Source organism: Arthrobacter globiformis, from assembly GCF_030815865.1.
GTDB lineage: Bacteria > Actinomycetota > Actinomycetes > Actinomycetales > Micrococcaceae > Arthrobacter > Arthrobacter globiformis_B.
Window position 1 is genome coordinate 4894577 of record NZ_JAUSXI010000001.1, and the last position, 113691, is coordinate 5008267.

Annotated in this window: 104 protein-coding genes, 1 tRNA gene and 1 riboswitch (1 of these 106 running past the window's edge); of the genes, 51 read left to right on the forward strand and 54 right to left on the reverse strand. The window is 66.8% G+C overall.

Annotation, left to right across the window (positions count from 1 at the left end):
* The 4 genes from QFZ33_RS22885 to QFZ33_RS22900 form a co-directional block, all read left to right on the forward strand.
* Positions 1 to 1087, forward strand: the 3' end of a protein-coding gene (locus tag QFZ33_RS22885) for an FdhF/YdeP family oxidoreductase (RefSeq protein ID WP_307031274.1). Its footprint begins 1280 nt before the window's first position; the window shows 1087 of its 2367 coding nt (coding positions 1281-2367); its start codon lies beyond the left edge, outside the window; it ends in the stop codon at positions 1085 to 1087.
* 239 nt (positions 1088 to 1326) lie between these two features.
* Positions 1327 to 2619, forward strand: coding sequence for a molybdopterin molybdotransferase MoeA (locus QFZ33_RS22890; RefSeq protein WP_307031276.1), 1293 nt, complete (start codon positions 1327 to 1329; stop codon positions 2617 to 2619).
* 3 nt (positions 2620 to 2622) lie between these two features.
* Positions 2623 to 3516 (forward strand): formate dehydrogenase accessory sulfurtransferase FdhD, encoded by an 894-nt coding sequence (gene fdhD, locus QFZ33_RS22895; protein WP_307031277.1) that lies wholly within the window; start codon positions 2623 to 2625, stop codon positions 3514 to 3516.
* A gap of 220 nt (positions 3517 to 3736) precedes the next feature.
* Positions 3737 to 4546, forward strand: coding sequence for an IclR family transcriptional regulator (locus QFZ33_RS22900; protein ID WP_307031279.1), 810 nt, complete (start codon positions 3737 to 3739; stop codon positions 4544 to 4546).
* Between the two features lie 157 nt (positions 4547 to 4703).
* Here QFZ33_RS22900 and QFZ33_RS22905 read toward each other — a convergent pair whose 3' ends face one another.
* Genes QFZ33_RS22905 through QFZ33_RS22915 form a run of 3 tightly spaced genes read right to left on the reverse strand, consistent with a single transcriptional unit; the run spans position 4704 to position 5969 of the window.
* Positions 4704 to 5003 (reverse strand): SRPBCC family protein, encoded by a 300-nt coding sequence (locus QFZ33_RS22905; RefSeq protein ID WP_373427318.1) that lies wholly within the window; start codon positions 5001 to 5003, stop codon positions 4704 to 4706.
* Positions 4952 to 5746, reverse strand: coding sequence for an NAD(P)/FAD-dependent oxidoreductase (locus tag QFZ33_RS22910; protein WP_373427319.1), 795 nt, complete (start codon positions 5744 to 5746; stop codon positions 4952 to 4954). The genes QFZ33_RS22905 and QFZ33_RS22910 overlap by 52 nt, the downstream gene beginning before the upstream one ends.
* A 43-nt stretch (positions 5747 to 5789) precedes the next feature.
* Positions 5790 to 5969: an FAD-dependent oxidoreductase gene (locus QFZ33_RS22915; RefSeq protein WP_307031283.1), complete on the reverse strand. Its 180-nt coding sequence runs from the start codon at positions 5967 to 5969 to the stop codon at positions 5790 to 5792.
* A 240-nt stretch (positions 5970 to 6209) separates the two neighbouring features.
* Between QFZ33_RS22915 and QFZ33_RS22920 the strand changes: the two genes are divergently transcribed.
* The 4 genes from QFZ33_RS22920 (at position 6210) to QFZ33_RS22935 (ending at position 11183) form a co-directional block, all read left to right on the forward strand.
* The gene (locus tag QFZ33_RS22920; RefSeq protein WP_307031285.1) at positions 6210 to 6560 is read left to right on the forward strand and encodes a bifunctional 3-phenylpropionate/cinnamic acid dioxygenase ferredoxin subunit; all 351 of its coding nucleotides are present in this window, start codon (positions 6210 to 6212) and stop codon (positions 6558 to 6560) included.
* Positions 6561 to 6682: 122 nt separating this feature from the next.
* Positions 6683 to 7639 (forward strand): formyltetrahydrofolate deformylase, encoded by a 957-nt coding sequence (gene purU, locus QFZ33_RS22925; RefSeq protein WP_307031287.1) that lies wholly within the window; start codon positions 6683 to 6685, stop codon positions 7637 to 7639.
* Positions 7640 to 7676: 37 nt separating this feature from the next.
* A complete protein-coding gene (locus QFZ33_RS22930; protein WP_307031289.1) occupies positions 7677 to 10184 on the forward strand; it encodes a GcvT family protein in 2508 nt (835 codons plus the stop codon).
* Positions 10185 to 11057: 873 nt separating this feature from the next.
* The gene (locus tag QFZ33_RS22935) at positions 11058 to 11183 is read left to right on the forward strand and encodes a hypothetical protein (protein ID WP_307031291.1); all 126 of its coding nucleotides are present in this window, start codon (positions 11058 to 11060) and stop codon (positions 11181 to 11183) included.
* A 140-nt stretch (positions 11184 to 11323) separates the two neighbouring features.
* On the opposite strand, the gene QFZ33_RS22940 is transcribed toward QFZ33_RS22935, so the two are convergent.
* Both QFZ33_RS22940 and QFZ33_RS22945 read right to left on the reverse strand, forming a co-directional pair.
* Positions 11324 to 11572 carry a hypothetical protein gene (locus QFZ33_RS22940; protein ID WP_307031292.1) on the reverse strand — a complete coding sequence of 83 codons (249 nt, stop codon included), beginning with the start codon at positions 11570 to 11572 and terminating at the stop codon, positions 11324 to 11326.
* 69 nt (positions 11573 to 11641) lie between these two features.
* Positions 11642 to 11718, reverse strand: a tRNA-Lys gene (locus tag QFZ33_RS22945).
* A gap of 218 nt (positions 11719 to 11936) precedes the next feature.
* Between QFZ33_RS22945 and QFZ33_RS22950 the strand changes: the two genes are divergently transcribed.
* Positions 11937 to 12362 carry an Hsp20/alpha crystallin family protein gene (locus tag QFZ33_RS22950; protein WP_307031294.1) on the forward strand — a complete coding sequence of 142 codons (426 nt, stop codon included), beginning with the start codon at positions 11937 to 11939 and terminating at the stop codon, positions 12360 to 12362.
* 531 nt (positions 12363 to 12893) lie between these two features.
* Here the strand turns inward: QFZ33_RS22950 and QFZ33_RS22955 are convergent.
* From QFZ33_RS22955 to QFZ33_RS22995, 9 genes are all read right to left on the reverse strand, one after another.
* Positions 12894 to 15248, reverse strand: coding sequence for an FdhF/YdeP family oxidoreductase (locus QFZ33_RS22955; RefSeq protein WP_307031297.1), 2355 nt, complete (start codon positions 15246 to 15248; stop codon positions 12894 to 12896).
* A gap of 119 nt (positions 15249 to 15367) precedes the next feature.
* Entirely contained in the window at positions 15368 to 15988 is a 621-nt protein-coding gene (locus QFZ33_RS22960; RefSeq protein ID WP_307031299.1) for an MBL fold metallo-hydrolase, read from the reverse strand.
* On the reverse strand, positions 15985 to 17124 hold the full coding sequence (locus QFZ33_RS22965) for an S-(hydroxymethyl)mycothiol dehydrogenase (RefSeq protein WP_307031301.1): 1140 nt from the start codon (positions 17122 to 17124) through the stop codon (positions 15985 to 15987). Before QFZ33_RS22965 ends, QFZ33_RS22960 begins: the two co-directional genes overlap by 4 nt.
* 58 nt (positions 17125 to 17182) lie before the next feature.
* A complete protein-coding gene (locus tag QFZ33_RS22970; RefSeq protein WP_307031302.1) occupies positions 17183 to 18823 on the reverse strand; it encodes an APC family permease in 1641 nt (546 codons plus the stop codon).
* A gap of 152 nt (positions 18824 to 18975) precedes the next feature.
* Positions 18976 to 20517: an aldehyde dehydrogenase family protein gene (locus tag QFZ33_RS22975; RefSeq protein ID WP_307031303.1), complete on the reverse strand. Its 1542-nt coding sequence runs from the start codon at positions 20515 to 20517 to the stop codon at positions 18976 to 18978.
* A gap of 9 nt (positions 20518 to 20526) precedes the next feature.
* Positions 20527 to 22242 carry a choline dehydrogenase gene (gene betA, locus QFZ33_RS22980; RefSeq protein ID WP_307031305.1) on the reverse strand — a complete coding sequence of 572 codons (1716 nt, stop codon included), beginning with the start codon at positions 22240 to 22242 and terminating at the stop codon, positions 20527 to 20529.
* A 382-nt stretch (positions 22243 to 22624) separates the two neighbouring features.
* A complete protein-coding gene (locus QFZ33_RS22985) occupies positions 22625 to 23209 on the reverse strand; it encodes a TetR/AcrR family transcriptional regulator (RefSeq protein WP_307031307.1) in 585 nt (194 codons plus the stop codon).
* A gap of 38 nt (positions 23210 to 23247) precedes the next feature.
* On the reverse strand, positions 23248 to 24648 hold the full coding sequence (locus QFZ33_RS22990; RefSeq protein WP_307031309.1) for a sensor histidine kinase: 1401 nt from the start codon (positions 24646 to 24648) through the stop codon (positions 23248 to 23250).
* The gene (locus QFZ33_RS22995; protein WP_307031311.1) at positions 24645 to 25328 is read right to left on the reverse strand and encodes a response regulator transcription factor; all 684 of its coding nucleotides are present in this window, start codon (positions 25326 to 25328) and stop codon (positions 24645 to 24647) included. The genes QFZ33_RS22990 and QFZ33_RS22995 overlap by 4 nt, the downstream gene beginning before the upstream one ends.
* A 483-nt stretch (positions 25329 to 25811) precedes the next feature.
* On the opposite strand from QFZ33_RS22995, the gene uraD reads away from it, so the two are divergent.
* The 6 genes from uraD to purM are packed head-to-tail and all read left to right on the forward strand — an operon-like array spanning position 25812 to position 30960.
* A complete protein-coding gene (gene uraD, locus QFZ33_RS23000; protein ID WP_307031312.1) occupies positions 25812 to 26309 on the forward strand; it encodes a 2-oxo-4-hydroxy-4-carboxy-5-ureidoimidazoline decarboxylase in 498 nt (165 codons plus the stop codon).
* Positions 26306 to 26644, forward strand: coding sequence for a hydroxyisourate hydrolase (uraH, locus tag QFZ33_RS23005; RefSeq protein ID WP_307031314.1), 339 nt, complete (start codon positions 26306 to 26308; stop codon positions 26642 to 26644). Before uraD ends, uraH begins: the two co-directional genes overlap by 4 nt.
* Before the next feature lie 11 nt (positions 26645 to 26655).
* Positions 26656 to 27513, forward strand: a complete 858-nt coding sequence (locus QFZ33_RS23010) for a fumarylacetoacetate hydrolase family protein (protein WP_307031315.1) — start codon at positions 26656 to 26658, stop codon at positions 27511 to 27513.
* 56 nt (positions 27514 to 27569) lie between these two features.
* Complete coding sequence (locus tag QFZ33_RS23015) at positions 27570 to 28019, forward strand: hypothetical protein (protein ID WP_307031317.1); 450 nt, start codon at positions 27570 to 27572, stop codon at positions 28017 to 28019.
* Between the two features lie 47 nt (positions 28020 to 28066).
* The gene (purF, locus tag QFZ33_RS23020) at positions 28067 to 29797 is read left to right on the forward strand and encodes an amidophosphoribosyltransferase (RefSeq protein WP_307031319.1); all 1731 of its coding nucleotides are present in this window, start codon (positions 28067 to 28069) and stop codon (positions 29795 to 29797) included.
* A complete protein-coding gene (gene purM / locus QFZ33_RS23025) occupies positions 29797 to 30960 on the forward strand; it encodes a phosphoribosylformylglycinamidine cyclo-ligase (protein ID WP_307031321.1) in 1164 nt (387 codons plus the stop codon). Before purF ends, purM begins: the two co-directional genes overlap by 1 nt.
* 136 nt (positions 30961 to 31096) lie before the next feature.
* Here purM and QFZ33_RS23030 read toward each other — a convergent pair whose 3' ends face one another.
* Positions 31097 to 31888, reverse strand: coding sequence for a VOC family protein (locus tag QFZ33_RS23030; protein WP_307031323.1), 792 nt, complete (start codon positions 31886 to 31888; stop codon positions 31097 to 31099).
* 221 nt (positions 31889 to 32109) lie between these two features.
* Positions 32110 to 32343: a DUF3073 domain-containing protein gene (locus QFZ33_RS23035; protein WP_003803040.1), complete on the reverse strand. Its 234-nt coding sequence runs from the start codon at positions 32341 to 32343 to the stop codon at positions 32110 to 32112.
* Positions 32344 to 32672: 329 nt separating this feature from the next.
* Here QFZ33_RS23035 and QFZ33_RS23040 point away from each other — a divergent pair, with 329 nt between their 5' ends.
* A complete protein-coding gene (locus QFZ33_RS23040; protein WP_307031326.1) occupies positions 32673 to 33371 on the forward strand; it encodes a septum formation family protein in 699 nt (232 codons plus the stop codon).
* Positions 33372 to 33407: 36 nt separating this feature from the next.
* On the opposite strand, the gene clpB is transcribed toward QFZ33_RS23040, so the two are convergent.
* Positions 33408 to 36065 carry an ATP-dependent chaperone ClpB gene (clpB, locus tag QFZ33_RS23045; protein ID WP_307031328.1) on the reverse strand — a complete coding sequence of 886 codons (2658 nt, stop codon included), beginning with the start codon at positions 36063 to 36065 and terminating at the stop codon, positions 33408 to 33410.
* Positions 36066 to 36336: 271 nt separating this feature from the next.
* Here clpB and QFZ33_RS23050 point away from each other — a divergent pair, with 271 nt between their 5' ends.
* Positions 36337 to 36672, forward strand: a complete 336-nt coding sequence (locus QFZ33_RS23050) for a hypothetical protein (RefSeq protein WP_307031330.1) — start codon at positions 36337 to 36339, stop codon at positions 36670 to 36672.
* A 3-nt stretch (positions 36673 to 36675) separates the two neighbouring features.
* Here QFZ33_RS23050 and QFZ33_RS23055 read toward each other — a convergent pair whose 3' ends face one another.
* Entirely contained in the window at positions 36676 to 37479 is an 804-nt protein-coding gene (locus QFZ33_RS23055; protein WP_307031332.1) for a S1 family peptidase, read from the reverse strand.
* 354 nt (positions 37480 to 37833) lie between these two features.
* Here QFZ33_RS23055 and QFZ33_RS23060 point away from each other — a divergent pair, with 354 nt between their 5' ends.
* Complete coding sequence (locus QFZ33_RS23060; RefSeq protein ID WP_307031334.1) at positions 37834 to 38754, forward strand: metallophosphoesterase; 921 nt, start codon at positions 37834 to 37836, stop codon at positions 38752 to 38754.
* Between the two features lie 18 nt (positions 38755 to 38772).
* On the opposite strand, the gene QFZ33_RS23065 is transcribed toward QFZ33_RS23060, so the two are convergent.
* Positions 38773 to 39885, reverse strand: a complete 1113-nt coding sequence (locus tag QFZ33_RS23065) for a glycoside hydrolase family 16 protein (protein WP_307031336.1) — start codon at positions 39883 to 39885, stop codon at positions 38773 to 38775.
* A gap of 306 nt (positions 39886 to 40191) precedes the next feature.
* On the opposite strand from QFZ33_RS23065, the gene QFZ33_RS23070 reads away from it, so the two are divergent.
* From QFZ33_RS23070 to QFZ33_RS23085, 4 genes are all read left to right on the forward strand, one after another.
* Positions 40192 to 40971, forward strand: coding sequence for a glycosyltransferase family 2 protein (locus QFZ33_RS23070; RefSeq protein WP_307031338.1), 780 nt, complete (start codon positions 40192 to 40194; stop codon positions 40969 to 40971).
* 1 nt (position 40972) lies between these two features.
* On the forward strand, positions 40973 to 41971 hold the full coding sequence (locus QFZ33_RS23075; RefSeq protein ID WP_307031340.1) for a glycosyltransferase: 999 nt from the start codon (positions 40973 to 40975) through the stop codon (positions 41969 to 41971).
* 61 nt (positions 41972 to 42032) lie between these two features.
* Positions 42033 to 43133 carry a hypothetical protein gene (locus tag QFZ33_RS23080; protein ID WP_307031343.1) on the forward strand — a complete coding sequence of 367 codons (1101 nt, stop codon included), beginning with the start codon at positions 42033 to 42035 and terminating at the stop codon, positions 43131 to 43133.
* 13 nt (positions 43134 to 43146) lie between these two features.
* Complete coding sequence (locus tag QFZ33_RS23085) at positions 43147 to 45240, forward strand: glycosyltransferase (RefSeq protein ID WP_307031345.1); 2094 nt, start codon at positions 43147 to 43149, stop codon at positions 45238 to 45240.
* A gap of 265 nt (positions 45241 to 45505) precedes the next feature.
* Here QFZ33_RS23085 and QFZ33_RS23090 read toward each other — a convergent pair whose 3' ends face one another.
* The 8 genes from QFZ33_RS23090 to QFZ33_RS23125 form a co-directional block, all read right to left on the reverse strand.
* Positions 45506 to 46558, reverse strand: coding sequence for a hypothetical protein (locus QFZ33_RS23090; protein ID WP_307031347.1), 1053 nt, complete (start codon positions 46556 to 46558; stop codon positions 45506 to 45508).
* Complete coding sequence (locus QFZ33_RS23095) at positions 46555 to 46761, reverse strand: hypothetical protein (protein ID WP_307031349.1); 207 nt, start codon at positions 46759 to 46761, stop codon at positions 46555 to 46557. The genes QFZ33_RS23090 and QFZ33_RS23095 overlap by 4 nt, the downstream gene beginning before the upstream one ends.
* Positions 46758 to 47099 carry a hypothetical protein gene (locus QFZ33_RS23100; protein ID WP_307031351.1) on the reverse strand — a complete coding sequence of 114 codons (342 nt, stop codon included), beginning with the start codon at positions 47097 to 47099 and terminating at the stop codon, positions 46758 to 46760. Before QFZ33_RS23100 ends, QFZ33_RS23095 begins: the two co-directional genes overlap by 4 nt.
* Positions 47096 to 48958 (reverse strand): glycosyltransferase, encoded by a 1863-nt coding sequence (locus tag QFZ33_RS23105; protein WP_307031353.1) that lies wholly within the window; start codon positions 48956 to 48958, stop codon positions 47096 to 47098. The genes QFZ33_RS23100 and QFZ33_RS23105 overlap by 4 nt, the downstream gene beginning before the upstream one ends.
* Entirely contained in the window at positions 48955 to 50238 is a 1284-nt protein-coding gene (locus QFZ33_RS23110) for a lipopolysaccharide biosynthesis protein (RefSeq protein WP_307031355.1), read from the reverse strand. Before QFZ33_RS23110 ends, QFZ33_RS23105 begins: the two co-directional genes overlap by 4 nt.
* A complete protein-coding gene (locus QFZ33_RS23115) occupies positions 50235 to 51047 on the reverse strand; it encodes a glycosyltransferase (protein WP_307031356.1) in 813 nt (270 codons plus the stop codon). The genes QFZ33_RS23110 and QFZ33_RS23115 overlap by 4 nt, the downstream gene beginning before the upstream one ends.
* Before the next feature lie 10 nt (positions 51048 to 51057).
* Positions 51058 to 52149 (reverse strand): hypothetical protein, encoded by a 1092-nt coding sequence (locus QFZ33_RS23120; RefSeq protein ID WP_307031358.1) that lies wholly within the window; start codon positions 52147 to 52149, stop codon positions 51058 to 51060.
* A gap of 95 nt (positions 52150 to 52244) precedes the next feature.
* Positions 52245 to 54218, reverse strand: a complete 1974-nt coding sequence (locus tag QFZ33_RS23125) for a CBM96 family carbohydrate-binding protein (protein WP_307031359.1) — start codon at positions 54216 to 54218, stop codon at positions 52245 to 52247.
* A gap of 596 nt (positions 54219 to 54814) precedes the next feature.
* Between QFZ33_RS23125 and QFZ33_RS23130 the strand changes: the two genes are divergently transcribed.
* Positions 54815 to 55684, forward strand: a complete 870-nt coding sequence (locus tag QFZ33_RS23130; RefSeq protein WP_307031361.1) for a DUF4031 domain-containing protein — start codon at positions 54815 to 54817, stop codon at positions 55682 to 55684.
* Positions 55685 to 55727: 43 nt separating this feature from the next.
* Here QFZ33_RS23130 and QFZ33_RS23135 read toward each other — a convergent pair whose 3' ends face one another.
* The 3 genes from QFZ33_RS23135 to QFZ33_RS23145 are packed head-to-tail and all read right to left on the reverse strand — an operon-like array spanning position 55728 to position 58021.
* Positions 55728 to 56129, reverse strand: coding sequence for a YccF domain-containing protein (locus tag QFZ33_RS23135; protein WP_307031363.1), 402 nt, complete (start codon positions 56127 to 56129; stop codon positions 55728 to 55730).
* 59 nt (positions 56130 to 56188) lie between these two features.
* Positions 56189 to 57382, reverse strand: coding sequence for an MFS transporter (locus QFZ33_RS23140; protein WP_307031365.1), 1194 nt, complete (start codon positions 57380 to 57382; stop codon positions 56189 to 56191).
* 42 nt (positions 57383 to 57424) lie between these two features.
* Positions 57425 to 58021, reverse strand: a complete 597-nt coding sequence (locus QFZ33_RS23145) for a phosphoribosylanthranilate isomerase (RefSeq protein WP_307031367.1) — start codon at positions 58019 to 58021, stop codon at positions 57425 to 57427.
* A gap of 105 nt (positions 58022 to 58126) precedes the next feature.
* Here QFZ33_RS23145 and QFZ33_RS23150 point away from each other — a divergent pair, with 105 nt between their 5' ends.
* The 5 genes from QFZ33_RS23150 to QFZ33_RS23170 all read left to right on the forward strand — a co-directional run bounded on the left by QFZ33_RS23150 (position 58127) and on the right by QFZ33_RS23170 (position 60891).
* Positions 58127 to 58759, forward strand: a complete 633-nt coding sequence (locus tag QFZ33_RS23150; RefSeq protein ID WP_307031369.1) for a HutD/Ves family protein — start codon at positions 58127 to 58129, stop codon at positions 58757 to 58759.
* 43 nt (positions 58760 to 58802) lie between these two features.
* Entirely contained in the window at positions 58803 to 59333 is a 531-nt protein-coding gene (locus QFZ33_RS23155) for a ferritin (protein WP_307031371.1), read from the forward strand.
* Between the two features lie 108 nt (positions 59334 to 59441).
* A riboswitch (guanidine-III (ykkC-III) riboswitch) is annotated at positions 59442 to 59509 on the forward strand.
* Between the two features lie 9 nt (positions 59510 to 59518).
* Positions 59519 to 59842, forward strand: coding sequence for a DMT family transporter (locus QFZ33_RS23160; RefSeq protein WP_307031373.1), 324 nt, complete (start codon positions 59519 to 59521; stop codon positions 59840 to 59842).
* Positions 59842 to 60213, forward strand: coding sequence for a DMT family transporter (locus QFZ33_RS23165; RefSeq protein ID WP_307031972.1), 372 nt, complete (start codon positions 59842 to 59844; stop codon positions 60211 to 60213). Before QFZ33_RS23160 ends, QFZ33_RS23165 begins: the two co-directional genes overlap by 1 nt.
* A 27-nt stretch (positions 60214 to 60240) precedes the next feature.
* Entirely contained in the window at positions 60241 to 60891 is a 651-nt protein-coding gene (locus tag QFZ33_RS23170; RefSeq protein WP_307031375.1) for an MBL fold metallo-hydrolase, read from the forward strand.
* Between the two features lie 92 nt (positions 60892 to 60983).
* Here QFZ33_RS23170 and QFZ33_RS23175 read toward each other — a convergent pair whose 3' ends face one another.
* A complete protein-coding gene (locus QFZ33_RS23175; RefSeq protein ID WP_307031377.1) occupies positions 60984 to 62834 on the reverse strand; it encodes a DEAD/DEAH box helicase in 1851 nt (616 codons plus the stop codon).
* 694 nt (positions 62835 to 63528) lie between these two features.
* Between QFZ33_RS23175 and cycA the strand changes: the two genes are divergently transcribed.
* From cycA to QFZ33_RS23210, 7 genes are all read left to right on the forward strand, one after another.
* Positions 63529 to 65025, forward strand: coding sequence for a D-serine/D-alanine/glycine transporter (cycA, locus tag QFZ33_RS23180; protein WP_307031379.1), 1497 nt, complete (start codon positions 63529 to 63531; stop codon positions 65023 to 65025).
* A 260-nt stretch (positions 65026 to 65285) separates the two neighbouring features.
* The gene (locus QFZ33_RS23185; RefSeq protein ID WP_307031381.1) at positions 65286 to 65633 is read left to right on the forward strand and encodes a molybdopterin oxidoreductase; all 348 of its coding nucleotides are present in this window, start codon (positions 65286 to 65288) and stop codon (positions 65631 to 65633) included.
* Positions 65633 to 68146 (forward strand): nitrite reductase large subunit NirB, encoded by a 2514-nt coding sequence (gene nirB / locus QFZ33_RS23190; protein ID WP_307031384.1) that lies wholly within the window; start codon positions 65633 to 65635, stop codon positions 68144 to 68146. Before QFZ33_RS23185 ends, nirB begins: the two co-directional genes overlap by 1 nt.
* Positions 68143 to 68472 carry a Rieske (2Fe-2S) protein gene (locus QFZ33_RS23195; protein WP_307031386.1) on the forward strand — a complete coding sequence of 110 codons (330 nt, stop codon included), beginning with the start codon at positions 68143 to 68145 and terminating at the stop codon, positions 68470 to 68472. Before nirB ends, QFZ33_RS23195 begins: the two co-directional genes overlap by 4 nt.
* Before the next feature lie 57 nt (positions 68473 to 68529).
* On the forward strand, positions 68530 to 68931 hold the full coding sequence (locus QFZ33_RS23200) for a DUF1801 domain-containing protein (protein WP_307031388.1): 402 nt from the start codon (positions 68530 to 68532) through the stop codon (positions 68929 to 68931).
* Positions 68928 to 69680, forward strand: coding sequence for an SAM-dependent methyltransferase (locus tag QFZ33_RS23205; RefSeq protein ID WP_307031390.1), 753 nt, complete (start codon positions 68928 to 68930; stop codon positions 69678 to 69680). Before QFZ33_RS23200 ends, QFZ33_RS23205 begins: the two co-directional genes overlap by 4 nt.
* A gap of 110 nt (positions 69681 to 69790) precedes the next feature.
* Positions 69791 to 70387 carry a dihydrofolate reductase family protein gene (locus tag QFZ33_RS23210; protein ID WP_307031392.1) on the forward strand — a complete coding sequence of 199 codons (597 nt, stop codon included), beginning with the start codon at positions 69791 to 69793 and terminating at the stop codon, positions 70385 to 70387.
* A gap of 88 nt (positions 70388 to 70475) precedes the next feature.
* On the opposite strand, the gene QFZ33_RS23215 is transcribed toward QFZ33_RS23210, so the two are convergent.
* Positions 70476 to 71873 (reverse strand): MFS transporter, encoded by a 1398-nt coding sequence (locus QFZ33_RS23215; protein ID WP_307031394.1) that lies wholly within the window; start codon positions 71871 to 71873, stop codon positions 70476 to 70478.
* A gap of 2 nt (positions 71874 to 71875) precedes the next feature.
* Entirely contained in the window at positions 71876 to 72934 is a 1059-nt protein-coding gene (locus tag QFZ33_RS23220) for an Lrp/AsnC family transcriptional regulator (RefSeq protein ID WP_307031396.1), read from the reverse strand.
* 114 nt (positions 72935 to 73048) lie between these two features.
* On the opposite strand from QFZ33_RS23220, the gene QFZ33_RS23225 reads away from it, so the two are divergent.
* Both QFZ33_RS23225 and QFZ33_RS23230 read left to right on the forward strand, forming a co-directional pair.
* Positions 73049 to 74308 (forward strand): M20 metallopeptidase family protein, encoded by a 1260-nt coding sequence (locus tag QFZ33_RS23225; RefSeq protein WP_307031398.1) that lies wholly within the window; start codon positions 73049 to 73051, stop codon positions 74306 to 74308.
* A 23-nt stretch (positions 74309 to 74331) separates the two neighbouring features.
* Positions 74332 to 75621 carry an MFS transporter gene (locus tag QFZ33_RS23230; RefSeq protein ID WP_307031399.1) on the forward strand — a complete coding sequence of 430 codons (1290 nt, stop codon included), beginning with the start codon at positions 74332 to 74334 and terminating at the stop codon, positions 75619 to 75621.
* A gap of 74 nt (positions 75622 to 75695) precedes the next feature.
* Here the strand turns inward: QFZ33_RS23230 and QFZ33_RS23235 are convergent, their stop codons facing one another.
* Together QFZ33_RS23235 and QFZ33_RS23240 are read right to left on the reverse strand one after the other, a co-directional pair.
* Positions 75696 to 77033: a CynX/NimT family MFS transporter gene (locus QFZ33_RS23235; protein WP_307031400.1), complete on the reverse strand. Its 1338-nt coding sequence runs from the start codon at positions 77031 to 77033 to the stop codon at positions 75696 to 75698.
* Between the two features lie 91 nt (positions 77034 to 77124).
* A complete protein-coding gene (locus QFZ33_RS23240) occupies positions 77125 to 78372 on the reverse strand; it encodes an FAD-dependent oxidoreductase (protein ID WP_307031402.1) in 1248 nt (415 codons plus the stop codon).
* Positions 78373 to 78557: 185 nt separating this feature from the next.
* Here QFZ33_RS23240 and trmB point away from each other — a divergent pair, with 185 nt between their 5' ends.
* On the forward strand, positions 78558 to 79490 hold the full coding sequence (gene trmB, locus QFZ33_RS23245) for a tRNA (guanosine(46)-N7)-methyltransferase TrmB (protein ID WP_307031404.1): 933 nt from the start codon (positions 78558 to 78560) through the stop codon (positions 79488 to 79490).
* 105 nt (positions 79491 to 79595) lie between these two features.
* The gene (locus QFZ33_RS23250; protein ID WP_307031974.1) at positions 79596 to 80402 is read left to right on the forward strand and encodes a DUF1206 domain-containing protein; all 807 of its coding nucleotides are present in this window, start codon (positions 79596 to 79598) and stop codon (positions 80400 to 80402) included.
* A 30-nt stretch (positions 80403 to 80432) separates the two neighbouring features.
* On the opposite strand, the gene QFZ33_RS23255 is transcribed toward QFZ33_RS23250, so the two are convergent.
* Positions 80433 to 81116: a zf-HC2 domain-containing protein gene (locus tag QFZ33_RS23255; protein ID WP_307031405.1), complete on the reverse strand. Its 684-nt coding sequence runs from the start codon at positions 81114 to 81116 to the stop codon at positions 80433 to 80435.
* Positions 81113 to 81613: a sigma-70 family RNA polymerase sigma factor gene (locus QFZ33_RS23260; RefSeq protein WP_190604781.1), complete on the reverse strand. Its 501-nt coding sequence runs from the start codon at positions 81611 to 81613 to the stop codon at positions 81113 to 81115. The genes QFZ33_RS23255 and QFZ33_RS23260 overlap by 4 nt, the downstream gene beginning before the upstream one ends.
* A gap of 191 nt (positions 81614 to 81804) precedes the next feature.
* On the opposite strand from QFZ33_RS23260, the gene QFZ33_RS23265 reads away from it, so the two are divergent.
* Together QFZ33_RS23265 and QFZ33_RS23270 are read left to right on the forward strand one after the other, a co-directional pair.
* A complete protein-coding gene (locus QFZ33_RS23265) occupies positions 81805 to 82326 on the forward strand; it encodes a COG4315 family predicted lipoprotein (protein WP_307031407.1) in 522 nt (173 codons plus the stop codon).
* 55 nt (positions 82327 to 82381) lie between these two features.
* Complete coding sequence (locus tag QFZ33_RS23270) at positions 82382 to 82975, forward strand: DUF5655 domain-containing protein (protein WP_307031408.1); 594 nt, start codon at positions 82382 to 82384, stop codon at positions 82973 to 82975.
* 209 nt (positions 82976 to 83184) lie between these two features.
* Here the strand turns inward: QFZ33_RS23270 and QFZ33_RS23275 are convergent, their stop codons facing one another.
* The 7 genes from QFZ33_RS23275 to QFZ33_RS23305 all read right to left on the reverse strand — a co-directional run bounded on the left by QFZ33_RS23275 (position 83185) and on the right by QFZ33_RS23305 (position 90895).
* The gene (locus tag QFZ33_RS23275) at positions 83185 to 83475 is read right to left on the reverse strand and encodes a GIY-YIG nuclease family protein (protein ID WP_307031409.1); all 291 of its coding nucleotides are present in this window, start codon (positions 83473 to 83475) and stop codon (positions 83185 to 83187) included.
* 416 nt (positions 83476 to 83891) lie between these two features.
* On the reverse strand, positions 83892 to 85430 hold the full coding sequence (locus QFZ33_RS23280) for a glycoside hydrolase family 32 protein (protein ID WP_307031411.1): 1539 nt from the start codon (positions 85428 to 85430) through the stop codon (positions 83892 to 83894).
* Positions 85431 to 85461: 31 nt separating this feature from the next.
* On the reverse strand, positions 85462 to 86340 hold the full coding sequence (locus QFZ33_RS23285; protein WP_307031413.1) for a carbohydrate ABC transporter permease: 879 nt from the start codon (positions 86338 to 86340) through the stop codon (positions 85462 to 85464).
* Position 86341: 1 nt separating this feature from the next.
* Entirely contained in the window at positions 86342 to 87301 is a 960-nt protein-coding gene (locus QFZ33_RS23290) for a carbohydrate ABC transporter permease (RefSeq protein ID WP_307031415.1), read from the reverse strand.
* 84 nt (positions 87302 to 87385) lie between these two features.
* The gene (locus QFZ33_RS23295) at positions 87386 to 88681 is read right to left on the reverse strand and encodes a sugar ABC transporter substrate-binding protein (RefSeq protein ID WP_307031417.1); all 1296 of its coding nucleotides are present in this window, start codon (positions 88679 to 88681) and stop codon (positions 87386 to 87388) included.
* Between the two features lie 130 nt (positions 88682 to 88811).
* On the reverse strand, positions 88812 to 89834 hold the full coding sequence (locus QFZ33_RS23300; protein ID WP_307031419.1) for a LacI family DNA-binding transcriptional regulator: 1023 nt from the start codon (positions 89832 to 89834) through the stop codon (positions 88812 to 88814).
* Positions 89835 to 90025: 191 nt separating this feature from the next.
* The gene (locus tag QFZ33_RS23305; RefSeq protein WP_307031421.1) at positions 90026 to 90895 is read right to left on the reverse strand and encodes a DMP19 family protein; all 870 of its coding nucleotides are present in this window, start codon (positions 90893 to 90895) and stop codon (positions 90026 to 90028) included.
* Positions 90896 to 91143: 248 nt separating this feature from the next.
* On the opposite strand from QFZ33_RS23305, the gene QFZ33_RS23310 reads away from it, so the two are divergent.
* Positions 91144 to 94563: a DEAD/DEAH box helicase gene (locus tag QFZ33_RS23310; RefSeq protein ID WP_307031425.1), complete on the forward strand. Its 3420-nt coding sequence runs from the start codon at positions 91144 to 91146 to the stop codon at positions 94561 to 94563.
* Here the strand turns inward: QFZ33_RS23310 and QFZ33_RS23315 are convergent.
* The 8 genes from QFZ33_RS23315 to QFZ33_RS23350 all read right to left on the reverse strand — a co-directional run bounded on the left by QFZ33_RS23315 (position 94553) and on the right by QFZ33_RS23350 (position 104240).
* Positions 94553 to 95017 (reverse strand): hypothetical protein, encoded by a 465-nt coding sequence (locus tag QFZ33_RS23315; RefSeq protein WP_307031427.1) that lies wholly within the window; start codon positions 95015 to 95017, stop codon positions 94553 to 94555. The two genes, QFZ33_RS23310 and QFZ33_RS23315, sit on opposite strands and share 11 nt — an antisense overlap.
* 235 nt (positions 95018 to 95252) lie before the next feature.
* The gene (locus tag QFZ33_RS23320) at positions 95253 to 97586 is read right to left on the reverse strand and encodes a bifunctional SulP family inorganic anion transporter/carbonic anhydrase (protein WP_307031429.1); all 2334 of its coding nucleotides are present in this window, start codon (positions 97584 to 97586) and stop codon (positions 95253 to 95255) included.
* A 368-nt stretch (positions 97587 to 97954) separates the two neighbouring features.
* Positions 97955 to 98815 (reverse strand): phosphogluconate dehydrogenase C-terminal domain-containing protein, encoded by an 861-nt coding sequence (locus QFZ33_RS23325; RefSeq protein ID WP_307031431.1) that lies wholly within the window; start codon positions 98813 to 98815, stop codon positions 97955 to 97957.
* 1 nt (position 98816) lies between these two features.
* On the reverse strand, positions 98817 to 99635 hold the full coding sequence (locus QFZ33_RS23330; protein WP_307031433.1) for a sugar phosphate isomerase/epimerase family protein: 819 nt from the start codon (positions 99633 to 99635) through the stop codon (positions 98817 to 98819).
* A complete protein-coding gene (locus tag QFZ33_RS23335; protein WP_307031435.1) occupies positions 99632 to 100495 on the reverse strand; it encodes a triose-phosphate isomerase family protein in 864 nt (287 codons plus the stop codon). The genes QFZ33_RS23330 and QFZ33_RS23335 overlap by 4 nt, the downstream gene beginning before the upstream one ends.
* On the reverse strand, positions 100479 to 100949 hold the full coding sequence (locus QFZ33_RS23340; protein WP_307031436.1) for a ribose-5-phosphate isomerase: 471 nt from the start codon (positions 100947 to 100949) through the stop codon (positions 100479 to 100481). The genes QFZ33_RS23335 and QFZ33_RS23340 overlap by 17 nt, the downstream gene beginning before the upstream one ends.
* Positions 100946 to 102718, reverse strand: a complete 1773-nt coding sequence (locus tag QFZ33_RS23345; protein WP_307031438.1) for a dihydroxyacetone kinase family protein — start codon at positions 102716 to 102718, stop codon at positions 100946 to 100948. Before QFZ33_RS23345 ends, QFZ33_RS23340 begins: the two co-directional genes overlap by 4 nt.
* Positions 102719 to 102875: 157 nt before the next feature.
* Complete coding sequence (locus tag QFZ33_RS23350) at positions 102876 to 104240, reverse strand: MFS transporter (RefSeq protein WP_307031440.1); 1365 nt, start codon at positions 104238 to 104240, stop codon at positions 102876 to 102878.
* Positions 104241 to 104453: 213 nt separating this feature from the next.
* Here QFZ33_RS23350 and QFZ33_RS23355 point away from each other — a divergent pair, with 213 nt between their 5' ends.
* The 5 genes from QFZ33_RS23355 to QFZ33_RS23375 all read left to right on the forward strand — a co-directional run bounded on the left by QFZ33_RS23355 (position 104454) and on the right by QFZ33_RS23375 (position 108504).
* Positions 104454 to 105197, forward strand: a complete 744-nt coding sequence (locus tag QFZ33_RS23355; RefSeq protein WP_307031442.1) for a FadR/GntR family transcriptional regulator — start codon at positions 104454 to 104456, stop codon at positions 105195 to 105197.
* 73 nt (positions 105198 to 105270) lie between these two features.
* On the forward strand, positions 105271 to 105495 hold the full coding sequence (locus QFZ33_RS23360; protein ID WP_307031444.1) for a sigma factor-like helix-turn-helix DNA-binding protein: 225 nt from the start codon (positions 105271 to 105273) through the stop codon (positions 105493 to 105495).
* A gap of 294 nt (positions 105496 to 105789) precedes the next feature.
* Positions 105790 to 107085 (forward strand): ATP-binding protein, encoded by a 1296-nt coding sequence (locus tag QFZ33_RS23365; RefSeq protein ID WP_307031447.1) that lies wholly within the window; start codon positions 105790 to 105792, stop codon positions 107083 to 107085.
* Between the two features lie 121 nt (positions 107086 to 107206).
* On the forward strand, positions 107207 to 107569 hold the full coding sequence (locus QFZ33_RS23370) for a cupin domain-containing protein (protein WP_307031449.1): 363 nt from the start codon (positions 107207 to 107209) through the stop codon (positions 107567 to 107569).
* 77 nt (positions 107570 to 107646) lie between these two features.
* On the forward strand, positions 107647 to 108504 hold the full coding sequence (locus QFZ33_RS23375) for a prephenate dehydratase (protein ID WP_307031451.1): 858 nt from the start codon (positions 107647 to 107649) through the stop codon (positions 108502 to 108504).
* On the opposite strand, the gene QFZ33_RS23380 is transcribed toward QFZ33_RS23375, so the two are convergent.
* Positions 108501 to 109733, reverse strand: a complete 1233-nt coding sequence (locus QFZ33_RS23380) for a benzoate/H(+) symporter BenE family transporter (protein WP_373427320.1) — start codon at positions 109731 to 109733, stop codon at positions 108501 to 108503. The two genes, QFZ33_RS23375 and QFZ33_RS23380, sit on opposite strands and share 4 nt — an antisense overlap.
* A gap of 110 nt (positions 109734 to 109843) precedes the next feature.
* Here QFZ33_RS23380 and QFZ33_RS23385 point away from each other — a divergent pair, with 110 nt between their 5' ends.
* The 4 genes from QFZ33_RS23385 to QFZ33_RS23400 all read left to right on the forward strand — a co-directional run bounded on the left by QFZ33_RS23385 (position 109844) and on the right by QFZ33_RS23400 (position 113063).
* Entirely contained in the window at positions 109844 to 110695 is an 852-nt protein-coding gene (locus QFZ33_RS23385; RefSeq protein ID WP_307031453.1) for a Rieske 2Fe-2S domain-containing protein, read from the forward strand.
* Positions 110696 to 110793: 98 nt separating this feature from the next.
* Entirely contained in the window at positions 110794 to 111162 is a 369-nt protein-coding gene (locus QFZ33_RS23390; RefSeq protein ID WP_307031455.1) for a YybH family protein, read from the forward strand.
* A 140-nt stretch (positions 111163 to 111302) separates the two neighbouring features.
* Positions 111303 to 111731, forward strand: coding sequence for a YciI family protein (locus QFZ33_RS23395; RefSeq protein ID WP_307031457.1), 429 nt, complete (start codon positions 111303 to 111305; stop codon positions 111729 to 111731).
* A gap of 45 nt (positions 111732 to 111776) precedes the next feature.
* Positions 111777 to 113063 (forward strand): RNA polymerase sigma factor, encoded by a 1287-nt coding sequence (locus QFZ33_RS23400; RefSeq protein ID WP_373427321.1) that lies wholly within the window; start codon positions 111777 to 111779, stop codon positions 113061 to 113063.
* Between the two features lie 58 nt (positions 113064 to 113121).
* On the opposite strand, the gene QFZ33_RS23405 is transcribed toward QFZ33_RS23400, so the two are convergent.
* On the reverse strand, positions 113122 to 113679 hold the full coding sequence (locus QFZ33_RS23405) for a cysteine hydrolase family protein (RefSeq protein ID WP_307031460.1): 558 nt from the start codon (positions 113677 to 113679) through the stop codon (positions 113122 to 113124).
* Positions 113680 to 113691 lie beyond the last annotated feature (12 nt).

Below are 113691 nucleotides of genomic sequence, written 5' to 3' on the forward strand. Positions count from 1 at the left end.
CTTCGAACGGATGCCCGAGAGCTTCCACGACCGGCTGGACCAGGAATTCCAGTTCCATTCGCCGCGGGCGCACGGCTACGACACCGTCGCCGCAATCCGGGCAATGCGTGACGGCAAGGTCAGGCTGTTCATGGGCATGGGCGGGAACTTCGTGCGGGCGGCTCCGGACTCGGATGCCACCGAGAAGGCCCTTGCCAATACCCGGCTGACCGTGCAGATCTCGACGAAACTGAATCATTCGCACCTGTCGACAGGAAAGCGCGCCCTGATCCTCCCAACGCTGGGCCGCACCGAGAGGGACACCCAGCGGTCCGGTGACCAGAGGGTCACCGTGGAGGATTCCATGAGCGCAGTTCATGCGTCCCGTGGCCGGCTCAAGCCCGCCAGCGAGCACCTGATGTCCGAGGTGGCCATCGTCTGCAACCTCGCGCACAGGGTGTTCACGGACGCCAATGGCCAGCCCCGTCCCAACACGCCGGTGGCGGACTGGCTCTCGCTCCGGGACGACTATTCCCTGGTCAGGAAGCACATCGAGGCCGCCATCGATGGCTTTGAGAATTTCGAGGAGAGAATCCAGCACCCCGGCGGCTTCGTTCTGCCCCACCCGCCACGGGACAACAGGGAATTCAAGACCCTGTCGGGCAAGGCGCACTTCACGTCCAATGCCCTGGAGTACCTTCGGGTTCCCCCCGGCCGGCTGATCCTGCAGACCCTGCGTTCCCACGACCAGTACAACACCACGATCTACGGAAAGGACGACCGGTACCGTGGAATCCACGGCGGCCGGCGCGTGGTGCTGGTCAGCGAGGCGGACATCGCCGAGCTGGGCTATGCCGACGGCGACATGGTGGACCTGGTTTCAGAGTTCCGGGGCACAGAACGCAGGGCGGAGAACTTCCGGATCGTGGGCTACTCGACGCCGAAGGGGTGCGCAGCCGCGTACTACCCGGAAACCAACGTCCTGGTGCCGCTGGACTCCGTGGCCGACACCAGTGGAACCCCAACGTCCAAGTCCGTCGTCGTCCGGCTGGAACCGGCAGGAGTTAAGGCAGGGGAAAATAAGATGCTTGCAACCCTTCCGCACTGATATATCTTTACGATATATTTGGAATATCAGCGTGACCGCCGACAGTGCGGGCCCAGCCCGCCAAGGGCATAGAGCTGTTTCGTTTCCCGTAAACGGTGTTTCGGAGGCCTGAAATACCTGGGGAGGTAAGCGCCGGAGCACCGCTTTCGGGAAACGAAACAGCAGCGGCAGGCATGTCTTTTAGGACGTCGCGCCAGGCGGGACGACAGCCCGGCAACCATCCAACGAGGGGACGACCAGTGGTAGCTCTAGCCCTTCAAACCGTCAACAGGTCCGGCGGGGATGGCGGGCGGGCCGCTCACGGGGAGCACACTTGGGCGGAAGCACGCCGTCTGGCTTTCGACTGCGCCAGCCCCCTTGGACCGGAGCGTATCCCGCTTGGGGAGGCGAACGGCAGAACCTTGGCGGCCGACGTCGTCGCGCTGCAGGAGATGCCCCACTACGCTTCATCCGCCATGGACGGCTGGACGGTTAGCGGTGACGGCCCCTGGACATTGACGGAACCGGGAAAGCCCCTCCGCAACGGAGAGGCCAGCCCTGTCGTCACAGGTGGGGTCATACAGCCAGGTTCCCAGGCGGTGCTCCGTGTTGAGAGCGGACGGCTTGCAACGGACGCGGGCGGCCGGGCCATATTGCTGGTGGGAGACGGGGCCTCCCCGGGCGAACCCCGCCCGGGCCAGCACATCCGCAGGTCGGGCGAGGAAGCGGCAGCCGGCGAGGTGCTGATCCCTGCCGGGACGGCGTTGAACCCTGCGCATATCGCCCTGGCCGCCGTCGCCGGCTTCGACCAGTTGACAGTGCGCGGCAAGCCACTGGTCAAGATGCTGGTCACCGGCTCTGAGGTGGTCACGGCCAGAATCCCGGCACCGGGACAGGTCAGGGACGCCTTCGGGCCACAGCTCAGCACAGTCATCCAAATGCTTGGGGGTGTCCCGGGGCCACTGGTCCGGATCGGGGACTCCTACGAGGAATGGCTCACGGCACTGGGTGCCGCCGAAGCGCCGATGGGACAGTGGCCCGACGTCGTGGTGACCACCGGTGGTACAGGGCGCTCGGGCGCTGACCATTTCCGGAATGCCGTGGTAGCGCTCGGCGGGCGACTCCTTATCGACGGCATCGCCATGCGGCCCGGCCACCCTGCCGCCCTGGGCAAACTGCCCAACGGGCGGTTCGTCCTCGGGCTTCCCGGCAACCCGCTCGCCGCCCTCATGGCGCTCTTCACCGTTGGCGGTCCGCTGCTGGCCGCCCTCGGCCACCAGCCGATGCCCGGCATCAGCCGGGTGCCGTGCGGCACCACCATCGACGCCCACCGTGCGTCCACCCGGCTCATGCCTTTCCGCTGGGTCAAGGACCTGGCGACTCCCGCCCACTACACCGGCCCCGGGATGATGCGCGGACTGGCCACCGCCGACGGCGTCATGGTGGTTCCGTCCCGCGGCGTTCAGTTGGGTGAGCCGGTTCCGGCATTTGCGCTCCCCTGGCGCCCGGAGCTTCGGCCGCCGCTTCCCGGCAAATTGATCTGGGAGGATTAGGCAATGGCACGCATGACCCAGCGACGGAAGGTCCACCGCTACCTGCTGGACGGCTCCGAAGCCGCCATGGAATATCCTGTGCGGCTGCGCGAAGACGTGCTGGCGGCGGAGGAACCGCTGGAAATCCGCTTCGGAAACCTGTCCTTTGCCGTGACCATGCGGACCCCCGGCGATGACTTTGACCTCGTTGCGGGTTTTCTCGTCTCGGAAGGCATCATCGCCAGCCAGGCGGATCTCGTTTCGCTGCGCTTCTGCGCCGGCGAGGACGAAACCGGCAGGCAGACGTTCAATGTGGTCGAAGCGCAGTTCCGTCCCGGCCTGGCACTGCCGGACACCGGCAGGCACGTTTACACGTCAAGCTCCTGCGGCATCTGCGGCAGCACATCCATCGAGGCCGTCCGCAAGACCCTCACCTACGACGTGCACGGGGACCAGCTGCGCGTGCCGATCGACGTCATAGCGCGTCTGCCCGAACAACTGCGCGAAGCCCAGGCGCTTTTCGACAAGACCGGCGGCGTCCACGCAGCAGGGCTGTTCAAGATCGGTGACCGGGGCGAAGCGGAGCTGCTTTGCCTCCGCGAGGACGTGGGCCGGCACAATGCCGTGGACAAGGTGATCGGTTGGGCGCTGCGCGAAGGGCTTCTGCCGTTGCGCGGAACCGTCCTGCAGGTCTCGGGCAGGGCGTCATTCGAGCTCGTGCAAAAGGCTGCCCTCGCCGGCATCCCGGTTCTGGCCGCGGTCAGCGCACCCTCAAGCCTGGCAGCGGACCTCGCCGCCGACACCGGTGTAACCCTTGTGGGCTTCAGCCGGGGCAAGAGCCTCAACGCGTATGTGGGCCAGGAAAGGCTGGTACCCCCACCAGCGGCTCCTGCGCTAACGAGCCCCAAAATCGGCTGACATTCCAGATAGCTTCAGGAACCCCGCCACGGCACAGTGACCCGTTCACAGCCGCGGCGGGGTTCCATGTTTCCGGGATTCCCTGCGTCCGGGGAATAAGCGCTGTGTTCAGGAAGATGACGCCCGTGTGTCCGACGCAGTCTAGGATCAGACGTGTGAAGCAGGCGGGATGGTGCAAAGCCTGGCGGCTGGTCACGGCGACAACATGGGAGCACCTCTGATGGCTGCGAGAGACGAACCAGGGAACGACAGGGATGCGGACGCCAAAGGCGGAGGCGGCGTTCAGTCCGTAGACCGCGCCCTCCAGATCTTGGAAATCATCGCCAGGGACGGACACGCAGGCGTCAGTGACATCGCCGACGAAATGGGAGTTCACAAGTCCACCGTTTCGCGGCTGCTCGGCTCGCTGGTGTCCAGGGAGATAGTGCGGCAGAACAATGACCGCGGCAAGTATCAGCTGGGATTCGGCATCCTTCGCCTGGCGAGCTCCATTCCCGGCCGGCTGAGCCTGGTCCACGAGGCGCGTCCCACCCTGGAGAGCCTCGCGGAGCAATACAAGGAAACCGTCAACCTCGCCGTCCTGCGTTCCAGCTACGCGGTGAACGTCGACCAGGCCATGGGCCCGTCAACGCTGGCAACATCCGACTGGGTGGGCAGCCTCACGCCCCTCCACGCCACCTCCAGCGGCAAAGTACTGCTGGCAGCCCTGCCGGTTGAAGAACGGTCCCGCATTCTCCAGGAGGTGGGCCTTCCGGCCCGCACCCCGCGGACCATCACGGACAGGGATGCCTTGGAGAACCAGCTCCTCGACGTTTCCCGCGACGGTTACGCCGTTGTTCATGAGGAATTCGAAATCGGCCTAAACGCAGTTGCCGTGCCCGTTTACAACCACTTCGGGACGGTCATCGGGGCCGTCAGCATCTCGGGGCCTGCCTTCCGCTTCAACCCCGAAAATACGCCCGGCTTGATCCAGGGCCTCCGGGACGCTGGCCTGAGCATCAGCGGAAAGATGGGCTACACACACCGATGACCCCGGACCGAGGGTCCGGGGTCATCGAAACCGCCGCTGGTTGAGCCTGTCGAAACCAAGCCGCTGGTTCCTGTCGAAACCAAGCCGCTGGTTGAGCCTGCCGAAACCTTGATTTCGACAGGCTCAATCAGCGAACCCTCAGGCTCAATCAGCGGTTCTAGGTCGCCGGGGTCGGTGCGGCTTCTTTGCGTTCGAGGGTCTCAGCCCGTTCCTCCAGCGGCGGGGTGCTGTCGGTGATGCCCAGCAGCGCCTCACCGGACAGCTCGACGTCGCCAACCTTTTCGTGGATCCAGTCGTGGAAAGCGCCGATGTGGTGCTCGGACGGGACGAGCACGCCGCCCTTGGAGTAGACCTTGGAGGCCATGCCCGGCTGGCAGCGTTCGCACGCGTCGAAGTCCTGCATGTTCACCCGGTGGAACAGTTCCACCGATGCGGTGACGTCCTTGCCGGACTCCACGACGGAGGGCAGGTACAGCCAGTCGCATTCGACGATCGTGTCGGCTGCGCCGGGGAGTCGCTGTCCAGCAGGGCCCGCACAGCCAGCGCCGCCCGCTCCAGGGCACCCGTCCAGTGCTCCACCCGGCGGTGCCTGTCCACCGCAGCATCGAACCACGCGGCACAGTCCCCCACCGCCACAATGCCCGGAACACTGGTGCGCCCCGTCGCATCACACAGCACACCGCCGTCGACCTCCACCCCGGAACCGGTGAGCCATTCAACGTTCGGTTCCGCGCCGATCCCTACCACCACAGCGTCCGCAGCCACGAACGTCCCATCGCCCAGCCGAAGGCCGGTCACGTTTCCTTCACCTGCGTAGAAGTCCTCAATAACGGCCGATGAGATGAGCCGGACGCCTTTGGCGGCGTGCAGGCCGGCCACCACCGACCCCATCTCCATGCCCAACTGGGCTGCAAAGGGCACCGGCTTGGTGTCAACGAGGGTGACGTCCATGCCGCGTGAAGCGGCGGAAGAGGCGACCTCGGCACCGACGAAGCCCGCACCGATAACGGCCATCTTGCTTCCCGGCACGAGTTCCGGCGCCAGGCTTTGCGCGTCGGCGAGGGTGCGCAAGGAGAAGACGTTGCTCAAGCCGGCCAGGGCCGGCAACTGGCGGGCCCGCGCGCCGGTGGCGATGACGATGCCATCGGCCTGGACAACTTGGCCGTCAGCCAGACCGATGGTTTTTGTAGCCGCGTCCAAGGAGACCGCACGTGCCCCCAGCAGCCATTCGGCGTCGAGGTCGTCAGTTTCGGTCGGCCGTGATTGATCCCAGCAGGAAGTCCTTGGAGAGCGGCGGCCTGTCATACGGACGGTGCTCTTCATCGCCGATGATGACGAGCCGTCCGGTGAAGCCTTGGGCGCGGGCTGCCCGCGCGGCGGAAAGACCGGCCAGGGAAGCTCCCACGATCGCAAGCGTCTCCATATTCACACCCTCTTTCAATTGCTATTGGCGCAACAACAATCGCTATCTGCAACAGAGTGATCCAAGCCACGGCGACTGTCAAGAGGTCGGTGTCTCATTAACGCGGGCACGCGTAATTGGACCGTCAACCCTTGACAAAACAGTGTGAGCGAAAGCACGCTGTTGCATATTACGACGGCAGTTGATCCATTCGGAACAAGATGCCAAAGCCCATCTACCTCCCCACGAGAAGAGGCACCCATGCACAAGGCATGCCCGCTCAGCGAACTGGCACCAGGGGAAGCCCTGCGCCTGAACACCGCACCGCCCATCGCTGTCTTCCACACCGAGGAAGGCGAACTCTTCGCCATTGATGACACCTGCACCCACCAGGACGCCTCGCTGACCGACGGCTGGGTGGAAGGCTGTGAGGTCGAATGCCCGCTGCACGCCTCGAAGTTCAATCTCCGTACCGGGCAGGTTGATGCACCGCCGGCCAAACTTCCCGTCCGCACCCACGAAGTCACCGTTGTGGACGGCGACATCATGGTCATCGAGTCCGAGGCGGCGCCCAATCTTCCCCCTGGGCTGACAGTGAACGGCCACATCTAAGCCGATCCGCTCTGCTACACCCTCGCCTCCGCCCGTAACTGTTGACACGCGTCCCTCCGCAGCAGGGACAGGGTCACCGAAGCCCCTCAACCTCCACTGCTGCTACCCCTTAGGAGAAAATCTTGTCCACAGTCCTTGAAGGCGCGCCCGCGGCCGGTGCCAGCGCCAAAGCCCGTAGCGCCGAGTTTGTCCTCACCCTCGCCTGCCCCGAACGGCCGGGCATCGTCCGCGCCATCACCACGTTTTTGGCCGACCGCGGTTTCGACATCGTGGAGCACCAGCAGTTCGACGACCACGTCAGCGGCAAGCTCTACCTGCGGACCGCGTTCACCGCAACCGGTGATCGAGCCAGTCGAGATCCAGGTTTCGACAACCTCAACCAGCGGGACGGCCTCACCCAGCAGACCGCCGAAAGCCTCAGCTCCGAGTTCGCCGCCATCGCCGGCGAATTCGGCATGGACTTCAGCATCCACGACGGCCGCCCGCAGCGGTTGCTGGTCATGGTCTCGAAGTTCGGCCACTGCCTGAACGACCTCATCTTCCGGTGGCGGGCGGGAAGCTTGGGTGCGGAGATCGCCGTCGTGGTTTCCAACCACGAGGACCTGCGGCCCATGGCCGAGGCGGCCGGACTGCCCTTCATCCACCTGCCGGTTACGGCCGGCACCAAGCCCGAGGCCGAGGCCCGCCTGCTGGAGCTGGTGGCCGAATACGACGCCGACCTTGTGGTGCTGGCCCGCTACATGCAGGTGCTGTCCAATGACCTCTGCGGCAAGCTGCGCGGACGGGCCATCAACATCCACCACTCGTTCCTGCCCGGCTTCAAAGGTGCGAAGCCTTACCACCAGGCCTACGACCGCGGGGTAAAAATGGTCGGTGCGACGGCGCATTATGTCACCGCGGACCTTGATGAGGGCCCCATCATCGAACAGGAGGTCCTCCGGGTGGACCACGCCCTCGACCCGGACGCGCTGGTGACAGTGGGCCGGGATGCGGAGACCCAGGCGCTCTCCCGCGCGGTGAAGTGGCACTGCCAGCACCGCGTCCTGCTCAACAAGACCCGCACCGTCGTATTCCGCTAACTTTCCCGCTAACGCGAAACCAGGAGAACCACACACCATGAGCGCAACACCTCGCGTCGTCATCATCGGCGCCGGCATCGTCGGCACCAACCTCGCGGACGAGCTGGCCAGCCGCGGCTGGGACAAGATCACCGTCGTCGAACAGGGTCCGCTGGAACTGGCCGGCGGCTCCACCTCGCACGCCCCCGGCCTCGTGTTCCAGACCAACCCGTCCAAGACCATGACGGAATTCGCGAGCTACACGGTCAACAAGCTGCTCTCCCTCACCGACGGCGGGGTGTCTTGCTTCAACCAGCTCGGCGGGCTGGAACTGGCCACCACGGAAGACCGGCTCGAGGACCTCAAGCGGAAGCTCGGGTATGCCACCTCCTGGGGCGTGGAGGGCCGGATCATCGACGCCGACGAGTGCGAGAAGCACTACCCGCTGCTGAACAGCGGGACCCTGGCCGACGGGCGGCGCATCCTGGGCGGCCTGCACGTGCCCAGTGACGGCCTGGCCTCGGCGGCGCGGGCGGTGCAGCTGCTCATCAGCCGCACCCGCGAGGCCGGCGTGACCTACCTCGGCTCCACTACGGTCACCGGCATCTCGCAGTCGGGCGGCAAGGTCACCGGCGTCGAGACGCCCTCCGGCGTGATCCCGGCCGACATCGTGGTGTCCTGCGCCGGCTTCTGGGGCCGTGAAATCGGAAAGCTCATCGGGCTCAAGGTGCCGCTGCTGCCGCTGGCCCACCAGTACGTCAAGACCACGCCGCTGAAGGAACTGCGCGGCCTCAACGAACTGCCCAACGGCGCCCGCCTGCCCATCCTGCGCTACCAGGACCGCGACCTGTACTTCCGCGAGCACGGCGACCGGATCGGCATCGGCAGCTACGCCCACCGGCCCATGCCGGTGGACATGGAGCAGCTGCCGCGAATCGGCGCCGAAGAGATGTCCGAACACCGGATGCCCTCCCGCCTGGACTTCACCCTGGCAGACTTCGCGCCGTCGTGGGAGGACTGCCAGGACCTGCTGCCGGGCCTGCACGCCACACAGATCCAGGACGGCTTCAACGGCATCTTCTCCTTCACCCCGGACGGCGGCCCGCTCATGGGCGAGGCGCCGGAGCTTGACGGCTTCTTCGTCGCCGAGGCTGTCTGGGTGACCCACTCGGCCGGCGTCGCCAAGGCCATGGCCGAGCTCCTCATCGAAGGCCAGCCCGAGACCGACCTGCACGGCTGCGAGCTCTCCCGCTTCGAGAAGGTGCAGACCAGCGACGAGTACGTCAGTGAGACCTCGCAGCAGAACTTCGTGGAGATCTACGACGTCATGCACCCGCTGCAGCCCAAGGAATCCCCGCGGGACGTGCGCGTCAGCCCGTTCAACATCCGGCAGAAGGAACTCGGCGCGTTCTTCCTCGAGGCTTCCGCCTGGGAGCGCCCGCACTGGTTCGAGGCCAACCGCGCCCTGCTGGACGAACTGCCGGCCGAGTGGCAGACCCCGGAGCGGGACGATTGGTCCGCCATGTTCTCCTCCCCCATCTCCGCGGCCGAAGCGTGGAAGACGCGTACCGCCGTCGCGCTGTACGACATGACGCCACTGAAGCGGCTGGCCGTCAACGGCCCGGGCGCCCAGGCGCTGCTGCACCGGCTGAGCACCGGCAACATCGCCAAGAAGCCGGGGGCGGTGACCTACTGCCTGCTGCTGGCGGACGACGGCGGCATCCGCAGCGACGTGACCGTCGCCCGGCTCGGTGAGGAGGACTTCCAGCTGGGTGTAAACGGCAATGTGGACTTCGACTACCTGCGCGTGGAGGCCCGGAAGCAGTCGGCCGCGGATCCGGCGAAGTGGGTGCACGTCACCGACATCACCGGCAGCACCTGCTGCATCGGCCTGTGGGGCCCGCTGGCGCGCGAAGTCATCGGCAAGGTCAGCACCGACGACCTCACCAATGACGGCCTGAAGTACTTCCGCACCAAGGAGATTTCGGTGGGCGGCATACCCGTCACAGCCATGCGCCTGTCCTACGTGGGCGAGCTCGGCTGGGAGCTGTACACCACCGCCGAATACGGCCTGAAGCTCTGGGACCTGCTCTTCGAGGCGGGCCGCGAGCACGGCATCATCGCCGCCGGCCGCGGCGCCTTCAACAGCATGCGCCTGGAGAAGGGCTACCGCCTCTGGGGCACGGACGTGACCACCGAGCACCACCCGTACCAGTCCGGCCTCGGCTTCTCGGTGGCGAAGGACAAGGAAGGCTACGTGGGGGCCCAGGCCCTGGTGGCACTCAAGGAACAGCCCGCCGAGAAGGTGCTGCGCTGCCTGACGGTCGACGACGGCACGTCCATCGTGCTGGGCAAGGAACCCGTGTTCGTGGGCGGGGTAGCCTCCGGTTACGTCACCAGCGCCGCGTACGGCTACTCGATCCGCAAGCCGATCGCCTACGCCTGGCTGCCCGCCGCAGTTTCCGAGGGCGACGCCGTGGAGATCGAGTACTTCGGCCGCCGCGTCCCCGCCACGGTCAGCGCCGAGCCGCTGTTCGACCCCGGCATGGAGCGCCTCCGCGGCTGAGGCCCGGCAGGGCTCGCCGTCCTGACCCCCTTCGCGCCCAGAACGACGGCGACACACCGGTGAATCCGGAGTGTCGCCGTCGTTCTTGGTTATGAAGAGGTCAGGAGGGCTGCGGGAAACTGTCGGGAATTGAACTCTGTCCAGCGGTAGCGCGGGGGCGTACCGTGTGAGCGTGAATGAGTTGTCGTTGCCGCGGCGTTGGGCCCCGGCAGTGAGCGCGAGCCCAGTCTCAGAACAGGTTGCCGTCGCCCAAGAGCTCCTCTACGGCCGACAGTCGACTGGGCCCGGCGCAGCCCCTTCCACACGGGCGTCCTCGGTCACTCAGCCCATCCCCCGCTTACTGATGTGACGCTTGGGTGCTGGACGGGCGCTTCCAGTCACGACATAGCCGGAGGAAGTCAGGCGCGTTCGGTGCCACGCTTCTGGTCGGTGCGGGGCTGGTGGCGGCCGGACCCACCTCTATCGCGGGCACCGGGGACTGGGCTGAAATGACAGGCGCCGAGCGCCGGATTCCGGGGCGGCCATTTGGCGCTCAACCGGGGAACGGCCCGAAGGACCAGTGGCAGAGAGAGCCTTCCTGACCCGCCTGAAATTTGAGCCCTCATTTCCGGCGGCAGATGCGCGAATCCCTCATCCAGTGACAACCCAATTCGAACGCCGATAGTTGATATTCGGTCAAGCCGTGAAGGACTGGCAGCAGAGAAGAACCGCGCGGCACGAGCCAGTTGCGCGGGGTTCTTCTCGGTGGTTTCGAACACGTACGTGACGGAGTGCTGAGACCGACGACGGAGCTGGGTGCCGGCTGGCATGGGGGACACCAGCGGCCGTCCGCCGCCGGCCGGTTCCAATTTTACGCCGGGTATCCGGCGAAAAATGGTTGGTCCAGAGGTGCCGGAGCAGGGCCAGGCGTATGCAGGGGTCCAGGTCCTGCTGGGCGAGGATCCCGCCAATCAGCTGCGTGAGCTGATGAATGCCCTGTGGACAGTTGCACCTCTGTAGGGTTTTCCACCCTACGTCCCCACCGTGGCTGTTTGTGAACGCCAATAATGACCTTCGTCAACCAAAAGCCGGCAGGGGTCGCCTGTTCGCTCTTCCTGGTGGCCCGGGCGTTGGATCTGCCATGTCACGTGCGCCGACCGCTAGGACAAACCTGTGATCCGCGGTTGGTTCCAGGCCGGTTCGCGGCCGGGAGTGTTGCGGCTGAGCAGGTCCAGCAGTTCGCCTTGGTCCAAACCACTGGCTTCACTGACCTCAGCAAGGGTCGCGTCCCCGGTGCGCAGCAGCGCCGCCGAGGATTCCCGCAATGTTCGGTGGGCCACGTCCAGGGCGGTCTGGGTGGCCGCCATGACCGCCGCGAGTGCCCGCAACCTTTGGAGTTCTGGGTTCATGTCTCATGCACCGCCTTCCATCTTGAACCGCGCCCGGACCGGAAACCCCCACTACTGTCCGTCCGGAGATGCGCCCGGCGGGGCTCGAACCCCACGACCCGAGGATCAAAAAGTCCCCTGCTCTTCCGGCTGAGCTACGGGTGCGCCCTGCCCTGCACGCATGTGATCTTCCCGGAAATCGCTCACAACCCTCAAAGAATCTATATCGACTGCTATAGATTTATTAGCACTGGCGAAGGGTGTCCGCAAGGGTTTTTCTGGCGCGAGAATTGACGCGAAAGCTCTTGCAGGGGGCAATGGACAGTGCTATTAAATCTATGTCAGCGGATACAGATCCGATCGAAGATGATCAAGGAGGTATGGGATGTTGATGTTCGATCCTTTCCGTCAGCTCGACCGCCTCGCCGAACAGGTGCTGGGCACCGTGGCCCATCCTGCAGCCATGCCGATGGATGCATGGCGGGAAGGGAATGACTATGTCTTTGCCCTGGATCTGCCGGGCGTGGACCTTGATTCCATGGACTTGGGCGTGGACAAAAACGTTCTGACGGTCCGCGCCGAACGGAAGGACACGGCCGGAAAAGACGTCGAGATGGTGGCCTCCGAGCGGCCCCGGGGTGTCTTCAGCCGCCAACTCGTTCTCGGGGATGCCATGGAGACCGATAAAATCACGGCAAACTACGACGCGGGCGTCCTGACCCTACGAATCCCCGTGGCTGCCCAAGCAAAGCCGCGGAAAATCGAAATAGAGACCAAGGGAGGCCAGCAGCACCAAATCAACGCGGCCTAACAGACCGGGACGGGCTCCCCCGTTACACGCTAACGCTGCCTCTTCAGGCGGCTGGCACCAGAAGGAAACGCCACCGCGCTTGTAGCGCACATGCAGCAGCAGCGCACGGGCCGTCCCAGCGGCGGTCCCCGGCCGCCCGCGGCGCCGGGGACCGTTCGCCACTCGAGGTCGACGGTCAGTTATATCCTTCGCGCATCGTCGGGGCGCGGGCGCCGCACCCCCAGACCGCGCAAGAAGCAAATGCCGCCGGGACGGCAACGCGCAATGCCGTCGAATCCCGCATCGGCCATCCCGGCCAACGCCTTGGCGTCCGGCATGAGCGCTCTGGGCTCCCGCAGTCCTGTCAACAAGCCGGCGCCGGGTCAGACGCGCCGTCGCCTTCACTTCGTTTTTATCCACCCGGCGGGTCTCGCTCCCTGGGACAAGCTCAGCCCCTCAACGCAGCAATGGCTCATCGACAATCCAGGATCCGCATTCATTTCCGGGCCAGCCCTCGCCGCCCCCGGTCGAAACTACCGAAGTGCGAAACGGTTAGCCTGCTGTGGCCATCTCGAGCGCCTCGCCGGCCGCGGCAGCCGCTACCCCGCCGGCGTGCGGTTCGAAGCGCACAAACATGGCCTTGAAGCCGGGGGTGTTCGACACCCGGGCCACGTTTTCCTTGTGGACCAGAGCGTTTGCCTCCGGGAAGTACGCCGCGGCGCAGCCCTTGGCCGTGGGGTAGGCCACCAGCCGGAACTTCTCGGCTCGGCGGTCCGTGCCCTGGAAGGTGCTCACCACGTCCACGAGGTCGCGGTCCTGGAAGCCCTGCTCCGTGAGGTCCTCCGGGTGCACCAGGATCACGCGGCGGCCGCCGGAGATGCCGCGGTAACGGTCGTCCAGGCCGTAGAAGGTGGTGTTGTACTGGTCGTGGCTGCGGATGGTCTGCAGCACCAGATGTCCGGCCGGCGGCGTGAGGTACTCCAGCGGGCTGACCGTGAAGCGGCCGCGGCCGATGTCCGTCGCGAAGGAGCGGGTGTCGCGCGGCGGGTTGGGCAGCACAAAGCCGTTCTTCGTCCGGACGCGCGCGTTGAAGTCCTCGAACCCTGGCAGCACCCGGGAGATGTGGTCGCGGACCACGTCATAGTCCTCGGCCATGACCTTCCAGTCGACCGGGTGGTCCGGGCCGAACGTTGCCTCGGCCATCCTGGCCACGATGACGGGTTCGGCCAGCAGGTGCTCGGATACCGGCAGCAGCCTGCCCTGGGTGGAGTGGACCACGGACATGGAGTCCTCCACGGACAGGAACTGGGCGCCCTTGGGGTGCTTGTCGTCCTTGTCCGTGCGGCCCAGGGTGGGAAGGATGAGCGAGGTGCGGCCGTGCACCACATGCGACCGGTTGGGCTTGGTGGAGATGTGCACGGTCAGGCCGATCCGCTGCATCCCGGCTTCCAGGGTCTCGGTGTCCGAGCACGCCAGCGAGAAGTTTCCGCCCATGGACACGAACACGTCCACCTCGTCGCGCTCGAAGGCCTCCATGGACTCCACGGCGTCGTGGCCGTGGTGCCGCGGTGACTCGATGCCGAACTCCTTGTCGAGCGCGTCGAGCAGCCATTCCTTCGGCTTCTCCCAGATGCCCATGGTCCGGTCGCCCTGGACATTGGAATGTCCGCGCACCGGGCACGCGCCGGCACCGGGCTTGCCGAAGTTGCCCTGCAGCAGCAGGACGTTGACCATTTCCTTGATGGTGTCCACCGAGTGCGGCTGCTGGGTCACGCCCAGCGCCCAGCAGAAGATGCTGGCCTTGGACGCCACCACCATCCCGGCCACGTCCTCGATCTGCTTCCGGCTCAGGCCGGTGGCCCGTTCCGTCTCTTCCCAGTCCAGGTCCCGGCGCGCTTCCCGGTACGCGTCGAAGCCGTCAGTCTGCGCCGCAATGAAGGAATGGTCGACGACGGTCCCCGGGTTTTGCTCCTCGGCCCGCAGCAGCAGGTGGCCCAGCGCCTGGAACAGGGCGAGGTCCCCGCCCACCTTGATCTGCAGGTATTCGTCGGCCAGCGGCGTGCCGCCGCCCACTACGCCGGAGATGGTCTGGGGGTCCTTGAAGTTGAAGAGGCCGGCCTCGGGCAACGGGTTCACCGCCACCACCTTGCCGCCCTTGTCCTTGCACTCCTTGAGCGCGGACAGCATGCGGGGATGGTTGGTGCCGGGGTTCTGCCCCACCACGAAGATGAGCTCCGAGTCGTGGATGTCCTCCAGCGAGACGGTGCCCTTGCCGATGCCGATGGTCGGATTCAGCGCGGAACCCGAGGACTCGTGGCACATGTTGGAGCAGTCCGGCAGGTTGTTGGTGCCCAGGGACCGGGCGAACAGCTGGTACATGAACGCCGTCTCGTTGGCCGTGCGGCCCGAGGTGTAGAAGACGCAGCGGTCAGGGGTGCTGGCGCGGATGTGCTCGCCGATCAGCTCGAAGGCATCCGCCCAGGAGATCGGCGAGTAGTGCGTCTCCCCCTCCCGGATAACCACCGGTTCGCTCAGCCGGCCCTGGTTTCCCAGCCAGTACTCGGTCTTCTCCGCCAGTTCGGCGATGGAATGCTTCGCCCAGAACGCCGCCCCCACGGTCCGCAGGGTGTTCTCCTCGGCCACGGCCTTGGCGCCGTTCTCGCAGAACTCGGCTGCCTTGCGCTTCTTGTCAGACTCCGGCCACGCACAACCGGGGCAGTCGAAACCGCCGCGCTGGTTGAGCCGCAGCAGTGACTGCGCCGTACGGGTCACGCCGGCCTGCGCCACGGCGCGTTCCAGCGCCACCATCACGGCCTTGACGCCGGCGGCTTCGGTCTTCGGCTTGTGGACTTCGAGCTCGTCCTCGTTGATGTCCGCGACGGGGGCGGGCTGCTTCCCGAACTTCATTGTTCCAACTTCCTAACCGGCTGCTTTCGTGCCTGTTGTGATCGCCACGAAGGCGCGCCAGGGATTCCTGGCGCGCCTTATGTGTGGCGATCTTGTCTTTATTCTTACTGTGTCACCCGTTACTGGGCTACTTTGGCGAGGGTTTCGCGTTCGGCGGCGATGGTGGTGTTGTCGCCGTGTCCGGTCCGGACGGTTGTTTCCGGCGGGAGGGTGAGGAGCCGTTCGCGGATGGAGGTCAGGATGGTGGGGTAGTCGCTGTAGGACCGGCCGGTGGCGCCTGGTCCGCCGTTGAACAGGGTGTCTCCGGTGAACACGGTGTTCTCTGCTGCGAGGTGGAAGCAGGTGGAGCCGGGTGAGTGGCCGGGGGTGTGGATGGCCCGCAGCACCGCACCGCCGATCTGGAACTCGTCCCCGTCCGCGATGGTCTGGTCGGGGGTGGTGCCGGGGTAGACCTGTTCCCAGAGGACCTGGTCCTCGGGGTTCAGGTGGATCGGGGCCCCGACCGCATCGGCGACCTCGCGGGCGGCGCCGATGTGGTCGTTGTGCGCGTGCGTGAGCAGGATCGCCTTCACCGTCCGGCCCCGGACGGCGCTGATGATCGCGGCGGCGTCGTGCGGGGAATCAATGATCACGCACTCGGTGTCGTTGCCCACGATCCAGACGTTGTTGTCCACATCCCAGGTGCCGCCGTCGAGCGAGAACGTGCCCGAGGTGACGAGGTTTTCGATGGTGACGCTCATGCCGAGGCCACCGCCGGCTCGGCAGCAGCCGCCGCGGAGGCTCCTGCGGGCTGGATCTCCACAACTGAGCGCAGGACCTTGCCTTCGTGCATCTTGTCGAAGGCCTCCTCGACCTGGTCGATGGTGATCCGTTCGGAAACGAACGCGTCCAGGTCCAGGTTGCCGGCCTTGTAGTGGGCCACGAGCATGGGGAAGTCGCGGGAGGGCAGGCAGTCCCCGTACCAGGAGGACTTCAGCGACCCGCCCCTGCCAAAGACATCCAGCAACGGCAGCTCAAGGACCATTTCCGGGGTCGGCACCCCGACCAGGACCACACGCCCGGCGAGGTCGCGGGCGTAGAACGCCTGCTTGTAGGTTTCGGGCCGGCCGACGGCCTCGATCACCACATCGGCGCCGTTCCCGCCCGTGAGTGCCCGGATCGCCTCGACCGGGTCGGACGTGCGGGAGTTCACGCCGTGGGTCGCGCCGAGGGTCTTGGCCATCTCGATCTTGTTCTCGTCGATGTCCACGGCGATGATCGTGGTGGCCCCGGCGAGCCTGGCCCCGGCGATCGCGGCGATGCCCACGCCGCCGCAGCCGATCACGGCCACCGACTCGCCGCGCTTGACCTCACCGGTGTTGATCGCGGCGCCGATGCCGGCCATCACACCGCAGCCAAGCAGCCCGACCGCGGCCGGGTCGGCGTCCTCATCGACCTTGGTGCACTGCCCGGCAGCGACCAGGGTCTTCTCCGCGAACGCCCCGATCCCCAACGCGGGGGACAGTTCGGTGCCGTCCTCCAGGGTCATCTTCTGCACCGCGTTCGCGGTATTGAAGCAGTACTGCGGCTGGCCCTTCGCACACGCCCGGCACTGCCCGCACACCGCACGCCAGTTCAGGATCACCCGGTCACCCGGGGCGACCTCCGTGACGCCCTCACCCACCGCGGAAACAACACCGGTGGCCTCATGACCCAGCAGATACGGGAACTCATCACCAATCCCGCCCAGCTTGTAATGCAGGTCCGTGTGGCACACCCCGCACGTCAGGACATCCACCAGCGCCTCCCCCGGCCCCGGATCCGGCACCAGGATCGTCTCCACCGACACCGGAGCGCCCTTCGCCCTGACAACAACAGCCTTGACTTTATGAACCATGAGTTAGTGTTCCTTTTCAAGAGTCCGGGGACTCATCGGCGACAGCACCTCTGCCAATCTAGCTGACTCGTTGCGGTTCAAGATCATCTTCCATGGGATCGAGGCCGATCTCCGCACCTCCGTCTGCCCTAACCGGCAGCGGCTGACCAGCCGCACCCGACGACGGGTGGGCCCCCACGGGAGCCGCATGCTCGGCCAGGACGCCGGTCTGGTGCCTGATCTTCAGTCGGTAGAGCAGGGCCCCTCCCACGGTTACAGTGCCGACGAAGAGGACTCCGCCCCACTGCAGGTACCACTCGAACGGCGGCACTGAGTTGTAGATTTCCGGCCGCGGCCAGACCAGGTTCAGCGTCATGGCGCCGCCCCACAAGACCGCGAGGATGTTCACGGGCAGGCCCCATTTGCCGAGGCTGAATCCCGCTTCTGACCCGTCGTCCGGCAACGGCCACTTCTTGACAAAACGCCGCCGCAACATGGGAACCGTGACCAGAAGGTAGGACAGGTAGATCAGGACGATGCTGATGCTGGAGAGGATGGTGAAGATCGCCGGCTGCATGACATTGACGACCAGCGGAATGATGGCCAGGATGCCGATGACGATGGCTGCGACCGCAGGCGTCTTGCGGACCGGGTCCACCTTGCTGAGCTGGCGGCTGAACGGCAGGTTGTTGTCCCGGGCCATGGCAAACATCATGCGGATGGCGGCGGCGTGGACGGCCAGTGTGCACACCACCACGGCGACGACGATGCACGCCAGGAAGGCCTTCCCGAAGGGGCCGCCGAGGACGGAGAGCACGACGTACTGGAGGCCGCCGTCGGGCGCCCCCACCTTAGGGTCGGATAGGTCGGGGGCTGCCAGGATGCCGAAGAGCAGGATCAGGCCGCCGAGCAGGAAGGACGCCGTAACAGCCCGCAGGATGGCCTTGGGCGCGGTGCGCTTCGGATCCTTCGTTTCCTCCCCCAGCGAGCTGGCGGTGTCGAAGCCGTACATCACGTAGCCGGAGGCCATCGCGCCGATGAGGAAGACGCCGAAGAAGCCCAGGTCGTGGCCCTCACCAAAACCGGCGGTGTCAAAGAAGACCTCGGGGCCCCGGACGACGTGCCAGCCCAGGGCGAGGATGAGCAGCACGGCTGCGGCCAGTTCCACGAAGACGCCGATGCTGTTGATGCGGGTCATCAGCTTCACGCCGAAGGCGTTGATGAGCGTGGAGATGGTGATCATGATGGTGGCCAACAGAACGCCGTTGATGGCAAAGTCCAGGGGCCCGGTGCCGTCGCCAACCAGCTGGAAGCCGGACCAGAGCTGCGGCAGGGTGAGCTGCAGGGCCAGGGCCACTGACCCGAGGGCCACGATGGAGGACAGCAACAGCAGCCACCCGGCGAGCCACGCCGAGGTCCCGGAGGCCAGCCTCTTGGCCCAGTTGTAGACCGAGCCGGCCACGGGGTAGCGGCCTGCCAGTTCGGCAAAGCACAGCGCCACCATCAGCTGGCCGACGAAAACGATGGGCCAGGACCACGCATAGGCCGGGCCAGCCATGGAAAAACCAAAGTAGAACAGTTGAAAAACACCGGTGAGGATGGAGATGTAGCTGACGCCTGCGGCGAAGCTGGCGAACTTACCGATACTCCGGTCCAGGGTCTGGGCATAGCCGAACTCGTCCATGCCGCTTGAATCAGTACTCTTGCTGGGTTCCAACATCTGAACTCCTAAGTCAGAAAAGCACGATGGTGATGACCCGCGGCCGCCTTTGGACGCGGGTAACACTACACGCAGATGACACTGCACGCAGCTGTAAATCAACGGCCGGGCACCGCGCTGCAGCGCCCGGCCGTCTCCCCCAAAGGTGATGCCTAGCCGGCCGCGCCCGCCGCCGTTTCCCCGGGAGCTCCCCCGGGAGCGGAGCCGAACCATCCGCTCGGGGCGGGAGCGATGTTCTGCCAGATGTGCTTGGCCTCGCGGTACTCGGCCAGGCCCGCCTGGCCGAGCTCACGGCCGATCCCCGACTTCCCGAAACCGCCCCACTCCGCCTGGGGGACGTAGGGGTGGTAGTCGTTGATCCACACCGTTCCGTGCCGGAGGGCGCCGGCGACGCGCTGCGCCTTCGACGCGTCCGACGTCCACACCGCGCCGGCCAGGCCGTACTCGGTATCGTTTGCGATCGCGACGGCCTCGGCTTCGCTGCGGAACGTCTCGACGGTCAGCACCGGCCCGAACGATTCCTCCCGCAGCACACTCATGCCCGAACGGCAGTTGCCGAGCACGGTGGGCGGGTAGAAGAAGCCGTCCGCAAGCGGCTCCTCGTCGGGGATGAAGCCACCGCACAACAGCTCTGCGCCCTCCGCGATCCCGGCCTGGACGTAGGCGTGGACCTGCTCGCGGTGCTTGGCGGAGATAAGCGGCCCCGTCTCTGCGTCGGCGTCGAACGGTCCGCCCATCCGGATCTTTTCCGCCCGCTCGACCACCTCGGCCACAAAACGCTCGGCGATCGTCTCCTCGACGACGAGCCGCGCCCCTGCCGAGCAGACCTGCCCGGAGTGCAGGAACACTGCAGTCAGGGCGTTGTCGACGGCAGCGTCCCAGTCCGCGTCCGCGAAGACGACGTTCGGGTTCTTCCCGCCGAGCTCGAACGCGACGCGCTTCACGGTTTCGGCGGCGGCCGCCATGATCGTCTGCCCCGTGGCAAGGCTTCCGGTCAGGGAGACGAGGTCCACACGAGGGTCCGAGCTAAGCGGGCCGCCCACCCTTGACCCGGCTCCGGTGACGAGATTCGCGACGCCGGCCGGGACACCGGCCTCCGCGAGGGTCTCCATGAGCAGAATCGAGGTCGACGGCGTAAGCTCGCTGGGCTTGAGCACGAACGAGTTCCCGGCGACGAGCGCCGGCGCGACCTTCCACGCCGCCTGGAGGAGCGGGTAGTTCCACGGCGCAATGAGGGCACAGACCCCGAGCGGCTCGTACACAACACGGCTGATGGCATCCGCCCGGCCGGTGTCGATGACACGGCCGGCGTCGAGTCCGGCGACCTTGCCGTAGTACCGGAAGCACGCGGCGATATCGTCCATGTCGTACTCGGCCTCCACGAGCCGCTTGCCCGTGTCCAGCGCCTCGGCCAGCGCATAGGCGGCCTTGTCCCGCTCTAGCAGGTCCGCGACGCGGAGCATGACAGCGCCGCGCTCGATGTCCGTGAGCCGGCGCCACGGGCCGTCGTCGAACGCGGCCCGTGCGCTGGCGATCGCCCGCTCCGCGTCCTCCACCGTCGACGAGGCGACTACCGCCACCTCGCGCCCGTCCGCCGGGCAGCGCACAGTGGTGGTCCGGCCGTCGGACGACTCTTGCCAGGCGCCGTCGACGTACAGGCCCCGGGCGAGCTTCAGTTCGGTATCAATCGTCATGCTGATCCCCTAGCCCTTCGCCGCCGCGGCGACTGCTACCGGCGCGGCTCCGCCGCGTTCCAGCGGGCTCACGCCGTGCCGGTAGAACTCGGCGTGCTGGGGCGCGAGCGGCGCCTTGCCGGCGATCAGGTCGGCAGCCTTCTCGGCCAGCATCATCACCGGGGCGTAGATGTTGCCGTTGGTCACGTAGGGCATGGCCGACGCGTCCACCACGCGGAGGCCGCGGGTGCCGTGCACGCTCATGTCCAGCGGGTTCACCACGGCCATGGGATCGGAGTCCGGACCCATCTTCGCGGTACAGGACGGGTGCAGCGCCGTCTCGGCGTCACGGGCAACCCAGTCCAGGATCTCCGCGTCGGTCTGCACAGCCCGGCCGGGAGAAAGTTCGCCGCCGTTGAAGGGACCCATGGCCGACTGGCCGAGGATGTCGCGGGCCACACGGATCGCCTCGACCCACTCGCGGCGATCCTGGTCGGTGGAGAGGTAGTTGAACAGCATCGACGGATGAACCGTGGGATCGGTCGACTTGATCTTCAGGCTGCCGCGGGCGTCGGAGTACATGGGGCCGATGTGCACCTGGTAGCCGTGCTTGGCGTCCGCCTTCTGGCCGTCGTAGCGGACGGCAACGGGGAGGAAGTGGAACATCAGGTTGGGGTAGGCCACGTCCTCGTTGGAGCGGACAAACCCGCCGCCCTCGAAGTGGTTGGTGGCAGCCGGACCCTTCCGGCCCAGCAGCCACTGCATCCCGATCAGCGGGTAGCGCCAGAGGTCCAGGGCCGGCTGCATGGAAACCGGCTGGGTGCAGGCGTGCTGGATGTAGACCTCGAGGTGGTCCTGGAGGTTTTCGCCGACGCCGGGCAGGTTCACCACGGAGTTGATGCCCAGCGAGTTCAGGTGGGCAGCATCGCCGACTCCGGAGAGCTGCAGCAGCTGCGGGGTGTTGATGGCGCCGCCGGCCAGGATCACTTCACCGGCGCTCACCTGGTGGGTCTTGCCGTTGCGCCGGTAGGTGACGCCGGTGGCCACGTTGCCCTTGAAGTTGACCTTGGTGACGAGTGCACGGGTAAGGACGGTCAGGTTCTTCCGGCCGAGTTCGGGCCGCAGGTAGGCGCGGGACGCGGAGAGCCGCTGGCCCTTGTGGACGTTCCGGTCGAACGCGGCGAAGCCCTCCTGGCGGTAGCCGTTGACGTCGTCGGTCAGCGGGTAGCCGGCTTCCTGGGCGGCGGCGAAGAAGGCCTGGAACAGCGGATTGGTGGCGGGGCCGCGCTCCAGCACCAGCGGGCCGGAGTGTCCGCGCAGTTCATCGTCGGGATCGGCGGCAAGCGCGTTTTCCATCCGGTTGAAGTACGGGAGGCAGTGCGCGAAGTCCCACGTTTCCATGCCGGCGTCGGCGCCCCAGCGCTCGTAGTCGAGCGGGTTTCCGCGTTGGAAGATCATGCCGTTGATGGAGCTGGAGCCGCCCAGGACCTTGCCGCGGGCGTGTGCCACCCGCCGGCCGCCCATGTGGGGCTCGGGATCGGACTCGTAGCGCCAGTCATAGAGCGGGTTGCCGCTGGGGAAGGTCAGCGCGGCGGGCATCTGGATGAAAAGGTCCCAGGGGTAGTCGCTCCGTCCGGCTTCAAGAACCAGGACGCTGCTCTGGCCTCCGTCGCTCAGGCGGTTGGCGAGCACGGAACCCGCGCTTCCGCCACCGACAATGACGTAGTCGTAGTTAATCTGTGTCATGCAAATTCTCCTTCTACCTGGTGCAGATCACCCGCCGGGGCGGGTTGTCCTTCATCCGGAAGCTGGCAATACACCGTGCCCCGGAGAACGTTGTGGATTCCTGAGTTGTTGCTAGATGCAGTACGGGATCGCCGTTAGCCCGGCGTGTGGTTTGACGAGACGGCCAGGGAGTTTCGCCGCGTGGATTCTTCCCTGAGCCGGAAACCGGAGGTCGCCGATGAAACGCCTTTATTTCCGCGGGGCCCGGTTTGTGTGGTGTAGGTCATACACATGCAGAGTAGTCCAGCTTGAACAACTGTTCAAGGTTAAAACTGGACATCTGTTCAAAAAATTTTGGGCATGGGCCGCCCAGGCGGAGTGTGCGTGTTTGGCTAGGGCTCCGCTAGCCGGCGAAGGCGATCTGCTCGGTGCGGGCGAGGCTCCTCCGGATGGAGGCCTCGTCTACGCCAAGGAGCGCCGTCAGCCACATGCCGTTTTGCACGACGACGATGTCAGCCGCCCGCTCCCTGCATTCATCGCTGGTGAGCTCCGGTTTGGCATTCCCTATCAGCTTCGCGAGCCCATCGAGATACCGCTCAAACGCAGCCGCGTTGATCAGCGCAAAGTCTTCATGGGCTTGCGCGAGCGCCCAAAGATGGAGGCGCAGGGACAGATATTGCGTGGTCAGGAGTTCCGGGCCGGCAACGCGCCGGAGGGCCGTACGGAGCTGCTCGTCCGGGGGCGACGCGGGGTCGGCAGCGACGAGCATGAGGTCGTGCTCGTCGATCCGGCGCAAGGCCGCACGGATCAAGCTCGACTTGTCCTCGTAGTAATAATTGACGAGGCCGAGTGCGACCCCGGCTTCGCGGGCCACAGCGCGCATATTCACACCTGAGATGCCGTGGCGTGACAGCAGACCCAGCGCCGCTTCGAGAATGCGCGCCTGCCTGTCAACCTGTTCGCCGGAGTTCACGGTGCTTGTATCCACTTGGCCAGAATATGGCGAAACCCGTCATGGTGCATCCGTCAGGGGCGTGGGGCGGCCTTGAATGTGACGCGGGCGTCCAGGCCCGGGGCGCCTGGTCGGGCTTCGAGGTACGCCGCCGCACCGCTGGCCTCTGCGAGCTGCTGGACGATGGCCAGGCCCAGGCCGCTGCCCTCCGACGTCGACTGGCCACGCCAAAAGCGGTTGAAGGCCTTCTGCCGGTCTTCCTCGGAAAGCCCGGGGCCGTCGTCGAGCACGTGAAGCTCGTAGCCTCCCGAAGTACCGCCGGGGCGGACCACGAGGCGGATCTCCGAGCCCGGCGGCGCCACGGCCAGCGCGTTGTCGATGAGGTTGTCGATGATCTGTTCCGCCGCGCCGGGCATGGCCACCACCCTGGCCTCAGGAACCGCGTCCAGGACCGTCCGCACCCCGCTTTCCTCGGCCAGCGCTTCCCACTGCTCCACGCGGTTCCGGGCGATCTCGCTGAGGTCCACATCCTCCCGGTCCACATTGCGGCTGTCCGCCCGGCTCAGGAGGAGCAGGCCGTCAATGATGAGCTGGAGCCGGTACGTCTCCTCCAGCGAGTCTGCCACCATGACGCGCGCACCGTCCGGATCATTACCGACGGCATCCACGGCGTTCTCCAGCCGCAGCCGCAGCCCCGTCAGCGGGGTGCGCAACTGGTGGGACGCGTCGCTGGCGAACCCCCGCTGCTGCTGCAGCAGGTGCTCCAGCCGGTCCGCCATCTGGTTGAAGGACCGGGCCAAGGTGCGCAGCTCCGGCGGCCCCTGTTCCTCCTCAGTGCGGGTGGCGAGGTTGCCTTCCGCGAGCAGTTCGGTGGCCTTCTCCAGCCGTTTGATCCGCCTGGTCACGGCCCCGGCCATCAGGTAGGCCAGCAGTCCGGCGAGCAGCACGGTGGTGCCGGCAACCGCCCACATAACCCTCAGCTGGCCGGAGACGCGGTCGTCCACCACGGACGCCGGGTAGGTCAGGCGCACTGCACCGGTGATGTTCTCGCCGCTGAGGACGGGAACCGTCACGTACAGCAGGTCGAATCCCAGCGTGTCCGAGTGCCGCTGGCCGGAGGTGATCTGGCCGGCGAGCGCGGCGGAAATTTCGGGGCGCGAATGGTAGGGGGCCCCGGTAGCCGACTGGTCGTCGTCGGACGTTGCCACGGCTGTACCGGAACGGTCCACCACCACCACGCGGGCCCCGCTGGCGTGGCCGTAATCGCGGACGGCAGCGGCCACGGTCCCGGGTTCCGAAGCGCCCGTTTCGAGCAGCTGCCGTGCCCGCCCGCTGAGCAAAAAGGCGTCGCGTTCAAGTGAGGTGGCCAGCCGGTCGCGTTCCACCCGGACGAGGTAGCTGCCCAGCGGTATGTCCTGCACCAGCACCACCAGAAGCGTGATGGCCATGAACACGGAAATCAGCCGCCATCTCATCCGGGCACGTCCAGCCTGAACCCTACGCCGCGCACCGCCTCGATCCAGCGGGGGTCGCCGAGCTTCTTGCGGATGGCTGCCACGTGCGCGTCCAGGGTCTTGGTGGTTCCGTACCAGGTGCCGTCCCACACGGCGCGCAGAATGTCGCTGCGCTGGCACACGGCGCCGGGGTCCTCCGCGAGGTAGTAGAGGAGCTCGAACTCCTTGGCGGTGAGATGGATTTCGGTCCCGTCCACCTGGACGCGGCGGGAACGCTGGTCGATGCTCAGGGTGCCGATGACGCGTGCGCCATCAACCGGCGGGGCGGTCTCGGACTGCGGGTCGGCCGTGCGCCGGGCCACCGCCCGGATCCGCGCGACGAGCTCCCGCATTCCGAACGGCTTCACCAAGTAGTCGTCTGCCCCCAGCTCCAGGGCCAGCACCCGGTCGATCTCCTCGTCGCGGGCACTGACAACGATGATCGGCGTCATGGTCAGGGACCGGATGGACCGGCAGACGTCCGTGCCGTCCATGTCCGGCAGCCCCAGGTCAAGGAGCACGAAATCAGGGCTGGAGGAGCGGACCTCGGCGAGCGCCCCTGCCCCGTCGGCGACGTGCCGGGCCTGGAAGCCGGCCCTGGTCAGGCCCTCCAGCACGCCGGCGGCCACCGATTCGTCGTCTTCAACCACCAGGATCTGCATATCCGATTATCTTCCGGCCGGAACGGCGCCGCGGCGGATAGCCACGGCCAGGACAGGCTACTTCTTCGAGCTTTGACAATTCTTGGCCCCTCGAGGCCCCCAGCCACCCCCCTCCATCGGACGCCAGCACCCCCTCCATCCCCCAACCCCTCCTCAGATCCTGCAGGAAAAACGTAGACCCTTCCGCAGATCCTGCAGGAAAAGCCCAAACCCTTCCGCACCGATTGCGGAAGCGTTGGCCAAAAGCCTGCAAAAGGTGAGGAGGCGTCCGGGCAGACACGGCGCCCGTGCGCACTCAGCCCCTGCTGTAGTCTCTTGACACCGGCGCACCTGCTCGGCTTCACTATTACGTATGCTGAAATAACAGTTCCATGATGCGGAACTCGGCGATCCCTCGACGAGGGGTTGGCGATCGCCGGGAGAGGACCCGGATCTCCGCATAGCCGTCACCATGGATGCCAGCATCTGCTTGAGGATCACAACGTGAAGCTTGCCGAATTCAACGCCGCGGACAGGGACGCCGCCAGCGCAGTCCTGCGCCCCTGCATCGACGTCCCCCGCTGGGTGGACCAGATCGCCGCTGCGCGCCCCTTCGCCTCCCGCCGGGAGCTCCTCGACGGAGCCCGGGCCGCCGCCGCGCCGTTCACACCGGACGAGGTGGAAGGCGCAATGGCCCACCACCCGAGGATCGGCGAACGCCCCGCCGCGCAAACCACGGAGGCAGCCATGTCCCGGTCCGAGCAGGCAGGCGTGGACCCGGCGGACAACGACGTGGCCGACGCCCTGGCGCGCGGCAACCGTGCCTACGAGGAAAAGTTTGGCCGGGTCTTCCTGATCCGGGCCGCCGGACGCACCGCCCCGGAAATCCTGGCAGCGCTGAACGAGCGCCTGGCCAATACCCCGACGCAGGAAGACACCATTGTCGCCCAGCAGCTGCGGGAAATCGCCCTGCTGCGCCTGGAAGGAGTGATCAGCGAATGAGCGTTTCCCACGTAACAACCCACGTCCTGGACACCGGCGCCGGACGCCCGGCGGCGGGTATCGTCGTCGTGCTTTACGCGAACGACGGCGGCAGCTGGACCCAGCTGGGCACCGGCACCACCGATGCGGACGGCCGCGCGAAGGACCTGGGACCGGAAGTCCTGGCCCCTGGCAACTACCGGCTCAACTTCGCCACCGGCGACTACTACGCCCGGCAGGGCGGCACCACGTTCTTCCCGGAGGTGGACCTGGTATTCGAGGTCACCGGCACCGAGCACTACCATGTGCCGCTGCTGCTGAGCCCGTTCGCCTACTCCACCTACCGCGGCAGCTGAAAGGAGACAGCATGCGGTTGATGCGCATTGGCCCGGCCGGCAACGAGGTACCTGTGGTCATCGACGACGACGGCCAGGGCTATGACCTGCGGCCGGTCACCCAGGACATCGACGGGGACTTCCTGGAGGCCTGGGCCGGTCAGCTCACGGACCTGGACCTGACAGGCCTCCCCCGGGTGACCCTCGACGGCAAACGGGTCGGCGCGCCCATCGCCAGGCCCGGCGCCGTGATCGGCGTGGGGCTGAACTACGCCGCGCACGCCGCCGAATCCGGCTTGCCCGTGCCGGAGCGCCCCATCATCTTCTTCAAGCATCCCAACACCGTGGTTGGTCCGGACGACGACGTCGTCATCCCGCCCGGAGCGCAGCGGGTGGACTGGGAGGTGGAGCTGGGCGTGGTCATCGGCCGGCGTGCCAGCTACCTGGCATCCGACGCTGAGGCGGCCGGCTGCATCGCCGGCTACGTCCTGTCCAATGACGTCTCCGAGCGCGAGTACCAGCTGGAGCACTCCGGGCCACAGTGGTCGCTAGGTAAATCCTGCCCCACCTTCAACCCGGTGGGGCCCTGGCTGGTGCCCGCCGCGGGAGTGGATGCGGACGGCATCCGCCTCGCTTCCTGGGTCAATGACGAGGTCCGGCAGGACAGCTCGACGGCGGACATGGTGTTCGGGCCGGCAGAACTGGTACGCCGGCTCTCTCAGTACATGGTGCTCGAACCCGGCGACCTCATCACCACCGGCACCCCGGAGGGCGTGGCACTGTCCGGTCGCTTCCCGTACCTGTTAGCCGGCGACGTCATGCGGATGTCCGGCGGGGACCTTCTGGGTGAGCAGCGGCAGCGGCTGGTCCCGGCGGGGCCAAAAGCCTGAGCAGGCTGAACCCGCCGGGGCAGGCCCGTGGCCGGGATGACAGTAGGCTAGGTGGCATGTCTTCCGACCAGCCCACCCCTGAACGGCGCGAAGTTCCTGAACGGCGCGAGATCTCCGTCCGGCGCGCCCCCAAGTATGTTCCCTTCCTGATCCTGGGCGGGCTGGTGGGCTTCGCCGCGGCGGCGGTTATTGCGTATGCCCTGCCCGGCGATGCCAGCTACGACCGCGGCGCCGTTTACGGCTTCTTCATGGTGCCGTGCGCCGCGGCCGGTGTGATTCTCGGCGCAATTTCCGCCCTGGTGCTGGACCGCACCAGCGTGCGCCGCGCCCGCCGCGGCGTCGTCGAAGCCGTGCCGGAAGCGGAGCTTTCTGCCGAAGGCACGCACCAAGCCACGGCACCGGCCACGCACCCAGCCGCAGAACCGGGCACGGCACCGGGCGGGGCCGAGCCGGGCCCCGCACCGGAGCGGACCACGGACGACGGCGAGCCCGGCCCGCGGTCATAATCCGGCGGCCGGAATTTCCCTACCTCATGACGTGAGATAATCAACCAGTGGCACGCGGCGATGGAAAACTTTCTCATGATCTTCTCCCTGGCGAAAAGGGCCCACAGGACGCTTGCGGCGTCTTCGGGGTCTGGGCACCAGGTGAAGAAGTAGCAAAACTTACCTACTACGGGCTGTATGCGTTGCAGCACCGCGGTCAGGAGTCGGCTGGCATAGCAACCAGCGACGGCAAGCGGATCAACGTCTATAAGGACATGGGCCTCGTATCCCAGGTCTTCGACGAGACCACGCTTAATACCCTGACTGGGCACCTGGCCGTCGGCCACTGCCGCTACTCCACTACCGGAGCCAGCCACTGGGCCAACGCCCAGCCCACCCTTGGTGCCACCAGCACCGGCACGGTGGCCTTGGCGCACAACGGCAACCTGACCAATACCGCCGAGCTCAACGCCATGATCCTGGAACGCAACGGCGGCCAGCTCAGCGGCGAAATGAAGCAGGGCAACACCTCGGACACCGCCCTGGTGACGGCACTGCTGGAGGGTGAAGAGGGCAAGTCCCTCGAACAGACCGCCATCGAGCTGCTCCCCAAGATCAAGGGCGGCTTCTGCTTCGTCTTCATGGACGAGGGCACCCTGTACGCCGCGCGGGACACCTACGGCATTCGCCCCCTTTGCCTGGGCCGGCTGGAACGCGGCTGGGTGGTGGCGTCTGAGCAGTCCGCCCTGGCCACCGTGGGCGCCAGCTTCATCCGCGAAATCGAACCCGGCGAATTTATCGCCATCGATGAGCAGGGTGTGCGGTCCCAGCGCTTTGCGGAGCCGACGCCGGCCGGTTGCGTTTTCGAATATGTCTACCTCGCGCGCCCCGACGCCGCGATTGCCGGGCGGTCCGTGTACGAATCCCGCGTGGAGATGGGCCGCCAGCTGGCCCGCGAGAACACGCAGGAAGCGGACATCGTCATCCCGGTCCCGGAATCCGGCACCCCCGCAGCCGTGGGCTATGCCGAAGAATCCGGCATCCCGTTCGCGCACGGCTTCGTCAAGAACTCATACGTGGGCCGCACGTTCATCCAGCCCTCCCAGACGCTGCGCCAGCTGGGCATCCGGCTGAAGCTCAACGCGCTGGAGTCCGTGATCCGCGGCAAACGCGTAGTGGTGGTGGATGATTCGATCGTCCGCGGCAACACGCAGCGCGCCATTGTCCGGATGCTCCGCGAAGCCGGCGCTGCCGCCGTGCACGTCAAGATTTCCTCCCCGCCGGTCCAGTGGCCGTGCTTCTACGGCATCGACTTCGCCTCCCGGGCAGAGCTGATCGCCAACGGCGCCACGATCGAAGAGATCTCCCAGGCTATTGGTGCCGACTCGCTGGCCTACATTTCCGAAGACGGCATGATCGGTGCCACCCAGCAGCCCCGCGAACGGCTTTGCACGGCATGCTTCACGGGCAAGTACCCCATCGAGCTGCCGGGCTCGGACAAACTGGGCAAGAACCTGTTGGAGCGCACGGATCTGGGCGGCCTGCCGGCCACCTCGGCCGGCGGCGCTCCGGCTGCCTCCGGTGACGCCGCCGCGGAAGCCTCCATCGAACCGGCCCCCGCCACACCGGGCAATCCGGACAGCATCCCCGTCACCGAGGACCCTGCCGAGAAGCCGGGCGCCACCGGCTGTGATCCGGGGCCGGATGCCGAGTTCGAGAACCTGCTCACCGACGCCGATCGCGTCCCCGATCTCCACCACGACGCTGCGACCGTCGGCGCTGACAAGAAAGAGTCCTGATGACTTCCGCTTCCTCCACTGCTGACATGAATGCTGCCCAGAACAACACCGGCATCACCTACGCGGCCGCCGGTGTGGATGTCGAGGCTGGCGACCGCGCCGTCGAGCTCATGAAGGACGCCGTCAAGGCGACCCACAACGCATCGGTGATTGGCGGCGTCGGAGGTTTCGCAGGCCTGTACGACGTCTCGAAGCTGCTGACCTACAAGAAACCCCTGCTCGCCACGTCCACGGACGGCGTCGGCACCAAGGTGGCCATCGCCCAGGCAATGGACATCCACGACACCATCGGCTACGACCTCGTGGGCATGGTGGTAGACGACATCGTGGTGGTGGGCGCCGAGCCGCTGTACATGACCGACTACATCGCCTGCGGCAAGGTGGTTCCGGAGCGCATCGCGGACATCGTCCGCGGCATCGCAGCCGCCTGCTCGGTTGCCGGCACCGCCCTGGTTGGCGGCGAAACCGCCGAGCACCCCGGCCTGCTGGGTGAGCACGAGTACGACGTCGCCGGTGCCGCCACCGGCGTTGTTGAGGCAGACGCCCTGCTGGGGCCGAACCGCGTCCGCGAAGGCGACGTGGTGATCGGCATGGCTTCCTCGGGCCTGCACTCCAACGGCTACTCCCTGGTCCGCCGCGTCATCAACCACGCCGGCTGGGCCCTGGACCGCCAGGTCTCCGAACTTGGCCGCACCCTGGGCGAGGAACTGCTGGAACCCACCCGCGTCTACGCCGCGGACTGCCTGGACCTGGCGCGGGCCTTCCCCGTCACCGCGGACAAGGCCGTGCACGGCTTCAGCCACGTCACCGGCGGCGGGCTCGCCGCCAACCTGGCGCGTGTGCTGCCGCAGGGCCTCGTGGCCACCGTTGACCGCTCCACCTGGGAGCTGCCCGCCATCTTCAAGCTTGTCTCGGAGCTGGGCCGCGTCCCGCTGCCCGACCTGGAGCGCACGCTGAACCTCGGTGTCGGCATGGTGGCCGTGGTCTCCGCCGAAGCCGCAGACGCCGCCGTGGCCCGCCTGAACGAGCGCGGCCTGCCGTCCTGGATCATGGGCGCCATCAGCGCCGATTCCGACGCCGTGGTCAAGACCGGCCCGGACTACGTCCAGGGCGCCAAGGGCGTGGACGGCGGCGCCGTCCAGCTGGTCAACTCCTACGCGTAACTAATATATCGAGGGCTCCCCCACTGCCGGTTTATTCACAACGGCGGTTGGGGAGCCCTCGACGTTTAAGCCGCCGCCTGGGCCACGCCGGCAGGGTTCCCTGGCCGAGCTTGCGAGGCGAGGGGGCCGGTGGGGACTAGACCTCCAGGACGCTGAACACGCCGCCCTGCGGGTCCTTCAGGGTGGCAATGGTGCCCCCGTCGTCGTCGAACTCCGGCTCCACCAGCACCTCGGCTCCGGCCGCCACGGCCGACAGCACCGCTTCCTTGACGCTGGAGACGCCGAAGTAGACCTGCCAGCCACGGCTGCCGGGTTCGCCGTCCTCGTCCTCGTCCTCTTGCGGGGCAGGGGCAATGCCTGCCACCTCGGTGCCGTTCACCAGCAGCGTGGTGTACGTGCCGCCGTCGTCCTGCGGGTATTCCGTCACCTCATGACCGAACAGGTGCTGGAAAAACCCGACGGCGGCCTGCGGCTCGGGCGTGAGCAGTTCGGCCCAGGCGAATGCGCCGGGCTCGTTGTGCCGCCCGCTGCCGGGGTGGGTTCCGGCTTGCCAGATACCGGTGGCACCGCCGCCTGGCGGCTCCACAAACACCATGGTTCCGGTGTCTCCGATGCCCTCTGGTCCGAACTGCACCACACCGCCCGCATGGTCGGCTTCCTCCGCGGTGGACCGGGCGTCGTCCGTGGCAAAGTAGATGTTCCACCGCGCGGGCCGCTGTGTGTCACCCTGCTGCGGCTGCGGTGCCACCGTCGCCACGACGTCGTCGTCCAGGAACGCCTTCGCGTAGCTACGGCCGTCCGGAGTGGGCAGGTCCTCGTAGCGCCACCCGAACACGGCGGCGTAGAAGGCCTTGGCGGCAGCCACGTCCGGTGTCTGGACGTCCGCCCAGCAGAGCTCTCCGAGGCTGTACCCGCTGCGCTGAACCATGCGTCCGAACCTTCCGTTGGCTGAATTCTTTCCAGCCTAGTTCCTGAGGGGCACGGTTCCTACGGCCGCGTTCCTGAGGGGCGGGTTACCGAGGGAGCATGCGCGGCAACGCCAAAGGCCCGTTGGGCACGCGAAATACTGGTGTGCCCAACGGGTCTGATAACTGTGGTGTACGACGTCGGCTCGCAGCCAACTGCCTTAAGGCAGTTCAGCGGGAACGACTAACCGATACGACGGCTGTCTACCTCGTCGTCGTCTTCATCCAAATCGTCCGCGTACTTATCCACGTAGGCTGAATAGTCCGGCTCGACCGGTTCATTCGCGAAATGGCTCGTGGCACGACTCCCCGGACCCGTGAGCTCTCGCTGTAGGGCCGAATAATCAGTGTTCGGGGAGTAGTACTTGATGTCCCGAGCCTGCTTGGTAGCTTTTGCCTTTTGACGGCCGCGCCCCATGGCGTGACCCCCTTTTGTACTTGGACCGGAGGTGGTCACCTTTGGCGATCGGTGAGGCCCCGGAATGTTTGGTCAATTTGTCGTATCCCTAGATTACATGCTTTCGGCGGCATCTGCTTGCCACGGGGGCCTCCAGAGACCGCCGCGGTCCGCTTCTCCGCGGCAATCCGGGGCTCGCAGGGATTTTTTGTTCGATAGAGTCTCCTGAACGACTGAATTAAGCGGGCATGGGAATCCGGCAATCGGCCGCCCGGGCCACCACACCGTGGAAACGCATATTGCCGGATACTCACCGCCGAGCGAACGCCAGGAAGGGGTGCCGCCCCCATATGAATGACACCGATCCCAGCCACGACCGGGAACGCGGGCCGGCCCGCGCCGTCGCTGTGCAACCCGGGCCGGAAGAGCCAAAATCAGCCGCACCGAAACAAGCGCAACCCAATGCGGTCCAGCCCAGAAGCCTCGCCGGATCGTTCCGGTCCCGGCTCGCGCAGCCCGACATCCGGCAAATCCTGCTCAAGTCCGGCTTTGTCGCTGCGCTGCTCGTGGTGGGCGGCCTGCTCGTGTGGCTCCTGACGTCACTCCTCGCCGGCGCCACCATGCAGGCGGCCAACGGGCCCGGCGCGGCAGCGGCGGATCCTTCCCCCGCTCCGGCTGCCGCGTCGCCCCGGCCCAGCCTGCCCCTGGCCAGCGTGAGCCCGCTGGATTTCCGGGTGGGCGACTGCTTCAAGGACTTCGACCCCGAAGCGTCCAAGTCCACCGTGGTTGCGTGCGCCACCGACCATTCCGCCCAACTGATAGCGATCACCCATTACGCCGACGGCGACGCATACCCCGGCCGTGACGCCATGAAGACCAGGGCCAGGGAAACGTGCCAGGCCGCGCCACTGACGGAGAAATCCAACGCCTACAACCTGAACTACCGCCTCGCGTATCCGAGCACGGCCAGCTGGGCCAAGGGTGACCGCCGCGTGGACTGCTACGTCACCGCGTCCGGGAACATCATCAAGGCAAGCCTTCTCCCCTAGCTCCCAAGGGAACCAAGGGAGCGGGCCAACCCAATGCTAGTCCCGGCGGCGGACCGTGAGCCCGCTGCCCAGGGGAGCACCGCCGTCGGGCCCCGACAGTGCCTCCAGGCCCTCGACGGTGAGTTCCCCGAGATCGGCGGCGGTGTCCACCAGGACGGTGTCGCCGTCGGAGATTTCACCGGCCAGGATGGCCTTGGCCAGCCGGTCGCCGATTTCGCGCTGCACGAGGCGGCGCAGCGGCCGGGCGCCGTAGGCCGGGTCGAAGCCCGACATTGCCAGCCAGGAGCGGGCCCCTTCGGTGACCTCGAGCGACAGCCGCCGCTCCTGCAGGCGCTTGGTCAGCTCGGCCACCTGCAGCTCGACGATCCGGGCGAGCTCCTCGACGGACAGCGGATCGAACAGCACCACCTCGTCCAACCGGTTCAGGAACTCCGGCTTGAAGGAAGCGTTCACCGTGGCCATCACCGCGTTGCGCTTGGCGTTCGCATCCAGCGTCGGGTCCACGAGGAATTGGCTGCCCAGGTTTGATGTGAGCACCAGGATCACGTTGCGGAAGTCCACGGTGCGGCCCTGGCCGTCGGTGAGGCGGCCATCGTCGAGCACCTGCAGCAGGATGTCAAACACCTCGGGGTGGGCCTTCTCCACCTCGTCCAGCAGCACCACGGAGTACGGCCGGCGGCGGACGGCCTCGGTGAGCTGGCCACCCTCCTCGTAGCCGACGTAGCCGGGAGGCGCACCGACGAGGCGCGCGACGGAGTGCTTCTCGCTGTACTCGGACATGTCGATCCGCACCATGGCGCGTTCGTCGTCGAAAAGGAAGTCCGCGAGAGCCTTGGCGAGTTCGGTTTTGCCCACGCCTGTGGGGCCGAGGAACAGGAAAGAACCGGTGGGCCGGTTGGGGTCGCTGATGCCGGCCCGTGCGCGGCGCACCGCGTCGGACACGGCAGTAACGGCCTTGGACTGACCGATCAGCCGCCTGCCGAGTTCCTCCTCCATGTGCAGCAGCTTCTGGCTTTCGCCCTGGAGCATGCGGCCGGCCGGAATGCCGGTCCACGCCGCGATGACCTCGGCGATGTCGTTGGCGGTGACGTCCTCCGCCACCATCAGGGCAGACTTGTCGGCGACGGCGGCCTCAGCCTCTGCGGCGTCATTCAGTTCGCGTTCCAGTGCCGGAATTTCGCCGTAAAGGACCCGGGACGCTGTCTCCAGGTCACCTTCGCGCTGCGCCTTGTCCGCCGTGGACCGCAGCTCGTCCAGCTTTGCCTTCAGGTCGCCAACGCGGTTCAGGCCGGCCTTCTCGGCCTCCCAGCGGGCGTTCAGGCCGGCCAGCTGCTCCTTCTTGTCCGCCATGTCCGCCCGCAAGGCAGCGAGGCGCTCCACCGAGGCTGCGTCCGTCTCGTTGGCGAGGGCCAGCTCCTCCATGGTGAGCCTGTCCACCTGACGGCGCAGCTGGTCGATCTCCTCCGGGGCGGAGTCGATCTCCATGCGCAGCCGGGAGGCGGCCTCGTCGACGAGGTCGATCGCCTTGTCCGGCAGTTGCCGGCCGGAAATGTAGCGGTTCGAGAGCGTCGCGGCAGCCACCAGCGCGGAGTCGGCGATGGCAACCTTGTGGTGGGCCTCGTACCGCTCCTTCAGGCCTCGCAGGATGCCGATCGTGTCGTCCACGCTGGGCTCCCCGACGTACACCTGCTGGAAGCGCCGCTCCAGGGCGGGGTCCTTCTCGATGTTCTCGCGGTACTCGTCGAGGGTGGTGGCGCCGATCAGCCGCAGCTCGCCCCGGGCCAGCATGGGTTTGAGCATGTTGCCGGCGTCCATGGCGCTTTCGCCGCTGGCCCCAGCTCCCACCACAGTGTGCAGCTCATCGATGAACGTGACAATCCGGCCGTCGGAGTTCTTGATCTCCTCAAGGACGGCCTTGAGGCGCTCCTCAAACTCGCCGCGGTACTTGGCGCCGGCCACCATGGCGGCCAGGTCAAGGGCGATCAGGGTCTTCCCGCGAAGGCTCTCCGGCACGTCGCCCGCGACGATGCGCTGGGCGAGGCCCTCGACGACGGCCGTCTTGCCGACGCCCGGCTCACCGATGATCACGGGGTTGTTCTTGGTTCTGCGGCTGAGCACCTGGATGATGCGGCGGATTTCTGCATCCCGCCCAATAACGGGGTCCAGCTTGCCGGAGCGGGCGGTCGCGGTGAGGTCGGTGCCGAACTTTTCCAGGGCCTGGAAGGTGTTCTCGGGATCGGGCGAGTTGACCTTGCGGTCACCGCGGACACCCGGCAGGGCCGCTGCCAGCGCCTCATGCGACGCGCCGGCGTCGCGCAACAGCCTGCCCACGCCGTCGCTTCCCGCTGAGAGCCCCAGCAGCAGGTGCTCGGTGGAGACGAAGGAGTCGCCCAGCTTGTCAGCCTCGTTCTGGGCGTTCTGGATAGCCTGCAGGGAAGGCCGGGACAGCTGGGCCTGCTGGACCGAGCTTCCGGACGTGGCGGGCAGTGCCTTGATCGCGGTACTGGCCTGGACGCTGACAGTATCCGGGTCCGCCCCAGTGGCGCGGAGGAGGGCGACGGCGACGCCCTCCCGCTGATCCATCAGCGCCTTGAGCAGGTGGGCGGGTTCCACCTGCGGGTTCCCGGCCGTGGAGGCGTTCATGGCGGCAGCCGAAAGAGCCTCCTGGCTCTTGGTGGTGAATTTGGCGTCCAAAGAGAGCTCCTTTCGAAGAGGTTTATCTAGGTTGAGTGTACTACGCTCAACTTTGCTTTTGACGTCTTCACAGCCAAGGTTTTCCCAGAGCGAAATACCCTCTGGCGGGCCTGCGAATTTTCCGTGAACGGTGGCCCTTGGACTGTATCGCCAGCGGCCGAATCCCCCTAGGATCGACCTGTGGCTGCGAGGGTCAGCCCTGGAGACGGCCGCCGCAAAGAGCATCAGTCCACAATCCCAAAGATCACTACCCCAGAAGACAGGACCGGCAATGAAGAAGTTTGTAGTTCTTTACAACGCACCGCAGTCGGCACAATCCCAGATGGCGGAGAGTTCCCCCGAGGCCGCGCAGGAGGGCATGAAGGCCTGGATGGAGTGGGCGTCCCGGGCCGGCAGCGGCATCGTGGACATGGGCCAGCCCCTCGGTGCCGGCAAGGAGGTCAGCCAGTCGGGCACCTCGGACACGAACGCGAGCGTGGGCGGATACGGCATCCTGCAGGCCGAGGACATGGACGGCGCCCTGGCCCTCCTCGACGGACACCCGCACCTCATGATGCCCGGCGCGAGCATCCAGGTATACGAGACCCTCGATCTGCCCGGGATGTAACTGCTAGGAGCCCCGAACCCCCGAGACGCTAGTGATCCAGGCGAGATTGCGGACCACGGAGGCGTGGTCATTGTAGTAACCGGTGTACTTCGAGGGGTTCGGGGCCGGCAGGAAGTCCGATGTGGAGAGGACACCTGCAAGTTTGCCGTTCACGATGAGCGGCCCGCCCGAGTCGCCACTGAGCGTATGGCCGCTCTCCGACCGCGTCCGGACGGACGGACCGCCGTAGTTGTCCACGCCCTGCCACACCACCGAGACGTCGGCCGCTTTGAGGTAGTAGGACATGGCGCCGGAACCCTCGGACTGATCGCCCCAACCATAAACCCTCGCGGGTATTCCGGTGGCAGGAAAAGAACTGGACAGGCCCACGTAGGAGCCGTAGTGCGGCGTGGACAGCTTCAGCAATAAGACGTCCCCGGCTGGAGCGGCGTAGCGCCCGGCAACCGAACGGACGGCTCCTCCGGTTCCGAGGTAGCTGGTGCCCAGGCGGACCGACCTCAGGCTCGTGGAGTTGCAGTGCTTGGCCGTAATGACCCAGCTCGCAGCGATCTGGCTGCCGGTACACCCCATGTTGGTACCTGCGGAGTCGAAGGAAACTTGCGCCGCGAAGGGGGCGGCTGAAGCTGTGGTGGTGCTGCCACCGGCGATGTCCCTGCTCAACGTGCCGTCACCGTCGGGGGCCGGCACTTCTTTGACCGGCACCTCCCGGGCTGTGGTGGCCTGCGCCGGCGGGCCGCAGAGGATGGGAGCCAGCAGGGCCGCGCTGGCCGTGGCCGTGGCGGCAGCCAGAATTTTGGCGATCTTCAACGTGAGGCTCCTTAGCGTCCGGTGCGAGAGGTCCGCCTGCGAGCGTACGTGACGTGACAAAATTTGTCATATCCTTTACTCGCATGGTCACTGTCGTCCGGGGCGGTGCCGGCGCATGCGCCGGGGCATGGTTTCGGGGCACTTCGGGCATTACCCTGAGGGCCTAACAGTAATTACTGTTCGCCAGCCTGCGGCGGCATCAGGCGCAGTTCCGCGGTGTGAGGGATCATGACTGGACTGTCGAAACAGCGGAGATGGTCCGGGGTTGCTCCGGCCGTACTTTCGATGGCGCTGCTGCTCACCGCATGCCAGCAGGGTCCGCCCCCGCCGCCGACAGGGCCCGCCTCCGCCAGAGTGCCAGCCGCCGTCCACTTCACGGCCCAAGGCGACATCGGGCTGGGCGCGGGAGCCAGGAACGTGCTTGACACGATCGGCGGCCTCCGTCCTGAGCTGAACCTGGCCCTCGGGGACTTCCCCTACGAGGCAGGGCGCGAGCAGGATTTCTGTGACATGGTCACCGGCAAGCTGGGCGGGGACTTTCCCTACCAGGTGGTCACCGGAAACCACGAGAGCGACGGCCATGACGGCGACATCGCAAACATCGTCAACTGCCTGCCCAACAAGCTGCCGGGGCTCCAGGGCGAGTACGGAATCCAGTGGTACGCCGATTACCCGGAACGGAACCCGCTGGTGCGTTTCATCATGGTGTCCCCGGGGATCAAATTCCATGACGGAAACAACCTGGACTATTCGCGGGGCAGTGAGCGGTGGCGCTGGACAGCAGCCGCCTTGGACGGTGCGAGGTCCAAGAACATCCCCTGGACCGTGGTGGGCATGCACACTCCTTGTCTCAGTGTGGGCAAGTATGATTGCCAGGCCGGAGGTGACTTCACGAACATGCTCATCGACAAGAAGGCAGACCTGGTCCTAAGCGCCCACGACCACGTCTATCAACGGAGCCACCAACTGGGGCTGGGCGAGGGCTGCCCGGCACTGGTGCCGGACACATTCTCCCAAGGCTGCCTCGCCGATTCGGCCACCATGGTCCGCGGCGCCGGAACGGTCTTCGCCACAGTCGGAACCGGCGGCAAAGGGCTCTACGAGGTCAACGACCAGGATTCGGAATCCCGCTACTTTGCCACCTGGTCCGGGAGCAACCACGACGCCGCCCTCGGCACGCTGGACGTGACGGCAACCGCTGACCGGCTCGCAGCAAAGTTTGTCCCGGCGGAGGGTTACACCTTTACGGACAACTTCGGCATAGACCGGAAATAGGCGGGCAGTTACGACCCTCTAGGCGCGTTTCCAGATAGCGATCCAGTCCAGGTGGAGGTGCCCTGCCGTCCCGGGTTTGGGACACACATTGAACATGCAGGATTCCGTTTGGAGTATGTAATGCATGGGGGTGTTCGGCACTCGGGAGGTGCCTGCTCCGAGCGAGTGGCCGTCAAGGAAGAACTCGACCTTTCCCGGCGTCCACTCCATAGTGGCGACGTGCCAGGAGGTAAACGAAGCATTGGCATAGAAGACATCTGTGTCGCGCGGGTCCTTGCCCATCTTGTGCACTGCTCCGTAAAACGAGGATGTAGCCAGGTCGCTTTCCGGGAAGTCAATTTCTCCGTCCCGGGGCCACATCTTGCTGTCCGGCCACAGGAGCCAGGCTGTCTTGAAGCCTTTCAGGGGATCTGCCTTGAACCGGACGGAGTACCTGCCGTAGAGGAGGCTGTTGGCGCGGGGAGGGTTGGTGGTGGCATTCGGAATCTTGGGAGTAGGCGCGGCCCCCATTGAGATGCCGTTCTCCGTGTGCAGGTACCAGTCCAGCATCCCGTTCTTCACACTGAGGACCTTGGATGGATAGTAGCGTGAAGGCTGGCCGGTCTGGCCTGCGGAATCGGGCCACCCGTCCTTATAGCCGGCACTCCACTTATCAATGTAGGCCGGGCCGGGAAATGCGCCAATCGGAACGTCGCCGCCTTCAAAGTCCTCCACGAAGACCTGCTTCCAGCCGGGCAAATCGCCTACAGGCAACTTGTGCACCGCCGGGTCGACGGCAGGCACCGGCTGCCCCGGGGTGGGCCGCCGTGCCGCCGATGGTGCCGCCGTGGACGGCGCAGTTGCAGTTGGTTCAGCTGCCGCCCGTGCCACTGCAGACGGTGCCGCTGCAGTTGGAGCCGCTGCAGTTGGTGCCGCCGCAGAGGCCTTGGCGGGAGAGGGCGTAGCCGGCGACTGTGACTTGGCAGACGGCCCGACCGCTGAGGGTTGCGTCTCGGGCAGTCGGTCCAACGGCAGCCGCTGCGCTTCCTTGGCCACGGGAGCGCATGCGGTGAGCATCACCACCGCGGCGAGCGCGGCGAACCGCCATACGCGGTGTTTTTGCTGGTTACCGTGCGCTGGGGTGGAGGCCATAGGGAAACTATGGCATTAGGGCCTTGGGGATTCCAAGGAATCCCTGACCCCCAAAACTGGGGCTGTTTCAAGGAATCCCAAGCTTTTTACAGGCTGCTCAGCCGAACATGATCCGAGGGGGAGTGCAAGCAAGTTGCCAGGACCGCAGCAGCAGGCGCTTCGATTTCCCGTAACCAGCCGGGAAGGCTGCTCGGGAGGGGCATAGGCATACGACCCCAATGAGTGGTGAGGCTAGTGACCATCCCCATACAAGTTTCGACTGTTCATGCACCAAGTCCGGCGCCGGTTCCTCTGGCCTCCATCAGCGTGGTGATTCCCACCCTGAACGAAGCCATGAACCTCCCGTGGGTTTTGCGCCGCATGCCCTCCTACGTGGACGAAGTGGTGATCGTCGACGGCCGTTCACTGGACAGCACGGTTGACGTCGCCCGTGCCCTGCGCCTCGACGTGGTGGTGGTCTCGGAACCCCACGCCGGCAAGGGTTTCGCCGTCCGGGCCGGGCTCGCTGCGGCCTCCGGAGACATCATTGTCATGCTGGATGCGGACGGGAGCATGGATCCGCAGGAAATAGGCTGGTTCGTCACCCCGCTGCAGCATGAATTCGACTTCGTCAAGGGCTCCCGGTACGTCACCGGTGGCGGGTCCGAGGACATCACGCTGCTCCGCAGCGCCGGCAACCGGGCCCTGACGCGCCTGGCCAACGTGGTGCTTCATAGCAACTATTCCGACCTCTGCTACGGCTACATCGCCATGCGGCGGGAGTGCCTGCAGATCCTCGAACTGGCGTCGGAAGGGTTCGAAATCGAGACGGAGCTGATCGTCCGCGCGTCCAGGGCTGGCCTGCGGATCGCCGAGGTGCCCAGCACCGAACTCAACCGGATCTCCGGCAATTCCAACCTGCATACATTCCGTGACGGGTGGCGCGTACTGAGGACCCTGGCCCGTGAATGCGTGGGCTGGGAAGCACCCACGGCCGGCGCCCGGCCGGAGTCGCTCAGACGTGTGAAATACAGGTATCCCAGCATGTCCCTCCCCCACATTCCGACGGATCCGGCAACCGTCCTTGGCCTGATAGCAGGTGATTAACGTGAACCACGCTGAAGGGCTTCCGGCCGTTTCGGTGGTGATCTGCTCCTACACGGAAGACCGATGGGACCGTCTGATGGCCGCCGTCGAATCCGTCCGCGCCCAAACGGTGCCGCCCCAGCAGACCATCGTGGTGGTCGACTACAACGTTGACCTGTACAAGCGGCTCATCTTTTCGGTCGATGATGTCGTGCTCCTGGAGAACACCGGCCCCAAAGGCCTCTCCGGTGCACGGAACACGGGGGCCGCGGCGGCAACGGCCGGCGTCGTTGCCTTCCTCGATGACGATGCAGTGGCGGCCCCGGACTGGCTGGAGCGACTGACGGCTCTCTACGACGACCCCGATGTGCTGGCCGTGGGCGGACGTGTCGTACCGGAATGGGAAACAAGCCGGCCGGCCTATTTCGGTGAGGAGCTGGACTGGATCGTCGGCTGCACGCACCGCGGAATGCCCAAAGTGGCGGCCGAGGTCCGCAACGTCATCGGCGCCAATATGTCCTTCCGTTCCCAGGTTATCCAGGTGGTGGGTGGTTTCAACACGTCGCTGGGCCGGCAGAACTCGCTGCCTTTGGGCTGCGAGGAGACGGAAATCTGTATCCGCGCTGCCATAGGTTCGCCGGGCGGCCGCGTGGTGTACGAACCGGCGGCCGTGGTGAACCATTACGTCCCTGCGCAGCGGGGCACGCTGAACTACATGCTGCGGCGCGGCTGGTCTGAGGGAATATCAAAAGCCCTGGTCAGCAAGATCGTCGGCCACAAGCGCGCCCTGGGGCCCGAACGCCGGTACGTCCGCAGCGTGTTGCCCCGTGCCGTGGCCGCGGGCATCCTGGGCAGGATCCGGGGAACGGACCCAGCCGGTCTGCGCCGGGCACTGGCCACCTTGGCCGTGCTGGCCGTAACTACTTGCGGGTACATCCGGGGACGCCGACTGCCCCTTGATCCCACGGGCGGGGGCCTCGAGCCGCACGAGTCCCACGCCAGCTGGAGGGAAGTCAAATGATCCGGATGTACCCGCAGGGCAACTTTGCCCGAATCATCGAGACCGCTGGAGGGCCGGAAGCATGAGTCAGTCCGAAAAAGACGTCCTGAGGGACTCGATCCCGTCCACCGGGGTGAGTTTCGATGTCCACGGCCTCGTGGGCATCGAAGTGGCCCCCGGCACGCCTGGCGAAGCGCAGCTGCGGGACATGCTCGCACCGTTCCTGGGACCGTCCCGGGCACCGCTCCGCCTGCATGTCAGCGCGGAAACGGCGGACGTGGGGGAACAGTCGCACGCCGAGGATGCCTACCGGTTCACGCCGGAGTCTCTCTACATCCCGGCGGACCGCGTCCAGGTCCAGGAAACCCGGGACGGTTACTCGATCCAGGGCCGTGGCGAGCTGCTGACCGCCGTCATCCCCCTGCTGGACCGGCTCTGCATCAGGCAGAACGCCGCCATGATCCACGCGGCGGTGGTGGACTTCCGCGGCTCGGGGGTCCTGCTTCCAGCCTGGGGCGGAGTCGGCAAGACCAGCACGGTCGCGAAGCTTACGGCCATGCCCGGTGTGCGGTTCATGGCGGACGACTGGGCGTTCCTGGATGCCGACAGCATGCTCATGGGCTATGCGAAACCGATGTTCCTGAAGCCGCACCACCGCAGGATCTACCCCGAGGTGTTCAGCGGCGCCCGTAAGCCGTTGGCTCCTGGCTGGTTGACGAACACGGTGGCCCACCTTGCGACGGCTGTCCATCCGGTGATCGTCCGCTATCCGAAGACCGCCGCCTTCACCCGCCGCTGGTCCCCGGAGCACCGGATGGTCCATCCGGAGCTGGTTTTCGGACAGGACGGCATCTCATCGGCGGCGCTCACCCGGCTGGCCATCTTCCTGGAGCGCTACGACGGTTCCGAGGCGCGGCTGGAGACACGGAGCCGCGAGTGGATGACCTCCCGCATCGTCGGGAACTTCCACTCCGAGCTTCCGGTGGTGTCACGGCGGCTGATCGAGGCCCTTGGCGCGACGGGCCTGGTTCCGCTGGAGGAATTTTTCAGCCAGAAGGCAGCCGTGGTACGCCGTGCCCTTGAGGACGTGCCGTGCTCCCTGCTCAGGATTCCCGCTTCCTGGTCCGCCGACCGGACGTCGGATTATGTGGCCGGCCTGATCAGCTCCAAACTGGAGGAGTGACTTGGGTGCCCATGTGAGCGAGCTCGAAGTGTCCGTGGTGGTTCCCGCGCGGAATGCGGCGCGGTGGCTGGGCGAATGCCTGGAGTCCATCCGCGCCGAAAAGCCGCGGGAGATTATCGTGGTGGACGGCTGCTCTACGGACAACACGATGGAGATCGCACGGTCCATGGGCGCCCGCGTCATCTCGGACGAGGGCCGCGGGTTGCCGGCAGCGCGGATGCTGGGTGTCGAGAACGCCTGTTCCGACCTCGTAGCACTGATCGACGCCGACGTCGTCCTTCCGCCGGGCGCCTTGGGCGGTCTCCTGGACGAGTTCAAGGCCTGCGGCTACGACGGGCTCCAGTTCGGCCTGGTCAGCGAGGCGGACGGGCCCGGATACTGGGGTGCGGCCTTGGCCTGGCACCACATGCACAGCCGGGTCCGCTCCTGGTTCGGCGTGTGCGCCACCCTCATGCGAAGGAAGGTCCTGCTGTCCGTGGCGTTCGATGAGACCTTCCGCTCCGGCGAGGACATCGAGCTCAGGATCAGGCTCGAAGAGGCGGGCTACCGCCTTGGCGTTTCCAGCATCACGGCGGTGCGGCACCGGTTCATGGACACATTCGACGCCGCCCGGGACCAGTGGCTCCAGGACGGCGCCGGGCTGGCCCGCACGGTCCGCAAGCACCCAGGCCGCGCCGGCTGGCTTGTGGTGCTGCCGCTGCTGGCCGCCATCCGCGGCGCCGGCTTGTCGCTGCTGCATGCGCCCCGGTTCCTTGCGTACTGGGCCTGCTTCCTCGTGTACAACTACAGGTCGATGTTCGGCGAGCTCCTGCGGCCGCCCGGCACCGGCCTGTCCGTGGGCGGGAACGCCGCCTGGCTGACCGCCGCCCGGGTGGCCCCGATGGCCACCGGTTTCCTCTTCTGGGCGTTGGCGGCGATCATGTTGCCGCCCGCGCAGCTCGGCATGGGTTCTGCGGTGGTGGCCGCGGCCCTCCTGACCGTGCATCTCGGGATGCTGGGGGTCGGGCCGGCCACGCTTACGCTGCTTCCCGAACAGTCCGACGGCGGCCGCCGGCTGATTGCCAGCAGCCTCCTCACCGTCGGGGTTTCCACAGTCGTGTTGTCCGGTGCAGTGGCGGCGGTGACCTACGGGCTGGGGTCTGGCGTGGGCTTGGCCTGGACCGATCCCGTCATAACCGGGATGTTCGCCGCGACGGCACTGTTCGCCGCGGTCGCGTATCAGCTGGACCACGTGGGCGTAGCGCAGGAACGCGCTGACCGCGCACTGGTCAGGAGCCTGACCCAAAGCCTGGTGCAACTGGCTGTGCTGGCCTTTGCCATGGCCGCCGGCATCCGGGAAGTGGCAGTGGTGGTGGGGGCGGTGGGCGCCGGCGCCCTGGCCAGTGCGGTCCTCGGGCTGCGCCAGCTCAACCGTGCCGGGGTGTCACCGGACTGGAAGCACGGGCTCCGGGTCGGCCCGGCCCTGCGGCTGCTGAAGCCGGGCCTGCCGAACCATGCACTGATGCTCGCAGACCGCGCCCCCCGCTATCTCCTTCCACTGATCGTGGCCGCTACCCTCGGCCCGGCCGCAACCGCGTCCTGGTACATGGCGTGGATGATGGCTTCCGCGGTCTTCTTCTTTCCTCAGTCTTCCGGGTTCTCCCTGCAGACCGCGCTGGCCGGAGGCAGGTCAAGGCCTGGGCTGGTGTCCTCCGCACTCAAGGCCAGCCTCGCCCTCACTTCCGTCGCCGGGGCGATGTTGCTCATAGCTGGCCCCTACCTTCTCGGTTTCCTTGGCGCGGAGTACGCGGCCACCGCCATCCTGCTTCCTGTCCTGGTGCCGGCGTTGCTGCTGGGCTGCGTGACTCAGGTTTACTTCGGGCTATGCCGGGCGCAAGGCCGCCTCGCCGAGGCCACAGCCGTAGCTGTCTTCGCTGCCGTCCTTGTCGTGGGGACAGCCTCGCTTGGCGCCCGCGAATTCGGCCTCCTCGGCGTCGCAGCGCTCTGGTCCGCCGCCCAGGCGTCAGCGGCTTTGATTGCCATCTGGCGTCTCAGGAAGCTGACTCCCGCAACGCTTCCAGCGGCTGGGCCGAACACACCGGCAGCGAGTGGTGCACGAGGTTTCTGACCGGCGGCATGACCTTGGCTTGATCCCAACCGTCCCGCACCAGGGCATGTTCCAGCCCGCCGCCGGTGGATGCGGCGGGTCCTGCTGTGGTCAGCGTCGGGTTCGCCCTCGCAGGCATGATGGATCTGAGGTCGGCAGCAACGCCGCGCCTCGATTCGGGACCAACTGGTCATCCCCCAGGACGGCTGTTCACGCAAGACAGCTGTTCGCGGCACCCCTCAAGCATTCCGCCCCGCCCAGCGGCGGTTGGACAACAGGGTACGGCTCAGTCACCGTTCGGACGCCAGTACCGCAGCCCGCCGCTGGTGGTGCCGTCATGGGCGACGTCGACCACGGCGTATGGGAACGCCCGACGGTCCGACTGGTCAGGTCCGCGACCGCGGACGTCCGAACCCCATGTGCCGGTGTTGACATACCGGGTGGGGCTCGCCTCGAGCGCCGACTCGAGCGCCCGGTGGGTGTGGCCCGAGACGTACCAGGCCACCCCGGAACCGTGCGCTTCGAGCGTACGTGCAACCCGGCCCGCTGCCGCGGGAGCCTCCTCGCCGGTGACTCTGCGGCCGGCGGCCGCGAGCACCATGCGGGTCGCGGCGACCGGGAGCGCCGACACCGTCCGGAACCGGGACAGGCGCGCCAGGTCCCGAACGGCCACCCCGTCAAGTGCGAGCCGCTGTGACTCGGCCTGCAACAGCTCGTCGTAGGCGGGCTCCCGGACGCGGCGTTCCGCCCGCTCGGACGCCAGGCAGGCCCGGGCCACGGCCCCGGCACGGCTCAGGCGTGAACTTGATGGAAGGGCGTTCCAGGCGGCGAGCGGTGGCAGGTCCAGCTCGTCGGTGCCGTTAACTGCCGCGCGGAGCACCTCGGGTATCCGATGCAGCGCGTGGTGATGGTGCCCGTGCTCAGCCACGAGCACGTGGGGCACGTGCAGGAACCACGGGTATACCCGGACGCGCGTCGGTTCGGCGGGTGACAGCAGCCCCGAGAGGCGGGCGGCAACCGAGGGCCGGGCCAGCTCCACGTCGTGGTTGCCGCACACGAAGTGCAGCTGCACACCGCGCGCCGCACACGCCTTCAGCGCCGCGAACGTCTCTGGGTGGCGGGCGAGGATGGACTCGAGCCGGGCCAGGCTCTCGACCTCCGCGAACCCGGCCAGCTCGAATGTGTCACCGACGAAGGCGACGTGCTGCTGCGGACCGGAGGCTGCGAGCACCCCGCGGCGCAGGAACTCGGGCAGCACTCTGCCGGGGCACCGCGGGTCGTCGTCCGATACGCCCAGGTGGATGTCGCTGAGGAGCCACCACCGCGCGGGACCGCTCACGCGAGCAGTCCCAGCACGCGTGGAAGGAAGAGGAACAGGTACATCATCCACATGGCGGCCACGGCCCAACGGCTCACCCTTCGGCTGAGGAGCCCATTGCGTGTGGGCTGCCCGGTATCTGGGACTGTGCGTCGGACCTCGAGCGCCACGAGCGTCATGAGCAGGGCTGCAGCCGCGATCAGTCCCGCGAGTTCGATTATCATGTTGTTGCCTCCTGCCGGGCGCGTGCCATGCACGCTAGGACGGTGATGACGCCCATCGAGACGACGCACGCCTGCCACGACCACACAGCGAGGTAGAACATCGCCGTGGACACTGCCGTGAGCGCGGCGAGGCCGAGCGCCAGGACGAGCAGCGCGCCCAGCGCGAGGTCGGTCACCTGTGTGAGTCGGGCCAGTGCATGCCCGGGGAGCAGGACGAGGACGGCTATCGCGGCGATCGTCTGCAGCGGTGTCGGCAGCCCGACGAGCGTAATTAGCGACAGCGCGACGGCCGAGAGACCGAGCGCCACGGTGAACCGGCTGATGCTTCCGATGCTCATGGCGTCACCCGGTACACGCGTGCGTCAACGTTGCTGAACACAAGTTCCACGCCGTTTTGCGCGCCCAGCCACTTCTCCAGCTCGGAGAAGCCGCCGGCGCCACGGACGCCTTGCAGCACAAGGCTCGCCTCCGACGAGCGCGTGATCAGCAAGACGGCACCGGCTGCGCTGCGCCGGGCGTAGTCGTAGACGAGTGGGCCGCACCTCGCCGTCGACAAGTCGGACCGGCACAGGTCGTCGATCGTCCGGGACCGGTGATCGAGGTAGGCCTCGCTCCGCCACGGGGTCGGGTGGGCAGCCGAGATGATCGCCGAGCCGGGGGGCGCGAGACGCTGCATGGCGGCGACGGCGTCGATCTCATCATGAGTGAACACGTCATACCGGGCGTTTCCGAACCGGCCCGTCACGGTCAACACGGACAGCAGGACGCAGGTGAGCGCAAGGCCCCCCGCGGCAAGGTAGGAGCGGCGTTTGCTGCCGTCGGCGGGAAGTTTGCTGCCGACCTTGGAAAGTTTGCTCCCGACCGTAGCAAGTTTGCTGCCGTCCGTGGAAAGTTTGCTGCCGTCCGTGGGAAGCAGGACCGAGCACGCCTGCAGGGCGATGAAGGGCAGCGCGAACAGCGAGACGCGGATGAGCATCTCCCCGCCGTACACCTGGGCGGGGAAGAGCAGCAGTGGGGTGACGGCCAGGAGTACCACCCGGATGTCGAGACGCCCTCTGCGCCAGTCGCGCCAGGCGCCGGCGGCGGCGAGCGCCCACAGCACAAGGGTGAGAACGGCCCGGACCTGCACCACAAGCACGTGCCCGTCGGTCCCGCGCACGCGGTCGAGGACGTTCGCCTCGGTCGCGGCCTCCAGTCCAGCGTCGGCCAGGGGTGGGTGCCCGAGGAGGTATGCACTCGCGGGGTAGGCGAGCCAGAGCGTCAGCACGACTATGGTGATCAGGGGCAGCCTGCTGGGCCACACACGTCCGCTCAGGGTGAGAGCGGTGACGCCGATGAGCAGCATGAAAGGCGTCAGCTGATGGCTCGCGACGATGACCGTGATGAGCAAGAGGGTTATCACGAGGGCGCCCACCCGGTACCCCGGCCGGGGTTCGGCGGGCGACCGGCCTCGCCACCACGCCGCCAGGTCCGCGCGCCGGAAGCCGCGGAACTGGGGGGCCCGCGCGGCCAACGGACCGAGGAGCAGCGCGATCACGACGAGGTGCAGGAAGAAGCCGAAGGCCTGGGGAGACAGGTAGTCCTGGTCCTGCCAGTTGCCGAGGCAGAAGAGCCAGAGCGCGAGCCACCGCCGTCGCGGATCGCGCGTCAGATAGCCCGTTAGCACGGCCAGGGCAGCGAGCCACAGACCCATGTTGAGCACCGGTGCCCACAGGGCAAGGGCCACGGGGTCGAGACCGGTCGCCCGGAGCACCGTGGACAAGAGGGCGAAGAAACCCGGCCAGTTGAAGTACCCGTCGATGTCCGGGTCGATCCCCTGGGTGTGCGCAAGGGCGTCGGCGATGCCGAGATGACGGAACGCGATCTCACCCCGCGGTACGTCGGTCACGAAAGCTGCGGTCCCGAAGAGCATCAGCACGAGCACGACGACGAGCCAAATCATGACCGGGCGGCGCGCCGGGCCGGCGGCATCCCCCCGCAGCGCCACGACGAAGGCGACGTTCAGAATCAGGACCCCCGCCCAGAACGGGTAGGGCAGCACGGCGACGAGCCCGAGGTCGTTGTCCACGGGCGCGGTCACCGTGGAGGCAGCCCCCACGGCAAGCGCCAGGGAGACGACGCCTGCCAGTGCGCACCACGCCTCACGGGACTTCCAGCGTTCCTTGGTACGGGTGGTCGCTTCGAGTGTGCCAGTCATCGTATGTCCTTCCTGGTGTGCCGGAGCACGGCGAGCAGCCGGAGGCCGACCGCCGCGGCCCCAATGGAGAGCACCACCAGCCACGCAAGGGCCATGGCGCTGGCGCCTCTGTCGGCGGCCGACAGCGCTGAGACGCAAAGGGCTATTCCCAGCGTCGTGCCGACCACGATCGCCTCCGCGTAGCGACCGCTGGCCCGGCACACGGCGTTATAGGCCTGCAAAACCGCATACGGCACCAGGCCGGCGGCCAACCACCGCAGAGCGCCCGCGGACGACTCGGCGTACCGCTCTCCGAGCAGGCTGAGCAGCGGGTGAGCGAAGACGACGAGGACGGCGGCAGCCAGACCTCCTACAGCGAGCGACAAGCGGAGGCTCGCCCACGTCGTCGATTTAAGGCGGTCCGCGTCGCGGACGCTCTCGGAGAACTGCACGATGCCCATCAGCATCGGAGCGGAGTAGGCTGCCCAGGCCATCATCCATGCGGGATACCAGTAGGCAGCGGCCTCCGGCGCCACCATGTGCGCGAGCAGGAGCGGCAGCAGCAGCCCGGGGGCGCGCTCGGTGAGGGTGAGGAGCTGGTGCGGAATGCCCAGCGCCAGCAGCGGACGGCCGCGCGCCGGGCGCAAGGACGGTCGCGGCCGGTAGCCGACCAGTCTTCGCAACTGGACCGCACCGACGACGCACGCCACGGTGGTTCCGAGGGTCCAGCAGGCCATCAGCACGTCGGCGGAGGCGCCGTGCGCCAGCCAGGCCACGAGCGCTGCAGCCACGAGTGAGACCCCGCCGCCCAAGGCGTACCTCAAGGTCGCGCTGGCACCGCGTCCCAACGCCACGAGCGCCTGGTCCAGAACGATTACCAGGGTGCCGGTGACGGCAGCCACGAGGAACGTGAGCCAGAAGAGAACCGATGTCGTGGCTGTGTCCGGCATCACGGCCGACTGCAGCACGAGGTAACCGAGGGCCAGCCCGGTGCCGGCTACCCCCACGATGGCGAACGCCGCGTCCAGCACCCGCCCGGGCGGCTCCCCTCGCCCCACCGCGACGATCACGGCCGACCCGGCGCCAAGCACCGCGAGCTGCGTGCAGATCATCACTGCTGAGACCGCGGCCGTGGTGAGCCCGACCTCACGGTCGGACGTCGCGCGCGCGGCCACGATCCAGAAGGCGAAGCCCGCACCCGTCTGGGCGGCCTTCCCCGCGACGAGGCCGAGCGAGCTGCGCAGGGCTGAGTGCCGGACAGCGGAGCCGTCCGGCACAGCGGTCCCCGCTTTAGCCCTCACGACGTCAGGCCTCTCGCCAGTCCCACATAATTGCACCAGCAGAAGGCAGCGTAGTAGCGCAACCACCGGGGCTGGCCCTTGGCGAGGCTCAAGGCGCTGCCCCGGACTGCCGCGGCGGCGGGCAGCAGCGCCAACCTCGCACCGCGCCAGCCGTGCTTGCGAATCATCCGCCCCAGTCCCGTTCCGTCCATGAGGAACTGGTCTAGCGCGAAATCAAAGTCGTCTGCGGCGAAACGATGTTCGACGACGACCCGGCGCGAGACCGCCGTACGCATTCCTGACTGGCGCATCCGCCAGCGCAGCTCGATGTCCTCCCCCGATTTGAACGAGTCGTCGAAACCCACGTGCAGCATCAGGTCCCGGTCGACGACAGTCGCCACGAGCCCGAACCAGTTGCGGCTGCGGCCGGTGCGGTGGTGATGTGCCAGCGCCTGCCCCCAGTAGCCTGGTCCACCGACACTCTCCAGACCGGCCTGAAGGGCGTCATAGCCGCCTTCGACAAGCTCCGTGAGCAGGTCGGCGACCCCCGTGGGCCCGAACACGACGTCGGTGTCGACGAGCAGGACCCAACGGGTGCTGCTGTTCCGCACACCGAGCGTTCGAGCCCAGGGCAAGCCGCGGCCCTCGTCACTCAGGACCCGGGCACCGGCCTCGTGGGCGAGGGCGACGGTGCGGTCGGTGGAGCATCCGTCCACCACAATGATTTCGGCAACACCGGATTGGCGCAGGGCCTCCAGACAGCGCGGGAGCATGCGCTCCGCGTTGCGGGCCGGAACGACGGCGGTGAGATCGGCAGTGCTGTGATCCACTGCGTCCTCCTCAGGCTTGCTCGTCGAGGACCGACGGCAGCAGCTCCTCGAGATGCCGCACAATGTCGTCGGATGCCTCGTCCGCCGAGTACGCGGCGGGCACCTGCAGCAGATGGCAGGGCCGTCCGTCGAGCGCCTTGCTCAACACGAGCCCCTTCGCCGCGAAGTGCTCGCGCCACGGGACGACGGACGTGGCTGCCAGGCCGGTTACGACCTGTTGCGAGAAGCCCGCCATCTCGATGTGGAAGTTGCCGAGCATGCGGTCGACCATCCAGTCGCTCGTCCGCTCGACGATCCGGGACCGGGCGCCCTCGAAGCGCTCGACGTAGATGGCGGCCGCGAGCGGGGCCGAGGTGGTCACTTGCCGGCCCGGGAACGCGGTCGCCGGCTTGACCATGCGGTGCTCCGGCGACCATCGCCGGGAGAAGTCCGCGAGGCGCGGATAACGGATGACGTACGGGTGCACCACCGTGGTCAGACGGCCGACGCTCTTCGAGAGCCGTGACGGGATAAGGGGTTTCCGGACACCTTCGAACAGGTGCGGGTAGATGGTCCGGTGGTGTGGCTTGATGAACATGGGCTTCGCGTATCCGAGCAGCGTGGCGTCCTCGGCGAGGAAGGCCCAGTCGTCGCCCATGAACGACCACCCCTCGCGCCGCATCAGCTTGGCGACGGTGCTCGTCTTACCGGTTCCTCCGGCGGCGGGAAGCGCGATCGCGTGACCCCGGTACGCCATCGTTGCCGCGTGGATCATGCCGGCTCCTCGACCAACCATGGCGGCATCGAGAACTGGGACCACAGAAGTCAACAACTCGCCCGGCCCATGAATGCGCCACTGCTCTCCGTCCCTCACAACCTGGACCCGATCGTCTTGAAAACGCACGCTGCTCTCTGTGTACGCGAGCTCGTGCTCAAGCAGACCCGCATCCGGCATCGGCTCCGGCCGGTCATTGACGACGATGTCGGCCGGCCGTTCGGTGTCGCTGGCGAAACACGCCAACATGCTCTGGAGCTGGGCCGCTGCCGGGGCCTTTGCGTCGACGCGGATCGTGACGCGGCCGTGGATGTCGAAGTGCAGTTCCTTGCTCTGCAAGGTGCGCATGATCGTCCCCTGTCTGGGTGGTGTCGGGCGGGTGGTGTCGGGCGGATTGGTGTTGCTGGTGCGGGCGGTGCCGGCCGTGCCGGCACCGTCTCCTGCTACCCCAGCGTGAGCACCAGCTTGGGTGCCGCAGTGCTGCTGACCTCCTTTGAATTGAGGTCCAGGCCGTCGCTGCTGCTGGAGTTCAGGCCAAGAGAGAGCTGTTGCCCGAGTTCACCGGCCACGGCGGTGGCTGTCAGCGGAATGTTGTAGTTGGTGTTGGTCGTTGTCGGGCCGAGTGTTCCTATGCTGGTGGTGCCGAGCGCCGGCTTGTTGCCGTTCGTGATCCCGGTTTCGCTCCAGGTGTCATTGGCGACGACTCTCACGTTCTGCGTCCCCGTCGACCCACTTCCCGCGCTGCGCAGCTGCAGCGTCGCACTCTGCAGCGTCCTGCCCGCATACGGGGTTAGGTCGAACTTCAAATACGTGGCCTCCACCGGGCTGTTGTCCACGCCCAGCAGGGTGCTCGTGCCGAAGTTCGTCGTCGGCGACGCGCTGGTCACATAGCTGTCAGCGCTTGCCGTGAGGGTGACGGTCTGCGGCGTCGTGCCGCCGCCCGCGGCAGCCGTGGTGAACTGCCAGGTCTTGTCGGCCGCCATCGCGTTACCGGCAGCGTCCTTCACCCCGGTGGAGCCGCTCTTGATGGTCGCCGTGTACGTCGTATTCGCCGCCAGATCTGCAGTGGGGTTCAACGTCGCCACCCCGCCGCTGTACGTCACAGCGGCCCCCACCGTCGCCGTACCCGATGTCAATGTGAACGTGGACGACGTGACCGTCGATGAAGTCATCGCCTCGGAGAACGTTCCCGTTACATTGGCCGTCGTGGCCACACCAGCCGCACCGGCAGCCGGGGACGTAGCCGTCACCGTCGGAGCCGTGGTGTCAGCACCGCCACCGCCGCCGCCGCCGGTGGGGTCGTAGTAGTGCCAGTACCGGCTAGTGGCGTTCACATCGGCGAGCAGCAGCAGCCCGCTGTTGGCCGTGCCCGATGCATTACTGTTGAGGTTCTGCTTCGTCGACGTTACGTTGTGGACATACTGGTCGTCGTCCACGATACGGGCCGTCTTCGTGGTGGTGAAGTTGATAGTGTCCAGCGACGTGGACTTTTCGTAAACCGCACCGCCCGAGCTGGTGCAGACACCGGCGTTCGTGGTGCCACTCGGCTTCGGATAGGTAGCGAAGGTACGCAGCTTCTGCGCAAACTCGTCGATCATGACGATCACCCGGTTCGGGCACTCCGACACGGTCGCAATCGTGTGCGCCGACCATGTTGATGTCGTGTTACTCAGAACCAACAGCTGGATCAGCGGCAGGGACGCCGATGTGTTCGAGGTCTTAGTTGCGGCGAAGACCCGGCCACCCGATGAGTCCAGCCACTTCAGGTTCATATGGTCGTCTCCTGTGCGCAGCCCCTTCACCGCCGCCACAGGAGTGGACCAGGTGGTGTTGGACGCCCCATCGACGTGGAAGCTCCAGTACATGCCGTCGTTAGCGTCACCGAGCTGCCGGCTCCACATCACACCCATCTTGCCGTTGCCGGCTCCGCCGAACGCGATCACAGCCGACGTGTCGTCCACAGACACGTTGCTCAACGACGCAGGATGCGCGAACGGCGTCCCCCACGTTGCGCCATCCGTGCCAGTGACGTTCAGAAAGATCCGGTTCCCCTGCTGCCAGGTGGCCCACACCCGCCCAGTCGAGTCCTTATCGATGGACATCGTCTCAACCTTGTTGTTGTGGATTCTTGAAGAGCCCAGCAGCGAGTACGTCTTCGTGCTCGAGTTGTAGCTGTAACGCCGCATCGTCGACGGGAAGTTCGGCTCAAACGGCAGGCCGTCATTGACGAACCGATAGCTCGCCACAAACAACGTCGTCCCGTCCCACAACACGTCATGATGAGTGTTCGCCTGCGTCTCCGTCGCCACACCCGTATTGACCCACGAGTTGGTGGTGGCATTGAACCGGAAGATGTGGAAATCCGAGCTGGCAGTGTCCCACAGGTTCCCCCACCAGATCCCGTCGTTGAACCACAACGCATTCGTCTGCCGCTTTGTACCCGTGGGCGTCCCGGTCCCCGTATGCGAGAAATCCTGTACCCCCACATCAGCTGCAGCGGCCGTAACCGGCACCACCAGAGCAGTGAGCGCAAGCAGAAGCGCTGTCAGCAGCGCATGGAGCCACAGGCTCCGCGACCCGCGACGAAGACCAGCCGAGCGACCACGTCCCCGCCTTACGCCGAGCCAGGAAGTCCTGCCACCTCTGCCACGCCTGCCCACGTGAAAGAATGCATAGCCCAGCAATGTTGCTTCCCGGAGTTGAACGTCGGCCTGTATAGGGATGCTCACTAGCCTCACCACTCATCGAAGTTGTTTGCCTATGCCAGTTCCGAGCAACCTTCCGGGCTGAATCGGAGACATCGAAGCGCCTGCTGCTGCGGTCCTGGCAACTTGCGTGCACTCCCCCTCGGAACATGGTCGGCTCGCCAACTTGTAAAAAGCTTGGGAATTCTTGAGCTAGCCCCAGTTATAGGGGGCTAAGATCCCTGGGAACCGGCAAGTCTCAATGCCACACTTCCCCATGGCCAGCGCGCATTCAGCAGCCTGTAGGGCACCGGACTAGACTCTCCCCCATGGCCGTCTACCTCGATCCGCCGCTTTGGCCTGCCCATGAAACACTGTTTTCGCATCTGATTTCGGACACCTCCCTGGCGGAACTGCATGCCTTCGCCGCTGCGGCGGGCATCCCGGAACGGGCATTCGACGGCGACCACTACGACGTGCCGCAGCGCCGCTATGACGATCTGGTGGCCGCCGGCGCCATTCCGGTGGAGGCGCGGGTCCTCGTCCGGAAACTCATCGCCAGCGGGCTCCGGATCCCGGCCCGCAGCCGGACGAAGTCCCTGAAGACTCCCTTGCTCAACCGCTGGAGCATGGTGATGCCGGGCCATGACGCCCTGTTCCTGGACCTGCTGGACCGCTGGAGCGAGAGCCACCGCAGGTACCACGGCTGCACCCACCTGCTCGCCGTGCTGGAAGCCTTGGACCTGCTCACCGCACCCGCCCGGCCGCCGCGCACGGTGCTGCTGGCGGCCTGGTTCCACGACGCCGTCTACCGGGGAGTGGCGGGCCAGGACGAGGAGCAATCCGCCCAGCTCGCCGAACTCAGGCTCAGCCAGGCCGGACTGCCGGCGGCCGACGTCGAAGAGGTGGCGCGGCTGGTCCGGCTCACCTCGGATCACCGGCCGGAGGCCGGGGACGACGACGGCGCCCTCCTCTGCGACGCGGACCTGTCAGTTCTCGGCGGCGAACCGGAGCCCTACGCCCGGTACGTGGCGGCCGTCCGGGAAGACTATGCGCACATCGGCGACGCCGACTTTGCGGCCGGCAGGGCCGCCGTCGTCCGCCAGCTGCTGGCACTGGACCCGCTCTTCCACACCGAGCGGGCCCGCAGCCTGTGGCTGGAGGCCGCCCGGCGGAACCTGCAGGGCGAACTGGCCTGAACGGTGCTCGGCCTGACCGACGCCGGCCGGACGCCGCGTGGGGTCAGCGGTAGGCCGTAATGAACGGCCTGTCGGTGGGCACGATCTGCTTGCCCAGTGGCATGAGGGAAACCGGGATCAGCTTCAGGTTGGCGATGGCCAGTGGGATGCCGATTATGGTGACGGCCATGGCGAACGCCGTGACCACGTGCCCGATGGCGATCCAGATGCCGGCCACCAACAGCCAGATCACGTTGCCGAGGAGCGAGAACACGCCGTTTCCGCCCGGCTTATCCACCACCATCCGCCCGAAGGGCCACAGGGTGTAGGACGCGATCCGGAAGGAGGCGATGCCCCAGGGGATGGTCACGATGAGCAGGCAGCAGATGATGCCGGCGGCCAAGTAGCCCAGCGCCAGCCAGAAGCCGCCGAAAACCAGCCAGATGATGTTCAGGATTGTCTTCATCCGTCCATTCTGCCGGGCCGGAGGGCTGAAGCACCCCGGGACCTGCCCTGAATTAACCCTTAACCTTCAGCCTGCGAAGTTTCGCCTTTGGACACCTTCACCCTTGTGCTGAGGCGCGGGACCCCGGCGGCCGCGACCAGCAGCGCGAGGAGCCCCAGGCCCAGCGGGAGTGAGGCGGCGGTGGCGACGGCTCCCACCAGGAGCGGGCCGCCGGCGTCGCCGAGTTCGCGTCCCAGCTCGACCGAGCCCATGGTCCGCCCCATCCGGTCCTTCGGCGTGCTGTCAGCCAAATGCGCAAAGCCCAGCGGCGTGGCCGCGCCGACGCCGGCCCCAATGACCGCCGCGGCGATAAAGATGGTGGCCGGGCCCGGCGCGGCGGCCACCAGGGCGACCCCGGCAGCGGTGAGCAACAGTCCGGTGCGCATTCCGCCGGCGTCGCCGATGCGGTGCATGTCGCGCATCGCTCCGATCCGCGGCTGGACCAGCAGGGAGGCGACGGCCAGCACACTGACGGCGGCAGTGCCGGCCACCGGATCAAGGCCGTGCTGCACCGCCAGGGCCGGAAGGAAACCGATAGCCGCCCCCATGGCCGCCATCGATGCCGCCAGCACCAGGGTGGGCACCAGAAACCTGCGCTCCGCAACCTGCCGGGCGAGGTCCAGCACGGTGTACCGCTGGCGCGGGAGCGGCGGCAGGTGCGGCACGGCGAGGAGGACCCACACGGCGGTGGCAGCGGCAAGCGCGGACAGAGCCCCGAACAGCAGCGCAAAGCCGCCGGCGGCAATCAGCCCGGCGCCTAGCAGCGGGCCGATCACATAACCGAGGCTCTTCCAGGACCCATACCGGCCGAAGAACGTCCCGGCGTTCTTCCCGGCCGAGAGGCGGGCCACCATCGCCGAGGACGCCGGCGAGAACGCCGAGGCGGCGGCACCCTGGCCCAGGCGGGCAACGCCCAGCAGCAACGGATCCGCGGCCCACAGGCCGATCAGGGACAGTGCGGCGAAGCCGATGAGTCCGCCGACGATGACCGGCTTGGCGCCGATCCGGTCGCTCAACGCGCCAAAAACGGGCTTGAGGAACACCTCGGAGATGTCGTAGACGGCCAGCAGGATTCCCAGGTTCAGCAGGGTCAGGCCGATATTGCCGCTCTGGGCGCCCATGCCGGCGGCAATGCTGTGGGCGCCGAACGCGGTCACGAATCCGGCAGCGTAGAGGGGTACCGCGGGCTGCCGGGCGGGCGTGGGATGAGTCACGGGGTCCGCCGGAGTCACGGGCTCGCCGGAGTCACGGGGCGGTCAGCCTTTGGCTGCCGTCACGAAGGCCCTGATCTTGGCCAGGTCCTTCACTCCCCTGCTTTGTTCGACGCCGGACGAGACGTCCACGCCCCACGCGCCGGCATCACGGGCGGCCTGGGATACGTTGGCGGGATCGAGGCCGCCGGCTAGGAGCCACTGCCGTCCCGCCAGGCCTTTGGCGCGCACGGAACCGTAGTCCCAGGCCTCGCCGGAACCGGGAACTGCGGCGTCGATAAGCAGCAGTTCCTCGCCCCAGTTGGTAAACGCGTCTGGTGCGGCACCCATGGTGACGGCGCGGATGATCTTCATGCCGGCGTCGTGCGCTGTTTTTACGTCGTCCGGCGTGCGCTCACCGTGAAGCTGGATCCAGCCAAGCCCGGCGGCGCGGGCGATGGCCACCGCGTCGGCGGCCGGTTCGGAACGGAAGACGCCGACGGCGGCCACACCGTCGGGCACGGCCTTCACGAGCTGGGTGACCTGCGCGGGCGACACCACGCGGGGGCTGGCCGTCAGGACAAAGCCGACGGCGTCCGCTCCGGCTTCCACGGCTTCCCGGACTGATTCAGGCGTGCTCAGGCCGCAGACTTTGACGAACATTCACCGGCTCCTCGTTGTTGAAAGCGTCGCCCACGACCGCAGCGATCCGTCGCCGACTTTACGCGGGGAAGGAGGGTGCGGGCAACGCGCGGATAGGCTGGGCTGATGCAGATCATCCGCTTCGCCGACCTCAAACCCCAGCCCTGGCGCAACGGCGGCGGTGTCACCCGCGAGCTGGCCAGCCATCGCGGGGGCGCTTCGTCTGATGTCGCTGCGTCTGGGGCCACGTCATCGGACGACGGCGCGTGGGACTGGCGGGTCAGCATTGCCGACGTCACCAGTGCCGGGGAGTATTCCCCCTTTCCCGGGATGGAACGCGTGCTGACCGTGGTCGAGGGCGAACTGCTGTTGCTGGCCGTGGACGGGACCGAGCACCCGCTCGAAAGGTACCGGCCCTTCAGGTTCGCCGGCGGCGCGGACTCCTCCTCGGCCCTGCCCACGGGGGATGTCCGCAACCTCAACGTCATCGCCCGGGAGGGCGCTTTCAAGGCGTACACCTCCATCGTGGAGCTGTCCAAGAAGCGGGCCCATCCCGTGTTCGAAGGCCAGCTGGGCATCCTGCTGCAGGGCCAGGCGGCGGTTACCGCAGGTGCCGATGCACGTGAGCCGGCCGGTGAGGTTACTGAACCTGTTCCGCTCAGCCGCTACGACGCAGTGGTGGGTTCGGACAGCCAGACGCCGGAGATCCTGGGCCGCGGGTTCCTGGCCGTGGTGTCCATCGACCCGGTGACCGACTAGCAGCTCTGGTCCGCAGCCGGTACCGGAACCTAGACTCGGTGCCATGACCAAGTCAAAATTCAGCGACCTCCTGCTGCTGCAGATCGGCAACGAATTCGCGGCCTCGCAGCAGTACATTGCCGTGGCCGTCTGGTTCACCAACCAGGACCTCCCCCAACTGGCCAGGTACTTCTACCGGCAGTCGGTGGAGGAACGCAACCACGCCATGATGATGGTGCAGTACATGGTGGACCGCGGCGTTTCCGTCAGCATCCCCGGCGTGCCCGCCGTCCGCAATGACTTCGCCTCCGTCACGGACCCGCTGGCACTCGCGCTGCAGCAGGAGAAGGAAGTCACCCGCAGCATCGAAAGCCTCTTCCGCGCAGCCCGAGCCGAGGACGACGCCCTCGGCGAGCAGTTCATGCTCTGGTTCCTCAAGGAGCAGGTGGAGGAAGTCGCCTCGATGACCACCCTCCTGAACATCGCCGAACGGGCGGACAACACCTTCGACATCGAGAACTTCGTCGCCCGGGAAACCATCGGCGACGGCGGACGCGATACAGCAGCACCGGAGGCAGCCGGCGGCACCCTCTGACCGGAGCGTTCTTTGGCGGCGGCCCGCCTCTGACCCGAGGAGCTGAGGCTGGCGGTGAGCTTTAGCACCAGCGGTGGCCGCCGCCGTCGGGCGTTGCTAGGGTGAAACCCAAGGTCCCCCTTTCCCGGGCCTCCGGACGACGGTTCAGTACCCGGTGCGCGACAAGACTGGCCAAAGGATCTGTCATGTCGTGGTTCATCCTCATTTTTTCCGGCGCCCTTGAGGCGGTGTGGGCGGCAGCGCTGCACCGGGCGTCCCAGTCCTCCGGCCGGCGCCGGCTCGCGGCCGGAGCCCTTTTCCTCGTCGCGGTCGTCGCCAGCACCGCAGGCCTCGGCATCGCCATGCGGTCCATTCCCACCGGCACCGCCTACGCGGTATGGGTCGGCGTGGGTGTGGTGCTGACGTCGGCTTATGCGATCGTCGCCAAAGTTGAACGGCCGACGGCGGCGCGGCTCCTGCTGCTCGCCGGAATCGCAGCGTGCGTGGTCGGCCTGAAGGCGGTGGCATGATGCCCGCGAAGCCTTCCACAGCGTGGATCATCCTGCTCGCCTCGGCCGTCCTGGAAGCTGTCTGGGCTACGGCACTGGGCCTGTCTGACGGCCTGACCCGGCCACTGCCTACCGTCATATTCGTAGTGGCCGCCGCGCTCAGCATGCAGGGCCTGGGTATGGCGGTGAAGCACATCCCGCTCGGCACTGCCTACGCCGTCTGGGTGGGGATCGGAGCGGCGCTGACGGTCGGCTGGGCCATGGCCACCGGCGTCGAACCCTTCAGCCTGCTCAAGGTGCTGTTCATCGCAGGCATTGTGGGATGCGCGGCCGGGCTCAAGATGCTGCCGGCGGGGCGGGCCCGTCCGCGCGGGGCTGATTCGGCTCCCTAGACTGGGTCTCCTCTTTAGACTGGGCCCATGGACACGCTCATGCACTCACTTCGGGACATCACCATCCGCCGGATCTCGGTCAGCGAGATGGACAACAACGTGTATCTGCTGACGGCAAAGGAGTCCGGAGCGCAGCTGCTGATTGACGCCGCTGACGACCTGCCGGCCATCCAGGGCCTGCTGGCGGATGCCACGGCGGACACCTCAGGCGAGCCCAGGCTGGCGCTCATCGCCACCACGCACCAGCACTGGGACCACGTGCGCGCACTGCCGGCCCTCGTCGAGGCCACCGGAGCCAAGACCGCTGCCGGCACCGACGACGCCCCGGAACTTCCTGTGAAGGTGGACGTGCTGCTGGACCACGGCGACGTCGGGAACTTCGACGGGTTCGACGTCACGGCCGTCCACCTGCGCGGCCACACCCCCGGCTCCGTGGCGCTGGTTTACCAGGATCCGGAGGGACCGGCGCACATCTTCTCCGGTGACTCCCTGTTCCCCGGCGGCGTGGGCAACACCCAGAAGGACCCCGAGCGGTTCAACCAGCTGCTCACGGACGTCACCGAGCGGATCTTCGGCGTCTATCCGGACGACACCGTGGTGCACCCGGGCCACGGCAAGCCCACGACGCTCGGCGCCGAGCGGCCGCACCTTCAGGAGTGGCGCGCCCGCGGCTGGTGAATCCGGGGTAACAAAAAAGCCGGTGGTTGAGCTTGTCGAAACCCGGGTTTCGAAAAGCTCAACCACCGGCTAGCCTTCACGGCGCTTAGTACCTAGCGGCCGCGGCGCTCGTTCGACGCAGGGGCCGACGCGCGGCGCGGGGCCTTCCGGGCCGGACGTCCGTCACCGGAGCGGCCGCTGCCGCCCGAAGAGGAACCGCCCGAGTACGAGCCGCCCGAGGTGCCGCCAGTGGTTGAGGACCAAACCGGACCGTTGCCGCCGGCCTTGCTGCCAGCCGCTGCCCGCTGGCCGGTAGCGGGACGTCCGCTCCGCTGGCCGCCGGTGGCCGGGCGGCCGGTGCCGCCGCGGGGGGCATCGCTGCGGGTGAACCGGGATTCGGAACGTCCGTCCGAACCGCGGCCAGCCGATGAACGGCCACCAGCCGCAGGAACGTCGTTGCGGTGCGTGGACACCGTGCCACGGCCACGTGCGTTGCGGCGGGCTGCAGCCGCCGCAGTGGCGCGGTCCTCGTTCTGCTCGACTACGCGGTCTGCAGCGTCGCGGGCAGCGGCGCGGCCCTCGTAGGCAGCGGCGCGGCGTTCGGCGCGGGGGAGGTCCGTGCGCGGGGCCTCAGCGGAAACCCGCCCGCGGCCGCCGCGACCGCCCCGGCCGCCGGCCGTGGGTGATGCCTGGCGGCGTGCGCGCTTCCGCTCCGCGTTGGCGCCGGTGGAGGTGCCGCCGCCCTGGTTGGCTTTGGCGGCCAGCAGCGCGGCGCGGGTGCGCGGATCGATCTTGTCAGCCATTTCGCCCACCAGTTCTGCAACCAGCGGGGAGTTGGCACTGACGCGCTCGAAGTTGACCTCAACGCCGGCAGCCTTCATCAGCTTCTTGACGTCAGACTGCTGCTCCGGGAGGGTCAACGTGACCACGGTGCCGTCGGAACCGGCGCGTGCCGTACGGCCGGAGCGGTGCAGGTAGGCCTTGTGCTCCGTGGGCGGGTCAACGTGGATAACCAGTTCGACGTCGTCCACGTGGACGCCGCGGGCGGCGACGTCGGTGGCCACCAGGACGCGGACGTCACCGGAGGAGAACTCGGCAAGGTTGCGGTCGCGGGCGTTCTGCGACAGGTTGCCGTGCAGGTCGACGGCGGGAATCCCGGCGTCGGTCAGGGTCTTGGCCAGCTTACGGGCGTGGTGCTTGGTCCGCATGAAGAGCACGCGGCGGCCGGCGCCGGAGGCGAGCTCGACGATCAGCTGCTTCTTGACCGTCTGGTCGTTGACCACCAGCACGTGGTGCTCCATCGTGGTCACTGCGGCCTGGGGGTCGTCCACGGAGTGGGTCAGCGGGTTGGACAGGTAGCGCTGGACGATCTTGTCCACGCCGTTGTCCAGGGTGGCGGAGAACAGCAGGCGCTGGCCCTGGCTGGGGGTCATGTCCATCAGCTTCTTCACCACGGGCAGGAAGCCGAGGTCAGCCATGTGGTCGGCCTCGTCCAGAACGGTGATTTCCACTGCCTCGAGGGTCAGGATGCGCTGGCGGATGAGGTCCTCCAGCCGGCCCGGGCAGGCGATGACGATGTCGACGCCGGCGCGCAGGGCCTTTTCCTGGCGTGCCTGGGAGATACCGCCGTAGATCACGGTGGTGTTCAGGCCCATGGCCTTGGCCAGCGGCTCGATGGTGGCGTTGATCTGAGTGGCGAGCTCACGGGTCGGCGCGAGGACCAGGCCCATGGGGCGCCCGGGCTTGCGGAAGTGCTTGGCTTCCCGCTCAGCGAGTCGTGCTACAAGCGGGATGGCAAACGCGATGGTCTTACCGGAGCCTGTGCGGCCTCGGCCCAGGACGTCGCGGCCGGCCAGGGTATCCGGCAGGGTCTTGACCTGGATGGGGAAGGGGGATTCGATGCCCTGGGCAGTCAGGGTTTCGGAGAGTGCCTTGGGCGTGCCGAGGGCAGCAAAAGTAGTCATATGCGTTTATCAGGGTCTTTCAGGCGGTATCCAGCGGATATCGGCCCCCGACGCCGGTTGGCGCAGGGGGTCGCCGAAGAAAAGTCAGGTGGTCAACCGGGCTGCTGCCAGTTTCAGACAGCGGCCGCCGGGACCATTAGCGTTCATCGACGCAGGATGTGCCTCTCACATGAAAAAAGCCCACCAGAAGCGGGCATCACTGCACATCAAGTCCCACCAGTCTACCATCCGCGCCGTCCGGACCCGTTCCGGCCCGCTTCCGCCCCCTTGCCGGCTCCTTTTGCGGCCTCGACCGGTAGCGCTGGCCGTGCATTTGTCCCCTCGCGGCACCGCCCAGTGATGCGTGACGCAGCTCACTGACAACAATGGACGACATTTGGGACTGGCATGCTGGACATATGTCGAAGACTATTGCGGCGTTTCGCACTCAGTGCGAATTTCCTGCCGGCCGGGCTGATTACCGGCTGGACTGCGGGAATGCGCTTTTCCGGCGGGCCGCTCCGCCCGGCGCGCGGACGTCGCGCCCGTCCGCCGCCGGGCGGCGCGGGCGGCGGGCGCACGCTTTGCCGCGTTCCGCCGCTCATAGTCTTAACACCATCCCAACTGTTAGTTCCGTCACATCTGCGGCGGACCGACGCGGCCGGCACGGCAACTTCCTGTTCGTGCCGGCACCTGTGACAAGGAAGAAGACTTGATGTCTGAACGCACCACCAGCATTTCCGTTCAACCGTCCACAGAGGGTGCTGAATCCGGCCAAAGCAGGGAACCGCACCTGGCCCGCGGACTTGGCAACCGCCACATCCAGCTCCTGGCCATCGGCGGCGCCATCGGCACCGGCCTGTTCATGGGCTCCGGCAAGACCATCTCCCTCGCCGGCCCGTCCGTCATCTTCGTGTACATGATCATCGGCTTCATGCTGTTCTTCGTCATGCGGGCCATGGGCGAGATCCTGCTCTCCAACCTGAACTACAAGTCCTTCAGCGACTTCGCCGGCGACATCCTTGGCCCCTGGGCAGGCTTCTTCACCGGGTGGTCCTACTGGTTCTTCTGGGTAGTGACGGGCGTGGCCGATATCGTAGCCATCGCCGGTTACGTGGACAAGCTGGCCCCGGGCACTCCCCTCTGGATCCCGGCACTGATCACTCCCGTGGTCCTCATCCTGCTGAACCTTCCCACCGTCAAGGCCTTCGGCGAGGCGGAGTTCTGGTTCGCCATCATCAAGGTGGTGGCAATCCTCGCCCTGATCGCCACAGGTGTGGTCATGATCGCCACCAACTTCACCTCGCCGAGCGGCGCGGTGGCTAACCTGGCGAACATGTGGAACGACGGCGGCATGTTCCCGCACGGCCTGTTCGGCTTCATCCTCGGCTTCCAGATCGCCATCTTCGCTTTCGCCGGCATCGAACTAGTGGGCACCGCAGCCGCCGAAACCAAGAACCCGGAAAAGAACCTCCCCCGGGCCATCAACTCGATCCCGATCCGTGTCCTGCTCTTCTACGTGGGCGCCCTTGTGGTCATCATGGCCGTCAACCCGTGGCGGAGCATCGACGCCGCCAGCAGCCCGTTCATCGGCATGTTCACCCTCGCCGGCCTGGGCATCGCCGCCGTCGTGATCAACCTGGTGGTCCTCACCTCGGCCGCCTCCAGTGCCAACTCCGGCATTTACTCCACCTCGCGCATGGTCTACGGCCTCGCGCAGGACGGCAACGCCCCGAAGGCCTTCGGCAAGCTCAGCGTCCGCAAGGTTCCGCAGAATGCACTCCTGTTCTCGTGCATCTTCCTGCTGGCCGGCCTGGTCCTGCTGTACGCGGGCGACTCCGTGATCGGCGCCTTCACCATCGTCACCTCCGTGGCTTCGGTGCTGACCATGTTCGTCTGGTCGATGATCCTCATCAGCTACATCGTGTTCCGCCGCCGCCGGCCGGAACTCCACGAGGCGTCCGCCTTCAAGATGCCGGGTTCGGCCTTCATGCCCTACGTGGTCCTGGCCTTCTTCGCGTTCATGCTCGTGGCCCTGGCCCAGGCCGAGGACACCCGCCTGGCGCTGGTGGTTGCCCCGGTGTGGTTCCTGCTGCTGGGCGCTGCCTGGCACTTCAACCGCCAGACGCCCCTGCAGCAGGCCCGGATCGCGGAGTGGAAGGCCGAGGGTGCCAGCGTTCCCGCCCCTGCGGCCGGCTCCGGCACGGCCTAGATCCTTCATGCGGCTTGACCCCGCGGGCTGAGCCCGCATCCCGAAAAACCGCGCCGCGGCCACCCCGGTGGTCCGCGGCGCGGTTTTTCTTTTCTTTGCCCTGTTCTTCTTTGGCCAGGTCCAGCTCCGGTAAGCGGTGAGGAAGGTGTTAAGCGGAAATTACACAGGGCGCCGGGCGCTGTAACACGTGCGGCGAAGGATGGACCCATGCCGGGCTGATGGCAGCGGCCGCAGCGTCCCTCCGCCGAAAGGATCCGACCGTGATCTTGAAGAACATCTTCCTTCAGGGCATCTTCCCGTTCGACGGTGCAGGGCTCGAAAAAGCCGTGCCCATCCACAGCCAGCTCTCCCATTTCGTCCCGGACGGCGTGATCAACCAGACGCTGTATTTCCGTGGCGGCAACTCCTCCCCCGAACTGATCACGGTGGTTCTGATGCGGGACGGCGTGCCCATGCGGTACTTCCCGATTGCTGCCAAAGGGGACGTCCACGTCCCGCTGCGCGTCGTGGAGGACATCGACGGCGGCTCGCTGATCGAGCTGAGATTGCTGGCGGACACGGGGGTCAGCGGCTCCGTCGTCATCGACATGGGCATGGTGGAGCACTGATGACCGCCCTCGCCAGCCGCTCCGCGCGGAGCACGCCGGGTGATACCCGCCGCCGGCTTGTGGTGATCGGCAACGGGATGGCCGGCGCCCGGGCCGTCGAGGAAATCCTGGCCCGCGGCGGCGCCGTCCAGCACAGAATCACCATGTTCGGCGACGAGCCCTATGGCAATTACAACCGGATCATGCTCAGCCATGTCCTCTCCGGCGAGGAGGACACCGGAAACATCTTCCTCAATTCACTGGCCTGGTATCGGGAAAACGACATCACGCTGCACAGCGGCGTCCGGGTGGAGAGGATCGACCGTTTCGCCAAGCTGGTGTTCTCCGACGACGGCCGGGCCACTCCGTACGATGTGCTGATCATCGCCACCGGCAGCCGCTCGCACCTGCCGCCGATGGACGGCATGTACACGCCGGGCGGGCGGCTGCTGCCCGGGATCTTCGCCTTCCGCACCATCGATGACACCACGGGCATGGTGTCATACGCCCAACAGGACCACCACCACCGCGCCGTGGTGATCGGTGGCGGACTGCTGGGGCTGGAGGCCGCGCGCGGCCTCCAAAGCCACGGCATCGACGTCGAGGTGGTCCACTCCGGCGGGCATCTGATGAACGCACAGATGGGCCCCGACGGCGGTGCGGTCCTGCGCCGCAGTGTGGAGGCGCTCGGCATAAGGGTCCGCACGGGCAGCCGGACCACCGCCATCCTTGGCGGCGGCAAGGTGCGCGGTGTCCAATTGCGGAACGAGCCGGACATCGAATGCGACATGGTGGTAGTGGCGGCCGGAATCCGCCCCAATGTGGAGGTGGCCGTGACCAGCGGCCTGCCGGTGGAGCGGGCCATCGTGGTGGACGACCATATGCGTGTCCCGGACGAGGACGAGATCTACGCCGTCGGTGAGTGCGTCCAGCACCGCGGCGAAGTGTACGGTCTGGTGGCGCCGCTGTGGGAGCAAGCCGCTGTGCTGGCCGACCACGTCACCGGAGCAGATCCTTCCTCCGTCTACCTGGGATCCCGCACCGCCACGAAACTCAAGGTGGCCGGCGTCGACGTCGCATCCATGGGGCTGCAGGCCCCGGAACGGGACACCGACGAGCACGTGGTGTTTTCCGAGCCGAGCAGGGGCGTATTCAAGTCCATCGTGATCCGCGACAGCAAGATCGTGGGCGCAACGCTGCTCGGGGACAGCCGTAAAGTGGCCTACCTGACGCAGGCGTTCGATCGCGGGCTGCCGCTACCGGAGGAGCGGGTCTCGCTGCTGTTCGATCTCGGCGGACCGGGCGAGGAAGCCGGCGTGGCCGAGCTCGACGGCGATGCCCAGGTCTGCAACTGCAACGGCGTCAGCAAGCAGGCGATCGCGGACACCGTTAAGGGCGGCTGCACCACGCTGTCCGGCGTCATGGACGCCACTCGGGCCGGCAAGGGATGCGGCTCCTGCAAGCTGCTGGTCCGGCAGGTGGTGGAATGGGCCGCCGACGGCGCCGTGGAGGAGGATCCGGCAGCGGCCTACTACGTTCCCGGCGTGCCGCTGGAGAAGGTTGCGCTGATGACGGCGATCCGGGAGCAGGGCCTGCGGTCCGTGTCTGCCGTGTTCGCGGCGCTGGCTCCGGACGGTGCCGAGGACGCCAAATCGAAGATGGGGCTGGCATCACTGCTGAAGATGATGTGGGCCGGTGAATACATCGACGAGCGCGATGCGCGGTTCGTCAACGACCGTGTCCACGCCAACATCCAGCGCGACGGCACCTTCTCGGTGGTGCCGCAGATGAAGGGCGGGGTGACCTCCCCGGAGCAGCTCCGCCGTATCGCCGACGTCGCCGATAAATACAACATCCCCATGGTGAAACTGACGGGCGGCCAGCGGATCGACCTGCTTGGTGTTCCCAAGGAGGACCTGCCGAAAGTCTGGGCAGACCTGGACATGCCGTCCGGCTACGCGTACGGCAAGAGCTTCCGGACCGTCAAGACCTGCGTGGGGCAGGATTTCTGCCGCTTCGGCACGGGTGATTCAACGAAGCTGGGCATCGAGATCGAGTCGCGGTTCCAGGGCATCGAGTCACCGGCGAAACTTAAGCTTGCTGTGTCCGGCTGCCCGCGGAACTGCGCCGAATCGCTGGTCAAGGATGTGGGGGTGGTGGCGGTCGACGGCGGGCGCTGGGAAATCTACGTCGGCGGCGCCGCGGGTGCCCACATCCGGCAGGGGGACCTGCTGGCAACCGTGGACGATCCCGAGACCGTGAAGCTGCTGGCCGGACGGTTCATGCAGTACTACCGGGAACGCGCCAACTGGCTCGAACGCACGTATTCCTTCGTGCCGCGGGTAGGGATCGAGCACCTCCGTGCGGTCATCGTGGACGACGCCGAAGGGATAGCCGCCCGGCTCGACGAGGCAATGCAGCGGTCCGTCGACAGCTACGCCGACCCCTGGGCCGAGCGCAACGATCCCCTCACCCACGGCCAGTTCCGTACCTCACTCCCGCTCGAGGTCCTCCCCAAGGTGCCGGTCCGATGAGCGCCGGACTAACCGGCGACGGGCTGCACGTCCTCGGCCCCGTGGACCAGATCCCGGTGGGTGAGGGGCGCGCGTACGGCGTGGCCGGCGAACAGATCGCGGTGTTCCGCCTCCGGGACGGTTCCCTCCGCGCGGTGTCCGCCGTCTGCCCGCACCAGGGCGGCCCCATCGCCGACGGCACCATCGACCGGGCCGTGGTGATGTGCCCGCTGCACCAGCACGCGTTTGAGCTGGAGACAGGCTGCTCCACCTCCGGGGCCGGCTCGCTGCGCAGCTATCACGTGTTCGCGGACGGCGAGCAGAACATCGTCCTCCAACTCCTTTGACGGGCAATGGGAGCCGCGCCCTAGTTGCGTGGCGCGTTCTGTGGCAGGGTAGCCCCCATGGAATACGCTGCCGAACCGCGCGTTGACGCCTATATCTCGGCACTCCCCGAATGGCAGCAGGCCGTGTGCCGGGAGGTCCGCGAGCTAGTCCACGCCGCCGATCCGGAGGTGGCGGAAACCATCAAACGCACCCGCCAGCCCTACTTTGAACTCCAGGGCAACGTCTGTGCCCTCCTGGCCGCCAAGGACCACGTCAACGTTTTCCTCTACGACGGCGGGCTTACGCCGGATCCGGAGCACCTCATCACGGGCGGGCATGAAAACAAGACCGGCCGCACCGTGGCCTTCTACGAAGGCGAGGCCATCAACGGCCCGGCCCTGACGGAGATGTTCAGGTCCATCATCGCCAACAACCGGGCTGGCGGATGGCGCCGAATTAAGAACGGACAGAAACCATGACCGCCCGTCACCCTGCCCCCGAAGGGCACGTCGGCCCTGAAGACCCCGATGCCGCAGCGCACCATTGGGACGAAATGTACCGGAGCCGGCCACGAGTGTGGAGCGGCCGGCCCAACCCGCAACTGGTGGCCGAAGCGGCCGGGCTGGAGCCCGGCACTGCCCTGGACCTTGGCTGCGGTGAGGGTGCCGATGCCCTCTGGCTCGCGGAGCAGGGCTGGACGGTGACCGCGGTGGACGTCTCCGCCGTCGCACTGGAACGCGCCTCCCAGCATGCGGCGGCCTCCGCCGCCGGACAACGCATCACGTGGCTGCAGCGCGACCTTGGGGCGTGGGCGCCCGAGGAGCAGTTCGATCTTGTGTCCGCGCAGTTCCTGCACTCCACCGAGGCGCCATGGCAGCGGCCGCACCAGGTGGCTGCGGATGCGGTGCGGCCGGGCGGAATTTTGCTGATCGTCGGCCACCATCCCGACGGCCTGCCGCCCTGGCGGAGTGCTTCGAATGGGGACAGCCAAGACCAGGGCAGCCACGCTGAGGAGCACAGCCACTCGCACGGGGGCGACGGCCACGGGGGTTCGGAGATGTTCTTCACGGCGGAACAGGCCGCGGCCGAGCTCGGCATCGCGCCGCCCGGCTGGCGACTGGATGTTGCGGCCAGCCGGGAGCGGGAGGCCACGGGCCCGGACGGCCAGTCAGCCGTCCTCGCCGACGCCGTTCTGCGCGCCACCCGCCTGCAGCCGCCACCCACCTAGTCCCGAGTTTTTGTACAGTTATCGTCCTCTAACCACCCATTGACCCTCGATATCTGTACAAAAACTCGCCGCGGGGACCAGGACGGACGCCCATCGAGAGGAGCGCAGGGATGGCCGAGTTGGTCGCCGAGATGACAATGTCCCTGGACGGCTTTATCGCCCTCCCCGACGACTCCGTCAACGGCCTATTCGACTGGTACGGCAACGGCCCGGTGGAAGTTCCCACGGCCAGGCCGGACATGACCTGGCACGTGACTGAAGCCAGCGCCATGCACCTGCGGCGCACCATGTCCACAGCCGGCGCCATGCTGGTGGGCCGCCGGATCTTCGACCTGACGGACGGCTGGGGCGGCCGGCATCCCATCGACTGCCCCATCGTTGTGCTCAGCCATTCGGTCCCGGACGGCTGGCCACGCGACGGCATCCCGTACACCTTTGTCACCACGGGGTTTGCGGATGCAGTCAGGACCGCCACCGCGCTGGCCGGGGACAAGGACGTGTCCCTGGCCGGGCCGGACATCATCCGGCAGGCGATCGACGCCGGGCTCGTGGAGGAGATCCGGGTGAACCTGGCGCGGTGGATCCTCGGCAGCGGCATCAGGTTTTTCGACGACCTCGCGGCGGCCCCGGTAAAGCTGGAGCAGACCGCGGCGGTCCAGGGCGACGCCGTGACCCACCTGTACTACAAGGTCCTCCCCCGCATCTGACCCTTCCATTGGAGTTTTTGTATACGTATCGCGACTTCGAGGCGGTTTAAGTCGCGATATCTGTACAAGGACTCCGGCTCGTTGCGCCTCAGTGGGCCACGCGGGGCGCTATGGCGACCGCGACGGCGGCGATCACCGCGGTCAGCACGAAGACGCCGGCGAACGAGGCCGCCGTCGTCGTAGACGCCGTGAACACAATTCCCGTGGCGGCGAGCGCGAGGGCACCGCCCAGGGAGTCGGAAATAGACATTGCGGAACTGTTGAAGCCTTCCGTGTCCGGCGTGGAAAGTGCCAGTGTCATCACGCTCAGCCTTGGATACGCGAGTCCCATGCCGCCGCCGGCAAGGACCCAGCCGGCAATCGCGACGGCGGCCGGCCAGCCAAACGCGGTCGTCACCAGCGCCAGGGCAATCGCCAGCAGCACCATCACCGAACCGAACCGCACGGCGGCCGGGCTGCCCAGCCGCCCGCCCAGACGGCTCTGGACGCCCGACGCCGCGGCCCAGGCGAGGGCTCCGCCGGTCAGGGTAAGGCCGGCGAACGTTGGCGAGAAGGCGTAGCGCTCCACGAGCAGGTACGGCAGGTACACCTCGGCACCGAAGAATCCGGCCGCAACCAGTCCGCGGATCAGGATCACACTGGGCAGGCCCCGGCGGGCGGTCAGGGTTCCGCGCGGCACCAGCGGCCTGACGGCCAGCAATGCAATCACGACGGCGGCCCCCGCCACGAGCGGTCCGGCCACCGGAAGCCGGGAGGATAGGTTCAGGCCCAGCACCGCAAGCGCTGCCAGGGCAGCCCAGGCCAGCCGCCCCAGCGCCCAGGGCACCTGCCCGCCCGCCGCATCTGCACCGTTCCCGTTCGCGTTGCCATTCCCGTTCGCGTTGCCCGAGCGGACGCCGCGCAGCGCGGGAAGGAGCATCGCCAAGGCAGGGAGTACCAGCACGACGACTCCGAGGAACACCCAGTGCCAGCTCGCCAGCTGGGCAACAAGCCCGGCGGCGAACGGCCCCACGAGAGACGGGATGACCCAGGCGGCGGAGAAGGCGGCGAAGATCTTGGGGTGCAGGACGGCCGGATAGACCCTGGCCACCACGACGTACAGGGCCACGGTCATGGCGCCGCCGCCCAGCCCCTGCACCAGCCGGCCTGCGACCACCGCCCACATGGTGCCGGCCGTGCCCGCGACGAGCAGGCCCAGTGCGAAGACCGCCACGGAGGCGAGCAGCGGGCCGACGGGCCCGCGCCTGTCGGACCAGTTCCCGGCGCCCACCATGCCGATCACGCCGGTGGCCAGCGGGCCCGCGAAGGCGAGCGCGTACAGGCCGGCCCCGCCCAGCTCCCGGCTCACCACGGGCATGATGGTGGTGACGGCGAGGGACTCGAACGCGGCGAGGAACACCAGGGCGCAGGCCCCCACCGTCACCAGCACGTAGGGCCGCTGCAGGATCCCCACACCGACCGGGGCGGAAACGGCAGATCCGTGCATGGTCAGCCCACCAGCTCGGGGGCGCCGGTGGTCACGGCGACAACGTCACCGCTGGCCGTCGAATCGGGGTTGAGCATCCAGCCCACCCGCTTGACCGTCCTCAGCATGACCACGCTCTCCACCAGCTCGATGCCCGGGATGCGCTGCTGAAGTGCCAGCTCCGCGGTCATGACGTCAGCGAGCGACTGCAGCCACATGATGATGACGAAGTTGGTGCGCCCGGTGGTGGAGGCGCTCAGCCGCACGTTCCGGAAGCTGCGGAGCTCCTCGGCCGCCGCTTCATGCTGGCCGGGCGGGACGTTGGCGAACCAGTGGCAGGTGACCGGGAAGCCCGAATACCTCTGCGCAATCTCGCAGCGGAAGGAGAGGACGCCGCTGGCAAGCACCCTGTTCAGCTGGCGCTGCACTGTGGCCGGATGCCGGCCCAACGCCCTGGCGATTTCCGCCGCCGTCGCCCGGCCGTCCGTCGACAGGAACGGCAGGATCGCCAGGTGGCTGGCGGGCAGCGGCTCCCCCACCGCCGCCGAGGGTGCCGACGCTGCGGCTTCGGGACCGGCTAGTGCCCGGAGCGCCTGGAGCTGGCTGCGGTTAAGGACGTTGATGCGCCAGGCGTAGGCCCCGGTATGCAGCCGGGTGGCCAGTGAGGTCTTGTATTTGACCAGCCCCTCGATGCCGTGCAGCTTCGACGCCACAGCGGTGAAGTGCTGCAGGGAGCCGGTGATGACCGTCAGCATCAGGTCCCGGTTGCTCGCTGCCTCCTCCACGGTGACGATCTCGGGCACAGCCGCCAGTGCCCGGGTGACCTCCGCCCGACGGTGGAGCTCGCACTCGACGTCAACGAAGGCGAGGCACATCTTCTGCGGGTCCCCCATCGGATGAGCCGTGACCCAGGCGGCACCGGCGGCGGTGAGGCGCTCCCACCGCGCGGCCAGGGTGGTGGCGTGCACGCCCAGGACCTCCGCGGCCTCGGCCCAGCTCAGCCGCGGTGCGATCTGCAGGGCGTTGATCAGCGCGAGGTCCTCCTCCGTGACGTCCAGCGTTCTTCCCTTCAGTAGGGTCATGCACGAATCCTGCATATTGCCGGGGCTTTTGCATCTTTCCAGCACTTCAGCCGAATGTGAAGCAGGCCACTCCAGGATAGACCCACAGCACCGGACCACCAACGAGGAGAACACGTGCCGATTGCCGCAGACGCCCGCCACATGCAGGAAGACCTTGCCCGGTTCCGCCACAGCCTGCACCGGGAACCCGAAATCGGACTGCAGCTGCCGCGGACCCAGGAAAAGGTACTGAAGGCCCTGGAGGGCCTGCCGTACGAAATCACCCTCGGCAAGGAGACGACGTCGGTCACTGCAGTTCTGCGCGGCGGGGCCATCCGTTCCGACGGATCTTCAGGCACCGCGCCGGCCGTGCTGCTCCGGGCGGACATGGACGGTCTTCCCGTGCAAGAGAAGACCGGCGTCGGATACACCTCCACCGTCGACGGCGCCATGCACGCCTGCGGCCATGACCTCCACACCTCCATGCTCACCGGCGCGGCCACCCTCCTTGCCGAGCGGCGGCACCGGCTGGCGGGCGACGTCGTCCTGATGTTCCAGCCGGGCGAGGAAGGCTTCGACGGCGCGAGCTACATGATCCGCGAAGGCGTCCTGGACGCGCCCGGCCGGCGGGTGGACGCGGCCTACGGCATGCACGTTTTCTCCTCCCTCGAGCCGCACGGAACGTTCTGCACCAAGCCCGGCGTGATGCTCAGCGCCTCGGACGGCCTGGTGGTCACCGTGCTCGGCGCGGGCGGCCACGGCTCCGCCCCGCATTCGGCCAAGGATCCGGTGACTGCCGCAGCCGAGATGGTGACGGCGCTGCAGGTGATGGTCACACGCCAGTTCAACATGTTCGATCCCGTGGTCCTCTCCGTCGGCGTCCTCCACGCGGGCACCAAGCGCAACGTCATCCCGGAAACGGCCCGCATCGAGGCCACCATCCGGACGTTCTCCGAGGAGAACCGGCAGCGGATGATGGATGCCGTCCCGCGGTTGCTCAAGGGCATCGCAGCGGCACACAGCCTCGACGTCAACGTGGACTACCAGCAGGAATACCCCCTCACCATCACCGACCAGGACGAGACGCACACCGCCGAAAACGTCATCACCGAACTGTTCGGCGACTCGAGGCTCTCGCGGTGGGCCACGCCGCTTAGCGGCTCCGAGGATTTCTCCCGGGTCCTGGCCGAGGTGCCCGGCACGTTTGTCGGGCTGAGCGCCGTCCCCCAGGACGCGGACCACGCCACTTCCCCGTTCAACCACTCGCCGTACGCAACGTTCGACGACGGCGTGCTGGCTGACGGTGCCGCGCTCTACGCGGAACTCGCCATCAACCGCCTGGATGCCCTGGCCGCCGCCAGCGCCCGGGTCCCCGCCTCCGTTCCGGCTCTCTAGCCGCCCACTCCAGGGAGACAACCATGACCGCCATCATCAACGCCCAGCGCGAGGGCCGGATCACGACCCGCAAGACCATCATCGGCACCGGCATCGGAAACGCCGTCGAATGGTACGACTGGGCCATCTACGCCACTTTCACCCCCTTCATCGCCAGCCAGCTATTCAGCAAGTCCGACCCCGCTTCAGCCGTGCTGTCCACGCTGGCGATCTTCGCCGTCGGGTTCGTTGCCCGTCCGTTCGGCGGTTTCCTGTTCGGCTGGATCGGTGACCGGGTGGGCCGCAAGGCGTCCATGACGCTCGCCGTCGGCCTGGCGTCGCTGGGCAGCCTCATGATCGGCATCGCCCCCACGTTCGCCAGCGTCGGTGCCTTCGCGTCGTTGATGCTGCTGGTGGCCCGGCTGGTCCAGGGCCTGGCCCACGGCGGCGAGCTGCCGTCGTCGCAGACCTATCTTTCTGAAATGGCACCCAGGGAACACCGCGGCTTCTGGGCCACTCTGATCTACACCTCCGGCACGGTGGGGATCCTGTTCGGAACGCTGCTGGGCGCCGTCCTGAACATGGCACTGACCACGGAGGTCATGAACGCCTGGGGCTGGCGCATCCCGTTCCTGATCGGGGCCGCGATGGGCCTGTACGCACTGATCATGCGGTCGAAGCTCCACGAGACGGACGTGTTCGAAGGCGAAACCACAAAGGAGAAGCGCGCCCCGCTCTGGCCGCAGATTGTCCGGTACCGCAAGCAGGCGCTGCAGGTGATCGGCCTGACCGTGGGCCTCACGGTGATCTACTACATCTGGGGCGTGGTGGCACCCAGCTACGCCACCACCGCGCTGAAGATAGACCGTGGCGAGGCACTCTGGGCCGGCGTCATCGGCAACATCGTGTTCATTGCCGCGCTGCCGTTCTGGGGCAAGCTCTCGGACCGGATCGGCCGCAAGAAGGTGCTGTGGGCCGGCGCAATCGGCTCCGCCGTGATGCACTTCCCGATGACGTGGCTGCTGAAGGATTCCGCCTGGCAGCTGGCCGTGAGCATGTCCGTAATGCTGATCTTCATCGCCGCGAGCGCCGCCATCGTTCCGGCCGTGTACGCCGAGCTGTTTCCCACGAGCATCCGCACCGTGGGCGTGGGCGTGCCGTACTCGATCTGCGTGGCAGTGTTCGGCGGGACGGCGCCCTACCTGCAGCAGTGGCTGGGCACCACCGTCCACATGCCGGACCTGTTCAACGTCTACGCGGTGGTGCTGCTGGCCATCAGCGTGGCGTTCATCTTCACCATCCCCGAGACCAGAGGCAAGGACCTGACTCACTAACCCACCCAACTAGGTAGCAGCAGAGGGCGTTCTGAGCGATCAGACCGCCCTCTGCTGCTACCTACATGGGTCCACTAGCCTCCGATGAACCTGTCGCGTCCCGCCCGGTGGCCGAACACCGCGGCCAGCGTACCCACGGCCAGGAACAGGAGCCCCGCCGCAGCGAAGGACCCGGTGCCCTGGTGCAGCTGACCCACCAGCAGCGTGCCGGTGGAGCCGAGCCCGTAGCCCACCCCCTGCATCATGCCGGAGAGGTGGGCTGCGGTGTGCCCGTCGCGGGTCCGGAGCATGATCATCGTCAGGGCAACGGCGGTGAGGCTTCCCTGGCCCAGTCCCAGCAGGCCCGTCCACACCCAAATCAGCTCAAGCGGGCCGAAGATGCTGAGGGCAAAGCCGCCGCCAGTCATGAGCGCCACCACGGTGTTGATCACCCGTTGGTCGCGAAACCGGGCGGCGAGCGCCGGAGCGAACAGCGAGCCCAGCATCTGCAGCACGATGGACACGGACACAATCAGCCCGGCCGTTCCGCCGTCCACGCCGCGCTCGCGCAGGATCGGCGCGAGCCAGGCGAAGACGCTGAATGACATCATCGCCTGCAGCACCATGAAGATCGTGACCTGCCAGGCCACCGCCGAGCGCCACACGTTCACGCCGTCCCGCACCGCTTTGTGCTGCCCGTGCCGCTGCCGTACGGCCACCGGCAGGAAGAGCAGAAGTACGACGGCGGCCGGTACCGCCCAGAACCACAGCGCCGACGTCCACTGGCCGGTAGCGCTGAAAACGGGGTAGGTGAAGCCGGCGCCCAGGGCGGCGGAGGCACAGATGGCCGTGGTGTAGAGCCCGCCCATCAGGCCGAGCCGGTGCGGAAAGTCCCGCTTCACCAGCCCGGGCAGCAGGACGTTGCACAGTGCAATCCCGGCACCGCACGCGGCCGTCCCGGCAAACAGCACCGGCAGGTGCCCGGCGCCCGCGATCTCGGCCGGCCGCAGGAGCAGACCGGCCGTCAGGACGGCCATGGCGCCCAGCAGGACCCGTTCGGCGCCGAACCGGCGCGCCAGGACCGGAGCCAGCGGCGCGAAAACGCCTAGCAGAGTGACGGGCACCGTAGTCAGCACCACCACCGCCCAGCCGGGCAGGCCGGCGTCGGCGGCTACCTCCGGGAGAACCGCCGAAAAACTGGAGAACACTGTCCTCAGGTTCAGCCCGATCAGCACCAGGCACAGGCCCAGGTACGCCAAGGCCCGGCGGCCAGTTACATGCGTGGGTTCGGCAGCGGGAACGTCGTCGGCTTCTGCGTCCACGAGCGTGTGGTCGTTAACGGCTGGGCGCTGCGGCGGGCTACTGTGTCTGCGTGAATTCCGGGCATCGATCACCCGCCCATTCTTGCAGTCGCGCTGTGCTGACCGGTCCATGGTAGGGAGGCGGTCAACTGCGGTTGCCGCTGATCGAGCTGCACGTCCCTGAGGTGCTCGCCAGGAGCCGTGCCAGGCCGCGGCGCCCGGGTCACCGCGCCCAGAGCGGCCACAGGCGCTCGGCTCGGCGGCGGACCTGGGAGTAAGGCACCTCCGCGCTTTTGGCCTGATCGAAGATGCTCAGCCCCAGCATTGACGTGGCAAGCGCACGGACCGTGTGGAACCGGTTTTCGAAGAGGCTTCGTTCGCTGATCCAGGACACCGCGTCGGCTTCCGGCTTCCACCGTTCCGTGTACGTTTCGGCCGCCTGCGACAACCGGTCCGGCGAACTGCCGGTGTCCCGGATGCACTGATCCAGGACCATGGCTGATTCCATGGCCCCGTTCACTCCCTGTCCGATCGGCGGGTAAGGCGCGGCTGCGTCCCCGATCAGGACTGCTTTCCCGCCATGGAACTGGGAACAGTTCAGGCTGCGTCCGATGTGGTAGCACGTCCGGTTGGCGAAGGCCAATACCTGTACGTCGCCGGCGAAATCAAGAACCCGGGGGCACCGCGTCTGCAGAAATCTGCGTGCCTCCTCCGTTCCAGAGAATCGGATCTTCTCCTTGGTTCCGATGGCACAGAACCATCGGGCCGAGTCCTGCCCGGCATCGCCCCTTATGGCGCCGGCCACGCAGAAGGGCCGGGTCGAAAGTCCGTGGAGATAGTTCTTGTCCAGCCGGTCACCGACGTTATCGAGCTCAATCATCGTGCAGTAGTTGGGAAAGGACCTGGAAGTGACCGTAAACCCGGGAAATCGGGCCTGCAGCGCCGACCGGACCGTGGATCCGGCCCCGTCGGCACCAACAAGCAGGTCGAAAGTCCTGACGTTCGATTCCCCGGATCGGTGCCGGGATTTCAGTGAACCTGCGACTGGGTCGACACCTTCCACGTTGGTTTCGAACTCCATTGCCACCCGGTCTTTATATTGGCCCAGGACCGACATGAGCGCCCGGAGGATGTCGCCCCGCGATCCGGTCCACCCGGGCAATGTCCACTCCTCCGTTCCGCGACCCGGGATCTTGAGCCCCTTAAAACGGAATATGCGGCGGTCGAACTCGGCCACGGCCTCGATGTGGCGGAGTGCCTTTAGCCCATGCCCCGAGATGTCGATGGTGTAGGACCTGTCCGGATTGAACCGCGGTGCAATATCTGGAGGCACGTCGCGCTCGATGACAGTGGCGGACAGCCCGCGCCGGGCAAGGGAAATTGCGAGTACCAGCCCTGCCGGTCCCGCCCCGAGGATGGCTATGGTGCTCGGGGAACTCGCGGGTCCGGAGAGGAATGCAGATGGTTCCATGGCGTTTCCTGAAGCTGCGTTGTTATGCATTCATCCGCCGTCAGGGCGGGAAAACGTCCCTAGGGACGGGCTGCGGCTCATGCGCGTTTCGCTTGGGCGGCAGGCGGAATAGCAACACTGTACGCCGCCCTGCTGCACGGCGTAACTGGCTTAGCCTGCCGAAAGCCGCCGGTATTCTGGAAGGGATGAGCGAATCTCCCGAATCCCCGCAGCCGCCGGCAAATCCGAACCAGCCCCGGCCGGTCACGCCGGGAAGCCAGGCATCCTATGGAACCTACGGTGGACGGCCGGTCAGCTTCGTTCGCCGCGGAACCCGGCTGCAGGGGCGGCGCCAGGCAGCCTGGGAGGAGCACTCCGGCCGCTGGGCCATCGACGTGCCGCGCCATATTGCCAACACCTCGGTCCACCCCGACTACACGTTTGATGCCGAAGCCGAATTCGGGCGCAAGGCTCCGCTGATCGTGGAGATCGGCTCAGGTTTGGGCGATGCCGTCTGCCATGCCGCGGAGGAAAACCCGGGCACGGACTTCCTCGCCGTGGAGGTCTATACCCCCGGCCTGGCCAACACCATGATCAAGATCAACAGCCGTGGCTTGACCAACGTGCGGGTCGTGGAGGCGAACGCTCCCGAGGTCCTGGCCACCATGCTCCCGGCCGGCTCGGTCAGTGAGCTGTGGGTCTTCTTCCCCGACCCCTGGCACAAGTCCCGGCACCATAAGCGCCGCCTGATCCAGCCCGAATTCGCCGAGCTCGCCGCGAAGGCGCTGAAGCCGGGCGGCCTCTGGCGCATCGCCACAGACTGGTCCAACTACGCCGTGCATGTCCGCGACGTCCTCGCCGGGTCGGAGGCGTTCGAAAACCTTCACAACGGCGAGCGCAGCGGTCCCGAGAGTCCCCTCACCCACGTGTGGCAGACCGGCGTCGAGTCGCTGGTGGGCGGCGCGCCGGTCAAGGAGGGACGGGCGCCCGTGAGTACGGAACATACGGGGCCTAACGAGGGCATCGACGAAAGAGGCGGCTGGGCCCCCCGGTTCGAGGGCCGTATACTCACCAGCTTCGAGAGCAAGGCGCACGAAGCCGGCCGGATGATTTTCGACCTCTGCTACCGGCGGGTTTAACCCCGTCCGGGGCATCTGTTCCCCGGCGCCACACCGTGGCACGATAAGCGTGTGGCGGAGTGCCACAGCAGCTCCCGGCGCGGAGGAACGATCATCAAACGAGAACTGAGAAGCGCAGCCGGCAGGGCCGAGGACGTCACGAACTCGAAGCCCCTCGAAATGCTGGCACGCGGTGGATTTGCCGTTAGCGGTGTGCTCCACATTCTGGTGGGGCTCATTGCCTTCGGGCTCGCCCGGGGTCGTGGCGGCCGCGCGGATGTGAGCGGCGCCGTTGCCGAACTTGCCAGCCAGCCGGCCGGGCCACTGCTTCTGTGGTGCAGCTTTGCCGCATGTGTGGCGCTGGCCCTGTGGCAGGCCGGTGATGCGATTTTCGATTTCGAGCGGTTGCCCACTAAGCACAAGGCCGGCAAGAAACTGCAGGCCGCAGCACAGGCTGTCGTGTACGCCGGACTGGCATTCACGCTGGCCGCCTTCGCGCGCGGCGCCGGCAAGGACAACCGGGAATCAACCAGCGACCTCACCGTCAACCTCATAAAGGCGCCGGGCGGTGTCCTGCTCCTGGTGCTGATCGGTGCGGGGGTGACGGTCGTTGGGATCATCTACGCGGTCCGCGGGTTCCAGAAGTCGTTTGAGAAGCACATCAATCTGCCGTCTTCGCCGGACGGGCGCAAGGCCATCACCGCCCTTGGGATGGTGGGCTATGTGGCCAAGGGCGTTGCCCTGTTTGTGACGGGCCTGCTGGTGGTCATCGCCACGGTCACCGTCCATCCCGAGCAGTCGACAGGTCTCGATGGCGGGCTCCGCGCTCTGCGGGAGCAGCCCTACGGTGTGTACGTGCTGGCCGCGGTGGGCGCCGGACTGATCTGCTACGGGGTCTTCATGGTGGTGCGGGCGCGGCTCGCCAGGATGTGAGTCGTCGGGATGGCGCAGGCGTCGGGTCCGTCAGGTGCCCGGCACGGCAATGACGGCAATGGTCTGCTGCCGGTCGTTCCGCAATTCGACGCTGGCGATGCTCGTGTACTGCAGCGGCGTAGCGCTGGTGACCCGGACCCTTCCGCTCGGTGTCGCCATCCACGCGCAGGCCCGGTCCGCAACCCCGGCGCGGTCCTTCACCCACAGTGAAAGCCGGCCGTTCTGGGGCAGGCTCCGCGCGTCGACGGCCAGTTCGGTACCCCAGGTTTTCTTGACCATTCCCACCGTGACCTGCAAGCCGGTATCGGCCTTGACCGAGTAGCTGGCATCGGGCTTGTCTGCGGGATCAAAGAAAGGCGCCGCCGCAAATCCCAGGGCGAGGCAGGCCGCGGCCACCACACCCACAAGGGCCGTCAGCCGCCGTCGGGAATTACGACGGCGGGCCGCCAGTTGGTCCAGTATCGGCTGGGGGACGGGGGCCGGGGGAGGTAACGCGGCATTGGAGCCAGGCCGGATTGCCGCCGGGACGGCGAGCGCCACGGCGTCCGGGACCGGCACGGCATCCAGCAGTCCCGGCAGGGATTCCAGGTCCGACAGTTCGCTGCGGCAGGTGCCGCACTGCTTGAGGTGGTCCTCGAAGCGCAGCCTCTCTGCGTCTTCGAGCCCTCCCAGCAGGTATGCCCCCAGCAGCTCATGGACTTCCTTGCCGTTCACCGTTCCACACCCATTTCATCGAGTATTGTCCGCAGGGCCTTCACCGCGTAAAAGGCCCTGGATTTCACCGTTCCGCTCGGAATGTTCAACTGGACCGCGGCCTCGCCCACCGTGAACCGCCGGTAGTGGAGTGCCACCAGGACATCACGGTGCTCCGCGCTCAGCCGGAGCAGCGCCTCCTCCATCAGTACCTTGTTCAGCAGGTCGTCAACCCGCCCCGTCGCTTCCTCCGGATCCGCGACGTCACGGTCCTCGGCTTCCACCGGCCGGCGCTGGGCTTTCCGGTAGTTGTCGATCATGATGTTCCGGGCAGTCCGGAAAAGGTAACTGCGCATGCTGCCCGTAACCGTGGGCGCCTGCTGCCAGACGCGAAGCACTGTTTCCTGGACTATGTCGTCGGCCAGGTGTGGGTCGCGGGAGGCACTGAGCACAAACCGGCGGAGCGCCGTTCCGTGCTCGCGGTAGATTGCTGCAACCAAATCCTCATCCAGCGGCACGTTCGGCCTCCCTGCAATGACCTATGAAGCCGTTCCGAACGGGCCGGCCTTCCTGGCAAATACGACGTCGGCAGTCAGCGATAAGTTCAATTCCGGCCAGCGTCAGATCCTTTGAACCATTCTTCACCTTTGTGCGTCATTCCAGATAGCGCCGGTCTCTCAGTCTGCCGGCCCGAGCCAAGGAGCAGCACATGAAGAAGCAACTGAGCGTTGGCCTCGCAGTTATGGCCCTTGCCGCCTCACTGACGGCCTGTGGCGGCGGATCCGGCACAACGACCACCACGTCGGCGGCCGCCCCGGCCACCGAGTCGCCAGCGGCCACCGCCAGCGCGACGGCCACGGCATCCGCCGGCGACAGCGCCACGGTGGACCTCAAGACGGCGTCGTCCAGCAAGGGTGACATCGTGGTGGACGGCAAGGGCATGAGCGTCTACTACTTCACGAAGGACGTCAAGGACTCCGGCAAGAGCAACTGCACAGGCGACTGCCTCGTGAAGTGGCCTCCGGTGTTTGCTGCCACGGACACCCCCAAGGTCGAGGGTGTGACGGGCACGGTTGGCACTATTGATACGCCCGACGGCAAGAAGCAGGTGACGGTCAATGGCATGCCTGTCTACCTGTGGGAGAAGGACAAGGCCCCCGGCGACATCACCGGCCAGGGCGTTGGCAACGTTTGGTACCTCGTGGCACCAGACGGGACGATGATGAAGTAGGCCTGCAGGTTTGGGGCCGGCACCTCTCCGGAGGTGCCGGCACTACCATCGGAGCATGGCGGATCCACACAATTTGAAATCAGCGGCAAGAACCTGGAAGTCCATGGTGGACAGCAACCAGGCACTGCTGCTGCGGAAGTCAGGACACGACGTCCATTGGTGGGCGGAGCGGGGACACTCCGCCGGGGTGAAGAGCGACGCCGAGCTGCGCGAATGGATGCGAACCGAGCACGGAATCACCGGCTACGCCCAATACGCCGTGTCCTGGGAGATGTTCGGCTATCCCGAGTTCATGCTGCGGGACGCCGACGAACTCCTTGATGGCCAGTACAGTGACCATCCGAACCTGCGGCCCATTGCCAACACCCTCCTGGCGTGGGCCGCAGCCCATCCGGGCGTGGAGATCCAGATGCGCAAAGGCTACGTATCGCTGCACAGCAGCCGCCGGAAGTTCGCGCAGGTGACCCGGGCCAACCACACATCAGTGGATGTTACCCTCCGCCTTGAGGCGCCAATTGGGGAGCGCCTCAAGGCGGTCAAGGTCCGTGAGGGCGATTTCTTCGACCGCAAGGTCCGGCTCACGTCGGAGGAAGAAGTGGACCAGGAATTCCTGGACACCCTCGAGACGGCACTCGAGCAGAACAGCTGAGGCCACCTTCCCGCTGATCGAGCCCAACAACCGCTGATCGAGCCCAATAACCGCTGATCGAGCCTGTCGAGATCACGGCACCTCCGCTGATCGAGCCTGTCGAGATCACGGCACCTCCGCTGATCGAGCCTGTCGAGATCACAGCACCTCCGCTGATCGAGCCTGTCGAGATCGCGGCTCGACCAGAACGCAATTCGGTTTCGACAACTTCAACCAGCGGGCTTCGGACGTCCAACCGACAGGGCTGGCAGCGCTGCATAGTCACCGCGAATTAGGGCCTCCCGCTTCGCACGGCTCCATCCCTGGACCTGCTTTTCTCGCGCGTAGGCCTCATCGATTCGGTCGTATTCTTCTGCCCAAACCAGGAGCACCGGCCGCCGACGACGCGTATACGCCGCACCATCACCGGATTGGTGCTGCGCAAGTCGGCGTTCGAGGTCGAAGGTGCTCCCGACATAGTAGGAACCGTCTGAGCACCCGAGCATGTACGTGTAAGGCATTCATGGATCATCGATGTGGAGGCTAGGCGATTGCGAGGTACCCGTCCTCGTATGTGGATAACGATGGCCGGTGATCGGTTTCGGCAAGCTCAACCAGCGAAGCTCGATTTCGATCAAAGCCCCGCCGCTGATCGAGCCTGTCGAGATCAACGCAACTCCGCTGACAGTCCCCCGGTTTCGGCAAGCTCAACCAGCGGTTCCGGCTCCGCCTGGTTTCGACAAGCTCAACCAGCGGTACGGCACCCCCCGGTTTCGACAAGCTCAACCAGCGGTACGGCACTTCCCGGTTTCGACAAGCTCAACCAGCGGTACGGCACACCCGGTTTCGACAAGCTCAACCAGCGGTACGGCACCCCCGGTTTCGGCAAGCTCACCAGCGGGGTCTCGGCAAGCTCAACCAGCGGGGTTTCGACGGCTCAGCCCGTGACGCTGAGGCTTACCAGGGTGGCGCCGTCGCCTTCCGCCAGCAGTCCGACGGCGGTGCTGGACTCCGCGGGGAAGATCTGGTCGGTGAGGGTCACCAGGCCGTCCTGGGCGAAGACCTCCACAGAGCAGCGGTCTAGGAAGATCGTCAGCCGCAGCTTGCCGCTGCCGTCCAGGGAAACGGACACGCGCTCCACGGACGGGAAGTCGGCATGGAACCCGACGTTCCCGGAGGCCGTCCGGTCCAGGCTGAGCACGCCCGACAGGGAATCGCCGGAAACGGAGGAGTAGGCCAGCACTGTCCGCTCCTGCACGCCGTCCGCCTCGCCGGCGCGCAGCACCAGCCCGACCTTGCCTGCGGAACCCGGTTGGAACTCGGCGTCGATCCGCAGCACATCCCCGGCGGCCTCCACGGGCAGCCACCGCACCCCGTCCGGAAGCGGCGCCGGACCCGCAGCGAACAGCTCCGTCCCGGAAGCCGCGAACGGATCCACCGCAGCCTGGACCAGCACAGGGCGCCCGGCGCGGGTCTCCAGCCGGACCTCGCGGACCAGCGACATGGCGCTGCGCCAGCCCTGCGACGGGGTGCTGGCGGCGTATTGCCAGTTGTTCATCCAGCCGATCATGAGGCGCCGGCCGCCGGGAACGTTGCTGAACGAGACGGCGGCGTAGTAGTCCCGCCCCCAGTCGAGCCAGCCGTAGCCGGGCATCCGGCTGTCGTCGGTTTGCATGCCCTCGGTGACGGTGGTTTCGGAACGGAACGTCACGCCGTCGAACGATCCCAGGAAGTACTGGCCCGCCGAGCCGCCGGCGATCCCGCCCGGGCTCAGGTTCACCACGAGGACCCACCGGGTGTTCCCGGGATCGCCGTCCACGGGCAGTTCGAACAGGTCCGGGCATTCCCAGACCCCGCCCGTCGCGTTGGCAGGACCGAAGGTACTCAGATGCTCCCACGACTTGAGGTCGGCAGATTTGTAGAGCACCACCTCATGCCGGACGGCCTCGACGGCGGCCATCACCCAGTAGCTGCCGGCGTCGCCGTCGTACCAGAAGACCTTGGGGTCGCGGAAGTCCGCGGACGCCCGGTCAAGCACCGGGTTCCCCGCGTACTTGGTCCAGGTGGCGCCGTCGTCAGTGCTGTACGCGAGGGACTGCGCCTGCCGGCCAGCAAGAGGCGACGCCGGGGAGTAGGCGCTGGTGTAGACCGCCACCAGCGGCGCCACTCCCCCGACGCCGAAACCGCTCGTGTTCAGGGTGTCCACCACGGCTGACCCGGAGAAGATGGCCTCCTGCTCATCGCACGGGATCGCGATGGGCTGCTCGTCCCAGTTCAGCAGGTCCGCCGAGGTGGCGTGGCCCCAGGACATGTTGCCCCAGACGTCGCCGAGCGGGTTGTGCTGGTAGAAGAGGTGGTACACCCCGTTGGAGTACACCAGCCCGTTGGGATCGTTAAGCCAGTTGCGCTCGGCGGCGTAGTGCCATTTGGGCCGGTAACGGCAGTCGAGCGCGGGCGTTGCATTCAGGGAAGTCATGGTTCGCTTTCGAACTAGGAAGGGGGCTGGATCAGCCTTTGACACCGCTGGAGGCGATGCTGTTGATGAAGGAGCGCTGGAACGCGATGAAGAGGACCACCACGGGAACCGTGATCAGCGAGGCGTAGGCCATGACCTCACCCCAGGAGACGTTCAGCTGGAAGAAGTACTGGATGCCGATCATCACCGGGCGAAGCTCCTCGGACTGGACCACCATGAGCGGCCACAGGTAGGAGTTCCAGGCGGGCAGGAAGGTCAGGATGGCCACGGTGGCAGTGGCGGGACCGGCGAGCGGCATGACCACCTGGCGGTAGATCTTGAACCAGCCGGCGCCGTCGATCCGGGCTGCTTCGTCCAGTTCCTTGGGGATGGACTCAAAGTACTGGTGGTACAGGTAGATGGAGAACGCGTTGGCGATGAACGGGATGATCTGCACCTGGTACGTGTCCAGCCAGCCCTTCGAGATCTCCAGGCTGAAACCGTTGAGTTCGAAGTACGGCAACTGGTTCACCCACCACACCAGCGGCAGCGCCAGCGTCTGGAACGGCACGATGAGGGTTGCCAGGATCGCGGTGAACACCACGCGCTTGCCGCGGACCTGCATGCGGGACAGCGCGAAGGCGCACAGGCTGTTGATGAAGATTCCCAGCACCACTGTCACGGCGGAGACACCGACCGAGTTGATAAGGAAGCGGGCGGCCGGGACCCTGTCAAAGACAGCGGTGTAGTTGTCCAGCGAGATGTTGCCGATGGGCAGGAACGCCGCCACAGAGGACATGTCACCGAAGATCTGCTGGTCCGGCTTGAGCGAGGACACAAGCATGAACACGATGGGGAAGGCGGCGACGGCGGCGAACAGGATGCGTACGGCCATGGCGCCTATCGAATTGAGGCGGAGCACGTTTTTCACGTCAGTCCTTCTCTCGGGTCAGGTAACGCTGGACCGCGGAGATCAGCAGTACCAGGACGAAGAATACGAGCGAGATGGCGGAAGCGTAGGAGGTCTCCTGCTGCTTGAAGCCGGAGCGGACCGCCTCATAGATGATGGTGGTCGTCGAGTCGAGCGGGCCGCCCTGCGTCATGACGCTCACCTGGTCGAAGAGGCCGAGGGCCTGGATGGTGATGGTCACCAGGACCAGGCTGCGGGTGTGCTTCAGGCCCGGCCACGTCACGTACCGGAACTGGTGCCAGCGGCTGGCCCCGTCCAGCTGGGCGGCCTCGTACAGCTCGCCGGAAATGCTCTGCAGTCCGGCGAGCCAGATGATCATGTGGAAGCCCGCAGCCTGCCAGATGGACAGCGCGATGATGGCCGGCATGGCGGTGGCGGGGTCGTTCAGCCAGTCCGCGCCCTGGATGAGGCCGAAGCTGAACGTGGACAGCAGCTCGTTGATCAGGCCGTCCTTGCGGTACATGAACAGCCACAGCAGGGACACCACCACCATGGACGTGACCACCGGAAGGAAGTAGATGGTGCGGAAGAAATTCACGCCGCGGAACTTCTTGTTGATCAGCAGCGCCATGGCCAAAGCGAGGGCCGACTGTACGGGCACCACCACGACGGCAAAGTAGCTGACGTTCAGGAGCGCGCGCCAGAACGTGGGGTCGGTGAAGAGCCGGGCAAAGTTGTCCATTCCGACGAACTCCACCGGCCGCGGGGAGATGAGGCGGGCGTTCGTGAAGGCCAGGCCGAAGCCGAGGATCGCCGGCAGGAAGACGAAGGCGAGCAGGAGGACCGCGGCCGGCGCGATCATGCCCCAGCCGCTGAGCTGTTCGCGCAGGCGGCCCGGACGCTTGCGGCGGACCGTCGTGGTGGGGGTTCCGCCCGTTGCCGGAGCGGCGGGGCGGCGGGAGGGAAGCTGGGTGGTTGTCATGGGAGTCTCCGTTGACAGTCAGTGCCGGGTGGAGGACGACGGCGGCAGGTGCCGCCCGCCGTCGTCCTCCCTTCCGGCGGCTGGCTAGTTCTTGTAGCCGCCGTTGGACTTGATGTTGGCGTCAATCGCCTTGACCGCCTTGTCCAGGACGGTCTTGGGGTCTGCCCCGGCCAGGATGTCCTGGACGGCCTTGCCGTACTCCGTCGCGATGAACGGGTACGCAGGCGTTTCGGGGCGCATGACGGCCTGCTGGCGGGAGAGTTCCATGAACACCCGGTTCTCGCCGCCCTCGGCGAAGGCAGGGATCAGGGCCGCGGCTTCATCGGTGGCCGGAATGGTTCCGGTGGCCTTGGCCACGGCGGCGATGTTTTCCGGCTTCAGCGAGTAGGAGAGGTAGTCCATCGCGGCCTCGGAGTTCTTGCAACCGCTGGTCACGCCCCACTGCCATGAGGCGCCGCCGATCTTCGGTCCGTTGCCGAGGTCCACGGACGGCATGACCGCCAGATCCTTGCCGAGCGCCTTGCGCGCCTTGTCCGCGGCCCACGAGCCGGTGTAGACGAGGCCGCTCTTGTTGTTCAGGAAGTCCTGGGTGGAGTCCTTGCCGCTCTTCTTGGCCATGAAGCCCTGGTCGGCGAGTCCGCGGAACCACGCGGCCCACTCGACGGCCTTGTCGCCGTTGAGGGCACCGTCGGCCGACTGGAATCCGTCGCGGTTGACGAGGTCCCCGCCGAAGGACTGCAGCAGCGGCGAGTACGCGTAAGGCAGCCACTCGCCGGTGCCTGCAGTCCCCATGTCCAGGGGGTACTGCCACTTGCCGAGAGCCTTGAGTTTGGTCAGCGCGTCCTGGAATTCCTCCTTGGTCCACGGCTTCTCTACCGTGGCCGCGCGGACGCCGGCTGCCTTGAGGTCCGAGGCGCGGGCAAGCATCGCGAGGGCGACGTCGTAGTAGCCCACCGCGTACGTTTCACCCTCCCACTTGGCGACGGTGCTGGGGAGGTTCTTGGACAGATCGGCCGAGAGCTTCAGCGGGGTCAGGTACTTGGCCCAGGCCCAGTTGGGCACGTTGGGCCCGTCGATGTCCACGATGCACGGGAGCTTTCCGGCAGCGGCGGCCGAGACCACGGAGTCGTTGTACGAGTCCTGCGGGAATGCCTGCACCTTGACCTGGGCCTTGGCGGCGCCACTCTTGTTGTACTTGTCAACGATGGATTTGATGGCCGCGAGCTCGTCTGGGTTTCCCGCGTTGTGGGTCCACATGGTGATCTCGTTGCCGTCCTCGGACGTGGCGGACGCGCTGCCCTTGCCGCAGGCAGCGAGACCGCCCATCAGTGCCGCCGCGGCTATGCTGGTGGCCAGGATCCGTGTGAATCGCTTGTTCATGAAGGTCCAGTCTTTCTGCTGATTTTGCGCGTGGATGATTGGCCCGGGTCCGGAAGGGGCGCGGCCGCTGCAACGGCTGCGTCCCTTTTCAGGCGAACACCGGGTGGTGGTTGGTTTTCGAAAAATGCCGTCAGGTCCTGGGCGGTCCTACGGATCCCCGCTCGATCAGGGGACAGGCGAGCCGCACCTGTTCCGGCGGCGCCCCCGGGTTCTCAATGTCGTCAAGAACGCGGTTGACCGCCCATCGCCCCATGTCGTAGTGCGGCAGGGCCACCGTGGTCAGTCCCGGCCACAGCGAGTCCGCAATGAGCTCCAGATTGTCGATGCCGACGATCGAAATGTCCTCCGGAACGGTCAGCCCCAGGGCTGTGGCCGCCTGGTACGCGCCCATGGCCACCCGGTCGCTGAAGCAGAACAGGGCCGTTGGCCTGTCCTGCTGGCTCAGGAGACCCAGAGCCGCCCTCCGGCCGCCGGAGGTTTCCGGCTCGCCGATAACGAGGTAACTCGGATCGTGCTGGATGCCGTGGCGGCGCAGGGCGTTGTGGAATCCTTCCAGCCGGCCGTGTGTTGCGGGAATGTCGTCCACGTTGTTGATCATTCCGATCCGCTTGTGGCCGGCCCTGATGAGGGCTTCGACGGCGGTTTCGGCGGCGTTGACCTCGTCCGGAACGATGGAGGAGACCGCGGGGTCCCCGGTGACGGCGTCCAACAGCACGGTGGGAATCCCCGCCAGCGCAGGCGGCAGTTCCACTCCCTGGTGGTACAGCCGGGCGTACACCACGCCGTCCACCTGGTGCTGCTGAAGCATGGTGATTTCACGGTGCTCGAGCTCGCTGTCCAGGCCCGAGTTCACCACCATGACCACGTAGCCGCGCTCGTAGGCCGCGTCCTGGGCTCCGCGGATCATTGCCCCGGCGAATGGCGTGGTGGTGATCTCGTCACTGACCAGGCCCAAGATCTGGGAGCGCTGGTTGCGCAGCCCGCTGGCGAGCCGGTTGGGAGCGTAGCCAAGGTTCCTGGCCACGTCCCGGACGTGCTGCTGGGTTTCTGCTTTGACCCGGGAGCTGGTGGCGTCGTTGAGGGCGTGGGAAACAGTGGTTACTGAGACTCCTGCGGCCTTGGCCACTTCACGTATCCCTACTCGCGTCGTCATCGACTTCCTTTGCAAAACGTTTTGGTTCGGTGTTCATGAGAGTACACAAAACGTTTTGCATGTGTCAAGCGTCACGGTGACACGCTTGCCGGCGTGCGGGTTTCGGCGGGCCCATCACCGTAGCCAAGCGCCGGGCCCCGAGGGCTGGTTGAGCCTGGACTCGACAGGCTCAACCAGCAACCCGCTTTGCGCTACGCCTCTACGAGGTCCTCGTCCAGCTCCGCAAACTCCACGGCGGCCACGATTTCCCTGGTGTCCGGGTTGAGCATGAAGGCCTCGTCGTCGTCCTCGATCATCAGGAAGTCGCCGTGGTCGGTGCTGAAGTGCCAGGCCAGCACCGGCTCACCGTTGTGGTTGTAGTTCGGGTCGCCCATGGTGATTTTCTGCAGCTCGTACCCGGCGATGTCGCACAGCTCGCGGATGATGACCTCGAATTCCGGGGCGTTCTCCAGGGCCGCTTCCTCGGCCTCGGCGCGCCGCTCTTCGAGGTCCGGCAGCGCCGCCACGCGCTTGGCGATGTGAGCGGTGAGCTCGTCGTCTGCCAGGACCAGCAGGCCTTCCTGACCGCGCAGCCACGCGGCGTTGAGGGCTACGATGTCCTCCGTTTCGAGGAGCGATTCGAATTCGGCGTCGAGGTCCTCCATGGCCTGTACGCGTTCCGGGAGGTCGCCGTCCTGCTCGGCGTCGGCCTCGCCGTCCAGGTAGATGTCGGCTTCCTCCTCGGACAGGGCGTCGAATGCCTCCGCGGTGCGGTCAAAGAGGTCGACATGCCCCGCGGCGCCCATACCTTCGAGGCCCTCGCGGATGTAGGCGTCAAGCTCCTCACGGTCCGGGGCGGTGAAGACATACTGCGCGAAGCCGCCGCCGAGGGATTGCGTCAGGTAGAAGTCCACGAAGTAGCTGCGCAGGGCGTTGGGCGCGATCTCCCCCGGGCCGAGGAGCTCCTGGTACATGGCGTTCACCACGGCAACGTTGGAATCAACGACCTCTGCATCACTGGCACTGCCGCCGCCTGCGGCGCCTTCGACGGTCAGGACAACGGGGTATTCGCTGGATGTCATGGGAAATCCTCACTGCAAAAAGCCGGTGGTGCTCAGGACTCTCTCAACGTACGCGCCACCGGCGCCCGCAGGTTTAGGGCGAAGTGAACGTCAGGCGAAGTTTGCGCCGCATCGCCGGAGGGACACCGACAGGACAAAAACAGAAGCGCCCGACGGCGGGCGGCCGCAAATTTGAGGGCCCCTCCAGCCCGACTAAGATGGATCAGATAACCTGCAGATTTTCGACCTGCCGAAAGTAGCGCGCACCCATGCCTTCCCAACCGGACGACAGTGCGGCACTGGCAATCCAGACTCCCGCGATCAACGACCGCTCGCTCGCGGCCGGGCTCGCCTATGCCATGGGCGGCCGTGTCTCCGGGATCTCGTTCGACTCCGCCACCGGCCTGATGCTCGGCAAGGTCCGCGGCGGCTCCGAGGTGCCTTACTCCACCACCGCCAAGCTGGTCCGGAAGGGCGGCGGCTGGAGCTGCACGGTGGGCGTCTGCAGCTGCCCGGTCCGCAAGGACTGCAAGCACGTGGCCGCGCTGCTGTTCGCAGCCGAAGACAACCCGGCCGTGAGGGTGCAGCTCCTATCCCCCGCCGACGTCTCGCGGGTGTCGCGGGAAAAGTCCGTGCCGGCGCTCTCGGACTGGGAGCAGGCACTCAGCCCCCTGATCTCGCAGGCCGGCCCCGCCCAGCAAATTGGTGGCACTCCCCTGGCCCTGCAGTTCGAGGTGGAGGAACCGGCCCCGCACTTCTCCTACACCGGCCGCCGGGATCCGCTCCGCAGCGTCCGCCAGCTCAAGGCCCGCCCGGTGATCATGGGTGCGAAGGGCAAATGGATCCGTGGCGACGTCTCGTGGAACACGCTGAGCTACCTGAACTTCAAGCGCGAGTGCAACCAGGCCCATGTGGAGTGGCTGCAGGCCTTCCTCGCCGCGCACACCGGCGGCGCGAACCGGCCTTACTCGTCGTCGTCCCTCTGGCTGGGACTGAACACCTTCGCCGGCAAGAACCTGTGGGGCCTGCTGGAGGAAGCACGGCAGATCGGCGTGGCGCTGGTGCACAACCGCGGCCAGGAACCGGTGAAGGTGGCGGCGGCACCCGCCGCGGTCGGGCTTAACCTGGGCCGCTACGGAAGCGACGGGCAGGAAGGCGGCCTGGAGCTCGCGTCCACCATCACCGTCGACGGCACCGAGGTTGATCCGGCGTCGGTGGGCACCATCGGACGCCCGGCGCACGGCATTTTCCTCACCTCCAGCGGGGACGCGCTCCCGGGGGTCGCCGCGGACGAGATCATCACCCTCGCCCCGCTCGAGAGCGGACTGAGCGAGGAGCTGCTGGCCTTCGTCACGGCGGGCAGCACGCTGCACATCCCGGCCCGGGATGAAGGACGCTTCCTCACCGGCTTCTACCCCAAGCTCAAGCAGACCGCGCGCGTGACGGCGGCGGACGAGTCCGTAGAGCTGCCAGAGCTCGCCCTCCCGACTCTCTCGCTGCTGGCCAATTACGGCGCCGACCACCGTGTGCGCCTGCACTGGGAATGGCACTACAAGTCGGGCACCATCGTCACGGCACAGCCGCTCTGGCGCCATCCCGGCGACCACGGCTACCGTGACGATCCGGCGGAAGCCCGGATCCTGGAGGCAGTGGGGCAGCCGTGGGACGTGGTGCCCAAGCTGGGTGAGTCGGCCACCGGCGGCTGGGGCACGCCGCGCCTCGCAGCCGCTGCGGAGCTGAGCGGGCTGGACACGCTCGCCTTCACGGAGGAGGTGCTCCCCCGGCTGCGGAACACGCCCGGCGTCGATGTGGACATCTCGGGCGACATCGCGGACTACCGGGAGGCCGAAGAGGCGCCGGTGGTGGCGATTTCCACCAAGGCAACCGACCAGCGCGACTGGTTCGACCTTGGCATCGTAATCACCCTCGAGGGCCAGCCGGTGTCCTTCGCGGCCCTTTTCTCCGCCCTCGCTGCGGGGCAGACACGCATGCTCCTGCCCAGCGGCGCCTACTTCTCCCTCGACCTTCCCGAGCTGCACCAGCTGCGGGCCCTGATCGACGAGGCCCGCGCGCTGCAGGACAACTCGGGCGACAAGGACGCTCCTCTGCAGATCAGCCGCTTCCAGGCCGGCCTGTGGGATGAACTTGCCCAGCTGGGGATCGTGGACGAGCAGGCGTCCGCCTGGCGCACAGCCGTGGGCGGGCTGCTGGAGGGCGGCGTCCAGGGCCTGCCGCTGCCGGCCACGCTCAACGCCGAGCTGCGCCCGTACCAGCTGGAGGGCTACAACTGGCTGAGCTTCCTGTACCGCCACAGCCTCGGCGGTGTGCTCGCCGACGACATGGGCCTGGGAAAGACCGTGCAGGCACTGGCCCTGATGTGCGCTGCCAAGGAACACGCCGCGTCTGCCGCGGACGTTAAGGAAGAGGCCACAACAGCCGACGACGGCGGCACGCCCTTTTTGGTGGTGGCGCCCACCAGCGTCGTGGGCAACTGGGAGGCCGAGGCAGCCCGCTTCGCGCCCGGCCTCACGGTCCGCGCCGTCGGCGAGACATTTGCCAAAAGCGGTGCCGACCCCGCCGAGGCCTTGGCCGGGGCGGACATCGTCATCACGTCCTACGCGCTGTTCCGGATCGACTACGAGTCCTACGCGGGACGTCATTGGGCCGGGCTGGTGCTGGACGAGGCGCAGTTCGTCAAGAACCACCAGTCCAAGGCCTACCAGTGCGCCCGCAAGCTTCCGGCGGCGTTCAAGCTGGCCATCACCGGCACGCCGTTGGAAAACAACCTCATGGAGTTCTGGGCCCTGACCTCCATCGTGGCGCCGGGGCTGTTCGCGAGCCCTTCGAGGTTCGCCGAGTACTACCAGAAGCCGGTGGAGAAGAACGGTGACAAGGGGCAGCTGGACAAGCTCCGCCGCCGGGTCCGTCCGCTCATGATGCGCCGGACCAAGGAGCAGGTCATCAAGGATTTGCCGCCCAAGCAGGAGCAGATCCTTGAGGTGGTGCTCAACCCGCGGCACCAGAAGGTTTATCAGACACACCTGCAGCGCGAGCGGCAGAAGATCCTGGGCCTCATCGAGGACGTGAACAAGAACCGCTTCACCATCTTCCAGTCGCTGACGCTGCTGCGCCAGCTCAGCCTGGACGCCTCACTGGTGGACGAGTCGCTGTCCGGTGTGCGGTCAAGCAAGCTGGACGTGCTGTTCGAGCAGCTGGAGGACCTCGTGGCCGAAGGCCACCGGGCCCTGATTTTCAGCCAATTCACCGGCTTCCTGGGCAAGGTCCGCGAGCGCCTCCGCGAGGAGAACATCGAGTTCTGCTATCTCGACGGCGGCACCCGGAACCGTACCGACGTCGTCAATGAGTTCAAGAACGGCACGGCGCCCGTGTTCCTGATCAGCCTCAAGGCCGGCGGGTTCGGCCTCAACCTGACCGAGGCCGACTACGTATTCCTGCTCGATCCGTGGTGGAATCCCGCGTCAGAGGCGCAGGCGGTGGACCGCACGCACCGCATTGGCCAGGCCAGGAACGTCATGGTCTACCGGCTGGTGGCCAAGGACACCATCGAGGAAAAGGTCATGGCGCTCAAGGCCAAGAAGTCCCAGCTTTTCGCGGACGTAATGGAGGGCGATGCGCTCTCCGGCGGCGCGCTCACCGCGGACGACCTGGCGGGGCTCTTCAACGACTGACGGATACTACGGGGCATGTTCCCGGCTGACGCCCGCATGGCCGTCCGTCGAGGGACATGGCCGCGGCCGGGGCGGGGCGCGACCCGAATGAAGTCCGCTTACTGAACCACCGCCCAAGCGCCTTGCCCTTGCCCTTCCACCAACTGTCCTCGTCCGTGTCGGTGCGCCACCGGTAGATCAGGACCACCAGCACAAACATCCCGGCGGTGACGTTCGGCCAGACGCCGGAGGCCGCGTCGAGCAGTGCCTTGAGCGCGGTGGCCAGGATCGCCGCCGGGGCCAGGGTGCGGAAGACAGTGTTGGCCAGATACCGCCGGTGGGAGCGCGGTACTGAGAGCAGACGGACCATGTCGGAACAGGCGCACACCACCACCACGGCCTGTCCCAGCGTGAGCAGGATGGACCCGGGCAGGGACCCGGCGAACTGGACCGCTGACCCCAGCCCGGAACTCATGGCCTGCACCCTTCCATGCCGTCTCCTCCGTCGCTTGCGCTGTTCCTTGCACTGCTTTCCTGTACCCGTGTGTGTCAGACCATTCAATGACGCCCGTCCACCATGAGTCACGGGGGTCGGCTACGCGTCTTTGCCGCCAGCATCACTCGCCTCTACGCAGCGGTACGCAGTTCGGCGGCCGGTCGTTGACTGGCCGCCGAACTGCGCACTCCATTCAGATGTGAATTAGGGCCCGTCAGGCCGGGGCCAGCTCTTCGGCCCGCGGCAGCGGATCCAGGTGGCTGATGCCCGTGGGCGTGATCTGCAGGACCCGGGCCGTGGCGATGTCATAGAACAGGCCCGTCACATGGACGTCACCGCTCCGGACGGTGTCCTGCAGGCTGGCGTGCTGCTGCAGCCGCTCGAGCTGGACAGCAACGTTGACCATGGCCAGCTGGTCCACCGCGCCGTACCCGGCTTTCTCAGCTGCAACCTGGACGGGGTGACCGGCATGGAACGACTCGAGGCTCGGCCGTCCGTGGTCCAGCCAGGACTGGACGGGGCAACGTTCCTCCTTCCCGTCCGGACTCGGGTCCGAGGCCTTCTGGCCGGAGGCAGGTCCGGCGAGCAGGGCGGTCATGGCGCCGCAGCCGGAGTGGCCGCAGACCACCACTGAGGTCACCGACAGCTCGTCGAGGGCGAACTTCAGGGATGCCTCAACAGACGGTTCGAGGCGGTCGCTCCCCACCACGTTGCCCACGTTCCGGACCGTGAACAGGTCCCCCGGGCCGCTGCTGGTGATCAGGTTGGGCACCAGCCGGGAATCGGCGCAGGTGATGAAAAGCGTGTCGGGGTCCTGGAAGGTGGACAGTTCCTGGACGTGCGGACGCAGCAGGTGGGCGTGGCGGCGGTGGTAGCTGTCCACGCCGTTGAGCACCGAGCGCACCGGGGCCGGGACGTGTCCGGCTGCCCCTGCGGGCAGCGGCGCAGCGTCCCGCTGCCAGCTCCGCCAGGGCGCGAAGCCGCCGCGCAGTGCCGAGCGCGACGAGCCGCGTGCGGGAGTTCCCGCCAAGGCGGCGTGGAGCGTGGCGGTGCCGGTTTCCTCGATCTCGACACTGCCGCCGTTGTTCACGTGCCGCACACGCCAGGCCTCCAGGGTGTCATGCACCGGGTGGTCGAGGTAGTCCACGTCGAGCTCCACCGTGACATGCGCCGCCGGCGGCACCGCGGCCAGCACCTTGCTCAGGCGGGGAAGCGACAGGAACGTGCAGGAGCCGTCGATGACCACGCGCCAGCGGCCTTCGGCTGTTCCGCCGAGGGGCTCCGCGTGGATGCTGGCCCGGACCACACGCCACAGGACCAGCAGCACTGCCAGCGCGAGCCCGATCAGCACCCCGGCCAGGAGGTTGACGAACACCACCGTGAGCAGCGTGGCGGCATAAACGGCCAGGTCGCCCGTGACGCGTGCCGTCTGGAAATCGGCCACCTTCACGAGGCGGATGCCGATCATGATGAGCAGCCCGGCAAGCACGGCCTGGGGCACCAGCTGAATGACTCCCGCCAGCAGCAGGGAAAAGACCAGGACCCAGATGCCGTGGAGGACGGCGGACTTGCGGGTGCGCGCCGCGGCCTCGACATTTGTGGCACTGCGGACGATCACGCCGGTGACGGGCAGGCCGCCCAGCATGCCTGACGTCACGTTGGCAGCGCCCTGGCCGAGCAGTTCACGGTTGAAATTTGTACGCTCGCCGTGGTGCATCTTGTCGACGGCGACGGCGGACAGCAGCGACTCCACGCTCGCCACCAGGGCGATTGTGACGACGCCGACCGCTATGGCGGTCCACTCCCCCTGCGGCAGGTGCGGAAGTGAGAGGGCGTCCAGCAACGAACCATCAAAGGTGATTCGGTCGACGTCGGAATTGAACGGGAGGGACAGCAGGGTCGCGGCCACCACGGCCACCAGCGGGCCGGGGACGCGGCGGACGGCTGCCGGCATGTGCTTCCAGCCGGCCAGCAGCGCGATCACCACAGCCCCCAGGAACGCGGCTTGCGGATCGAGGGCGGCCAGGCTGTCCGGCAGTGCCACAATGTTGTGCAGCGCCGCTTCGCCGGCTTCGCTGCCAAGCATCACATGCAGCTGCTGCAGGACGATGATGATGCCGATCCCGGCAAGCATCGCGTGCACCACCACCGGCGCGATGGCAAGCGCCACACGCCCCACCTTGGCCATGCCAAGCAGCACCTGGAGGATGCCGGCGGCCACAGTGATGGCGCAGGTGACGGGCCAGCCGAACTGCTCGATGAGGCCTGCGACGATGACGGTCAGGCCCGCTGCCGGGCCGCTGACCTGCAGCGGCGAGCCGCCCAGGCTGCCGGCGACGATGCCTCCCACTGCGGCCGCGATCAGTCCCGCCATGACCGGCGCGCCCGACGCCGCGGCGATGCCGAGGGACAGCGGAACGGCAACGAGAAACACCACGAGGGACGCCGGCAGGTCCCAGCGGAGGCCCGATGTCAGGCGTGCCAGGACTGGTATCCGGCTCCTGCCGGGATGGATGGGTCGTGGATCCGTGGCGGCTGGCGAGGGCATATAAGTCCTTAGCTCGTTCGAAGGGTCCTTATCCACGCTATTGACGCCCCAATGCCGCCCGCAAGGATACGGCCCGTGAGAAGAAACACGAGGTCAGACCGGACATAATGCGAAAACTAGTGCACTAATCCATTCGTTTGCATAAAGGAAACGCTGCTTCGAATGAGGCAGTTCCCCACGCCGCAAGGGGTCCCCCACCGGGCAGGAAAACCGGCGCCGTTCAAGTCACGTTGAGGCCGGACATGCCCGACGGCGGATCAGCCGGCAAAGATTTAACGTGCCGGAAATCTTTGAAGCACCGCTTAAACGGCAGAGGATCCATCCGGGGGATGGATCCTCTGCCTAAAGCCGGGTTGTCGGCTGACGGTTTAGCGCTTGACGGCGTCCAGCTTCAGCATCTTGGCGATGACACTGTCGAGCTCTGAGTCGTCGAAGATCTTCTTCCAGTCGTCCTTGATGATGGTGTCCTTGCCGTACTGGATGGCGATTTCGCAGGCCTCGGAGAACGGGTTGGAGCCGCGCAGGGCGTTGGTGAGGGCGATCTGCACGTGGCCGAACAGCATGGCCTTGGCTGCTTCCTCAGGCACGCCGGCGGTGTGGACGGTCTCGTGCAGGGCTTCGTTGAGCAGGGTGCCGATCATGCAGGCCACGGTCTCCACGAGGGTGGGCTCGAGGATGGCGAGCTGCTTCACGGTGACCCAGTGGACGTCGATCACGGGGGCGTAGATGACGCGGATGGTGGCCTCGGCGGCAGCCTTGGTGTCCTCGGTGGCGTCCTCGTCGATCGCGGCGACGACGTTCTGCGGGGCGCCCTCGCCGCCGAAGGTATCGGCCCATTCTTCCTTGGTGGTGCGCTCCAGGAACACGGACGGGTGGCAGGGGTGGGCCACGGCCTGGACGACGTCCTCGCGCTGGGCGAGCAGGCCGGCGTAGGCGGCGGCCGGGTCCAGGGTGAGCAGGATGGCGCCGGACTTCATCTGCGGGACGACGCCTTCGGACACGACGCCCAGGACGGTGTCCGGAACGGCGAGGATCACGACGTCGGCGCCCTTGACGGCCTCGTCGGTGGCGGTGATTTCACGGCCTTCGGCGCGGACGCGGTCCTGGCCGCCGGGTGAGTTCTCGGAGTAGAACACGGTGTGGCTGGACTTCTGGAGGTTGCGGGAAACGCGCATCCCCATCTTGCCTCCGGCTCCGATAACGGCGACGGTCAACTGTTCTGCAGACATTTCATTTGCTCCTTAGGAAATCGAGGCTTTGCTGGGTCCACTGGTTTTCGAGGCGGATGGTTTCGTCCTCGGAGTCCTGCCACGGCAGCCAGTGTTCGACGATCTGGTTGATGTTTCTTTCTTTGGGCTGAAGCTTCAGGGCCATGTAGTCGTAGTCCAGAAGGCCTTCGCCGAGCGGCGCGCCGGAGTATGTGAACCCGACCCACCCCTCCTTGCGGCTGAACGCAAAGTCTTTGATGTGCATGTTCAGGACGTGGGGTGCGACGGCGTCAATCACCTCACGCGGCGACTCCAGGGCCGCCACGGTGTTGGCCGGGTCGCTGCACACGCCCAGGTACAGGCTTCCGACGCGCTCCACGACCTCCAGGATCCGGGACGTGGGTACCTGTTCGTAGGTCTCCAGCGCGATCCGCACCCCGGCTGCCTTGAACTCGGGCAGGATCTCGGTGAAGATTTCCACCGCCTCGTCCGCCGTCGGGGTGTGGCCCGGGACGTTGAACATGGTCCGCAGCAGCGGCGCACCCAGGATCTTGGCGATGTGCAGGAACCGGCGCAGGTGCTCGGGCCGGATGCCCTTGGTGCCGAGCTCCAGGCTGATCCCGAACGAGTCGGAGGTGGCCCGCACGGCCCGCAGTTCGTCGTCGGTCATGGTTTCCAGCGGTGCGTAGTCGCAGATCTGGAACAGGTCCACACCCAGCGCCGCGGTCCGCCCGAGCGCCTCGTGGATGCTCAGCGGACGCGAAACCCGGTCCGAAAGCTGCCAGAAAAACGCGTAGCTACTCAGTCCGATCCTTGAACCATGGCCTCCAGTGGCGTTCATGCCCGGCCCCCCACGGTTTGCAGCAGTGCCGGTTCCAGCAGACCCGGTTCCGTGAGTCCAAGGCGCTCTGCGGCCTCGTCCAGGATGTCCCTGACGGCTGCCGGATTGTGGGCGAAGCGGCCCAGGAACAGTCCGGCGACGGCGGGACCGAGCTGGCTGATGAGGCCGGGGCCGGCGCTGCCGCCGTAGATCACCCGGCTGTCCTCCTGGCCCGCGCGACTGCGCAGGTGGTCGTCCAGCCCGGTGATGACTTCGCTGATGAACTTAGGCGAGGCCGGTTCGGCTGCACCGATGGCCCACTGCGGCTCGTAGGCCACGATGGTGCGCCCGGTGCTGCCGAGGCTTCCGGCCCGGTTCAGGACGCCGTCGATTTCGCGGGTGCAGTGCTTGATGGCGTCCGCCGGGGTGCCGCGGTCGGGTTCGCCCACGCACAGCACCGGGGTGAGGCCGTTGCGGTAGGCCGCGGCGGTCTTCAGCCCGATCACGTCGTCGTCCTCGCCGAAGATGCGGCGCCGTTCGGCGTGGCCCACCTCGGCGTAACGGCCGCCGGTTTCGGCCACCATCTTGCCGCTGACCTCGCCGGTGAAGGCGCCTTCGTCCTCCCAGAAAATGTCCTGGGCGCCGGCCGCCGCCCCGGCGGCGGACAGGATCCGCGCGCACTCGGGCAGGACCGGGTGGGCCGGCAGGGCAAACAGTTCAATGTCGCCGCTGCGGACGGCCGGGTGGGCCGAGGCGATGTCAGCCACGTCCCGGCACCAGCCCAGGGTGCGTTCGTAGCCGAAGTACATCTTCAGGCTGACGCCGATGATCGCCCGCTGCCGGACTGAACCGGCGGCGGAGGGGTTAGCAGGAAGTGACACCTTCATAGTCCTTAATCAGGGTGACCTTCTCGGCGGATGCCGAGGACTCATCAAAGGTGTACGTCAGCCATTCCTTGGCGAGCCGGCGGGCGAGCTCCAGGCCCACGACGCGCTGGCCGAAGGTGAGGACCTGGGCGTTGTTGCTCAGGATGGAGCGCTCAACGGAGAAGCTGTCGTGCGCGGTGACGGCGCGGATGCCGGGGACCTTGTTCGCGGCGATGGCGACGCCCAGGCCCGTGCCGCAGACCAGCAGGGCGCGGTCGGCCTTGCCGGCGGCGATGAGTTCGGCGGCGGCGATGGCCACGGACGGGTACGGGGTGTGGCTCGTGGCGTCCACTCCGACGTCCTGCACGGACTCGACCAGTTCGCTGGCTTCCAGGTCCGCCTTCAGGGCTTCCTTGTACTCGAATCCGGCGTCGTCGGAACCGACGATCAGGCGCAGTTTGGCGCTCATGCGTTCTCCTTAGTGGTGGTTGCTGCAGCTTTCGCCTCAGCGAAGGTGTTGTGGATGGCGCGGACGATCAGCGCCATGGATACGGCGCCGGCATCGGGTGTGCCGAGGCTCTTCTCGGCGTGCGGGCGTGCCCTGCCCATGAGGGGCAGCAGGTTGGCGGTTTCCTCGGCGGCCTGCTGGGCCACGGTGGCTGCCGCGCCCCAAGCGTCGGTGAGGGACTGCCCGGAGCCGACGGCGGCGGACAGGGCGTCGCGGAACGGAACCAGCACGTCCACAAGGGTCTTGTCGCCCACCTTTGCCTTGCCGAAGCCCATGATCGAGGCGGCGGCCTCGGCCACTCCGGCAGCTACAGCGCCGCCGTCGGGCGTGTTGCTGTCCCCGATCGCGTCCCCGACTGCCCGCAGGGCCATGCCCCAGAGCGCACCGGAGGTGCCGCCGGCCCGGTCGGCCCAAGCGTCGGCGGCCAGATGCAGCGTGCTGGCCGCACCGGCACCGCGGTCGACGGCGTCCGTTGCGGCCTCGACCGCGGCCCGGACACCGCGCTCCATGCCGATGCCGTGGTCGCCGTCGCCGGCGATCGCATCGATGCGGCCCAGTTCCTCGACGTTGGCGTCAACGACGTCCTTCGCGGCGGCGAGGGCGGCCAGGACACGCACTGCAGCTGCACGCGACTCGTCCGTGGCTTCCGGGATCACCACGTCTTCTGCCGCTTCCGCGGACAGTTCGCCGGCGCTGAGGGCAGCAGTGTCGAGGGCAGCGGCCGTGACGGCACCGCGGCGGAAGGAAGGCGCGTCAGCGGGTGCGTTCCAGAGGGTTTCCAGTTCCTCGTCGAGCCAGAAGAGGGTCAGCGAGGTGCCGGCCATGTCGAAGCTCGTGACCAGCTCGCCGACCTGCGGGTCAACGGCTTCCAGACCGGCCTCGGCCAGGAGCTGGGCGACGCGGCGGTAAACCACGAACAGTTCCTCGTACTTCACGCTGCCCAGGCCGTTGAGGATAGGCACCACCCTGGCGCCTGGCGCCAGGAGCCCGTCCGGGACCTCGGTGAGGAGCTTGGTGACAAGCAGTGCGGCGAGTTCGTCCGCCGTCGGGATGTCCGTTTCAGCGATGCCGGGCTCACCGTGAATGCCCATACCCACGGCCATCCGGCCCTCCGGGACGGTGAACAGCGGGTTCTCGGCCCCGGGAAGGGTACAGCCGGTGAACGCGACGCCGAAGGACCGGGTGCGGTCGTTGGCACGCTCGGCGATTTCCACCGTGGCGTCCATGCTGTAGCCGGCCTCGGCTGCGGCGGCCGCGACCTTGAAGACCGTCAGGTCCCCTGCGATGCCGCGCCGCTTCGCGCGCTCCTCCAGCGGGGCGGAAGAAACGTCGTCCGTGACGGCGATGCTGCGGCAGTCGATGCCCTCACGGCGGAGGCGCTCCTGTGCCTGGGTGAAGTGCAGGACATCGCCGGCGTAGTTGCCGTAGCCCAGCAGGACGCCGGCACCGTTGTTGGCGACCTTGGCCACGCTGTAGACCTGCTGCGCCGAAGGGGATGCGAAGAGGTTACCCATCGCGGCACCGTGGGCCAGGCCCTGGCCGACCAGCCCGGCGAACGCCGGATAGTGCCCGGAACCGCCGCCGATCACCAGCGCCACCGTGTCCGCTGTGCTCTTCGTGCTGCGGGCCACGCCGCCGGAAACGCGCCGCACCCACAGGCCGTGGGAGGCAACAAAGCCCTCGATCATCTCATCAGCGAACGCTGCGGGTTCATTGAACAGGCGGGTCATTGCGGTTTCTCCTGAGGTGGCTGTTGGCCGGTGGTTGGGCGCTGGGTTCCCTAACCGAGCTTGCGAGGTTAGGGAACCGTTGGGGACGAAATCGGTCTGGTGTGGTTGCGCCCTCCTTGGCGGAGGGCGCAACCGGCTTTGGGCGGCAGCTGGCTTGCTAGGGCTCGGAGTGGTGTCCGGCGCCGGCGGGATCCAACGCCTCGGCGGGCACGCCCTCGCTGATTTTGCCCGAGCGGCTCAGGGCCACCATGAGGATGCAGGACAGGAGCATGAAGCCGCCGACGACGAACATCGGCACCGTGTAGTTTCCGGTCAGGTCCTTGAGCCAGCCGGTGACGTAGCCGGCGCTGAAGCCTGCCAGGTTGCCGACCGTATTGATCAGGGCGATGCCGGCAGCGGCGGCTGCGCCGGTGAGGAACTGCGTGGGAACAGTCCAGAAGTTGGGCAGTGCCGCGAAGATGGACATGGCCGTGACGGTGATGACGGCGATGGTGGCTGCCGGGGAACCTGCGAACAGGGCCAGCGGGATGCTCAGTCCGCCGATGAGGGCCGGAACGGCGATGTGCCAGGTCTTGACGCCGCGCTTGGTGGCGTCCTTGGACCAGAAGTACAGTGCAAAGGCGGCCGGCAGGTACGGGATCGCGGTGATCAGGCCCTTCTGGAAGACATCGAACTTGGTGCCGTAGATGCCTTCAAAGCCCGCGATGATGGTGGGCAGGAAGAAGCCGAGGGCGTACAGGCCGTAGATGAAGCCAAAGTAGATTGCGGAGAGCATCCAGACGCGGCCGTTGCCGAAGACGGTGCGGACGCTGACGTGCTTGTTGCTGGCAGCGGTTTCCTTCTTTTCCTTCTCCAGCGCACCGGTCAGCCAGGTCTTCTCTTCGGCGGTGAGCCACTTGGCCTTCGCCGGGGAGTCTGCCAGGTAGAACCAGGCAATGATGCCGATGATGATCGCGGGGACGGCAACGCCGAAGAACATGACGCGCCAGCCGGCGAGGCCGAAGAGGCCGTGCTGCTGGATGAGGAGGCCGGCCAGCGGGGCACCGATGACGGTGGTCAGCGGCTGGGCCAGGTAGAAGAGTGCGAGGATCTTGCTGCGGTGCCGGGCCGGAACCCAGAGGCTCAGGAAGAGGATGGCGCCCGGAAAGAAGCCGGCCTCGGCCACGCCGAGGATGAAGCGCAGGATGTACAGCTGCTCAACGTTGCCGACCCAGGTGAACAGGAGCGAGACGATGCCCCAGCTGACCATGATGCGGGCCAGCCAGCGCCGGGCGCCGAACTTATGCAGGGCCAGGTTGCTGGGCACCTCGAGCAGGATATAGCCGATAAAGAAGACGCCGGAAGCGAAGCCGAACTGCGCCGCGCCGAGGGCGAGGTCCGTGTTCATGCCGTTGGGGCCGGCAAAGGAGATGGCCGTGCGGTCCAGGTAGTTGATGAAGAACATCAAAGCGACGAACGGCACCAGCCGGATCGCCACTTTCCTGATTGCAGATCTTTCGACCACCGATTGTGTGGTGTCCACATTGACTCCTAGATATTGGTATCCCCGGCCGCATCCTGCTCTGGATGCTTAGGGGTTGTCTCATGCCCTACGCCGGCAGGAGACCGGCATTGGCTACGCGTTGTGAGATCAACCATACGATTGGCAAGGCAAATTGGTCAACCGGTTGACGAATTTCTTCGGCGTTCGCTGTTTAGCCCCCGAAGTTGGTCAGCCGGTTGCTACCCTTTGAAGATGTCCGCAAACTCCGCAGCCGCCATGGCCAAGATCAGCGCCGCCCTTGGCCCCATGGAACAGGGGTCGGTGGTGTCCGAGGTCGCGGAGCGCCTGCTTGCCTACTTCACCAGCGGAGACATAGCGGCCGGCACCAGGCTTCCTGCCGAACGGACGCTTGCCGCATCCCTCGGCGTTGGCCGGTCCGCAGTCCGCGAAGCGTTGGCAGCCCTGGAGATCCTGGGCATCGTGATCGTGCGGCCGGGCTCCGGCACGTATCTGCGGGACGGCGTCTCGGAGCTGCTGCCCCGGACCCTGAGCTGGGGCCTCATGCTGGGCGCCCCCCGCACCCGCGAGCTGGTGGAGCTCAGGAGCGGGCTCGAGGTGCAGGCCGCGCAGCTGGCGGCTGAACGCATCGACGATGCGGCGCTGGACCGCATGCGCGCCAACCTGCAGACGATGGAAGACAACCTCGAGGACCTGGCCGCCTTCGTCGAGGCGGACGCCGCGTTCCACCGGGAGATCGCTGTCAGTTCGGGCAACCAGGTGCTCCGCGAGCTGCTGCAAAGCATCCGCTCGCTGCTGCGCATTTGGGTGGACCGGGCACTGACCGACGAAGGCCATGCGGCCGCGGCGCTGAAGGAACACCGCGAAATCTTCATCGCCCTCGAAGCCCATGACCCCGCTGCCGTCACCGCGACCATGCGTTCACACATGCAGACTGCTACCCGGCGGCTGCTCGCGGGGTTCGACGCCGCCCAGTAGAGCGCCTGATGCTGCCCAACTGTGGGGGTGCGTCCCTAGGAAATCTCGAAGGCCGCGACGCGAGTCTGTCTCCATGGTCAATGCCCAGAGCGAGCCGGCGGGCTCCCACGTCAGCGAGGCCCTGATGATGCTCGACATGGAGCAACGGGACGTCCTGCTGGCCCTGCATTACGGGCGGCTTACGGTCGCCGAGGTGGCAACGCAGTTCGGCATTTCCCCCGCCCTGGTTAGCCGCCGCGCCCTCGCAGCCCTGAGGACCCTCCGCCGGTTGCTTGACCAGGGCGCACAGGCCCCGTAACTCTTCGATCCCGGTCCGCTGCCTGCACGGGCTGAAGAAACAGTTTTTCTAACTCGTATTGCATGGAAAAGATCGCTTTATCTTATGTGATTCCCGGCTCATACTTTTGGAGTCGGCCCCCAGAAGAGAACGAGACTGCCATGACCAGCACCGCAACTGCTTTCCGTACGAATCCAGCCAAAGATGTCGAAGTAGATGACGTCTGCGACGACGCCGCCTACTGCTTTTACTGCGACGGGCCGGAGACCGACTGATGGCCGCGCAGTCCCGGCCCCCGCACTCGGGGCAGCGCATATGAAACCCTGGCGTCTCCGCGAGTTCCATCCCGAGGACCTGGACCAGCTGGTAGAGGTCTGGCAGGAGTCCCGGAATACGGGCAAGCCTGCGGTCTACAGCCTGTCCGAGGTCCTTTCCGCCTGCACGGACCAGCAGGCCGTCGTCGCCGTCGCCGGGGAACGGCTGATCGGGGCCGCCGCTGCCACCATCGAAGCGGACCGCGCCTGGGTGATCATGCTCGCCCAGGCCGCGGACTGGCGTGACCAGGGTCTGGGCAGCGCACTTCTTACCGGTCTGGAGTCACGGCTCATGGCCCGCGGAGTGCTGAGGATATCCGCGCTGGTGCGCTCAACCGAGTCGCCCGTCAAGGCCTTCTCAAACAGCAAATACGGTGTCGAGGACGGCCTCCTGTACTTTGAACGCGTGGTCCCGGTCCAGCGCCAGGAGATAGGACCATTGAGCCAGCTGGGCGGCCGCGTTCTGCCCCGCGGGCTGTGGGAGTCGATGGCCGGCATGCACAAGGAGAAGGAACTCATTGAGCAGCGGCTGATCCTCCCCCTTGCGAGGACCGATCTCGCCGCCTCACTCGGCGTCGTTCCGCCGCGTGCCGTCATGCTGTTCGGCCCGCCGGGGACCGGGAAGACCACCTTTGCGAAGGCAGTGGCTTCACGGCTGGAATGGCCGTTCGTCGAGGTCTCCCCCTCCCGCCTCGCCTCGGACCCGAGGGGCCTGGCCGCAGCGCTGCGACAGACCTTCCAGGACATCTCGCACCTCGACCATGCAGTTGTCTTCATCGATGAGGTCGAGGAGATCGCGGCCCAGCGTGGCGGAAAGCCGCCGTCACCTCTTCAGGGCGTCACGAATGAACTGCTGAAGATCATTCCCGCCTTCCGTGAGCAGGAAGGCCGGATCCTCATCTGCGCTACCAATTTCATCCGGGCTTTGGACACTGCCTTCCTGCGGCACGGACGGTTCGACTACGTGATTCCGATCGGACTGCCCGATCCCGCCGCCCGGGAAGCCATCTGGACCAAGTACATCCCGGAAGCCGCGGCCCGGCACGTGGATGTTCCCGCCCTGGCCCGTCAAACGGAACGCTTTTCCCCCGCAGACATCGAATTCGCCGCACGGAAGGCCTCGCAACGCGCGTTGGAGTGTGCTGTACGCGATTCACCGGATGGCACCGGACAACCTGCTGAGGGCTCGCTGACCACGGAGAGCTACCTCAAGGCTGTCAGTCAGACCAAGGCCACAGTGACCGAAGCCATGGTCAACGAATTCAGGGAGGACATCGAGCGGCTCGCCCGCACCTAGACCTATATTTCCCGTCCTTGACATGCGGGCCGGCCGGGCCTAGAACGTGGCATAACAGGCAGCAGCCTCTGCGATCCAAGCCTTCATCCCACAGCAGGAATATCTACAACAGGAGGTCAAGATGCCAGGTTTAATCCGCAAGAGTTTCGACTCCCCAGAAGAAACCCGGCCGTTTGAGGGCGGCAAGGGCCAGCTCCAACTAGTGAACCTGGAGGGCGGCAGCGTTGGCAGGGCCACGTTCGAGCCGGGCTGGCGGTGGTCGGAGCACGTGAAACCGATAGCGCAAACGGACAGTTGCCAGGCTGCCCACATGGGATACTTCATCTCCGGCCGGATGAAGGTCGTCATGGACGACGGCGAGGAGATGGAGTACGGGCCGGGCGATTTCGCCATCATGCCGCCCGGACATGATGCCTGGACCGTTGGCGATGAAGCCTGCGTGGTGATCGACTGGCAGGGGTTTACTGACTACGCGAAGAGGTGAGCAGCACAGTTTGGTGAGGCGGCGCCGCGCAACCCGCGTTTGGGTGAGGCGGCGCCGCGCGTGACATCATACGGAGCATGGCCCAGAAAATAGCGTTCCAGGGTGAGCCCGGCGCCAACTCAGACATCGCCTGCAAGCAAATGTTTCCGGAGCTGGAGAGCGTTCCGTGCGCCAGCTTCGAGGACGCCTTCGAGCTGGTGTCCAGCGGCGAGACGGATCTGGCGATGATCCCGATCGAGAACTCCATCGCCGGCCGGGTGGCGGACATCCACCTGTTACTGCCGCACTCGGGCCTGCAGATCGTGGGAGAGTTCTTCCTGCCCATCCACTTCGACCTGCTCGGCATCCCGGGCAGCACCATCGAGGGGGCCATCGAGGTTCACAGCCACATCCACGCCCTGGGCCAGTGCCGGAAGCTGATCCGCGAGGCCGGGCTCAAACCTGTGATCGCCGGCGATACCGCCGGGTCAGCCCGCGAGGTGCGCGAGTGGAACGATCCCACCAAGCTGTCCCTCGCGCCGCCGCTCGCTGCCGAGCTCTACGGCCTTGAAGTTCTGGCCTCAGCGGTCGAGGACGACCCCTCCAACACCACCCGCTTTGTGGTCCTGGCCCGGGAGACGGAACTGCCGGCCCGGGAAGCGTTGCCCGGACCGGCAGTCACCAGCTTCGTGTTCCGTGTCCGGAACGTTCCGTCTGCGCTCTACAAGGCACTGGGCGGCTTCGCGACGAACGGCGTGAACATGACCCGGCTTGAAAGCTACATGGTGGGCAACGAGTTTGCCGCGACCATGTTCATGGCAGATGTCGAAGGCCACCCCGGGGACCTGCCGCTCAGCCTGGCTTTGGAGGAACTCGACTTCTTCACCACCGAGGTGTGGATCCTTGGTGTCTACCCGGCCGCCGAACACAGAACACAGCGGGTGGCCAGCAACTAACCCGCAGTTTTGCCCTGCGGCCTGTTCCGGACCTTGAGGACCTCGCGGACCAGGAGCCCCGCCAGCAGGGCCCAGAACGCTGCCCCAATGCCCATGAAGCTCAGCCCCGATGCGGCCACGAGGAAGGTCACCACGGCGCCCGTCCGCTCGCCCGGCTCTGCCAGCGCCGAGGCGGCAGACCCGGCGAGTGTGCCCAGCAGGGCGAGTCCGGCGACGGCTTCCAGCACCCCCGGAGGAGCCGCAACCACGAGGGCGGCGAGCCCGGCGGAGAAGGCTCCCAGGAGCAGGTAGGCCAGACCCGACACGAAGCCTGCCACCCAACGCCGGCCGCGGTCTGCGCCTGCTTCCTCCCCGGCTGCCAGCGCGGCGCTGAGCGCGGCAAGGTTGACGGCGTGGCCGCCGAACGGCGCGGCCAGCAGCGTGCCGGCACCGGTGACGAGCATGGAGGCCCGCCACGGCGCCTGGTAACCGAAGGAACCTAGCACTGCCACCCCAGGCACATTCTGGGACGCCATGGTGACGATGTAAAGCGGCAGGGCGATGCCAGCCACCGTGCCCAGGGACCAGGACGGTGTGGTCCACTCCATCGCCGGCAGCAGGCCCGCCGCCGGCACGGCCCGTCCTTCAACAACCAACTGGACCACAATGCCGGCGAGCGCAACGGCCAGCGCGCCGGGAACCGACCAGCGGGGCGCCAACCGTGACAGCACCAGCCAGCAGAGCAACACCGGTACCACCAGCAGCGGAGCGCTCTGCAGGCCCTCCACCGGGGCAAGGCACAACGGCAGCAGAACCCCGGCCAGCATGGCTTGCGCCAGGGGTGTCGGGATGCTGCTGATCAACCGCCCCAAAGGGCGAACGAGCCCGGTCACAGCGATCAGAACCCCGGTCACCAGAAAGGCGCCGACGGCGGCCGGCCATCCGCCGTCGGGAACTCCCGCGACGGCCAGCAGGGCGGCCCCCGGCGTTGACCAGGCCAGGGTCACCGGGACCCGGCTCCGCCAGGCCAGGAGCACGACGCCGGCGCCCACCACCAGGCAGAGGGCCAGGAGGCCGCTCGACGCCTGCTGCGGGTTCGCCCCCACGGCACGGAGGCCGGAAAGGACCACGGCGAAGGTCGAGGTGAAGCCGACAAGCGCCGTCACGATGCCCGCCATGACAGGCCTGACCAGCCCCTCGGAAACCGGGGCAGCGGGGTCGCGGGCTATACGGGGTGAGGACAACGGCATGTGCAAGTACGTTACCGGAGACTGGCCTGCCAGCACCTTGTCATCGTGTCCCAGGCGATGCAGACTTTGGTGGACCACCTTTCCTGACTGCCAGGCCGAAGGAGTCCGCCGTGAACCCACTGCATGCGCTAGTTGATGCCATTGAACACTTCGACAGGATGGACGGGGTGGCGTCCGCCATCTCCAAGGCCGTTGGGAAAGCCGTACAGCCGCGGCTGGTCCGCAACACCCTCAGCGGCACGTCACTGGGCCATCCGCTGCATCCCGTCCTTACCGACTTCCCCATCGGGGCCTGGACCATGGCAACCGTCCTGGACAGCGTGGGAGGGCCCGCCTCCGAGCCGGCCGCCGACATCCTGGTTGCCGTGGGAATAGCAACAGCCGTTCCAACCGCAGCCGCCGGCCTCAACGACTGGTCCGACACGCAGGGAAAGTCACGGCGGGTGGGGCTGGTCCACGCGGTGGCCAACGGATCGGCGCTTTGCCTGTTCTCGTCCTCGGCCGTGGCCCGTGCCGCCGGCAGCCGGCCCCTCGGAAAGGCTCTTGGGCTGGCCGGCTTCGGCGTCCTGATGTTCGGCGGCTTCCTCGGCGGCCACCTCAGCTTCAGCAACGCGGTCAACGTCAACAAGACAGCAGGCAGGACGGGCCCCAGGGACTGGAAGCGCGTTCTGGCGGAGTCCGAACTGGCGGACGGGGAGCACCGGAAAGTGGACGCGGGCAAAGTCTCGGTTCTGCTGTACCGCTCCGAGTCACGGATCCTGGCCCTGGACAGCGTGTGCAGCCACATGGGAGGTCCGCTCGAGGAGGGAGAGATCACCGACGGCTGCATTGCCTGCCCCTGGCACGGCAGCACGTTCCGGCTTGAGGACGGCCACATAGTCCGCGGGCCGGCAACCACGCCCCAGCCAAGCTATGAAGCCAGGGTGAACGAGGGCCAGATTGAGGTCCGCCGGCGCGGATAGCAGCCGCTGTGCGGAGCGCGCAGTTTCCCTCTAGCTTCCGCACCCGGCTGCTGATAGATTGCCCACCTCAGACCGGCAGGAGTCCTGGGGAGGGCACCGTGGGAATACCCGATCCGCATGCGCTGCACATGGCGTGGGCCGCGCGCTTCAATGCCAGGGACGTTGACGGAATGCTTGAGTTCTTCGAGCCGGATGCGGTGTTTGTTCCCCAGCCGGGCGTGCCCACAACCGGCGAGGACAGCGTCAACGCGATGATGGGATTCCTGCAGGCGGGACTGCCCATCAGGATGACCACCCGCCAAGTCTACGTCCTCGGCGATATTGCCCTCGCCATCGCCGAATGGGCCATAAAGGGCACTGCGGCCGACGGCAGCGATGTGGACCTCCAAGGCAGGACGGCCGACGTCCTGCGCAAAGGACGCGAGGGTTGGAAGTTCGCCATCGACAACCCCTTCGGCACTGCCTGAACTGCGGCCTGAACCCGTCCCGCGCTGCAAAAACCCGGCCAGCCAAAAAAATCCAGGCCGCCTGTCGATTTCTGCAAGACCCGTTCGACGGGATAGTAGACGGACGCACACGGCGTCCACGTCAAGGCAAGGAGAAAACCATGAAGTACATGTTCATCATGCGCGCCACGGACGAAGCCATCGAAGCGTCGAAGCAGGTTCCGTTCGAGGAGATCCTCAACCAGATGGGCGCCTACAACGAACAGCTCATCAAGGCTGGCGTCATGCTCGCCGGCGAGGGCCTGACCGACCTGTCCGAAGGCTCGGCCTTCGTGGTCAACTTCGATGAGGAACCGCCGGTGGTGACGGATGGCCCATACGGCGAAACGCATGAGCTGTTCAACGGCTTTTGGATTGTCCAGGTGGCCTCCACGGAAGAGGCGAAGGAGTGGGCCAGCCGCTGCCCGCTTGGTCCAGGATCGAAGCTTGAGGTCCGCCGGATAGCTGAAGCCGACGACTTCGCTGACTTCGCGGACAACGAGTACATCCAGAAGGAAGCGGTGTGGCGCCAGGAGCTGAACCAGCCCTGAGCAGGCAGGCGGACAACGGCGGGATCCGGCGGAGGCCCAGCAGGAATGGAGGAGGCGGTGAGCGAAGAGGCGGCGAACCAACAGGCGGGGGCCGCGGTGCGGCGCCGGATTGATGCCCTGTGGCGCATCGAAGGCGCCCACATCGTCGCGGCCCTCGCCCGTGCCACCCGGGACGTCGGTTTCGCCGAGGACCTGGCCCAGGAAGCCCTGGCCGAGGCCCTGGTCCAATGGCCGGAATCCGGAACTCCTGATAATCCTGCCGCCTGGCTCACCGCCGTGGCCAAGCGCAAGGCCATCGACGTGTGGCGACGGTCCGAGCGGCTGGAGGAGCGGTACCGGGCCATTGCCCGGGACCTGGAAGACGACGACGGCGTGGCCTGGGTTCCGCTGGAGGACGACGTGCTCAGGCTCGTGTTCACCGCGTGCCACCCCGTCCTCTCCCGGGAGGCCCAGATGGCCCTGACGCTGCGGGTGGTGGGCGGCCTCACCACCGAGGAGATTGCACGGCTGTTCCTGGTTCCCGTCGCCACCGTGCAGCAGCGCATAGTGCGGGCGAAGAAAACGCTCGCGGCGGCCCGGGTGCCCTTCGAAGTTCCCGAGCCCAACGAGTGGGGCGCCCGGCTGGGAGCTGTCCTCGGCGTCGTCTATCTGATGTTCACGGAAGGGTACGCGGCCACCACGGGAGATGCATGGATCAGGCCCGACCTGGCGCGCGAGGCCCTGCGGATCGGGCGCATGCTGGCCGGGCTGGTCCCCCGCGAACCCGAGGCCCACGGGCTGGTGGCCCTGATGGAGTTCCAGGCGTCCCGCTTCGCCGCCCGCACCACACCCGACGGGTCTCCGGTCCTGCTGGCGGACCAGGACCGGACCCGGTGGGACCGGGCGCAGATCGGCCGGGGCCGTGCCGCCCTGCGCCGCTGCGACGCGCTGGGACGGGGCCGCGGCAATTACGCGCTGCAGGCCGCCATTGCCGAATGCCACTCGATGGCACCCAGCGTCGATGACACTGACTGGCAGCGGATCGTGCTGCTCTATGAGGCTCTGGGCAGAATCGCTCCCAGCCCCGTGGTGGAACTGAACAGGGCAGTCGCGGTATCCATGGCCACCGGACCGGCGGCCGCGCTGGCCATCGTGGACGGCCTCGCCTCCGCAGGGGCCCTGCGCGGAACGCACCTGCTGCCCAGTGTCCGCGGGGAACTGCTGGCCCGGCTCGGGAGGGCCGGGGAGGCGCGCTCCGAGTTCATGACGGCGGCCGGACTGGCCAGGAACCAGCGCACGCGGGAGCTTCTGGAGGAGCGCGCCGCCGGCATATTGCCGGCACCCGGCACCTGACCGGCACCGGTCAACCACCTGGCACCCGGGCACCGGCACCCACCCGGCTCAGTCCGGTTCAGCCGCTGAAGGTGACGTCCCTGGTCTCTTCCACGGCGGCGGTCCGGCCCGGCCCTTGGTGGTATTTCCAGTAGAGGTTCGTGAAGGCAATGACCTGGTCCGGCGGTGGGGCACCCCATTCGGTCAGGTCCTCGGTAGTGTGGGCGTCGCTGACCAGCGTAACGTCGTAGCCGCGGACGAACGCCCCGTGGATTGTGGACCTGATGCATTCGTCCGTCTGAGCTCCGGCGACCACCAGCCGGCCCACCGCCGCGGCAGCCAGCACCTGCTCCAGATCGGTGTCATCAAAGGCGTCGCTGAATGACTTGTGCACCACCGGTTCCTGCTCGCCGCGCCGCCCCAGCTCGGGCACATACTCCCAGGCCTCGCTCCCCTTCTCCAGCCGGTCATCGGAATGCTGGACCCAGACGACCGGAACCCCGGCTTCGCGTGCCCTGTCCACCAGTGCTGCGATGTTGGCCACCACGGCGTCCCGCTGGTGCGCTTCGGCCACCACCCCCTGCTGCACATCAAGCACCATCAGGGCGGTGTTGGGCCGGTCCGGCAGCGTGGTCATGAGCGTCTCGGC

What these genes read in the sequence shown, in the direction of transcription:
- fdhD (WP_307031277.1), top strand. Translation starts at nt 2,623, where the DNA reads ATGGCACGCATGACCCAGCGACGGAAGGTCCACCGCTACCTGCTGGAC.
- QFZ33_RS22900 (WP_307031279.1), top strand. Translation starts at nt 3,737, where the DNA reads ATGGCTGCGAGAGACGAACCAGGGAACGACAGGGATGCGGACGCCAAA.
- QFZ33_RS22915 (WP_307031283.1), bottom strand. Translation starts at nt 5,969, where the DNA reads ATGGAGACGCTTGCGATCGTGGGAGCTTCCCTGGCCGGTCTTTCCGCC.
- QFZ33_RS22920 (WP_307031285.1), top strand. Translation starts at nt 6,210, where the DNA reads ATGCACAAGGCATGCCCGCTCAGCGAACTGGCACCAGGGGAAGCCCTG.
- QFZ33_RS22930 (WP_307031289.1), top strand. Translation starts at nt 7,677, where the DNA reads ATGAGCGCAACACCTCGCGTCGTCATCATCGGCGCCGGCATCGTCGGC.
- QFZ33_RS22935 (WP_307031291.1), top strand. Translation starts at nt 11,058, where the DNA reads ATGGTTGGTCCAGAGGTGCCGGAGCAGGGCCAGGCGTATGCAGGGGTC.
- QFZ33_RS22940 (WP_307031292.1), bottom strand. Translation starts at nt 11,572, where the DNA reads ATGAACCCAGAACTCCAAAGGTTGCGGGCACTCGCGGCGGTCATGGCG.
- QFZ33_RS22950 (WP_307031294.1), top strand. Translation starts at nt 11,937, where the DNA reads ATGTTGATGTTCGATCCTTTCCGTCAGCTCGACCGCCTCGCCGAACAG.
- QFZ33_RS22955 (WP_307031297.1), bottom strand. Translation starts at nt 15,248, where the DNA reads ATGAAGTTCGGGAAGCAGCCCGCCCCCGTCGCGGACATCAACGAGGAC.
- QFZ33_RS22960 (WP_307031299.1), bottom strand. Translation starts at nt 15,988, where the DNA reads ATGAGCGTCACCATCGAAAACCTCGTCACCTCGGGCACGTTCTCGCTC.
- QFZ33_RS22965 (WP_307031301.1), bottom strand. Translation starts at nt 17,124, where the DNA reads ATGGTTCATAAAGTCAAGGCTGTTGTTGTCAGGGCGAAGGGCGCTCCG.
- QFZ33_RS22970 (WP_307031302.1), bottom strand. Translation starts at nt 18,823, where the DNA reads ATGTTGGAACCCAGCAAGAGTACTGATTCAAGCGGCATGGACGAGTTC.
- QFZ33_RS22975 (WP_307031303.1), bottom strand. Translation starts at nt 20,517, where the DNA reads ATGACGATTGATACCGAACTGAAGCTCGCCCGGGGCCTGTACGTCGAC.
- betA (WP_307031305.1), bottom strand. Translation starts at nt 22,242, where the DNA reads ATGACACAGATTAACTACGACTACGTCATTGTCGGTGGCGGAAGCGCG.
- QFZ33_RS22990 (WP_307031309.1), bottom strand. Translation starts at nt 24,648, where the DNA reads ATGAGATGGCGGCTGATTTCCGTGTTCATGGCCATCACGCTTCTGGTG.
- QFZ33_RS22995 (WP_307031311.1), bottom strand. Translation starts at nt 25,328, where the DNA reads ATGCAGATCCTGGTGGTTGAAGACGACGAATCGGTGGCCGCCGGCGTG.
- uraH (WP_307031314.1), top strand. Translation starts at nt 26,306, where the DNA reads ATGAGCGTTTCCCACGTAACAACCCACGTCCTGGACACCGGCGCCGGA.
- QFZ33_RS23010 (WP_307031315.1), top strand. Translation starts at nt 26,656, where the DNA reads ATGCGGTTGATGCGCATTGGCCCGGCCGGCAACGAGGTACCTGTGGTC.
- QFZ33_RS23015 (WP_307031317.1), top strand. Translation starts at nt 27,570, where the DNA reads ATGTCTTCCGACCAGCCCACCCCTGAACGGCGCGAAGTTCCTGAACGG.
- purM (WP_307031321.1), top strand. Translation starts at nt 29,797, where the DNA reads ATGACTTCCGCTTCCTCCACTGCTGACATGAATGCTGCCCAGAACAAC.
- QFZ33_RS23030 (WP_307031323.1), bottom strand. Translation starts at nt 31,888, where the DNA reads ATGGTTCAGCGCAGCGGGTACAGCCTCGGAGAGCTCTGCTGGGCGGAC.
- QFZ33_RS23035 (WP_003803040.1), bottom strand. Translation starts at nt 32,343, where the DNA reads ATGGGGCGCGGCCGTCAAAAGGCAAAAGCTACCAAGCAGGCTCGGGAC.
- QFZ33_RS23040 (WP_307031326.1), top strand. Translation starts at nt 32,673, where the DNA reads ATGAATGACACCGATCCCAGCCACGACCGGGAACGCGGGCCGGCCCGC.
- QFZ33_RS23050 (WP_307031330.1), top strand. Translation starts at nt 36,337, where the DNA reads ATGAAGAAGTTTGTAGTTCTTTACAACGCACCGCAGTCGGCACAATCC.
- QFZ33_RS23065 (WP_307031336.1), bottom strand. Translation starts at nt 39,885, where the DNA reads ATGGCCTCCACCCCAGCGCACGGTAACCAGCAAAAACACCGCGTATGG.
- QFZ33_RS23080 (WP_307031343.1), top strand. Translation starts at nt 42,033, where the DNA reads ATGAGTCAGTCCGAAAAAGACGTCCTGAGGGACTCGATCCCGTCCACC.
- QFZ33_RS23095 (WP_307031349.1), bottom strand. Translation starts at nt 46,761, where the DNA reads ATGATAATCGAACTCGCGGGACTGATCGCGGCTGCAGCCCTGCTCATG.
- QFZ33_RS23100 (WP_307031351.1), bottom strand. Translation starts at nt 47,099, where the DNA reads ATGAGCATCGGAAGCATCAGCCGGTTCACCGTGGCGCTCGGTCTCTCG.
- QFZ33_RS23105 (WP_307031353.1), bottom strand. Translation starts at nt 48,958, where the DNA reads ATGACTGGCACACTCGAAGCGACCACCCGTACCAAGGAACGCTGGAAG.
- QFZ33_RS23120 (WP_307031358.1), bottom strand. Translation starts at nt 52,149, where the DNA reads ATGCGCACCTTGCAGAGCAAGGAACTGCACTTCGACATCCACGGCCGC.
- QFZ33_RS23130 (WP_307031361.1), top strand. Translation starts at nt 54,815, where the DNA reads ATGGCCGTCTACCTCGATCCGCCGCTTTGGCCTGCCCATGAAACACTG.
- QFZ33_RS23135 (WP_307031363.1), bottom strand. Translation starts at nt 56,129, where the DNA reads ATGAAGACAATCCTGAACATCATCTGGCTGGTTTTCGGCGGCTTCTGG.
- QFZ33_RS23145 (WP_307031367.1), bottom strand. Translation starts at nt 58,021, where the DNA reads ATGTTCGTCAAAGTCTGCGGCCTGAGCACGCCTGAATCAGTCCGGGAA.
- QFZ33_RS23150 (WP_307031369.1), top strand. Translation starts at nt 58,127, where the DNA reads ATGCAGATCATCCGCTTCGCCGACCTCAAACCCCAGCCCTGGCGCAAC.
- QFZ33_RS23155 (WP_307031371.1), top strand. Translation starts at nt 58,803, where the DNA reads ATGACCAAGTCAAAATTCAGCGACCTCCTGCTGCTGCAGATCGGCAAC.
- QFZ33_RS23160 (WP_307031373.1), top strand. Translation starts at nt 59,519, where the DNA reads ATGTCGTGGTTCATCCTCATTTTTTCCGGCGCCCTTGAGGCGGTGTGG.
- QFZ33_RS23165 (WP_307031972.1), top strand. Translation starts at nt 59,842, where the DNA reads ATGCCCGCGAAGCCTTCCACAGCGTGGATCATCCTGCTCGCCTCGGCC.
- QFZ33_RS23170 (WP_307031375.1), top strand. Translation starts at nt 60,241, where the DNA reads ATGGACACGCTCATGCACTCACTTCGGGACATCACCATCCGCCGGATC.
- QFZ33_RS23175 (WP_307031377.1), bottom strand. Translation starts at nt 62,834, where the DNA reads ATGACTACTTTTGCTGCCCTCGGCACGCCCAAGGCACTCTCCGAAACC.
- cycA (WP_307031379.1), top strand. Translation starts at nt 63,529, where the DNA reads ATGTCTGAACGCACCACCAGCATTTCCGTTCAACCGTCCACAGAGGGT.
- nirB (WP_307031384.1), top strand. Translation starts at nt 65,633, where the DNA reads ATGACCGCCCTCGCCAGCCGCTCCGCGCGGAGCACGCCGGGTGATACC.
- QFZ33_RS23195 (WP_307031386.1), top strand. Translation starts at nt 68,143, where the DNA reads ATGAGCGCCGGACTAACCGGCGACGGGCTGCACGTCCTCGGCCCCGTG.
- QFZ33_RS23200 (WP_307031388.1), top strand. Translation starts at nt 68,530, where the DNA reads ATGGAATACGCTGCCGAACCGCGCGTTGACGCCTATATCTCGGCACTC.
- QFZ33_RS23205 (WP_307031390.1), top strand. Translation starts at nt 68,928, where the DNA reads ATGACCGCCCGTCACCCTGCCCCCGAAGGGCACGTCGGCCCTGAAGAC.
- QFZ33_RS23210 (WP_307031392.1), top strand. Translation starts at nt 69,791, where the DNA reads ATGGCCGAGTTGGTCGCCGAGATGACAATGTCCCTGGACGGCTTTATC.
- QFZ33_RS23215 (WP_307031394.1), bottom strand. Translation starts at nt 71,873, where the DNA reads ATGCACGGATCTGCCGTTTCCGCCCCGGTCGGTGTGGGGATCCTGCAG.
- QFZ33_RS23220 (WP_307031396.1), bottom strand. Translation starts at nt 72,934, where the DNA reads ATGACCCTACTGAAGGGAAGAACGCTGGACGTCACGGAGGAGGACCTC.
- QFZ33_RS23230 (WP_307031399.1), top strand. Translation starts at nt 74,332, where the DNA reads ATGACCGCCATCATCAACGCCCAGCGCGAGGGCCGGATCACGACCCGC.
- QFZ33_RS23235 (WP_307031400.1), bottom strand. Translation starts at nt 77,033, where the DNA reads ATGGACCGGTCAGCACAGCGCGACTGCAAGAATGGGCGGGTGATCGAT.
- QFZ33_RS23240 (WP_307031402.1), bottom strand. Translation starts at nt 78,372, where the DNA reads ATGGAACCATCTGCATTCCTCTCCGGACCCGCGAGTTCCCCGAGCACC.
- trmB (WP_307031404.1), top strand. Translation starts at nt 78,558, where the DNA reads ATGAGCGAATCTCCCGAATCCCCGCAGCCGCCGGCAAATCCGAACCAG.
- QFZ33_RS23265 (WP_307031407.1), top strand. Translation starts at nt 81,805, where the DNA reads ATGAAGAAGCAACTGAGCGTTGGCCTCGCAGTTATGGCCCTTGCCGCC.
- QFZ33_RS23270 (WP_307031408.1), top strand. Translation starts at nt 82,382, where the DNA reads ATGGCGGATCCACACAATTTGAAATCAGCGGCAAGAACCTGGAAGTCC.
- QFZ33_RS23275 (WP_307031409.1), bottom strand. Translation starts at nt 83,475, where the DNA reads ATGCCTTACACGTACATGCTCGGGTGCTCAGACGGTTCCTACTATGTC.
- QFZ33_RS23280 (WP_307031411.1), bottom strand. Translation starts at nt 85,430, where the DNA reads ATGACTTCCCTGAATGCAACGCCCGCGCTCGACTGCCGTTACCGGCCC.
- QFZ33_RS23290 (WP_307031415.1), bottom strand. Translation starts at nt 87,301, where the DNA reads ATGACAACCACCCAGCTTCCCTCCCGCCGCCCCGCCGCTCCGGCAACG.
- QFZ33_RS23295 (WP_307031417.1), bottom strand. Translation starts at nt 88,681, where the DNA reads ATGAACAAGCGATTCACACGGATCCTGGCCACCAGCATAGCCGCGGCG.
- QFZ33_RS23300 (WP_307031419.1), bottom strand. Translation starts at nt 89,834, where the DNA reads ATGACGACGCGAGTAGGGATACGTGAAGTGGCCAAGGCCGCAGGAGTC.
- QFZ33_RS23305 (WP_307031421.1), bottom strand. Translation starts at nt 90,895, where the DNA reads ATGACATCCAGCGAATACCCCGTTGTCCTGACCGTCGAAGGCGCCGCA.
- QFZ33_RS23310 (WP_307031425.1), top strand. Translation starts at nt 91,144, where the DNA reads ATGCCTTCCCAACCGGACGACAGTGCGGCACTGGCAATCCAGACTCCC.
- QFZ33_RS23315 (WP_307031427.1), bottom strand. Translation starts at nt 95,017, where the DNA reads ATGAGTTCCGGGCTGGGGTCAGCGGTCCAGTTCGCCGGGTCCCTGCCC.
- QFZ33_RS23320 (WP_307031429.1), bottom strand. Translation starts at nt 97,586, where the DNA reads ATGCCCTCGCCAGCCGCCACGGATCCACGACCCATCCATCCCGGCAGG.
- QFZ33_RS23325 (WP_307031431.1), bottom strand. Translation starts at nt 98,815, where the DNA reads ATGTCTGCAGAACAGTTGACCGTCGCCGTTATCGGAGCCGGAGGCAAG.
- QFZ33_RS23330 (WP_307031433.1), bottom strand. Translation starts at nt 99,635, where the DNA reads ATGAACGCCACTGGAGGCCATGGTTCAAGGATCGGACTGAGTAGCTAC.
- QFZ33_RS23340 (WP_307031436.1), bottom strand. Translation starts at nt 100,949, where the DNA reads ATGAGCGCCAAACTGCGCCTGATCGTCGGTTCCGACGACGCCGGATTC.
- QFZ33_RS23345 (WP_307031438.1), bottom strand. Translation starts at nt 102,718, where the DNA reads ATGACCCGCCTGTTCAATGAACCCGCAGCGTTCGCTGATGAGATGATC.
- QFZ33_RS23355 (WP_307031442.1), top strand. Translation starts at nt 104,454, where the DNA reads ATGTCCGCAAACTCCGCAGCCGCCATGGCCAAGATCAGCGCCGCCCTT.
- QFZ33_RS23360 (WP_307031444.1), top strand. Translation starts at nt 105,271, where the DNA reads ATGGTCAATGCCCAGAGCGAGCCGGCGGGCTCCCACGTCAGCGAGGCC.
- QFZ33_RS23365 (WP_307031447.1), top strand. Translation starts at nt 105,790, where the DNA reads ATGAAACCCTGGCGTCTCCGCGAGTTCCATCCCGAGGACCTGGACCAG.
- QFZ33_RS23370 (WP_307031449.1), top strand. Translation starts at nt 107,207, where the DNA reads ATGCCAGGTTTAATCCGCAAGAGTTTCGACTCCCCAGAAGAAACCCGG.
- QFZ33_RS23375 (WP_307031451.1), top strand. Translation starts at nt 107,647, where the DNA reads ATGGCCCAGAAAATAGCGTTCCAGGGTGAGCCCGGCGCCAACTCAGAC.
- QFZ33_RS23380 (WP_373427320.1), bottom strand. Translation starts at nt 109,733, where the DNA reads ATGCCGTTGTCCTCACCCCGTATAGCCCGCGACCCCGCTGCCCCGGTT.
- QFZ33_RS23395 (WP_307031457.1), top strand. Translation starts at nt 111,303, where the DNA reads ATGAAGTACATGTTCATCATGCGCGCCACGGACGAAGCCATCGAAGCG.
- QFZ33_RS23400 (WP_373427321.1), top strand. Translation starts at nt 111,777, where the DNA reads ATGGAGGAGGCGGTGAGCGAAGAGGCGGCGAACCAACAGGCGGGGGCC.
- QFZ33_RS23405 (WP_307031460.1), bottom strand. Translation starts at nt 113,679, where the DNA reads ATGACCACGCTGCCGGACCGGCCCAACACCGCCCTGATGGTGCTTGAT.